This window comes from Arthrobacter caoxuetaonis (assembly GCF_023921125.1).
Taxonomy (GTDB): Bacteria; Actinomycetota; Actinomycetes; order Actinomycetales; family Micrococcaceae; genus Arthrobacter_B; species Arthrobacter_B caoxuetaonis.
In genome coordinates, this window is sequence record NZ_CP099466.1 from 1,313,500 (window position 1) to 1,428,196 (window position 114,697).

Sequence of the window (114,697 nt, forward strand, 5' to 3'; positions counted from 1 at the left end):
GGGCATATCCGCATGCTACCGCCGGTTGCCGCTTCCGGCGTGTTGGCGCGGCCGCAGGGAGTGCAGCCGGGGCGCAGGCGCCAGGCACGCCCTGACCGGCGCATATACTGGAAGGCGTGAATTCCGGGCAGGTCCGTTCAGGACTGATAATTGTGGACAAACCGCAGGGATGGACCAGCCATGACGTGGTGGGCCGCCTGCGCAGGCTGGCCGGCACCCGGAAGGTGGGCCACGCCGGAACCCTGGACCCCATGGCTACAGGAGTCCTGGTGGTCGGCATCAACAAGGCCACCCGGCTGCTGACCTACATCGTGGGCACTACCAAGACCTACGAAGCCACCATTCGGCTGGGCCAGTCCACTGTCACTGACGACGCCGAAGGCGAAGTGACCGCAGAGACGATTGCCGCGGCTGTCACCGACGAAGAAATCGAGGCTGCCGTCGCAGCCCTCACCGGCGACATCCAGCAGGTTCCCAGCAGTGTCAGCGCCATCAAGGTCAACGGTGAACGCTCCTACGCGCGGGTCCGCGCCGGCGGCGAGGTCAACCTCCCCGCCCGCCCGGTGACCGTTTCCCGCTTCGAGATTCACGGCATCCGGCGCGAACACGGCGGCAAACTGCGCGACGTCGATGTCACCGTTGAATGCTCTTCCGGAACCTATATCCGTGCCCTCGCCCGTGACCTCGGTGCCGCGCTGGGCGTCGGCGGGCACCTGACAGCGCTGCGGCGCACCGCCGTCGGGCCCTACTCCGCTGACCAGGCCTCCACGCTGGAGCAGCTGGCGGAAGACCTTCGGCTCCTTGAGCTCAATGATGCGGCCCGGGCGCTGTTCCCCGTGCGTGAGCTCAGCGCCGGAGAAGCGGAGGACATCTCGCATGGACGCAGGATCGATCCTTCCGGATTCCCGGCGGGTAACGGAGAGCCTGTCCCTGTCGCGGCGTTCGCACCGGACGGCGAACTCATCGGCCTGCTGGCGGACAAGGCCGACACAGCCCGGGCCCTGCTGGTCTTTGCCCCTGGAAATGAGAGGGCCTAAGTGCTCATCGACCCCCTGTTCCTTGTCGGCACGGTTGTCTGCCTGGTCTCCACGGTCCTCTGCGTCGGTGCGGCCATCCTGCGGCATGGACCCAACGACCTCACGATCCTCTCCGCGGCCGCCGTCGAACTGTTCCTGATTGTCTACGCGATTGCGGCCGTGATCCGCCAGACCGGCGGAGAGACCCTGAACGGACCCGCATGGGAATTCTGGGGGTACCTGCTGACGGCTGCCGTCATCCCGATCGGCGCCGTCTGGTGGTCGTTGATGGACCGGTCGCGATGGAGCAACCTGGTCCTGGGAGCAGTCGGAGTCACCGTGTTCGTCATGCTGTTCCGGATGGAGCAGATTTGGGATGGAGTCCAGCTCGGATGAAAAAACTGATTAAGCCCAAGCCCGCTGCAGACCCGGCAGCGCCGGCTGCGCGCAACACGGGGCCGGGGCGGCTCATCGTCGCCGTCTATGGCGTCTTCGCCCTGGCGGCATCGGCACGGGCGGCCTTCCAGATCGCCACCAAGTTCGACGAGGCCCCGGTGGCGTACCTGCTGTCCGCCTTCGCAGCAGCGGTCTACATCGTCGCAACCCTTTCACTGGCCCGGTCCGGGGAAACCTCCTACAAGGTCTCCGTCGCCGCCGTCGGGATCGAGATGGCTGGAGTTGTTGCTGTGGGACTTCTTGGCCTGCTTGACCCGGCCGCGCTCCCGGATGACACTGTCTGGTCAGGTTTTGGCCAGGGCTACGGATTTGTGCCGCTCGTGCTGCCCATTCTTGGACTGTGGTGGCTTTACCGGCACAGGAACCGCCAACACGCCTAGCTGCCGGGTCACCAACAGGTCCGCCCCGGCCCGTGAGACGATGTGAAAAACCGTGCCGGCGCCTCAACGCGGGCACGGTGAACCGCGATCCCATCAGGGGGCAACCATGACAACGCCAACTCCGGGACCGGCTGAGCAGTCCCACGGCACCGGCGGCAGCCGGAAATCCACCCCGGGCGGGCAGTCCACCCCGGGTACCGGCAGGTTTTCCAGGCGAAGCAAAGGCAAAGCGGCCGCGTCCGATGCAGGCCGTCAGCCGGCTGCGAGGACCTGGAAGAGCTCAGATGACTGGGGCGTTTTCCGGACCGTTGTCATCGCCGTCGGCGTCCTGATCGCCGGAATCGGCATTTATTACCTGGTTACCGGAACGGCAGGAGTGGCTGAGACCAGCGGGGGAGCGGTCAATGCGTCGCTGGAGAGCCAGTTCCGCTTCTTTTCGGCCATGATGGTCGGCGTCGGAGCTGCCTTCGTGGCAATAGCCATCAAGTTCCAGTGGGCGAACATGCTTTGGCTGGTCTGCCTCATGGTCTTCCTCGGCGGAATCGGACGCGTTCTTTCCTGGGCCTTTTCCGGCACCCCGCACTTCACGCTGATCATCCTGATGATCCTGGAGCTGGCCTTCCCGCCGGCCCTGCTTGTCTGGCACCGCTTCATCGCCAAGACCAGCGCGCTGAAGAGCGAGATCCACCGGGGCCGGGCCGGCGGAGAGGGCTCCGCGCCGGCCGGTGCGTGAAGGATGCTTGTTTTCCGCCATAATGGATGAAGCCTTCTGTGCAGCACCTGCTGCCCGAGGCGCATTCATGGCAGGCATTTCTCGCTGGTAAGGAGCTCGGGTGTATTACTGGAATGACCTTGCGGAGGTGCCGTCCGACCTTGGTCCGACAGTAGTGACGATCGGCAACTTCGATGGCGTCCACCTGGGCCACCAGCACGTCCTTGCCCGCCTCGTGAAGGCCGCCCGCGATCATGACGCGGCGGCCGTCGCCCTGTCCTTCGACCCCCATCCGGCTGCGGTCCACCGGCCGGAAAGCGCTCCCGAGCTCATTATGGGACCCGCTGACCGGACAGAGGCGCTGGCTGAAGCCGGCCTCGATGGACTCCTGATGGTGCACTACGACCTTGACCTGGCATCGCTGACCGCCGAGGAATTCGTGCGGAAGTTCCTGGCCGAAGGCCTGCATGCCGTTGCCGTGGTCCTGGGGCACGACGCCCGCTTCGGCCGCGGGAACACCGGTGACCTGGACACTATGCGGGAGCTGGGTGCAGAACTGGGGTTCGACGTCGTCGCTGTCGATGACCTCGATGCCCTTCCCGAAGGTCCCGAAGACACGCAGGGGCGCCGTTGCTCCTCAACCTGGATCCGCGAAGCCCTGGCGGCAGGGGATGTCCGGACGGCCGCACGGCTGCTGGGCCGGACACACCGCATGCGCGGCGTGGTGGTACACGGGGCGGCGCGCGGCCGCGAACTGGGTTTTCCCACCGCCAACCTGGCACCCGAGTCGACAGGCCTTATTCCGGCGGACGGCATCTACGCCGGCTGGCTGGTCGATTCCGCCGGAACGCGGTGGCCTGCAGCAATATCCGTCGGTTCGAACCCGACGTTCGACGGCGTGAGCCGGCAGGTCGAGGCGCATGTCATCGACCGGCCCCAGGAAGCCGTTGAGGATTTCGACCTCTACGGCCAGTGCGTGGGAGTGGAGTTCGTGGAACGCCTGCGCGGCATGGTTGCCTACACCGGTCCGGAGGCGCTGATCGCCCAGATGCGGCTCGACGTCGCCCGGACTAGGGACGTCCTTTCGACAGAAGGCCCCGTGGCCGGGTAAACTGAGGGAAAATTCGGCTGCGGTCCGTGGCGGCTGAATTTCTTTGTGTCCATCGCTTCCATGCAGCGGGCACAGGGTTCCCGGCAGCGAAGTGCTGATTCGGGCCTCACGGCACAAATTGTAGGAGTTACATTGGCACTCGATCCCGCCGTCAAGCAGGCGATCATCAAGGAATTCGCACTCACCGAAGGTGACACCGGATCCCCCGAGGTTCAGGTTGCTGTTCTGTCCCGTCGTATTTCCGACCTGACCGAGCACCTGAAGACCCACAAGCACGACCACCACACCCGCCGCGGCCTGATGGCCCTGGTTGGTCGCCGTCGTCGTATGCTGGGTTACCTGCGCGAGACCGACATCACCCGTTACCGTGCGCTCATCGAGCGTCTCGGCCTGCGTCGATAGTCATGCTTTGAGGGCGGTGCCTGCGTACGCGCAGGGCCGCCCTTTCCGCAGCCGCGTCCCTGGGGCAGATATGGACACCGGAACCACCGGAAGCGCACCTGCCCGGAGCGCAGCAACCGCGGATCCCGCAGTACAGCAGTAAACACAAACACATACAGGAGTCAGCCAGCATCGCAGCATTCGCGGTCCTCGGTAGTGGTTTACGGGAAGTTTGGCCCGTGGACCTCGATCGAAGACCGGGTGTTGAGCCACTGCAGCCGCAGGAGTTCATGGGACGATGCTGGGTGCCTCCGCAAAGCAGAACGGAGGTGACTCTCTATGGAGGGTCCCGAAATCCAGTATTCAGAAGCCGTAATTGACAACGGCCGTTTCGGAAAGCGCGTTATCCGCTTCGAAACCGGCCGCCTGGCAGCCCAGGCTGCAGGTGCCGCGATGGTCTACATCGACGAAGACACCGCACTTCTCTCGGCCACCTCGGCCGGCAAGTCCCCGCGTGAGGGCTTTGACTTCTTCCCGCTGACCGTGGACGTCGAAGAGCGTATGTACGCCGCCGGCCGCATCCCGGGCTCGTTCTTCCGCCGCGAAGGCCGCCCGTCCACCGAAGCCATCCTGGCCTGCCGCCTGATGGACCGCCCGCTGCGCCCGGCATTCGTCAAGGGCCTGCGCAACGAGGTCCAGATCGTGGTCACCGTGCTGGCGATCAACCCCGACGTGCTCTACGACGTCGTGGCCATCAATGCTTCCTCCATGTCCACCCAGCTCTCGGGCCTGCCTTTCTCCGGCCCGATCGGCGGCGTCCGCGTTGCCCTGGTCGACGGCCAGTGGGTTGCCTTCCCGAAGCACTCCGAGCTGGAGCGCGCTGTCTTCTCCATGGTGGTTGCCGGCCGCATTGCCGGTGACGACGTCGCCATCATGATGGTTGAAGCCGAAGCCACGGACAACGCCTGGAACCTGATCAAGGAAGAGGGCGCCACCGCCCCGACCGAAGAGGTTGTGGCCGAGGGCCTCGAAGCCGCCAAGCCGTTCATCAAGGCACTGTGCGACGCGCAGGCCGACCTGGCAGCACGCGCCGCCAAGCCGACCGTTGAGTTCCCGCTGTTCCTGGACTACCAGGACGACGTCTACGAAGCCGTCGAGGCTGCTGCCGCTTCCAAGCTGGCTGAAATCTTCGCGATCGCTGACAAGCAGGAGCGCGACGCAGCCTCCGACGCTCTCAAGGACGAAGTCAAGGCTTCCCTGGCAGAGCGCTTCGAAGGCCGCGAGAACGAAGTTTCCGCTGCGTTCCGTGCCGTCACCAAGCAGGTTGTGCGCCAGCGCATCCTCAAGGACCAGATCCGCATCGACGGCCGCGGCCTGACGGACATCCGCCAGCTCACCGCCGAGGTTGAGGTTCTGCCCCGCGTCCACGGTTCGGCTATCTTCGAGCGCGGTGAAACCCAGATCCTGGGCGTCACCACGCTGAACATGCTGAAGATGGAACAGCAGATCGACTCCCTGTCGCCGGTAACGCGCAAGCGCTACATGCACAACTACAACTTCCCGCCGTACTCCACCGGTGAGACCGGCCGCGTGGGTTCGCCCAAGCGCCGCGAAATCGGCCACGGCGCCCTGGCAGAGCGCGCCCTCATGCCGGTGCTGCCGTCGCGTGAAGAATTCCCGTACGCCATCCGCCAGGTCTCCGAAGCCCTGAGCTCCAACGGCTCCACCTCGATGGGTTCGGTCTGCGCCTCGACGCTGTCCATGCTCAACGCCGGTGTTCCGCTGCGCGCTCCGGTTGCCGGCATCGCCATGGGCCTGGTTTCCGACCAGGTCGACGGCGAAACCCGCTACGCAGCCCTGACCGATATCCTCGGCGCCGAAGATGCCTTCGGTGACATGGACTTCAAGGTTGCCGGTACCTCCGAGTTCGTCACGGCCATCCAGCTGGACACCAAGCTCGACGGCATCCCCGCCTCGGTCCTGGCCGCCGCACTGAAGCAGGCCCGCGAAGCACGCCTGCACATCCTCGGCGTCATGGATGCTGCGATCGATACCCCGGATGAGCTCTCCGAGTTCGCTCCGCGGATCATCTCGGTCAAGATCCCCGTGGACAAGATCGGCGAGGTCATTGGCCCGAAGGGCAAGATGATCAACCAGATCCAGGAAGACACCGGCGCTGACATCTCGATTGAAGATGACGGCACGGTCCTGATCGGCGCCACGGACGGCACGTCCGCCGAGGCTGCCCGGGCCGCGATCAACGCGATCGCGAACCCGATGGTTCCGGAACTGGGCGAGCGCTACCTGGGCACAGTCGTGAAGACCACCACCTTCGGTGCCTTCATCTCCCTGACCCCGGGCAAGGACGGCCTGCTGCACATCTCCGAGCTGCGCAAGCTCTCGGGCGGCAAGCGCGTCGACAACGTTGATGACGTTGTCTCCGTCGGCCAGAAGATCCAGGTCGAAATCACCAAGATCGACGACCGCGGAAAGCTTTCCCTCTCGCCGGTTGTTGCGGAAGATGACGCCGAAGGCGAACTGGCTGCCGAGACAGCAGAGTAAATGCCTGAAAACATCACGGACAGCCGTTCCGGTGCGGGATATTCCCGCTCCGGGACGGTTGTCCCATTTCCACTGTCATCCAGGCCGGGCGATCCGGCCATTGAAATCGGCGACCCGGCAGGCGCCGTCGTCCGCCGTTCCGTGCTGCCCGGCGGAGTCCGCGTGCTCACCGAGTCCATGCCGGGCCAGCGCAGCGCCACGATTGGCTTCTGGGTCGGCGTAGGTTCGCGTGACGAAGCCGAAGGCCGGCACGGTTCCACCCACTTCCTTGAGCACCTGCTGTTCAAGGGCACGGAGCGCCGCAGCGCCATGGACATTGCCTCGGCCTTCGACGAGGTAGGAGGGGAATCCAACGCCGCGACGGCGAAGGAAACCACCTGCTACTACGCCCGCGTCCTGGACACCGACCTGCCCATGGCCATTGATGTCATCGCGGACATGGTCACCTCTGCCGTGCTGGATCCGGAGGAGCTCGAGCAGGAACGCGACGTCATCCTCGAGGAAATCGCGATGGACGCCGACGACCCGGCTGATCTCTGCCACGAGAAGTTCGCCGAGGCCGTACTGGGCGACCATCCGCTGGGCCGCCCGATCGGCGGCACGCCGGAAGCGATCAAGGCCGTTCCCCGGGAAGCCGTTGTGGAGCACTACCGCCGGCACTACCGTCCGGAAACCCTGGTGGTGACGGCCGCCGGCGGCCTGGAACATGAGGTTGTGGCCTCGCTGGTACTGGATGCCCTCAAGCGGGCCGGCTGGGAACTCGACCGGGGCGCTGTCCCCGCTCCCCGGCGGGAGACTGTTCCGGCGGAGATCACCGCCGGCGGCGGGGTGCAGGTCATCAACCGTCCGGTGGAGCAGGCCAACATTGTGCTGGGCTGCCCGTCGCTGACGGCTACGGACAGCCGCCGGTTCGCCATGAGCGTGCTGAACACCATCCTGGGCGGAGGAATGTCCTCGCGGCTGTTCCAGGAAATCCGGGAAAAGAGGGGACTGGTGTATTCCACCTACTCCTTCGCGGCGTCGTACACCGATGCCGGCTACTTCGGCATGTACGCAGGCTGCTCGCCGGCCAAGACCCGGCAGGTCATTGACCTGCTGCAGTCGGAGCTGGAGCGCCTGGCAGCGGACGGCGTTGAACCCGGTGAACTGGACCGTGCCGTGGGCCAGATTTCCGGGGGACTGGTGCTGGGCATGGAGGACACCGGTTCGCGGATGTCCCGCCTGGGCAGCGCTGAGCTGGTCCGCGGCGAGTACGTCGACATTGAAGCCTCCCTGGCCCGCATCCGTGCGGTCACGGGGGAGCAGGTCAAGGAGCTCGCAGCGGAACTGGCAGCAGCACCGCGGACGATCACCGTCGTCGGACCCTTCGAATCCGCGGCGGAACTCGGCTTCTAGCCCGCGCCCCCGTCCATCGAGAGGCCAGTTACGGCTCGTTTCAGCCCTGAAACCAGCCGTAACTGGCCTCTCGTTTGTTCTTGAGGGAGCTGCTAGCCGCCGGCAAACGGGGGCAGGATGTCCACGGTGTCCCCATGGTGCAGCAGCATGTCCCGCTTCCGCGCGGCGACCTCGTTGACCAGGAAGGTGCTCCGGCCGATCACGGTCTGCAGCACGGGTGTTCCGTCCGGTGCGTCCGGGTGCAGCGCAGCCAGCTTCTCCAGCAGCTCACCGAGCTGCAGCGGCCCCGCATCCAGGATTTCCTCTTCGACCCCTGCCGCAGCTTTCGCGGCACCAAAATAGCGGATCAGCACTTAGCCACCTATCGCACTCATTGTTCGTTCAGGCTGTACATAGTCCGGGGCGCCGAGGCCGGCATGGTCCATTCCGTGCGCCTTCGGCTTGCCCCACATCGCTTCCTGCCAGCGGCGTGCGACGGCGGCGTCGTCCCCGGTGCTGCGCAGCAGGCCAAGCAGGTCAGTTTCCTCATGCGAGAACAGGCAGCTGCGCACCTTGCCTTCGGCGGTAATGCGGGTGCGCCGGCAGTCGGCACAGAAAGGTTCGGTCACCGAGGCAATGATCCCGACGACGCCGGCCACCACTTCGAGGGAAGTGCGGCGGCGTACTTCCCACCGTTCGGCCGGTGCGCCGTCGCGGTTCCTCGGATCGGGGGTGAGGACAAAGCGTTCCTCCAGCCGGGAACGGATCTCGGCCGCGGTAATCATTCCGTCGCGGGTCCAGCCGTGATCAGCGTCCAGGGGCATCTGCTCGATGAACCGCAGTTCAAATCCGTGAGTCACGGCCCATTCCAGCAGGTCGGGTGCCTCGGCGTCGTTGATGCCCCGCATCAGGACGGCGTTGATCTTGATCAATCCCAGTCCGACGCGCGCTGCTTCCTCCACGCCCGCCAGGACCCGGTCCAGGAACGGACGGCGGGTGAGCTGGGCGAAGGTGCCGGGATGCAGCGAGTCGAGGGAGACATTGATGCGGGTCAGTCCTGCGTCTTTGAGGGCCGCGGCCTTTTTGTCCAGCCCCAGCCCGTTGGTTGTCAGGGAGACGGGCAGCTCGGGATGGTTGGCCCGGATTCCCGCGATGATCTCCACCAGATCGGCGCGGACCAACGGTTCGCCGCCGGTGAGCCGGAGCTCGCGGACGCCCAGTCCGTTGACGCCGATGCCCACCAGCCGGACGATCTCACCGGCTGTGAGCACCTTGTCCTTGGGCAGCCAGTCCAGTCCGGACGCGGGCATGCAGTAGGTGCAGCGCAGGTTGCATTTGTCCGTCAGGGACAGGCGCATATCGGTCGCACGCCGGCCGTAGCGGTCAACCAGGCCGTCGAGTCCCTCCGGAGTCTCCGCGTTTGGCGCGGCCCCGGGCTCGGGGAACGGCCGCGGCGGTGCGAAGGCGGGCATGCCAAGCTCAATTCCCATTCCTCGAGTGTAGGCGGTTTCACATCCGGCCTCTAGGAAGGTTCCGCAGCCGCGCCGGGGCAGGGGCCGGGACTGCCATAATCGTTCCAGGCCACCCGGGAAACCGTCCGGCCAACCTAGCTGACCGGAGAAGAGAACGATGCCAAGAACCTGGCCCTGGGCCGGCGCTGCAGGGCTGGTGGCAGCGGCGCTTGCCGTCGCAGCCGGGGAGCTGTCCGCGGCGGTCCTGAGCCCTGCCTTGTCACCGGTTACGGCTGTAGGAGCGGTGGTGGTCGATGCCGTGCCGGGACCTGTCAAGGACTGGGCCATTGCAGTCTTCGGCACCGCGGACAAAATCGCCCTCCTTGCCGGAATGCTGCTGGTCATCGCCCTGATCGGCATGGCCTGCGGGCTGCTGGAAACCAGGCGTCCGCCGTGGGGCTCGGCCGTACTGGCCGGTTTTGGCGTGCTGGGCGCGGCGGCGGCGCTCTCCCGGGCACAGTTTTCTGCGTTGACGCTCCTGCCACCGCTGCTGGCCGGGCTGGTTGGTGTGCTCGTCCTTCGTACACTGGCCGCACGGATCCGCAGCTACGCGGCTTCGGGCCCGGGACACCCGGGAGCCAGCCGACGGGACGTCCTCGCAGCGGTGGGCGGCGGGGCAGCCGTGGCGGCGGTCGGCGGCGGCCTGGCCGGGCTGTCCCGCAGTTCACAGGTAGCAGCTGAAGACCTGCGCGCAGGCATCGATCTGCCGTCACCGGTGGAACCGGCATTACCCGTTCCGGCCGGCGCGGACCTCAGTATTCCGGGAACTGAGCCCCTCATCACGCCCAATGCCGACTTCTACCGGATCGACACAGCCCTCCGGGTCCCGCTGGTGAACCCGCGTGAGTGGCGGCTGCGCGTCACGGGGCTCGTGGAGAGGGAGGTCGAACTCACCTATGACCAGCTGCTGGCCAAGCCCCTGCAGGAAAGCTGGGTCACGCTGGCCTGCGTTTCCAACGAAGTGGGCGGGTCCTTGATTGGCAACGCCCGGTGGCTCGGCTGGCCGGTGAGGAAGCTCCTGGCCGAAGCCGGGGTGCAGGCCGGCGCCGACGTCGTCCTGTCCGCCAGCGAAGACGGCTGGACCGCCACGACGCCGCTGGAGGCCCTGACCGATGCCCGCGATTCGCTGCTGGCGGTTGGCATGAACGGTGAGCCGCTGCCTCCGGAACACGGCTTCCCGGTCCGGATGGTGGTGCCTGGCCTCTACGGGTACGTGTCGGCGACCAAGTGGGTCACCGAGCTGAAGGTTTCCCGGTTCGCGGATGAGACTGCGTACTGGACAGACCGGGGCTGGTCCGAGCGCGGTCCGGTCAAACTCTCTTCACGGATCGACACGCCGTCGCGCAATGCCCGGCTCAGCGCCGGCACCGTGACGGTTGCCGGCGTCGCCTGGGCCCAGCACACGGGCATCAGCAACGTCCAGGTCAAGGTCGACGACGGCGAGTGGCAGGACGCGCGGCTTGCCGCCGGCATCTCGGCGGACACCTGGCGGCAGTTCGCGGCCGACGTCGAGCTTTCCGCCGGCGACCACACCGTGGAAGTCCGGGCCTTCGACGCAGCCGGCAACGTGCAGGACGCAACGAATCGGCCCGTGGTGCCCGACGGCGCCACCGGCCTGCATTCGGTCACGGTCAGCGCCGGCTGAACACCCCGTCCCGTCCGGGGTATCCGCTAGGGTCGAGCAATGGCTATAACGACTCTCGAAGGCACTGTTAACTTCCGTGACCTGGGCGGATTGCCGCTCTCCGGAGGCGGGACCGTCAATTCCGGAGTGCTGTACCGCTCCGACGCAATCGCGGGGCTGACCCCGCACGGCCTCGAGGAACTGGCCGGATCCGGGATCAGTGTCATTGTTGACTACCGCACGCCGGCAGAGCAGCAGATGGCACCGGACCGGCTGCCTGCCGTGAACACCTTCCTGAAGCTGGACCTGCCGCTGCTGGAGGGAGCGTTCACGGCGATGGCGCAGCAGGAAATGCAGCGGGCGAGTCTCTCCGGTGACCGGGCTGCGGCAGCACGCGCGGTGCAGGCCGCCGTGGGTCAGCTCCCCACACTGGGGGAGGTCTACACCGGGATGCTGCAGCACGCCGCGCCGGAGTTTGCCCAGAGCGCCAGGGCAGTGTCGGCAACCGGACCCGGTTCGGCAACCCTGGTCCACTGCACGGCGGGCAAGGACCGTACCGGTGTTGCCGTCGCGCTGATCCTGGACGCTGTCGGGGTGGAAACCGGTGCGATCGTCGCCGACTACGAGGCAAGCGAACGCAACCTCGCGGGCGCCTGGGCGGAGAAAACGCTGGGCATGGTCACTGCACTGGGGATTCCCCTGAACGATGAAATCATCACACTGGCAACCAAGGCACCGGCCGGGGTCATACGCGCTGCGCTGGCCTGGGTCGAGGAAAACCACGGTTCGTCGGCCGAATACCTGCGTTTCGGCGGACTCAGTGACGCCGAACTGTCCGACCTGCGCAGTCGCCTGCGCGACTAGGCACAACGGCAGGGCCAGAGCCCTCGCATAGACTTCCGGAAGAACGCCGGATGAAGGAGACACGTGGGGAGCACAGGCAACCGGGGGCGCCCGGTACAGGAGCACCAGGACGCTGTTGCGCAGCTGCTGGCACAGAACCTCCGCAGCCGGACGCAGGAACGGAGCCTGGAAGCCGCCGCCGGACGCATCCTTGCCGGTGACGTCCGTGCCCCGGGCAGCCTTCCGCCGTTCGCCAACTCACAGATGGACGGCTACGCCGTCCGCAGCACGGACCTGGACAGCGGGGGAGCAGCCGTGGAACTGGCTGTCGCTGCGGCCATTCCGGCCGGAGCGCCCGCTCCCGGCCTGGCCCCCGGCACTGCAGCTCCGATCATGACCGGAGCCATGCTGCCCGAGGGGGCGGACGCCGTCGTACCCATTGAGCGTGCCGTGCCGGACACGTTCTACCCGCACCCCGAAGGGGAGGCTGTTTTCCTGCCTGGCAGCGTTCCGGCCGGACAGTTCGTCCGTTCCAGGGGCAGCGACATTGCGGCGGGAGACATGGCACTGGCCGCCGGAACACGGCTTGGGGCGGCGCAGCTGGGTCTGCTGGCGGCCCTGGGAATCCCCGTCGCCAGCGTCCGCGCGCCCCTCCGGGTGCTGCTGCTGAGCACCGGCGATGAGGTGGTGGAGCCGGGCCGGCCCCTGGCACCGGGCCAGATCCATGACGCGAACACCACCCTGCTTGCTGTCAGCCTGCGCGAAGCCGGTGCCGAAGTTATCCGCTCCCGCATCCTGGCGGACTCCCCGGGGGATTTCCTCGCGGCCCTGCGCGAAGACCTGTCCCGGCACCCGGTGGACCTGATCCTCACCTCGGGCGGTATCAGCAAGGGCGCGTATGAGGTGGTGCGGCTGGCGCTGGCGGCCGACGGCGTCGAGTTCATCTCGGTGGCCATGCAGCCCGGCGGTCCGCAGGGGATCGGGACCGTGGACGGAGTGCCTTTCCTGGCTTTCCCGGGCAATCCTGTCAGCGCCCTGGTCTCCTTCGAAGTGTTCCTGCGGCCCGCGCTCAGCGCTTTGACCGGCCTGCCGGCACCACGCCGGGTCCTCACAGCCCTCCTCGCCGAGGAGGCGCTGAGCCCGGCAGGGAAACTGCAGGTCCGGCGGGGTCAGTACGACGCCGGCACGGTGGCGCTCGTCGGCGGGCCCGGCTCCCACCTCATCCATGCCCTGGCTGCCTCCAACGCACTTGTCCTGGTTCCGGAAGAAACAGAACGTCTCCCCGCCGGCTCGGAAGTGACAGTATGGCTGTTGGAATGACCCGTTTTACCGAAAGGACCGCGCCGATGGCCGGAGACGAAAACCAGCCGGCACTGACCCATGTCAGGGCGGACGGAACCGCCCACATGGTCGATGTCTCCGCGAAAGCCGAGACCTCCCGCGAAGCCACGGCACAGGCGGTGCTGAACACCACTGCTGACGTGGTGCGGCTGCTCAGCGACGGTGACCTGCCCAAGGGTGATGCTTTTGCCGTATCCCGCGTGGCTGGCATCATGGCCGCCAAACAGACCTCGAACCTCATCCCGCTGTGCCATCCGCTGCCAATCACCAAGGTGACGGTGGACTTCGAGCCGGGGGAGAGCACCGTTCTGATGAAGGCAACGGTGAAGACCAAGGCCCTGACCGGTGTTGAGATGGAGGCCCTGACAGCGGTCTCCGTCACGGCCCTGACCCTCTACGACATGATCAAGGCCGTGGACAAACACGCGGCGATCTCCGACATCATGGTGCTGGCCAAGTCGGGCGGCAAAAGCGGGGACTGGGCGCTGTGAGCCCCCGGAAGGAACCCGCACGCCGGACGGCGGCGATCCTGGTCGCCTCCACCCGCGCCTCCGCGGGAATCTATGAGGATGAAGCCGGTCCGCTGCTGCAGGACTGGTTCTACGCACTGGGATACGACGTCGTGCTGGCTGAAGTGGTGCCCGACGGTGATGCGGTGGGCCAGGCGCTGAAGCGCATGCTGGCCCTGCAGCCGTCCGTGGTGGTCACCAGCGGCGGCACGGGCATCAGCCCGACCGACGCCACTCCCGAGCAGACCCTGCCGCTGCTGGACCGCCAGGTTCCCGGCATCATGGAAGCACTGCGCGCCGCCGGCCTGGCCAAGACACCGATGGCCGCACTGACCCGCGGATACGCCGGAACGGCAGGCTCGAGTTTTGTCGTGAACCTTCCCGGATCTCCGTCCGCCGTCGCCGACGGACTGGCTGTCCTGGAACCTGTCCTCGGACACATCTGCGGCCTGTTGGAGGGAAAGAATGAGCACTAGCAAAGTCGTCGCTGCCACCGTTGGCGAGTCGGTCCTGGACACCGAGACCGCCTACGCCGCGGTCTGGACCCCGCAGGACGGCGCCGTAGTGACTTTCAGCGGGATTGTCCGCAACCACGACGGCGGCCGCGGCGTCGCCTCCCTGGGCTACAGCGCCCATCCCACGGCCGGCGCCGCCATCGCGGAGGTCGCCGCGGAGACTGCGCGAAAGTACGACGGCGTGCGGATCTGGGTGGGCCACCGCACCGGAGCGCTGGAGATCGGGGACGCAGCCCTGGTTGCCGCCGTCGCCTCCGCCCACCGCGGCACCGCCTTCGCCGCGTGCGCAGAGCTGGTGGATACCGTAAAGGCCCAGGTCCCCGTCTGGAAGGAACAGGTCTTTGACGACGGGACCGTCGAGTGGGTAGGCGTCAGCGACGCCCCCGCCTGACCGGTAATCTGGACCCATGAGTAAAAAACTGCCTGTCGCGGTGCTCGGTGCCACCGGACGTATGGGCTCCGAAGCGGTCAAGGCCGTGGAAGCAGCCCCGGACCTGGAACTTGTGGCGGCACTGGGCCGCACCGGTTCCCTGCAGACACTGGTCTCCGCCGGCGCGCAGTACGTGGTGGACCTGACCGTTCCGGACAGCACCGAAGCCAACGTCCGCTTCGCCGTCGAGCACGGCATGCACGCCGTCGTCGGAACCACCGGCTGGGACGCCGGGCGCCTTCAGCGCCTGGAAGAGCTGCTGGCGGAGCACCCGGAAACCGGTGTCCTCATTGCCCCGAACTTCGCCCTCGGTTCCGTGCTCGCTTCGGCGTTTGCAGCCAAAGCCGCACCGTACTTCGAGTCCGTGGAGATTGTCGAACTCCATCATCCGGACAAGGTAGATGCCCCTTCCGGCACCGCGGCCCGGACCGCTGAACTGATAGCTGCCGCCCGTTCCGACGCCGGAACCGGGCCGTCACCTGACGCCACAACCACGGAGCTGCCCGGTGCACGCGGGGCCGACGTCAGCGGAGTCCGCGTGCACTCCGTGCGCCTGCGCGGACTGGTAGCCCACCAAGAGGTCCTCCTGGGCGGGCCGGGGGAGCAGCTGACCATCCGCCACGATTCCTACGACCGGGCCTCCTTTATGCCCGGCGTCCTGCTCGGCCTGCGCGAAGTCGCAGCGCATCCGGGCCTCACTGTCGGCCTCGACGGCTACCTCAACCTGAACGCCTAAGGAAACGCACTTGTCTACCTTCTTTTCAGGTCTGTTCCATAACCGGGCCAAGATCGGTGTCCTGCTCGTCACCATCCTCCTGGTCTTCTACATCCTGGTCGTCGCGCAGCGCGGATGGCTGCTGATGATGTCAGACGGCCTCGTGACCAAAGCCATGGGTGCCGCCTACTTCGTCCTGCCCGCAGTGGGTGTGTGGGCGCTGGTCCGCGAACTGCTCTTTGGGGCGCAGACCGAGAAAATGGCCCGCATCCTCGCCGACGAGGGAGGACTTCCCGTCGATGACCTGCCGCGGACTCCGGGCGGGCGGATCGTGCGGGAGGCTGCCGACGCCGAGTTCGTAAAGTACCAGGCCGAGGTCGAAGCCGACCCGGAACAATGGCGGGCCTGGTTCCGGCTCTCCTGCGCGTACGACGCCGCCGGGGACCGCAAGCGTGCACGTGCCGCGATGCGCCACGCCGGGAAGCTTTTCGCCCCGGCTTCGGTTAGCTAATACGGACAGAGCAAGACCAATACTTTTCAGGGGCGTACTGCCTCTCTGCGCAATCGATCCGAGGACCCTTTTTTGACGACCCATGCCGGAAACCGCCCCACACGACCCGATCCGGCAGTATCCGCCGCCACCGGCGCAGATCCGCACGCTGCACGCAACCGGCTGGTCATCGGCATCCTGATCGTTTCGGCGTTCGTCGTCATCCTGAACGAGACGATTATGAGCGTTGCCCTTCCCACGCTCATGGCGGACCTGGACATCAGCGCGGCCAGCGCACAGTGGCTCACCACCGGGTTCCTGCTCACCATGGCAGTGATCATTCCGATCACGGGATTCCTGCTGCAGCGTTTCCACACCCGGCAGATCTTCCTGCTCGCCATGATCCTCTTCACCTGTGGAACGCTGGTCGCAGCCCTCGCTCCCGGCTTTGCGGTCCTGCTCATCGGCAGGGTCGTGCAGGCAAGCGGGACAGCGATCATGCTTCCGCTGCTCATGACGACGGCGATGACGCTCGTCGCCCCGGCCGCACGCGGGCGCACCATGGGCAACATTTCCATCGTCATCTCCGTGGCGCCCGCCATCGGGCCGACCATTTCCGGAGTGATCCTCAGCGTGCTGAGCTGGCGCTTCATGTTCATCCTGGTGCTGCCCATCGCCGTCGCCGCCCTGGTCCTGGGCGCGGCCAAGATTAAAAACGTCACCGAACCGCGCAAGGTCCCGCTCGACGTCCTGTCCGTCATCCTCTCCGCGTTCGCCTTCGGCGGGCTGCTGTACGGACTCTCTGCACTGGGCGAGGGGGCGTCCCACAACCCGGCGCCTGTTCCGCCTTTGGTTCCCTTCGCAGTCGGCGTGGGCGCCCTCGTGCTCTTCATCCTCCGCCAGGGCAGGCTCGCCCGCATATCGGAGCCGCTGCTGGACCTCCGGGCCTTCCGCACGGGGAACTTCACGATTTCGATCGCCATGATCGCGGCGTCGAGCATCACCCTCTTCGGCAGCCTGATTGTCCTGCCCATCTACATGCAGTCCGTCCTGGGCCTGGGAACCCTGACGACCGGCCTGCTCCTGCTGCCGGGCGGCCTCATCATGGGCATCCTGTCACCGGTCGTCGGCCGGATCTATGACCGGATCGGCCCGACAGCCCTCCTGATTGGCGGCTCGGTGCTGGTCAGCGGAAGTCTCTGGGCCATGATGGCCTTCTTCCGCCAGGACACCCCGGTGTTCGTTATCCCGGTCATCCACGTCCTGCTCAGCATTGGCCTGGCCATGACCTTTACTCCGCTGTTCACTTCGTCGCTGGGATCCCTGGAGCCGAGGCTGTACTCGCATGGCAGTGCCATCCTGAACACGGTGCAGCAGGTCATGGGCGGTGCGGGAACCGCACTGTTCGTGACGCTGCTCTCCACCGGTACAGCCGCGAAGCTTGCGCAGGGAGCCGGCGGCGTCGAGGCCACTGCTGCAGGCGTGCAGTCTGCGTTCCTTGCCGGTGCGTTGATCAGCGTCCTGGCTGTGGCGGCAGCCTTCTTTGTCCGCAAGCCGGCAGCGGCCGAGGGTGAAGTGCTCCCTGCCGGGCACTGATACCGGAGCGGTGCACTGCCGTCAGCGGCGGTTCCCGGTCAGTTTTCCGTCCCGGGCCAGCCGGGAAGCCCCCGACGCGACGGTCTCCAGCGGGCCGCGGGAACCCAGGCGGATAAAGGCCAGGCCCACCAGGGCCGCTGCTGCGGCTTGGAGCCAGAAGACCCACCCCGGGTCCGGTGCGGTCTGCTGCGCGTCCAGGAGGGCCATCACCCAGATGTGGACGCTGTACAGCGTCAGCGTCATCGCCCCTGCCGCAGAGAGCGGGAGCAGCAGGTTCGGGCGGGAACGGGTCAAAAGCAGGCAGGCCGCGACGACGGCGGCCGCTGTCCCTGCCGTATGAAGCAGGTCAAACGTGGTTCCGGAGTGCGGAGCGCTTACCGCCAGCCACCACCAGGAGCCGGACTGGTCCACCCCGGTCAGGTTGACCTCGAGCATCCGTCCGATGGGCCACGTCCGCCCCGACTCGGTGGTGAGCAGCTCAGCGAACCCGCCGGCATCAATGAGCAGGTACCAGCTCAGGTACTTGGCGCCCAGCGCCGCGAAGATGCCCGCGGCAAGCAGCCCGGCCTGCACCCGGAGATCCGAGAGCTGCAGCCGCCCGATCACCATGCCGATCAGCAGGTAGCTCATCCACTGGAGAGCCGGGTAGACGCCGGTGAAGAGGACATCCGAGAGCAGGGTGGCCGGTTCCAGGAAATGTTCCCACGTGATGTTGCCGCCGACATCCGGCGGAACCACGTTATCGATCAGCCACGGCCGCACCAGATAGGCGAGTACAGGGGAAAGGCACACCCACGCACCTGCCCAGACCGCCAGCCTGGGCAGCCGCATGTTCGTGAACGGCAGGACCAGCAGGAACAGTACGGCGTAGTGGAACAGGATGATCGCGATCGAGGTGTCGAGCCCGCCCAGCAGCAGGCCGATCAGCGCGATCACCACCGCCCGGGCGGCGATGCCGCGCCGGCTGGCTGCCGGGGAACGCCCGGCACCGGGATTCGGTCCCCCCGTGAGCAGTGCCAGTCCAATGCCGGCCACGACGGCGAACAGCGCCGAAGCGCGCCCGGAGAACACCAGCGCCACAAAGGCGGGTTCCCCGGTTACCGGGTCATACAAGGGGAAGATATGGGTGGACATCATGCCCAGCAAAGCCACCCCGCGGGCCGCATCGATGCCCGTCAGACGCGTTCTGCTCATTGCAGAATCGTCTCACAGGCCCCGCCCGGCCTCGGGCTGCGCCTGTGTCCGTTTGTCCCAATTGCAGGTCCAACAGGTAACGTTTTACCCATGGCTGACTCTTCTCTTTCTTCCCGTCCGTTCGGAACCCTGGTGACCGCGATGGTCACCCCGTTCACTGCCGACGGCGAAGTCGACTTCGAGGCCACGGCCTTCCTGGCCAACAAACTCGTTGAGGACGGCTGTGACGGCCTGGTTATCTCCGGAACGACCGGCGAAACCTCCACCCTTGAGGACAGCGAAAAGGAAGACCTTTTCCGCGTCGTTGCGCAGACTGTCGGCGGACGGGCGAAGGTCATTGCCGGAACCGGCACCAACCACACCTCCCACTCGGTGGAAATGGCCAAGCGGGCAGAACGCGCCGGTGCAGACGGACAGCTGGTGGTGACGCCGTATTACAACAAGCCGACCCAGGCCGGCGTGATCGCTCACTTCGACGCCGTTTCGGCGGCCAGCGATCTGCCCATCATGATTTATGACATCCCGGGCCGCGCCGGGATCCCCATCGCCACGGAGACGATGTTCCGCCTCGCGGAGAACCCCAAGGTCCTGGCGCTCAAGGACGCCAAGGCCGACTTTGCTGCCGTCACCAGGGTCCTGGCCAACACCACGCTGGATGTCTACGCCGGTGACGACGGACTGACGCTGCCGTGGATGGTGGCCGGAGCCGCCGGCGTCGTCAGCGTCAGCGCCCACGTTGCGACCCGCGCGTTCCGCGCACTCGTGGACGCGGCAGCCGCAGGAGATTTCGATAAGGCCCGCAGGATCCACTTTGAACTGGATCCGGTAGTGCGAGCCGTAATGACACACATACCAGGTGCCATTTCCGCCAAGCAGATCCTCAAGATGCAGGGAGTGATCCCCAACGCCGCCGTACGGCTGCCGCTGGTGGCTCCCGACGCGATCGAGATGGAAGCTGTCCTGGCGGACCTGGCCGAAGCAGGATGGGATTTTTCCCAGGACAAGGCGTAATAAAACATGATTGAAACTGCGGACACCGCACTGAAGACTCCTCCCCGCCTCAAGCCCGGGACGCTGCGCATCGTGGCGCTGGGCGGGCTCGGAGAGATCGGCCGCAACATGGCCGTCTTCGAAATCGACGGCAAGCTGCTCATCGTGGACTGCGGTGTGCTCTTCCCGGAAGAGACCCAGCCGGGCGTTGACCTGATCCTCCCGGACTTCTCCTACATCGAGGACCGGCTGGACGACGTCGTGGGCGTCGTGCTCACCCACGGACACGAGGACCATATCGGTGCCGTTCCGTACCTGCTGCGGCTGAAGAAGGACATCCCGCTCATCGGATCCCAGCTGACGCTGGCGCTGATCGAGGCGAAGCTCCAGGAGCACCGGATCAAGCCGTTCACGCTCACCGTGAAGGAAGGCCAGGTTGAGCAGCTCGGCCCCTTCGAGTGCGAATTCGTGGCGGTAAACCACTCCATTCCGGACGCCCTCGCGGTATTCATCCGGACCGACGCCGGCACTGTCCTGCATACCGGCGACTTCAAGATGGACCAGCTTCCCCTGGACGGCCGCATCACCGACCTGCGCGCGTTCGCCCGGCTGGGCGAAGAGGGCGTGGACCTCTACATGGCGGACTCCACCAACGCCGACGTTCCCGGGTTCACTTCACCCGAACGCAACATCGGCCCGGTGCTCGAAGAGCTCTTCGGCAAGGTCAAGAAGCGGATCATCGTCGCTTCCTTCTCCTCCCACATCCACCGCGTCCAGCAGGTGCTCGACGCCGCTGCCGCGCACGGACGCAAGGTCTGCTTCGTCGGCCGCTCCATGGTGCGGAACATGGCCATCGCAGAGAAGCTGGGCTACCTCCACGTACCCGAGGGCATCCTGGTGGACCTGAAGAACGTGGATAACATGCCGGACCACAAACTGGTCCTGATGTCCACGGGTTCGCAGGGCGAGCCGATGGCAGCGCTCTCGCGCATGGCCAACGGAGACCACCGCATCAACGTGGGCCGCGGCGACACCGTAATCCTGGCCTCGTCCCTGATCCCGGGCAATGAGAACGCCGTCTTCCGTGTGATCAACGGGCTGATGAAGCTCGGCGCCGACGTGGTCCACAAGGGAACCGCCAAGATCCACGTCTCGGGCCACGCCTCGGCGGGGGAGCTGCTCTACACCTACAACATCCTGAAGCCGAAGAACGCCATGCCCGTGCACGGCGAAACCCGGCACCTGATCGCCAACGGCAAGCTCGCCGCCCAGACGGGCGTGCCGGAAGAGAACATCATCCTCGCCGACGACGGCACCGTGGTGGATCTGGTCAACGGCAAGGCCCGGGTGGTCGGCAACGTTGAGTGCGGCTTCGTCTACGTGGACGGCTCCAGCGTTGGCGAGATCACCGACACTGACTTGAAGGACCGCCGCATCCTTGGTGAGGAAGGCTTCATCTCGGTCATCACCGTGGTGAACCGCAGCACCGGCACCATCGTCTCCGGGCCGGAGATCCATGCCCGCGGCTTCGCCGAAGACGATGCCGTGTTCGACGAGATCAAGCCCAAGATCAGCAAGGCTCTGGAGGAAGCCGTGATGTCCAACCGCGACCACACGGCCTACCAGCTGCAGCAGGTTGTCCGCCGCGTCGTGGGGACCTGGGTCAACCGCAGGCTCCGCCGCCGCCCGATGATCGTTCCGGTGGTTCTCGAGGCATAATCCTGCCGCTCCTTCCTTCCCCCGGCGGCCTGTCGCCGGGGGAAGGAAAGCGGCTGCCTGGCGCGTATATTCGGGGTTTTGGGGCCTGCGTCCGGTAGCGTGGCCAGTATGGCGACTCGTACTTCCCCCTCCGCGCGCGGCACTTCGACCAGCCGGACTCCCTCCCGGGGCGCCGGTGGAAAGACCGCAGCGAAGGGCAAGTCCACGGGCCGCAGCCAGGCCGCCAAGGCGGCACCCGAGGAGACCCTTCCGCTGCCGCTGCGCGCCATCCAGGGCGCCTGGATGGGCATCGCCCGAATCGTCGGCGCCGGAGTGCGCAAACTGGGCACCGACGTCGTTCCCGACCGGGACGTCCGCCGCGACGGCACCGGATTCTTCCTCATCCTTACCGCGCTGCTTGTCGCCACCGTTGAATGGTGGGCGCTGCGCGGTCCGGTTGCCGACGTCATCCATGCCGGCGCCGCCGGCACTTTCGGCTGGATGGCCGTCGTGCTTCCCTTTATGCTCCTGACCGCCTCCGTGCGGCTGTTCCGGTATCCCGAACGGCACCGCGCCAACGGCCGGATCAGCATCGGGCTGACCCTGATGCTCTGCTCCGGTGCCGGTATCACCCACCTGATCGGCGGCGGGCCTGCCCTCTCTGACGGATTCGACCAGCTCTGGGTTTCCGGCGGAATCGTCGGATTCCTGGTCGCAGGGCCGCTTTCCGCGGCCATCACCAAGTGGCCGGTCATCATCCTGCTTTCGCTGCTGGTGTTTATCTCCGTGCTGATCGTTACCGCCACGCCGTTCCGGCATATTCCGCTGCGGCTGCGTGCCCTGTACGAGCACCTCATGGGCCAGGACCTGGCCGCCGATGATCCCGAGGCCCACGACCAGAGCTACCTGTACGCCGCGGACAAGCCTGAAAAGCCCAAGAAGCAGCGCCGCTTCGGAAAGGGCCGCAAGGACGAAGAGACGGAGCATCCGGACGGCTACGCCGGGGATGAGGCCTTTGAAGCCGCACTCCTGCGTGATGAAGAAGAGCGGCAGGAAGCAGCTGCGGCCGAGTCCGCGGTGCCCCCGGGAGTCCGCCGTCCCACGAAGGCGGAACTGGCCACGCAGAAGCTGCGCCGGGACCAGGGCCTCGAGGATGCCGAGCCGCCCACCGAAGCAATCTCGCTGGTGCCGGAGGCTGCTGCCTCCCTCGTCGCAGCCCCGCCGGTGCCCCCGGTGCCGTCGCGCCCCGTGGCCCACGTGCCGCCGTCGGCCCCCATTCCCCAGCGCACCGAGCAGCTCCAGCTCTCCGGCGACGTCACCTACACCCTGCCGCCGTCGGAGTTCCTGCCGTCCGGACCTCCCGCCAAGGAACGCTCGGAAGCCAACGACGCCGTCGTCGCAGCACTGACCCGCACGCTCCAGCAGTTCAACGTCGATGCCCAGGTCACCGGCTTCTCGCGCGGACCAACAGTGACGCGCTACGAAATCGAGCTGGGCGAGGGCACGAAGGTCGAGCGGGTCACGGCCCTGTCGAAGAACATTTCCTACGCCGTCGCCAGTTCGGATGTGCGGATCCTCTCGCCGATCCCGGGCAAGTCCGCCATCGGCATCGAAATCCCCAACGCTGACAAGGAAGTCGTTGTCCTTGGCGACGTTCTGCGCTCCAATGCCGCACGCAAGACGGACCATCCCATGGTCATGGGTGTGGGCAAGGACGTCGAAGGCGGGTTCGTCGTGGCGAACCTGGCCAAGATGCCGCACCTCCTGGTGGCCGGTGCCACCGGCGCGGGCAAGTCCTCCTTCGTGAACTCGATGATCACCTCGATCCTGATGCGCTCCACCCCTGATGAGGTGCGCATGGTCATGGTGGACCCCAAGCGCGTGGAACTGACCGCGTATGAGGGCGTGCCGCACCTGATCACCCCGATCATCACCAACCCCAAGAAGGCAGCGGAGGCGCTGCAATGGGTGGTCCGGGAAATGGACACCCGCTACGACGACCTGGCGAACTTCGGCTACAAGCACATTGACGACTTCAACAAGGCCGTCCGCAACGGCAAGGTCGTGCCGCCGGCGGGGTCCAAGCGCGTCATCAAGGCCTACCCGTACCTGCTGGTCATCGTGGACGAGCTTGCAGACCTCATGATGGTCGCGCCGAGGGACGTCGAAGACTCGATCGTGCGCATCACGCAGCTGGCGCGTGCCGCCGGCATCCACCTGGTCCTGGCCACGCAGCGGCCCTCGGTCGACGTCGTCACCGGCCTGATCAAGGCCAACGTCCCGTCCCGCATGGCCTTCGCCACCTCCTCGGTGACCGACTCGCGCGTGGTCCTTGACCAGCCCGGCGCCGAAAAACTGCTCGGCCAGGGTGACGCACTCTTCCTCCCCATGGGATCCAATAAGCCCATCCGTGTGCAGGGCGCCTGGGTGACCGAGTCGGAGATCCACCGGGTCGTTGAGCACGTGAAGAACCAGCTCCAGGCCACGTACCGCGAGGACGTCACGGTCACGGCGCCGAAGAAGCAGATCGAAGACGACATCGGAGACGACCTCGATGTCCTGCTGCAGGCCACCGAGCTGGTGGTGACCACCCAGTTCGGTTCGACCTCCATGCTCCAGCGGAAACTGCGCGTCGGCTTCGCCAAGGCAGGCCGGCTGATGGACCTGCTCGAATCCCGCGGCGTGGTGGGCCCCTCCGAGGGCTCCAAGGCCCGCGACGTGCTGGTCAAGCCGGACGACCTCGCCGCTACGCTGGCTGCCATCCAGGGCGGAGAACCGCTGACCGGCGCCGATGCCGCGGAGACGGCTGCGCTGGCCGACAACGCGAACGTGAACCACGGCTTCGAAACCGGGGGTCCAGTGGACCTCGTGGCCCAGGACCTCGAATCCCGGCAGCAGGCCACCGAGTATTACGACGGATCCGAGGGGACCGGCGACGATGACGGATCCGAAGATGCGTGGAATCTCACCGGACGCTGAATCCGGCTAGTCTGGTTTCGTGAGCAATTCTGGAGCCGAGCGGGTACCTACCCTCAACATCGCCAATGTCCTGACGGTCATCCGCATCATCATGGTGCCGCTGTTTATCTGGTTCCTCGTGGCCGACGGGCGGGACGGCCTTTTCCGCTGGCTGGCGGTAGCGACGTTTGCCGTGGCCATCTACACCGACAAGCTCGACGGCGACCTGGCCCGCAGCCGGGGACTGATCACCGACTTCGGGAAGATTGCCGATCCCATCGCAGACAAGCTGCTGATCGGCTCCGCGCTGGTGATGCTCTCCATCCTGGGTGAGCTCTGGTGGTGGGTAACAATCGTCATCCTGGTCCGCGAAATCGGCATCACCGTGATGCGTTTCGTCGTCATCCGCTACGGAGTCATGGCAGCTTCCCGCGGCGGAAAGCTCAAGACCGTGATCCAGACCCTGGCGATTTTCCTGTTCCTGCTGCCGCTCTCCTCCTGGCTGGGCGACTGGGCCTGGTGGATCAGCGCCGCCGCGATGGCCGCCGCCGTCGTCATCACCGTGGTGACCGGCGTCGACTATGTCCTGCAGGCGATTAAGCTGCGCAGCACCGCCCGGGGTGCAACCGGCCGGTCATCGTGAACAGCACCGCGGCCCGGGTCGTCGCGGCAGCAGCTGCGTCCGGCAAGCGCGTGGCGTGCGCTGAGTCCCTGACCGCCGGCATGGTGGCTGCCGAGATCGCCACCGTACCGGGGGCTTCGGCCGTGCTGCAGGGCGGCGTCGTCGCCTATCAGAACGAGGTCAAGGCCGGCGTCCTGGGGGTCTCGGAAGAACTCCTGGCAACCGCAGGGTCGGTAGACGCACACGTTGCCGAGCAAATGGCTTCCGGAGTGCGGCGTTTGCTGGGGACGGACGTGGGAGTGTCCACCACGGGTGCGGCCGGCCCGGAACCGCATGACGGACAGCCCGTCGGCACTGTATTTATCGGGATCGCCACCGCGTCCGGAGTACGCTCGCAGCGTTTTCGGTTCGCCGGCGAGAGAGACTCAATCCGGCGGCAGGCCTGTACCGCCGCGCTGGACCTGTTGGAAGCGGAACTGGTTTCCGCGTAGCCGGGGCAGTGCGAGGCTCCTGGGATCCGCTGGCAGGGTGCGGGAACAAAACCGTAACGGCGTCAGTTGTTAGTATCAGGAACCACCAAGGTTTCAGGTTTAGGATCTAAACATTCCGCGGTTTCTCGCCGCGGACGGACCTATAAGGGAGCAGGACATACACATGGTGAAGCAACCCGTATCCGTGAACGGCGTTATTCGCTGGCGGGATGTAGGGTTGGCGGAAGATGCACACCGGGAACCTAAGGAGCGCAAAATGGTAGTTCTACGCCACGAAATTGGTGATGTACTCCGCGACGTACGCCAGCGCCAGGGCCGTACCCTGCGCGAGGTGTCGCACAGCGCCCGGGTTTCCCTTGGATACCTGAGCGAGGTTGAACGCGGACAGAAGGAAGCTTCTTCGGAACTCCTGTCCTCGATCTGCAGCGCCCTTGATGTGCCTTTGTCCCTGATGCTTCGAGAGGTCAGTGATCGTGTGGCCAGCGCCGAAGGCGTTTCCATCCCCGACACCGTTCCTACGGAATTCTCGCGCGAGTTCGCCCGTGAATTCCCGGAGGACCTGGCTCGGGACCTGGCCCGCACGCCGTAACAACCTCGGGCAGCACCCGCTGCCCGCCCAAAGATCTCGATAAGGCCCTGTCCAGCCCGGACGGGGCCTTTTTCTATGAAGGGGGCCGGGCGGCCGGCGCTGCGGGCGCTGCGGGCGCCTGGGAGCTGTTGAGTTTATGCAGCAGCACGCTCAGTGCCCGGACCTCGTCTTCGCTCCAGGCCTGGAGCAGGGCGTGAAAATGTTCTTCGCGTGCCCGCTGGGTCTTCAGCAACTGTTCGCGGCCGGAATCCGTGAGGCTGATGGCCTGTGCCCGACCGTCGTCCGGGTCCGCCTGCTTGCGGACCAGTCCCAGGTTCTCGAGCATCACGATCTGCCGGCTCACGGAGGGTTTGCCAACGCCGATCGCCGCGGCAATATCGGTGAGGCGAAGGGGTCCCTGGCGCTGCAGGAGCACCAGGAGTCCATAGGCGGCGGGCTCCAGGTCCGGGTGGACAGCGCGGGCAACCCGCTGTGATGCTGCACGCGCGCGGCGCCACAAGACACTGAGTTCCTGTTCGAGGTCTTCTATGGCCGGATTCGTGGCGGGAATGGTCGCCGGCAGCTTTTCGGTCATGGAGCCTATTCTAGGCCGCGGCCTAGCCTGAGCCGGGGCCCCGTCCGCTTGGCCAGGGGAGACCGGCGGGGGAGCGTGAGAGGATTAAGCGATGCGTATCAGCGATTTTTGGCGGCTCATGGACGACGAGTTTGGCCCGGCGTATTCCCGGGTCCTTGCCTCCGACCTTGTCCTGACCGGCCTCGGGGGAAAGACAGCCAGCGAGGCCCTGGCGCGGGGAGTGGAGCCCAAACGGGTCTGGCTCGCCGTGTGTGACATCCAGGAGGTGCCCGACGAAAGACGCCTGGGCCGGGATGTTAAACCGAAAACCACCTAGGACACGCGGGCACGTCATTCGAATATCTGTTCGGATGCCGATATGCTCCTACACAGGGGCAGCACCCGGCCCGCCCCGCACCGGCTGTCCACATCGGCGGCACGCGAACGCAGCGATGTCAGTGCCGTCGCCTACGGTTTCCAATGAGCAACCGATAAGCAGGCCCCCGGGCCGGGAACATCATTAACAGCCACAACAACAGAGGTGAAGAATGGCCGCTCCAGACCGCGCCAAAGCACTCGAAGCAGCACTGGCCCAGATCGACAAGCAGTTCGGCAAGGGTTCGATCATGCGGCTGGGCGACGAAACCCGCGCCCCCATCGAAACGATTTCCACCAGTTCCATCGCACTGGACATAGCCCTGGGCATTGGCGGACTCCCGCGCGGACGCGTTGTCGAAATCTACGGACCGGAATCCTCGGGTAAGACCACCGTCGCGCTCCACGCCGTGGCTAATGCACAGAAGAACGGCGGCATCGCCGCGTTCATCGACGCCGAGCATGCCCTGGATCCGGAGTACGCGAAGAGGCTCGGCGTGGACACGGACGCGCTGCTGGTCTCCCAGCCGGACACCGGTGAGCAGGCCCTGGAAATCATGGACATGCTGGTGGGCTCCGGCTCCCTGGACATCGTGGTCATTGACTCCGTTGCTGCCCTGGTGCCGCGCGCCGAAATTGAAGGCGAAATGGGCGACAGCCACGTGGGTCTCCAGGCCCGCCTCATGAGCCAGGCACTCCGGAAGATCACCGGGCGGCTGAGCCAGACCAAAACCACGGCAATCTTCATCAACCAGCTTCGCGAGAAGATCGGCGTGTTCTTCGGCAGCCCCGAGACCACTACCGGCGGCAAGGCCCTGAAATTCTACGCCTCGGTCCGCATCGATGTGCGCCGAATCGAAACGCTGAAGGAAGGCACCAACCCGGTCGGTAACCGTACCCGTGCCAAGATCGTCAAGAACAAGATGGCCCCGCCGTTCAAGCAGGCCGAGTTCGACATCATCTACGGGCAGGGGATTTCCCGCGAAGGCGGCCTGATCGACATGGGTGTCGAGCATGGAATCGTGAAGAAGTCGGGCGCTTGGTTCACCTACGACGGCGACCAGCTGGGCCAGGGCAAGGAAAACTCCCGCCGGTTCCTCCGGGATAATCCGGAACTTGCTGATGAGATCGAACGCCGGCTTCGCGTGAAGCTTGGTGTGGACGCGGCGCCCGAGGAGCAGGCGGCCAGCGGCAAGACGGAAACGGCAGCCGGCAAGGCCGCTGCCGCCGGCGCATAGCCTCAACGGATGCAGCAGCAGCGGCGCCGCGGACGGAAGCCGGGCGCGGGGGATGGCCCCACGCCCGGCTCGCCGGCCGATTCCGTTCCCGAAGCTGACCCCTACGCCGTCGCCCGCGCTATAGTCCTGCGCCAGCTGACAAGTTCCGCCAAAAGCCGCCGCCAGTTGGCGGACAAGCTTGCAGAACGCGACGTTCCGGAGGACGTGGCGAGCGCAGTGCTGGACCGTTTCGAGGAAGTGCAGCTCATTGACGACGCTGAGTTCGCTCAGATGTGGGTGCGCAGCAGGACGCAGAGCCGCTCCCTGGCCCGCTCAGCGATCCGCAGGGAGCTGGCGGAGAAGGGGATCGCGCCGGAGTTGGCTGAAGAAGCCCTGGAGCAGGTCAGCACCGACGACGAATGGGAAGCCGCCAGGGACCTCGTCCGCCGCAAGCTGCGCAACGCTGCTGTGCCGCAGGACCGCAAAGAACGCGACAAACTGGTCCGCAGGCTCGTTTCCATGCTGGCCCGCAAAGGCTACTCGCCGTCCCTGGGATTCTCCGTGGTCGAAGAGGGCCTCACAGCGAGGGCGGCCGAACTTGCCTCAGACGCCTAGGCCTGCAGCCCGTGCGGCATCAGGAGCAGCAACATTCCGTGCCGTATGCTGGGCATCACTATGTTTACAATGAGGTTTTTGGGACAGAAGTTACGCTACTCGTCCCTTATGGCTGCGGCAGCTGCCGGTGCGCTGGCATCTGCCTTCCTCGTTGCTGCGCCCGCTTCGGCAGCGGACTATCCCAGCTGGGAGGAAATTGCCGCAGCCAAAGGCGATGCGTCGGCCAAACAGGAACAGGTCTCGGAACTGGAGCGCCACCTGGCCGACCTGCAGTCCGAGGCCGGGGAGCTGGGCAACGCCGCCGTAGATGCGTCGAGCCGCTATGACGTCCTGCGCAGCGAACTGGAGGCCAGTGACGCCCGCCTCGGAGAGCTCGCGGCAGCGCGCAGCGCCGCAGCAGCTGAAGCAGCGTCCCTTAGCAGCCAAGTTGGCGCCCTCGCGGCCCAGACGTACAAGACCGGCGGAATGGACAGCAGCCTTCTGTTTATCCTCGACGCCGAGGCAGGCGCCGCCCATTTTGACCGGCTGGCCACGCTGCAGCTTGTAACGGACCGGACGGCGCGTCTCTTCGAACAGGCAGCGGCGGCCGAAAGCACCGCCGCTTCTTTGCAGGAAACCGAGGAAGCGGAGCGCCGGGCACGTGAAGCCCTGGCCGAGGAGGCGGGGGAACTCTATGAAGGAGCGGAAGCGGCCACTTCCGCAGCTGAGCAAGCCGTCCGTGAACAGGAAGAACGTACAGTGGTGCTGGTGGCCCAACTGGCCGAACTCAAGGACAGCACGGCGGAAGCTGAACTGAAACGGCTGGAAGCAGTTCGCATTGAGGAGTCAGTCCGCCAGCAGGCAGAAGCCGCACGCCTGGCGGCGGGAAAAACGCCTCGGCCGGAGAGTCAGCCTGTGATTAATCCCACGATTCCCAAGGGCCCCGAGCCGGCTCCCGTGCTGCCGCCGGCGCCCCAGGCGCCCCCGGCACCAGTCCCGGCACCCGCTCCGGCACCTCCGCTGGCGGCAAATCCCGCACCGCAGCCCGTTATTCCCCCGCCCCCGGCCGCTCCCGTAGATGACCCTGCCGGTGCCCAGGCGTACGCGGCCGGCGCCTCGTCCGCCTATGGCTGGGACGGCAGCCAGTTCCGCTGTCTCGTTGACCTGTGGAACAGGGAGTCCAACTGGCGGACCAGCGCACATAATCCGTACAGCGGTGCCTACGGCATCCCTCAGTCCCTTCCAGGGGACAAGATGGCCGCCTCGGGACTCGACTGGCGGACAAACTACCGGACCCAGATCAACTGGGGGCTGATGTATATCAGTCAGAGGTACGGAAGCCCCTGTGCAGCGTGGGCCCATTCGGAGCGAGTGAACTGGTATTAAAGCGGCTGCGTTATCTAAACGCAACCTGAGTGTTACCGTTTCGAAATCCGTCCCAGAAACTCTGTGTACAGTCCCGGACTTATGACTGAAGTACACGGACGGCGCGAGCTAAGACGGCAGCGGACCATTGCCCGGCGCAGGAACAGAAGAAAGATTTCCGCCGGGGTTGCCCTGGCCACCCTGGCGATGGTTGGTACGGTGGGCGCTGCCGCGAGCGAGGATGACCTCCGTGCGACAGCCGGCATCCAGCTGGCGAGCGTGGCGCTGCCGCTCCTGCACGATGGCTCGGATGAGGCTGCCCGGGCCGCCGAGCCGGCGCCGTCGGACGCTTCGCCCTCAGTGGAGGCGAGCCCGCCGGCGGCCCCGGAAGCCGCCGGGCCGACGTCAGCCGCAACTTCGTCCGGCGACGAGGCAGCGGAAGCGGATCAGGCGGCAGTCGAGCAGGAAGCCGCACACGTCGCCGCTGAACTTGCGGCAGCGGAAGCTGCAGCCGCAGAGCAGGCGGCCGCTGAGCAGGCGGCCGCTGAGCAGGCTGCTGCGGAGGAAGCCGCCCGAATCGCCGCCGCTGCTGTCCCCGTGGACGATCCCGCAGGTGCGAAGGCCTTCGCTGCGTCGGTCCTCGGAAACCATGGCTGGGATGCCTCGCAGATGACCTGCCTGGACACGCTGTGGACCAAGGAATCCGAATGGCTCACCAGCGCAACCAACGCAGGCTCCGGTGCCTACGGCATCCCGCAGGCACTGCCCGGGATCAAGCTCGCGGCCGCGGGAAGCGACTGGCAGACGAACTACCGGACGCAGATCAACTGGGGGCTCACCTACATCGAATCCCGCTACGGCAGCCCCTGCTCCGCCCTGAACTTCCACTACGCCAACAACTGGTACTAATCCCGCCTTCGCCGAGAGGCCAGAAGAAGCTCTTTTCAACGCTGGAAAGGCCTTCTTCTGGCCTTTCGGCGGAATTGGGGGTGCGGCGGCGCCGCGTCGTACCCTTGGATGGTGAGCCTGTCTGTATCCCGCCCCGCGCCTGAAGAGACCTTCGACACCCGTCAGGAGGCCCCGCTGCGTACCTACCAGGTGCGCACCTTCGGCTGCCAGATGAACGTGCACGACTCGGAGCGCATTTCCGGCCTGCTTGAAGGAGCCGGATACGTGCCCGCCACCGAGGGGGACGCCGACGTCGTGGTCTTCAATACCTGTGCCGTCCGGGAGAACGCGGACAACAAGCTGTACGGGAACCTGGGCCAGCTGGCCCACGTCAAGGAGTCCCGGCCGGGCATGCAGATTGCGGTTGGCGGCTGCCTGGCTCAAAAGGACCGGGAGACCATCCTCGCCAAGGCACCGTTCGTGGATGCAGTCTTCGGCACCCACAACATCGGCGCGCTGCCGGCCCTGCTCGAGCGTGCCCGCCACAACGACGCCGCGCAGCTGGAAATCCTCGAGTCGCTGGAGGTCTTCCCCTCCACCCTCCCGACCAAGCGTGACTCCGTGTACTCGGGCTGGGTATCGATCTCGGTTGGCTGCAACAACACGTGTACCTTCTGCATCGTCCCGTCCCTGCGCGGCAAGGAACGGGACCGCCGTCCCGGCGAGATCCTCGCCGAGGTCCAGGCACTGGTGGACGACGGCGCGATCGAGGTCACGCTGCTGGGCCAGAACGTCAACTCCTACGGAGTCGAGTTCGGTGACCGCGGCGCCTTCGCCAAACTGCTGCGCGCCTGCGGGAGCATCGAAGGCCTGGAACGGGTCCGGTTCACGAGCCCGCACCCCGCCGCCTTCACCGACGACGTCATCCACGCCATGGCCGAAACACCCAACGTGATGCCCCAGCTGCACATGCCGCTGCAGTCCGGCTCGGACAAGGTGCTGAAGGATATGCGCCGGTCCTACCGGTCCAAGAAGTTCCTGGGCATCCTGGACCGCGTGCGTGAGCAGATGCCGCACGCAGCGATCTCGACCGACATCATCGTCGGCTTCCCGGGGGAGACCGAAGAAGACTTCCAGGCCACCCTCGACGTCGTCGAACAGGCGCGGTTCGCGACGGCCTTTACTTTCCAGTACTCCAAGCGCCCGGGCACCCCGGCAGCTGACCTGCCAGACCAGCTGCCCAAGGCCGTCGTGCAGGAACGCTTCGAGCGCCTTACCGCGCTGCAGGACCGGATCGCGGCGGAAGAGAACGCCAAGCAGGTCGGCCGGACCGTCGAGGTCATGGTAACGGCCGCCGCCGGGAAGAAGTCCGCGGAGACCGGGCGCCTTTCCGGACGCTCCCGTGACCAGCGGCTGGTTCACTTCTCCGTCCCGGACGGAGCACCGGTTCCCCGGCCCGGAGACCTGGTCACCGTGCCCGTCACCTCGGCAGCGGCGTTCCACCTGGTCTCGGATCCCGCCTCCGCCGCCGACTACTCGCTGCGGCGCTCACGGGCAGGAGATGCCTGGGACCGTGCGCAAGCCGATTCCTGCGGTGTTCCGGCACCGGCCGCCGACGGAGCCCGCACCGGTGTCCTGCTTGGCATGCCGGCCCTGCCACCGCGCCAGTGAGCGGACAAGACCTCCCGGTCCTCGCCGTCGTAGGTCCAACCGGCTCCGGCAAGTCCGATCTCGGCGTCGCCCTCGCCGCCCGGCTGGGCGGGGAAATTATCAATGCCGACTCGATGCAGTTCTACCGCGGCATGGACATCGGGACCGCCAAGCTTCCCCTGGCCGAACGCGCCGGAATCCCGCACCACCTGCTCGACATCATGGATGTCACGGAAGAAGCCAGCGTCTCGGCTTTCCAGTCCCAGGCCCGCAGCCTGATCACCGACATCCGCTCCCGCGGCCGGTGGCCCATCCTCGTTGGGGGCTCCGGACTCTACGTGCGCGCAGCACTGGACGTCCTGGAATTCCCGGGCACGGATCCGGAGGTGCGCCGGCGCCTGGAAGCAGAACTGGAAGCGTCCGGACTGGAACACCTGCGAAACCGGTTGAAGGCCGTTGACCCGGTCTCCGCCGGACGCCTGGGCGATGCGCGGCGCGTGGTGCGCGCCCTGGAAGTCCACGAGCTCACCGGGCGTCCGTTCAGCTCCTTCATGCCCGAGCGTACGTACTTCCAGCCCGCCGTCCAGATTGGGCTGCAGGTTGAACGCAGCCTGCTGCACTCGCGGCTGGCCCTGCGGGTGCAACACATGGTGGAGCAGGGCCTGGAAGAGGAAGTACGGCGCCTGGACGCGGCCGGACTGCGTACCGGCAGGACTGCCGGACGGGCCCTGGGCTACGCCCAGTTCCTCAAAGTGCTCGACGGCGAATCCACGGTCGAGAAGGCTGCGGAGGACACCGTGGTGGCCACCCGGCAGTTCGCCCGCCGCCAGCTGACCTGGTTCCGGGCAGATCCGCGCGTGACATGGCTGGACTTCGACGATCCCCGTCTGGTGGACAAGGCAGCCGCCGCTATTCTTGAGGGGTGAGCATTCCTTCCCCCGCAGCCCTGTCCGCCTCCGGCCTTCCGCTTGCCCTCACCGGCCTGTCCTTTGCGAAAGGGCACGGAACCGGCAACGACTTTGTCCTCGTGGCAGACCCCGACGGTCTGTCGGAGTTTGCCCCGGGCGATGTAGCGGCACTGTGTGACCGGCACAGCGGAATCGGTGCCGACGGGTTTATCCGCGCTGTCCGGTCCGAGCACCTGCCCGAGGGCCAGGCCCTGCTGCAGACCAACCCGGACGCCGAGTGGTTCATGGACTACCGCAACGGCGACGGAAGCGTCTCGGAGATGTGCGGCAACGGCGTACGCGTCTTTGTGCATTTCCTGCTCGAAGAGGGACTGGCCTCGCTGGCCCCCGGTGAAGCACTGGCCATCGGAACCCGCGGCGGACTGAAGACGGTCACGCGCACCCCGGACGGGTACGCCGTTGACATGGGGCCGTGGGAATTCATCTTCCCCGACCACGCCGCGGCCAAAGCCATGGACACCGTCGTGAACGCCGACGGACTCGAAGTGCCCCGCCCGGGACTGTCGGTGAGCATGGGCAATCCCCACACCGTCGTCGCCCTGGCTGAGCTTTCCGAACTGGCCGCAACGGACCTCACCAAGGCGCCGTCGGTGGAGCCCGCTCCCGAAAACGGCACCAACGTAGAGTTCGTGGTGCCGGCGGAGCCGCTGGTGCTCGACGGCGTCGGCCAGCTCACCATGCGCGTCCACGAAAGAGGCGTCGGGGAGACCCGCTCCTGCGGCACGGGAGCCTGTGCGGCAGCGGTCGCCACACGCTTCTGGGCGGGTACCGGGGCCCCTGATGCCTGGAGCGTAGCGGTGCCCGGGGGAGTCCTCGGTATCCGCTTCCTGCCCGGTGCGGACGGCCGTGAGCACGTGGAACTCAGCGGACCGGCTGTCCTCGTGGCCCGCGGAACCGTGCTCTAGCCCGGCGGGTCAGTCCTTTCGTGCGACCTTGAGGATGCGGAAGGACTTTGCCGTGCTGTGGCGGCTGACGTCGAAACCCGCGCCCAGAGCCGTTTCCAGCCAGCGCTGCAGGGAGTCTGAACCAAGGTTTTTCTGGACCACCAGCCACGCCGTGCCGCCGGGGGCCAGCCGGGGAAGCCACTGAAGCAGCAGCGCGTGCAGTTCATCCTTGCCAATGCGAATGGGCGGATTCGACCAGATGGTGGCAAACCGCAGCTCGGGATCGACAGCCTCGGGCAGCGCGGCATGGACGTTGCCGAGCCCGAGTGTGGCAGCGTTGTCCCGCGTCAGGCCCAGGGACCGTTCGTTGACGTCGACGGCGTAGACCTGTGCTCCGGGTGACTTCAGCGCCATCGTGAGGGCGATGGGTCCCCAGCCGCAGCCGATATCAAGCAGGTTGCCCTCAGCTGCCGGGTCGGGAATACCGGAGAGCAGTACCTGCGTTCCCTTATCAATGCCGTCGGGCGAGAAAATCCCGCCAGAGGTGGCCAAGGTGACGTCCCGGCCGTTGAGTGTGACACGCAGCGGCCTGCGCACCTCGGGTGCGGACGGCTGTGAACTGAAGTAATGCTCTGAACCCATAACAATCCAGATTAGTGGCTTCCCGGCTCCGGGCAGCCATCGGCCCGGAGCCGGAGCCTGCGCAAGGTATTGCACAGGTCCCCGGAGAGCCCGCACAATGTGGGTCCGCTGACCTACCATGGTTAACACTTGCGTCTAAGGAGATTATGACCATCAACAATTCCCGTCCCGCTGCCGGCTCCACGCCCACGGACCTCAAGCCCGAGGAAATCCAGGGCGTGATCGACCGGATCCTGGCCAAGGAAGAAGCAACCGCTGCCAAGCGCAGCGTGTCGCCCGATTCGCCCTCCGGATTCTCCCGGCAGGCACAGGCCCTCTCAGTGCAGGACGCGGAGCACTCTGTCTTCGACGGAGACCAGCAGGATCTGCAGGACCGCCGCGCACTGCGCCGAGTCGCAGGACTCTCCACTGAACTCGAAGACGTCACCGAAGTCGAGTACCGGCAGCTGCGCCTGGAACGTGTTGTCCTGGCCGGTCTGTGGATGGAAGGAACGGCGGCCGACGCCGAGAATTCGCTGCGTGAGCTCGCAGCCCTCGCTGAGACGGCCGGTTCCGAAGTGCTCGACGGGATCATCCAGCGGAGGATGAAGCCGGACCCCGGCACCTTCCTCGGATCCGGCAAGGCGCAGGAGCTGAAGGACATCGTTCTGGCGACGGGTGCGGACACCGTGATCGTGGACAGCGAACTTTCGCCTTCCCAGCGCCGCGGCCTGGAAGACATCGTCAAGGTGAAGGTGATCGACCGCACTGCGCTGATCCTGGATATCTTCGCCCAGCACGCCAAGTCCCGCGAGGGCAAGGCCCAGGTGGAACTGGCCCAGCTGGAATACCTCCTTCCCCGTCTCCGCGGCTGGGGTGAATCCATGTCCCGGCAGGCAGGCGGCCAGGTAGGCAGCGCCGGCGCCGGCATGGGCTCGCGCGGACCGGGTGAAACCAAGATCGAGCTGGACCGGCGGAAGATCCGTACACGGATGGCGAAGCTGCGCCGTGAAATCGCCGCGATGAAGCCTGCCCGCGAGACCAAGCGGGCGAACCGCCAGCGCAACGAGGTTCCTTCGGTCGCCATCGCCGGCTACACCAACGCGGGCAAGTCCTCCCTGCTCAACCGGCTCACCGACGCCGGAGTCCTGGTGGAGAACGCATTGTTCGCCACCTTGGATCCGACCATCCGCAAGGCCGAGACCGCTGACGGGATCGGGTACACCCTGGCGGACACTGTCGGGTTCGTCCGGTCGCTGCCCACACAGCTGGTGGAGGCCTTCCGGTCCACGCTGGAGGAAGTCGCCGACGCTGACCTGATCCTGCACGTGGTTGATGCATCGCACCCGGACCCGGAGGGTCAGATCGCCGCAGTACGTGCGGTCCTCGCGGACGTGGATGCACGCCGGATCCCCGAGATCATCGTGCTCAACAAGGCCGATGCGGCTGATCCGTTTGTCCTGGAACGGCTGCGGCAGCGCGAGCCGCGGACCGTGGTGGTTTCCGCCCGGACCGGCGAAGGCATCGAGGAACTCCGGCAGGCTATTTCTGACGGCATCCCGCGGCCCGGAATCGAACTGGACCTCCTCGTCCCCTACCAGCGCGGCGACGTCGTCTCCCGGCTGCACAGCCTGGACGCGGAAATCCTCTCGCTCGACCACGAGGAAGGCGGAACACGCCTGCGGGTCAAGGTCCGCGATTCCCTGGCGCCTGAGTTGGAGCCGTTCACCCTCCATGCCTAAGAAGGACGCAGCCGCGGAGGTCCTGGAACTCCTGGACACCGCGGTGGACGCAATGGGTGGCCAAAACCGCCCGGGACAGCACGATATGGCACGCCAGGTGGCGGAGTCGATCGAGACCGGAAAGCACCTGCTGGTGCAGGCCGGGACCGGAACCGGCAAGTCCCTGGCCTACCTGGTTCCGCTCATCCACCACGCCCTCGAGAGCACCAAGCCTGCCTTGGTTTCGACTGCCACCCTGGCGCTCCAGGCGCAGATCGTGGGACGGGACCTTCCCCGGCTGCTGGCTGCCCTGGCACCGAAGCTGCCGCGGGAAGTCGACGTCGCACTGCTGAAAGGGCGCAGCAACTATGTCTGCGTCCACAAGACAGGCGGCGGGTTCCCGGAAGACGACGACCCGGGTGCCCTCTTCAGCCTTGGCGATGACCACGGCGTAGCCCACCCGGCTCCTGCCGCAGGACCCACCTCCGCCCTGGGCAGGGAAGTGGTCCGGCTGCGGGAATGGGCGGAAGAGACGGAAACCGGGGACCGCGACGAGCTGCTCCCCGGCGTGACCGACCGCGCCTGGCGGCAGGTTTCGGTGACGTCAATGGAATGCCTCGGCGCCCAGCGGTGCCCGGTGGCGGAGCAGTGCTTCAGCGAACGCGCCAGGGCTAAGGCCGCCGTCGCCGACCTGGTCATCACTAACCACGCCATGCTCGCGATCAGCGCCTTTGAGGGCCTCGCAGTGCTGCCGGACTACGACGTCGTTGTCATCGATGAGGCCCATGAACTGCAGGACCGGGTGACGGGAGCGGTGACCGGCCAGCTTTCCGGCACCCTCATCAGCGCCGCCGTGACGGCCGCCCGCAAGCACACCTCCGCTTCGGTGGAGGAGCTGGCAGCAGCCGGACGCGCGTTCGATGCCTCCATGGAAGGCGTTCCGGCCGGCCTGCTGCCGTCGGGCCTGAACGGCGAGCAGGAACTCGCCGTCGGACGGGTCCGGGAAGCGTGCCGTGTGGCGCTCTCCGATTCCAAGCCTGAGGGCGGAGACGCCGGGGACGGCGGGCGCCAGATGGCCCGCTCTCGCCTGATGGGTGTGCTGGAAGTGTGTGAACGTCTGGTGTCCGCTCCGGACGCCGGTGAAGTCGTATGGGCGTCCCGGCCGAGCACCTTCTCTCCGGGGGAGGGTTATTCGCCTCCCGACGACGACGCGCCCGCCACGCTGAATGTCGCTCCGCTGTCCGTTGCCGGCCGGCTGCGCGACGGGCTGTTCGACGGCCATACCGTCATCCTGACGTCAGCCACCCTGGCGATTGGTTCCGAGTTCGGGCCGGTGGCAGGCGGACTGGGGCTCGTGGGCGCAGCGGCACCCCAATGGACGGGATCCGACGTCGGCAGTCCCTTTGACTACCCGCGGCAAGGCGTCCTGTACGTTGCCAAGGACCTGCCCAAGCCCGACCGCGGCACGTCCGCCGCGCAGCTGGAAGAACTGGAAGCGCTGCTCAAGGCCTCCGGCGGAGGGGCGCTTGGACTGTTCTCCTCCCGCCGCGCCGCCGAAGAAGCCGCCGCTGCCCTGCGGCCCAAGGTCGGTTTTCCGATCCTGTGCCAGGGGGAATCGTCCATGTCTGGTCTGGTCAAGCAGTTCGCTGAGGAGGACGCCACCTGCCTGTTCGGCACCATGTCCCTGTGGCAGGGAGTCGACGTTCCGGGTGGCTCGTGCCGCCTGGTCGTGATCGACCGCATCCCGTTCCCGCGTCCCGATGACCCGCTGATGACGGCACGTACCCGTGCCGTGGCCAAAGCAGGCGGAAACGGCTTCATGACGGTCTCGGCGACGCACGCAGCCGTTCGCCTCGCGCAGGGCGCCGGGCGCCTGATCCGTGCAGCAGGGGACCGCGGCATGGTCGCCGTCCTGGATTCACGGCTGGCCACTGCCCGCTACGGCGGGTTCCTGCGTGCCGCACTGCCGCCGTTCTGGAGCACCACTGACCGTACCGTGGCGCTTGGCATCCTGGAACGGCTGCGCGAGGCCCAGGCAGGGGAGAACATGGGCGTGAAGTCCTGACGGGCCTTGCACAAGAACAAAGCCCGCCCTTCGCTGGAAGACAGCGAAAGGCGGGCTTTTCCGTGCGGAATGCCTAGAGGGAACGCATCACCGAGACGACCTTGCCCATGATGGTGGCGTGGTCTCCCATGATCGGTTCGTAGCGCGTGTTCTGCGGCAGCAGCCAGGTGTGGCCGTTGCGCTGGCGGAATGTCTTGACGGTGGCTTCATCGTCCAGCAGCGCGGCGACGATGTCGCCGTTCTCGGCCGTCTGCTGGCGGCGGACCACTACCCAGTCGCCGTCACAGATGGCTGCGTCCACCATGGAGTCTCCGGATACGCGCAGCATGAACAGCTCGCCGTGCCCCACCAGCTGCCGGGGCAGCGGGATCATTTCTTCCACGACCTGGTCCGCGAGGATGGGACCGCCGGCGGCGATCCTGCCGACCAGCGGCACCATTGCCGTGTCCACCGCCGTCGTCAGTTCCGTGACGTTGGATGCCGTTCGCGCATCTGCCGCGGGCGCTGACGCATCGCCTGCGGCGGAAACCGTGCCCCGCTCGGTGTGCATGAGCAGGGGCACAAGGATCTCCATGGCCCGGGGCCGTTTGGGATCACGGCGGATGTAGCCCATCTTTTCCAGCTGGCTGAGCTGGTGCGTGACGCTCGAAAGGCTGGCCAGGCCAACCGTGTCACCGATCTCGCGCATGGAGGGCGGATAGCCGTTGGTGCTGACGGACGCCTGGATCGTTTCGAGGATTTTCTTCTGCCGGGGAGTCAGGGACCGGGGCCGCGGGGCATCGGCGGCGGCCGCGGCAGCGCTCCTGCCTTCGGAGTTGTTCCTACGGGGCACTTCGGCTTCCCTTCGAGTGTTCCGGCGAACCGGAGGGCGGCAATGTCGGCAATGTCAGTGGCGGGTGGTTGCCTGAGTCCGAACGATAAACAAGTGACGCCGCCGGTATCCACGCTAGGGGAGCGGAGGGTCATTTTCAAACATTTGTTCGAGTGAGTCTCGACATCGTTCGTAGATAGATGCTAGAAAAGGAACAGAACGAATCGAATACATGTTCGATTCAAGGTCGCCAACTGTTCGAACCCAGTTTCGAACCAGCCCGGTCCGGTGCAGCAGCACCGGTACGGGCAGGCTCCGCTCCGGAAAGGTTTTGCCATGACAGTCCAGCTCTCGGCAGCACGCACCGCCCACCAGCCGGTGGAACAGCAAGCCCCCGCCCCGCTTCGCCTGACGCGCCGGGGCCGCCTGCTCCTCATTGGCGCCCCGATCATGTTCGGCGGTGCCGCCCTGCTGACGTTCGCCGGGTTCTTCACGGCACCCGCACTGGCCGCAGGCGGCGGCGGAGAACTGACCCGTACCCAGCAGGTGAGCGTCAGCACGGGTGACACCCTCTGGGGCCTGGCTGCCGAATATGCGCCGGAGCAGGATCCACGGACCGTCGTGGCCGACATTATGGAGCTGAACAACCTCTCTGACGCAACGGTTCCCGCAGGGGCCCAGCTCTACATTCCGGTCGCCGGCTAACTGCGTTCCGAGTCGTCCTGCCACCGGGACCCGTCACCGGGCTACACGGATTCTGCTCCCCGGCAGCGTGCGCCTTAAGCTGTACTGGTGACTGAACAGCTGGAAAAACTGAACCGCCTTCCCCTGCGCGACGATCTCCGCGGGCTGACGCCCTACGGTGCGCCGCAGTTGGATGTCCCCATCCTGCTGAACGTCAACGAAAATACCCATGGCCTGCCGCAGGAGGTGCAGGACGCGATCACTGCGTCTGTCCAGCGGGCCGTCTCGGGGCTCAACCGCTACCCGGACCGTGAATTCACCGAATTGCGCACCCGCCTCGCCGGCTATCTGGGCCACGGACTGGGCATTGAGAACATCTGGGCGGGCAACGGATCAAACGAGGTACTGCAGCAGATCCTGCAGGCCTTCGGTGGTCCCGGACGTACGGCGATGAGCTTTCCGCCCACTTATTCCATGTATCCGCTGCTCGCCAGCGGCACGGGAACCCGCTACGTCACCGGCGACAGAGCAGCGGACTTTACCCTCTCCGCCGAATCCGCCGCGGAACAGGTCCGTGCAGCAGCACCGAACATCGTCTTCCTCTGCACCCCGAACAATCCCACCGGCACCGCCCTTGGGCTGGACGTGGTCGAGGCCGTCTACGAGGCCGGCACCGCAAGCGACGCGATAGTGATCGTGGACGAGGCGTATGCAGAGTTCTCCCACGCCGGTACCCCCAGCGCCCTTGAACTGCTTCCCGGCCGGGAACGCCTGATTGTGTCCCGGACCATGAGCAAGGCATTCGCCCTGGCCGGCGCACGGCTGGGGTATCTGGCGGCTGCCCCCGAGGTCACGGATGCGCTGAGGCTCGTCCGGCTTCCCTACCATCTCTCGGCCGTCACACAGGCCACGGCCAACGCAGCGCTGGCCCACGCCGATGCACTGCTGGCCAACGTTGAGGACATCAAAGTCCAGCGTGACCGGATTGTCGCAGAGCTGACCGAACTCGGCCTGCAGCCTGCCGCATCAGACGCCAACTTCGTCTTCTTCGGGGGAGTGGAAGACCCGAAGCGGATCTGGCAGGGACTCCTCGAAGCGGGCGTCCTGATCCGCGACGTCGGCATTCCCGGACATCTTCGCGTGACGGCCGGCACGGAAGCGGAAACGACGGCTTTCCTGACCAGGCTGCGGGAGCTGCTCGGCGCCTAAAGCGCCGTCGTTGCGGCGGCAGGCAGCCGCTGCTCCCGGCGAGGTAACCCCCTCCGGGAAACACTAGACTGGTAACTAGACCTCACTTCTTCCAAAGGAACTTTCATGACCGTGGAGACCGCCACCGGCCGCACCGCCCGCCTCGAGCGGACCACCAGCGAATCATCCGTGCTCGTAGAACTGGATCTGGACGGCACCGGCCGTTCTGACATCAGCACGTCGGTTCCGTTCTACGACCACATGCTCACCGCGCTGGCGAAGCACTCGCTGATCGATCTCACGGTCAAGGCCACGGGCGACACCCACATCGATGTCCACCACACCGTGGAAGACGTGGCCATCAGCATCGGCGAGGCGCTGAAGACCGCCCTGGGGAACAAGGCGGGCATCCGCCGCTTCGGTGAAGCCACCGTCCCCTTGGACGAAGCGATCGCCAACGCCGTCGTGGACATTTCCGGCCGCCCGTACCTGGTGCACTCCGGCGAACCGGCCGGCCAGGAATACCACCTGATCGGCGGGCACTTCACGGGTTCCCTGACCCGCCACGTCTTCGAAGCGATCACCCTGCACGCGCAGATCTGCCTGCACATGAACGTTCTGGGCGGGCGCGACCCGCACCACATCGTCGAAGCGCAGTTCAAGGCCTTCGCCCGTGCACTGCGTGCTGCCGTTGAGCCGGATCCGCGTGTCGAGGGCATTCCCTCCACGAAGGGGGCGCTGTGAGCGGGCCCAACGTCACGGTCCTGGACTACGGGTCCGGGAATATCCACTCGGCAGTGCGCGCCCTGGAACGGGTTGGCGCCAATGTCACGCTGAGCGCGAAGTCCTCCGACGTGCTGGAGGCGGACGGCCTGCTTGTGCCCGGTGTCGGAGCTTTCGCCTCGGTGATGCAGGGTCTCAAGGACGTGGATGCGCTCCGGATGATCGGCCGCCGGGTGGCCGGCGGACGCCCGGTCCTGGGCATCTGCGTTGGATTGCAGGTCTTCTTCGAGGAAGGCGTGGAACACGGCGTGCGCACCCAGGGCATGGGCGAGTGGCCCGGCACTGTTGAGCGCCTGGCCGCCGACGTCGTGCCTCACATGGGCTGGAACACCGTTGAAGCCCCGGCCGGATCCAAGCTGTTCGCCGGGATCGAGGATGAGCGCTTCTATTTCGTGCACAGCTACGGCGTGCAGAAGTGGGACTTCGACGTTACCCAGCCGGCGATGCAGCCGCCCCTGGTGACCTGGGCAGATCATGGTGGACCCTTCGTGGCAGCCGTGGAGAACGGGCCGCTCAGCGCGACCCAGTTCCACCCGGAGAAGTCCGGGGACGCCGGCGCCGCCCTGCTCGAAAACTGGCTGAAGGGCCTGGGGTAGGCCATGTGGAGTGTTGTCCTCATGGGCCTCGCCGGTTTGCTGATCGGTGGAGCAATCTCCTTCCGGCGGCAGGGTCTTCCCCGGTTCGTCAGCATCAGCTTCTGGGTCCTGGCAGGGATGTCCCTGCTCGGTGCCTACCTCCTCACCTACGGCCTCTAGGCCGGAACCGTTACTGAAAGCAGAACCATGCCGCTCATCGAAACACCCATTCTCGAACTCCTCCCTGCCGTCGACGTGGCTGACGGCCAGGCCGTGCGCCTGGTCCAGGGCGAGGCCGGCAGCGAGACCAGCTACGGTGACCCGCTCGACGCCGCCATGGCCTGGCAGAACGACGGCGCCGAGTGGGTGCATCTGGTTGACCTGGACGCAGCGTTCGGCCGCGGGAGCAACCTGCCGCTGCTCAAGCGCGTCGTCGAGCAGCTCGACATCAAGGTGGAGCTGTCCGGCGGCATCCGCGATGACGCCTCGCTGGAAAAGGCACTTGAACTTGGTGCGCGCCGCGTGAACCTGGGCACTGCTGCCCTGGAAAACCCGGAATGGACCGCAAGCGCCATCGCCCGCTACGGCGAGGCGATCGCCGTCGGCCTTGATGTCCGCGGCACCACGCTGGCTGCCCGCGGCTGGACCAAGGACGGCGGGGATCTCTGGGAAGTCCTCGCCCGCCTGGAAGACGCCGGCTGCCCGCGTTATGTCGTTACCGACGTCACCAAGGACGGGACCCTCCGCGGCCCCAACGTGGATCTGCTTCGGGACGTGCTGGCACGCACCGACCGCCCCGTCGTCGCTTCCGGCGGCATCTCCAGCCTCGACGACCTCGCGGCCCTGCGCGAACTGGTTCCGCTGGGCCTGGAAGGCACCATTGTGGGCAAGGCACTGTACGCCGGAGCTTTCACCCTTCCGCAGGCTTTCGACATCGCAGGACACCCGGAGCGCTAGCAGCCATGGCCAAGCGTGAACTGCCCGGGCACATCGCTGCCGCCCTCGCCGGGGCCGGCGGTGCCGCGGACTCTGCAGGACAGCCTTGGGCCGGGCGCAGCTTGGAGGGGGAGGGCAACCCCCTCCACCAGTTCGACAAGGATGACGGCCAGCCCGATCCGGGCTACACAGCCGCTGCGGCGGCACTGGTTTCGGGGGAGGGCAGCGAAGCTGACGTCGTGGCCTCCCTCGCCACTGCCCGGGTATACGTGGCCATCGTTGCGACCCTGGGGGAGGAAGCACAATCCGCCCACGGGCTGGCAGCGGACAAGGAAGCAGATCTTGCCCTGGTGACGCTGACGGCACCTGACGGACGGAAAGCGCTGCCGGTGTTCTCCTCCGTCGATTCGCTGGCACGCTGGCATCCCAAGGCCCGTCCTGTGGCCGTCTATGCGCCGCGGGCCGCGCTCTCGGCAGTCTCGGAAGAGGCCCAGCTGCTTGTCATCGATCCCGGAAGCGACGTCACCTTCGTGGTGCGGCGCCCGGCCATGTGGGCGCTGGCCCAGCAGCGGGAATGGATACCGTGCTACGCGGACCCGTCCCTCCCCGGTGTGGTGTCCGAGGCAGCGGCACAGGAACCCGCCGTCCGGCAGGTACAGCTCTCGGCAGGATCGGGAGTGGTGTCGCGGACGGCAGGCGGTACGCTGGTTTCCGGCGGAGGCTCCGGACCCGAGCTGCGGGTGACGCTCCAGCTGGCACCCGGGCTGGATGCCTCCGGTCTCCAAACAGTAGCGGCCGCGCTGCAGCAGCGCCTGGCCGCCCACCCCGAATTCGTTGAGCGCGTTGATTCACTGGAACTGAAAATCACGCGCTGACCGGCCGCAAGGCTAGAAGAGAAGTGCTGTGAACTTTAGCGTCTACCGGGATCTGCTCTCCATCGTCCCGGTCCGTCGTCTGCTCCTTGTCGGCATGCTGGCCCGTTTTCCGCACGCCGCTGCCGGAGTTCTGCTGACCCTCCATGTAGTCCTGACCCTGGATAAGGGATATGCCGCTGCAGGAGCTGTGGCTGCCCTGGTCACCATTGGCATCGCCGTGGGCGCACCGTGGCGCGGACGCCGCGTGGACAACGTGGGACTTCGCCGCGCACTGATTCCGTCCGTGATCTCCGAAGCCGTAATTTGGTCCGTTGCCCCGCACGTGAGCTACGAATGGCTCCTGGTGCTGGCGCTCATCGGCGGACTGTTCACGCTTCCCGTTTTCAGTGTTGTCCGTCAGTCCCTGGGCGTCCTTGCGACCGGAGACAAACGGCGCACGGCCTTCACCCTGGACTCCATTGCCACCGAAATCGTGTTCATGGGAGGCCCGGCGGTAGGCGCGGTCCTGGCTACCTCACTCTCGACTGTCGTCGGCCTAACCCTGGTTGGTCTCTCGACTGCGGCCGCGGGGCTTTTCCTGATGTGGTTCAACCCGCCCACACGTTCCGCCGCCACCGGCGCCCTTCCTGAACACGACGTCGAAGCAGCCACCGCAGCCGTCGTCACCGCTGCTCCCGCCCACCTGCGGGAGCCGGCCGTGGAGCTGGCGCAGGCTGCCGCCGAACAGGCCGAGGCCGAAGACCCGTCACGAGGAGGAATCCTGCACCGGTTCTCTGCCGGATTCTCCTGGGTGACACTGAGCGTTGCCGTTGTGTTCGTTGTTGCTGCAGGTGCCGGAGTGCTCCTGGCCAGCAGCGACGTTGGGATTGTGGCGATGGTGGAGTCCACGGGCAACCCCGGAGAGCTGGGCATCGTCTTCGCCGTCTGGTGTGCTGCCTCGCTGGTGGGCGGCCTGGTGTACGGAGCCATGAACCGCAAGATTTCTCCCATGCTCCTGCTGCTGGGCATGGCACTGCTGACACTGCCCATGTCCCTGGCCACCGACACGATGAGCCTGGCGCTGCTCTCCATTCCCGGCGGCCTGCTCTGCGCGCCGGTGCTTTCTGCCGCGTCCGAGCGTGTGGCTGACCTGGTCTCCGAGGAGCGCCGCGGCGAAGCCATGGGATGGTACGGCTCCGCACTCACGACCGGCACTGCCATCGGTGCTCCGCTGGCCGGTGCTGCCATCGACACCATTGGTCCCGCGTCCGGATTCGCTTTCGCCGGAACGGCGGCAGCCCTGATGGTCCTGATAACTCTCGGGGCCCGCGCCCTCGTCACCAGGCGATCGGCCCGCGTCTAGATTCGTCCGGACAGGCAAAGAGCCCGGAGAGGATTGCTCTCCGGGCTCTTTGGCTTTGCGGCGGGATGTGGTTAGTTGACCGGGCCCGTGAACTTCTCGCCCGGGCCCTGGCCCGGCGCGTCGGGAACCAGGGAAGCCTCGCGGAAGGCCAGCTGCAGGGAACGGAGGCCGTCCCGCAGCGGGCGGGCGTGCTGGCTGCCGATTTCCGGAGCAGCGGCCGTGACGAATCCGGCAAGTGCGGTGATCAGCTTGCGGGCCTCGTCAAGGTCCTTAAGGTCCTCGGCATCGGAACCCTCAGCCAGTCCGCACTTCACAGCGGCGGCGCTCATGAGGTGGACCGCGGCGGTGGTGATGACTTCGACCGCAGCTACTTCGGCGATATCCCGGACCTGGGATGAAACGGGAGTTGACTCGTGTGAATGGTCTTCCTCTGAGGTTCCAGGGAAGGAGTGGCGGGCAGATTCGCCAGCCGGATTGCTCTGTGGGGTACTCATACTGGTAAGCTTGTCACAGACCGACCGGTTGACGTTATTTACGGCAGCTCGCAGCTCCCCCCGGGGAGCACCAATGGGAACATTGCGGTGAGCTGCTTTTTCAAGTGTTCAGCCGGTATGCAAGCGGAGACTCTCCCACCCGCGTCAGCCTGATTAAACCAGTCTACGGACAGGATCAGAGTTGCCGGGTTCAGGTCGGCCCTTCCCGGGCAGCATCTTCGGATGCCGCCGGGAATGAGCACCGGATTTCCGGTGTCGGCTGACCTTTCGAGGCCTTCGATTGCGCGTGCAATTGGGGGCCTTCTTCATTTGCAGGCGGTAGCCGTTTTGAGTCAAACAGGAGCTGCAACATTAGCGAGCCAAGAATCAATGATCGGATCCGTGTCCCTGAGGTGCGGTTGGTAGGACCGGCTGGGGAACAGGTAGGTGTGGTCCGGATAGAGGACGCCCTGCGACTGGCAGCGGAGTCCGACCTGGATCTTGTTGAGGTAGCACCGCAGGCCAAGCCGCCGGTGTGCAAACTAATGGACTTCGGCAAGTACAAGTACGAAGCCGCAGTCAAGGCCCGTGAGGCACGCAAGAACCAGACAAACACGGTCCTGAAGGAAATCCGTTTCCGGCTGAAGATCGACACCCACGACTACGAGACGAAGCGCGGCCATGCCATTCGCTTCCTCGGCGCGGGTGACAAGGTCAAGGCCATGATCCAGTTCCGCGGACGTGAGCAGCAGAGGCCTGAAATGGGTATCCGCCTGCTGCAGAAGTTCGCTGAGGACGTCGCAGAGGTGGGTGTGGTTGAGTCCAGCCCCCGCATCGACGGCCGCAACATGGTCATGGTGATCGGGCCCCTCAAGAACAAGGCTGAAGCCAAGGCTGAAGCCCGCCGCGCATCCCAGCGCGCCGAGGCGAAGGCCGCCAACGAAGCTGCCAAGAACGGCGAGGCTCCGGCACGGGTTGACACCAGCGCCGACAAGGCCCCGATGACGCAGAGCCTGGCAGACCTCCTGCCGGACGGACTGCGTCTTGGCTCCTCCGCAGCAGAGGCCGACAAGGCCCGCGCTGAGAAGGAAACAGCCGAGAAGGAACAGGCAGCGCAGGCTGCCAAGGCTGCTGCGGACAAGGCTGCTGCCGATGCCCGCCGCGCCGAGGAAGCCGCCAAGGCTGCTGCGGCAAAGCCCGCCCAGGCCGCCAAGCCGGCTGCCAAGGCACCAGCCGAAGCCAAGCCGGCCGAAGCGCCCAAGCCGATGGCAGTGCCGAAGCCGACGGCCGTCAAGCCGGCCGCGCCCAAGCCTGCTGCCCGGCCCAAGCCTGCTGCTGCAGCGAAGCCTGCTGCAACCAAGCCTGCTGGCAAGGCACCCGCTCCGGGAGCCGGCCAGAAAAAGCCTGGCACGGCGGAGTAGGCACAGCACAACACCGCTAAGTACGCCCAGGCGTCCCTAGGAAAACCCTGACACCTGTTTACGGGTGTCCATATCCCCGCGGGCTTGTCCCGCGGAAACCAAAAGGAGATCGGTAGTCATGCCGAAGATGAAGACCCACAGTGGCGCCAAGAAGCGCTTCAAGCTGACCGGTACCGGCAAGCTCAAGCGCCAGCAGGCTAACCGCCGCCACTACCTGGAGCACAAGTCCTCCCGCCTGACCCGCCGTCTCGCCGGTGACAAGATCGTCACCCCGGGCGAGGCCAAGGTCATCAAGAAGATGCTCGGCAAGTAGCCGATCCTTCCCCCAGGCGCGGTTCGCCAAGGACTGCTCCGCAAACCATCTAGCTTTCCCGTGGCCTCATTCAGGCCAATGCACACAGAAGAAGTGCGCGGGACATATTTCTAAGGAGTACGCACGTGGCACGTGTGAAGCGGGCGATTAACGCCCATAAGAAGCGTCGGGTTATCCTCGAGCGCGCAAAGGGCTACCGCGGACAGCGTTCGCGCCTGGTCCGCAAGGCCAAAGAGCAGCTGCTGCACTCGTATGTGTACAGCTACGGTGACCGCCGCAAGCGCAAGGGCGACTTCCGCCGCCTGTGGATCCAGCGCATCAACGCTGCTTCCCGCGCCAACGGCCTCACCTACAACCGTCTGATCCAGGGCCTGAAGGCCGCTGAGATCGAGGTTGACCGCCGTATGCTGGCTGAACTGGCCGTGAACGACGCCAACGCGTTCGCCACTCTGGTCCAGGTTGCCAAGGACGCCCTGCCGTCCGACACCTCGGCTCCGGCCGTTGCTGCAGCTCCGGCTGCCAAGACCGCACCGGCCAAGGCTGCTGCCAAGTCCGCTCCGGCTGCCACCGCAACCGTTGTCGACGGCGGCTTCAAGGCTTCCGAAGGTGACGCTCCCGAGGGCTACGTCATCAAGGGCGCCACGACCGGCAAGTACCACGTTCCGGGTTCGACCTGGTACGAGCAGACCGTACCCGAGTACTGGTTCAACTCCGTGGAAGCAGCCAAGGCTGCCGGCCTGGAGCCTGCTGGCGGCGAAAACCGCCAGAAGTTCCAGGGCTAATTTCGGTACCTGCTGAACATGTTTGACGCCGGACGCTCCCCAGCGCCGCTGATGTCCAATCCCCGAGCCGATCGGGTGAAGGAAGCAGCGAAGCTGGCGGGGCGTTCGGCGCGTTTAAAGACCGGGCTGTTCCTGGCTGAGGGCCCGCAGGCTGTCCGCGAAGCTCTTCTGGCTCACCGCCACGCTGTGGAGGCGGGCCTGCCCGGCGTCGTCGTCGAGGCGTATGCCACCGAGGCCTGCCTTCAGCGGCTGCCCGAGCTGGCCGGCCTTGCGGCCGGGACAACGCTCCGGCTGGCAACAGATGAGGTCCTCGCTGCCATGGCGGACACCGTGTCGCCGCAGGGGATCGTGGCGGTCTGCAGAATGCAGTCACCAACTCTTCAAGAGGTCCTCGCAACCGCGCCCAAGCTGATCGCCGTGATGTGCGAGGTACGTGATCCGGGCAACGCGGGCACCATCCTGCGTGCCGCAGACTCCGCCGGCGCCGACGCCGTCATCCTGACGGCTTCCAGCGTGGACATCCACAATCCCAAGGCCGTGCGTTCCACCGTCGGCTCCCTCTTTCACTTACCCGTTGTCTCCGGTGTGGAGTTTGCCGAACTCGCCGATGCGCTGCGTCAGGCCGGCATTACCATCCTGGCCGCGGACGGCTACGGCAGCCAGGACCTCGATGCGCTGCAGGATGAGTCTGCTGTGCGCCGTCTGGCACCCGGTGCCGAAGCAACGGGCACATCAGGGCCTCGGCTGGAGAACCAGACTGCATGGCTTTTCGGCAACGAAGCCCAGGGCCTGTCGGACGCCGAACTTGCAGCAGCGGATTTCCGCGTCGCCGTCCCCGTGTACGGGCAGGCTGAAAGCCTCAACGTGGGAACGGCCGCCACAGTGTGCCTCTACGCTTCCGCGCGGGCACAGAACCGCTAAGCGCTCCTACCGCGAGATTTCCTCGGCCGTGGACGCCTCCTGTGTGCCGGCAGCCTTCTTACCGGCTTGCTGGGCCGGCCGACGGCGGTCCAGGGCGCCGCTGAGCAGCGCCACACCCAGCCCCATCAGTGCCAGTACGGCGCCGACTATCGCGGGGGACTGGAAGCCCCAGCCCCACGCAATGACGAGGCCGCCGGCCATGGCGCCGAGGGCGTTGGCCATGTTCAGGGCGGCGTGGTTCAGGGACGATGCCAGCGACGCGGCTCCGGGGGAGACATCGAGCAGCCGGGTCTGCAGGGCCGGTGTCAGTGCTGAACCGATGGCGCCGACCAGGAAGACGAGCACAATGGCGCTGGCCTTGTACTGCACACCCCACGCATAGATGGCCAGGATTAGGACGGTTCCGGCGAGGACAGCGTAGATGCTGCCCATGACGGACTTGTCCGCGATCCGGCCGCCCACGATGTTGCCGACCACCTGTCCCACTCCGTAGAGGCCAACGATCAGCGGCAGCACGCCCATGGAGAAGCCCGCTACCTCGGTCATGGTGGGGGAGATGTAGGTGTACACCGCAAAGAAACCGCCAAAGCCGACTGTGCCGACCAGCAGAGCCAGCCACATCTGCATCCTGCGCAGGGCACTCAGTTCGCGCCGGATGCTTGCCTCGGGATGCGCGGCCTGGAAGGGCACAAACCTGGCCACCAGGGCGACGGTCACCAGGGAAATGGCCCCCACAAGGACGAACATCCAACGCCATCCCGCCTGCTGGCCCAGCCAGGTGGCGAACGGCACCCCGATCACGTTGGCGATGCTCAGGCCCAGCATGACCATGGAGATGGCCCAGCCGCGCCGGGTAGGCGCCACCAGGGAAGCGGCGATCACTGCCGCGACGCCGAAAAACGCCCCATGGGGCAGCCCGGAAAGGAACCGGGTGACCAGCAGCCAGCCGTAGTCCGGGGCAAAGAAGGAGGAGAGGTTGGCGATGGCGAAGAACGCCATGAGGCCAAGGGCAAGCCATTTGCGCGGCATCTTGGCTCCGGCTGCGGCCAGCAGCGGCGCGCCGACGACGACGCCGAGGGCATAGGCGGAAATGACGTGGCCGCCCTCAGGGACGGAGACGCGCAGATCGGCCACCATCTCCTGCAGCAGGCCCATGATCGCGAACTCGGTGGTGCCGATGGCAAAACCGCCGGCGGCCAGGGCCGTGATGGCAAGGGAAACATTGCGGGTTTTGGACGCCGCAGCGCTCGTGGAAGGCATGGATGCAGAGTGCTTTCGATCAGCGGTGGCCGCGGAGCCGTGGAGGACACGGGCGCGTCTGGAAGGCCCGGCTTGCAGGGAAGGATCTTCGCTGCCGGTCGCCGGGGCCGGACGGCCGCGGTGCCGTCGCTGACAATTCTAGTCCAGCCGGGACCGTAGACTCGATCTGTGTCGATTTCAGAACTCAAGCAGGTAGTTGGAGCAGCGATCGTCGATGACCTGGCTAATCCGCAGAGCCTGCTCGCTGCCCGCCGCACTGCCCCCGAGGCCTACGCCGGAATGTGGGAGTTCCCCGGCGGAAAAGTGGAACCGGGGGAGACATGTGAGGCCGCACTGCACCGTGAGCTGTCCGAAGAGCTTGGCGTCGAGGTAGCCCTGGGCGCCGAGGTAACCGGCCCGCTGGCGCAGGGGTGGCCATTGAACCCAAAGGCGGCCATGCGGGTCTGGCTGGTGGAAGTGACAGCCGGAGAGCCGCTGCCCCTTGAAGACCACGACGAACTACGCTGGGTCCGGCTGGATTCCCCGGAGCTTGCCGAGCTGCCCTGGATTCCGGCTGACCTGCCAATCGTCACGGCCGTCCTCGAAGCTGCGGAGCAGCCCCCGGCCGGATAAGCGCATCTGCCCAGCCGAGGGCTGTCCGGACTTTTTAGCCGGCCGCCAGTACTGCGTCCATCTGCGACATCGCCTCGGCTGCTCCTTCGACCGCGCCCATTGAAATCAGTTCCTCCATCTGGGTCCGGTCTGCAAAGGCTGTCACCACTTCTGCAGCTGTTCCGCCGTCCCGGGCAGTGAGCGTAACGGTCACTTCGGTGATCGGCATGTCTTCCCTCGGGCTCCCGTCCTCGTCAGCAAACCCGTCCCGGAAACTCAGCTGCCTGGGTGCTTCAACGACCAGCACCGTCCACCAGCCGTGGTAGGTTTTTCCGTCCGGGCCGGTCATGAAGTAGGTGACGCTGCCTCCGGGGACAAGCTCGTGCTGCTGAACAGTGGCCGGGTAGGTCGGCGGACCCCACCAGCCTTCCAGCTTGCGCGGGTCTGCCCAGAGTTCCCAGACTCGCTGAGGTGTTGCCTCGAACTCTGCGAGGGCCGCGATGGTCAGGGTGTCGTAGTCCTTCTCAATGCTTTTCACGCTCATGGCTGATCTTCCTAACCCCCGGGGTGGTTCCCGGGCGTTTCCTGCCGCAGCAGGTCGGACATCCGGCTCAGCCGCCCTTCCCAGGCTTCTGCCAGCGCGTCCAGGGCATGGTGTGCCTGGTTGACGGCGTCCGGGGCGGTGCACACGAGCTGTTCCCTCCCGCGGCGTTCCTTGGAGACCAGGCCCGCCGCCTCAAGAACCGCTACGTGCTTTTGCACCGCCGCGAAACTCATGGGATAGGCCTCGGCCAGCCGCGATACCGACAGCTCGCCGGCAGCCGCACGGCGCAGGATATCCCTGCGTGTGCTGTCCGCCAGAGCGTGGAACAGACGGTTCACGGCTTCATCTGACAACGTATCTACAACCATTTGGTTGTAACTTAGAACGCGCCGCGCCACCGGTCAAGACCTTCCGGGAACTAAAAAAGTGTTCCGGCTGCGACCGGCAGGCCCGCCGCTGTTGTTGGTGCCGGACGGGCCGCGCCCCTCGTGGCGAGGAACTGGTTTCTGCCGGCGAAGCCATGCCGCTTCTTGAAGTGGGTAATCCGTCCCGCGAGCCACTGGCGGTAGTCCTTCGAGGCGTAAGTGCCGCCGTCGTACAGCTTGTCGTAGCGTGCCGAAAGCTGCGGATAATCACTGGCCAGCCACCCCCGGTACCACTCGCGGGCACCCGGGCGCAGGTGCAGGGCTCCGGCCGTGACGGAGGTGGCGCCGGCGTCGGCCAGTGCGGAGAAGAGCGTGTCCAGTGACTCGTCGCCGTCGGTCAGCCAGGGCAGGATCGGCATGGCCATCACGTTGCAGTCCATGCCGGCATCACGGATGCGCCGGATCAGGTCAAGCCGGGCCCTGGGTGACGGCGTGCCCGGCTCAACCCGGTGGGCCAGGTCCGGATCCAGGAGGGCCAGCGAAATTCCCATGCTGATGGAGGTCTGCTGCGCCGCTTCGGCCAGCAGCGGCAGGTCGCGGGCCAGGAGAGTGCCCTTGGTCAGGATCGAGAAGGGTGTTCCACTGTCCGCCAGTGCGCGGATGATGCCGGGCATGAGTTTGTACCGGCCCTCCGCCCGCTGGTACGGGTCGGTGTTGGCGCCCATGGCCACGTGCTCGTACTGCCAGGATGGGCGGGCGAGTTCGCGGCGCAGTACCTCGGCGGCGTTCATCTTCACGACCAGCTGGCTGTCGAAGTCGGCACCGGTATCAAGGTCCAGGTAGCTGTGGGTCTTGCGGGCAAAGCAGTAGACGCAGGCGTGGCTGCAGCCCCGGTATGGATTCACTGTCCAGCCAAAGGGCATGGAGGACGTCCGGGGAACCTTGTTCAGTACGGACTTGGCGAGGACCTCGTGGAACGTCACGCCCGCGAACCCCGGTGTCTGCACCGAGCGGACCAGCCCCTGCAGGGGGAGCAGCGCGTCTGCTGACGGAGCTGCCTTCGGTTCCTGTTCCTGCCACCTCATGCCCACTATTAGAACATACGTTCGAATGCGCGCCTACCCCTCGAGAGGCCACTTACGGCTCTTTTCAGCGTCGAAAGCAGCCGCAACTGACCTCTCGGCGCATGGGGCGGGGCCGGTATCCACCGTCGGAAAGCCCGGCCAGGATTTCGAAGATGTTCGACGACGCCGGGTCCCCGGTACGCAGCTTGGAGAACCCCGCGGCGGCGAAGTACAGCGGCAGGAACGCCGGCCCCAGCACCGCGTACTGGGAGCTGTGCCGCGCCTCGTGGCGCAGCAGGGAAGAGGCAGGTGCGACGTCGAACTCCCGGGCCACGCGGGAACGGTACAGGACCACATTGCCCACGGTGAATGCCGCGGCATGCGGCAGGGGCAGCTCCCAGCCGCCGGCGAGCAGCAATCCGCCGGGACCGCTCCGAACCCGCACCCTGCCAATCCGGGCGGCCAGCAGGCCGGCCGCCGTCGTACCGTTGACCAGGTTTACCGCGCGGCGCAGTGCCTGCATACGGGACAAGGCTGACGTCATGCGCCCATGCTAAGGGAGGGGGTGCCTTCACACTGCCGGGACCGGGAGCGTGAGTTGGTTAGACTGGTAGGCGCAGGCTGCGTACCTTTGCCTGCAGCATCCCTTTTACTTTCACCCACATCAACACGGCCGGAAACAGGTAAGAACGGTACATGTCGAATTCCACACCGGGGACGGACTCCCCAGACAACGCGGCTCCCAATCCGCTGGACGAGTCAGCGATAACCGCTGCCGTCGATTCAGCGCTCGCAGCCATCGCCGCCGCCACTGACCTGGACAGCCTTAAGGACGTCCGGATTGCAGTCACCGGCGAGAAGTCCCCGCTGTCCCTGGCCAACCGCCAGATCGGTTCGCTGCCCAAGGACCAGAAGGCCGCCGCCGGCAAGGTTGTAGGCCCGGCCCGCGGACGGATCAACCAGGCGCTCGCCGCCCGCACCGTGGAGCTGGAAGCCGAGCGTGACGCCCGGATCCTCGTTGAGGAAGCCGTCGATGTTACCGCCGCCCCGCGCCGCCGCCGCATGGGCGGACGCCACCCGCTTTCCACCCTGCAGGACCGCGTCAGCGACATTTTCGTAGGCATGGGCTGGGAAATCGCCGAAGGTCCCGAGGTCGAGTCCGAGTGGTTCAACTTCGATGCGCTGAACTTCAAGCCGGACCACCCGGCCCGCGAAATGCAGGACACGTTCTTCGTTGAGCCGCCCGAGGCGCACCTGGTGATGCGCACGCACACCTCCCCGGTGCAGGTCCGTTCCATGCTCGAGCGCGAGCTGCCGATCTACGTGCTCTGCCCGGGCAAGGTGTTCCGCACCGACGAGCTCGACGCTACACACACCCCCGTGTTCCACCAGTTCGAAGGCCTGGCCATCGACAAGGGTCTGACGATGGCAGACCTGGTCGGCACCCTGGAGCACTTCACCCGCGTGCTCTTCGGCGATGAAGCGAAGGTGCGCCTGCGCCCGAACTACTTCCCGTTCACCGAGCCGAGCGCCGAGCTGGACATCTGGCACCCCGGAGCCAAGGGCGGTCCGCGCTGGATCGAGTGGGGCGGCTGCGGCATGGTCAACCCCAACGTGCTGCGCGCCGCGGGAATCGACCCCGAGGTCTATTCAGGTTTTGCCTTTGGCATGGGCATTGAACGTGCCCTGATGTTCCGCAATGAAGTATCGGATATGCGGGACATGATCGAAGGCGACGTACGTTTCAGCGAACACTTCGGGATGGAGATCTAAGTGAGAATCCCACTTTCCTGGCTGCGCGAGTATGCCCAGGTTCCGGCGGACGCAACCGCCGAAGACGTCATGGCAGAGCTGGTCAAGGTTGGCCTGGAGGAAGAGGACGTCCACCGTCCCACCGACGAGCTGCAGGGGCCGATCGTGGTGGGCCAGGTGCTTTCCAAGGAGCCCGAACCGCAGAAGAACGGCAAGACCATCAACTGGTGCACCGTCCGCGTGGTGCCCGAGGGCGCCGAGCAGACGCTCACCGGTGACGGGATCGACCCGTCCGGCGTGCAGGGCATTGTCTGCGGTGCGCACAACTTCGAGGTGGGGGACAAGGTTGTTGTCACCCTGCCCGGCGCCGTGCTGCCCGGTGACTTCCGGATCAGCCCGCGCAAGACCTACGGCCACGTTTCCGCCGGCATGATCGCCTCCGTGCGTGAACTCGGTATTGGCGAGGACCACGACGGCATCCTGGTGCTCTCCACCCTGGGACTCGATCCCGAGGTCGGCACCGACGCGATGGAGCTGCTGGGTCTCTACGACCAGGCCGCGGAAATCAACGTCACCCCCGACCGCGGCTACGTCTTCTCGATCCGCGGCGCTGCCCGCGAGTACGCCCACGCGACCGGCACCAAGTTCACCGATCCTGCCGCCACGGTGGAGGTTCCGGAAGCCGACGGCGCCGGGTTCCCGGTGCGCCTGGCCGACGAAGCTCCGATCTACGGCAAGGCCGGCTGTGACCGCTTCGTGGCCCGCACCGTCCGCGGCGTTGATCCCTCCCGGCCGACGCCGCCGTGGATGTCCGCGCGCCTGCGCCTGGCAGGCATGCGGTCCATCTCGCTGGTGGTGGATATTTCCAACTACGTGATGCTCGAGCTGGGCCAGCCGCTGCACTTCTACGACCTGGACAAGCTCACCGGCGAAATCGTCGTCCGCCGCGCCAACCCGGGCGAGACGCTGAAGACCCTGGATGAGAAGGTCCGCACCCTGGATCCCGAAGATCTGCTGATCACGGATGGGTCCGGTGCCATCGGCATCGCCGGCGTGATGGGCGGAGCCACCACCGAGGTCTCCGACGCCACGCAGAACGTGCTGATCGAGGCTGCCCACTTCGAAGAAGTGTCCATCGGGCGCTCCCGCCGCCGCCACAAGCTGCCCTCCGAAGCGTCCAAGCGCTTCGAGCGCGGCGTGGACTGGTACGTTGCCGACATTGCCGCCCAGCGCGCCGTCGACCTCCTGGTGGAACTGGCCGGCGGCACCGCCGATGAATCCATCACCGACGCCGGCACCGCGCCGGAGACCCGCAGCATCTTCCTGCCCGCGGACTTCCCGGCCAAGCTGATCGGCCTGGACTTCACCGAGGATCAGATCACCGGGACGCTCACCGATCTGGGCGCCTACGTGGAAAAGGCCGACGGCGGCTTCCGGGTGGTTCCTCCGAGCTGGCGGACCGACCTGGAGACACGTGAGGACCTCACTGAGGAAATCATCCGGCTGGTGGGGTACGAGAAGATTCCCTCCACCCTGCCTGTAGCTCCTCCCGGCCGTGGCCTCACCCGTGTCCAGCAGCAGCGCCGCCGGCTCCTGCAGTCCCTCGCGGCGTCGGGACTTACCGAAGTGCTGTCCTACCCGTTCGTTACTGAAGCGGACAACAACACGTTCGGCACGCCGGTTGCCGGCGAGCAGCGCCCGGCCGTGAAGCTGGCCAACCCGCTGTCCGCCGAGTTCGGCTACCTGCGCACCTCGGTGCTGCCGGGCCTGTTCGACGTCGCCAAGCGGAACCTCTCGCGCGGCTTCCGCGACCTGGCGCTCTTCGAATCGGCACTGGTCTTCCTGCCCGGAGAGCAGAACGGCACCGAGACGATTCCGCCGCTGGGCATCAAGCCCTCCGACGACGTGCTGGACGGGCTGTACAACGGCATCCCCGACCAGCCGCTGCACATCGGCGTGCTGTTCACCGGCCACGAGTCACCGGCCGGCGCCGGCCATACTCCGCGTACCTGGGACTGGGCCGACGCCGTCGACACCGCCCGGCTCATGGGTGACGTGCTCGGCGTCGAACTGGTGATCAGCCAGGGCGAACACCAAGCCTTCCACCCGGGACGCACCGCGAAGATCTCGCTTCGCAGCGGCGAAACCGTTGGTTACGCCGGCGAACTACACCCGAAGCTGCTCGCAGCCCGGGATATGCCGGCCCGCACCGTGGCACTGGAGCTCGACGCCGATGCCCTGTTCGACGCTGCTCCGGACGTGATCGTGGCGAAGGAAATCTCCACCTACCCGGCCACCACGCAGGATGTGGCGCTGATCGTGGGTGAAGACATCCCGGCCGAGTCCGTGCTGGAAACCCTGCGCGAAGGCGCCGGGGACCTGCTGGAAAACATCGTTCTGTTCGACGTCTACACCGGCAAGGGCATCGAGCCGGAGCGCAAGTCCCTGGCCTTCGCGCTGCGCTTCCGCGCTCCGGACCGGACGCTGACCGCCGACGAAGCCTCGGAATCCCGGGCCGCCGCCGTCGCGCTGGCCGCCGAGCGTTTTGGTGCCGTGCAGCGGTAATTTCATCGTGAACAGAACGCCCCGCCGGACTTCCGGCGGGGCGTTCTGTTGTGTCGGGGAGGGACAGCGTGCCGCCCCTAGGTGCGTTCTGACGTGAGTCCGACGGCGATCCACCAGGCCAGGGCCTTGTCGTCGTCAACCTCGACGGCGGGTACGTTCAGCCACCCTTGGCCCATCGGCCTGCCGCTGCCCATGAAGGCCGGCTGTCCGCCTTTGGCCAGCAGGTCTTCGTACTCCGCAGGGTCGACCCGGACCAACAGGTCTCCGTCCTGGCCTGCCGAGACCGCCAGACCCCCGTCCACCATAAAAGCCACGCCCCCGAACATGCGTTTCTCCCGGACCGAGCGCTGCGTCTGCAGGGTCTCGCGGATTCGCTGCACCAGCAGATCCTGGGGGCTTTCCGGCATGATTCCTCCTGCAAGGTGCGACGGACACTTCGCCGTGATTGTGCCTGACCCGGGTTGGGATTCCCAGCGAAATCGGTTTCGTTCCGAGTTGCTGGGGTTCCGGCAGGTGGCCAGCCATGCGCGGCTCCGTGGCCCGGCATGCGGCGAGCCGGTTGTCATTTTTTTGGGGGGGGGGGGAGGGGAGACCTGCGGGAAGCCCTGCACGTTCGGACATGCTGCACGCCCCGATTGCAGCGAAATGGTGCACAAACTGCAGCTCCGTCCGGTGCGTCTTGGGCAGGGCTAGCGGGGCAGCTTCCTGTCCTCCACCAGGAACTGGATGCTTGCCCCCGAGCCGATGAGCACAAGCCCGGTTGCGATCCAACCGTGCCCCGGAGTTAGGCCGGCGTAAACAGCTATGGCCACGATAAAGGCCATGAACCCGCAGGCGGCTGCCATGCGCCCGCGCGAGGGCTGAAGGGTTCGAGCCTTGTCCTGCCTGCCGGCGGCACGGCGGTCCCGGAGAACCAGGATGACCGTGTTCAGTCCGAAAACGATCAGCACCAGCTGGGCGAACTGGGCGTCCGGCGGGAGGCCGATGAGGTTGCCGAGCAGGACCCCGCCGACGGCCAGCGCGATTGTCGCGGCGTCGAGCATCGCGACCCGATCCGTGGTTCTAGTGCTCATCACGACGCCGAGTCTCGCACAATCCTACGGAACCCGCTGTTCGGGAGCTCTCATCCGCTCCGCTTTGGGACACCCGCTGTGTTTCAATTCCGGGAGCCGATGCTGAAGAGTTCACCCGGCGTGGTTTCGAGGGCATCGCAGACTGCTGTCAGGGTGGTGAAACGAACCGCCTTGGCCTTGTTGGTTTTAAGGATGGACAGGTTTGCCATGGTTATGCCGGTGAGCCTGGAAAGTTCAGTCAGGGTCATTCCCCGCTGGAGCAGTACGCGGTCCAAATGGCATACGACCCTGTGTTCGCTGTCTGGCGCGGGATCGGATGGGGTCTGCGTCTCAGACAAGTCCGTCGTTCTCTTCCTGCAGTCTGCCGCCGGCTTTGAAAGCGCTGGAAAGTGCCAGTCCAACGACGCCGCTCGTGATCATGAAGTACGGCCACCGGGGAGCGTCGGTGCTGATCACGGCGTAGTCTGCGCCGAGGGGGAAATCTTCGGTGCGGAAGTCGCTCGCTACCTCGAACACGGCCCGGCCGGCGGCGGCGTCGAGAGTTCCGTAAAGAAGCCCTGCACCGATAAGGATGAGGCTAAGGGCCATCATGTTTTTCCGCACGGGTGCTGCAAACGGGCGTCCAGCAGAGATTTCCCGCAGGATTCTTGTCAAGAGAACTGCCGCGACCAGCGCGAGGGCCACGTAGAGCAGGGCGGGAGCCGCACACAAGGCACGCAGCCAGAGCGGAATATCGACCAGATAGCCGACTGCACCCTCGCGAAGCTGCGCCTGATTGATTTGGGGGAGTGAGATGAGCTGGACCCGGGGATCGGCACCCCCGAACGCCAGGGGAGTCCGGCCGGAGAGCGTAACGAATGACTCAACAGCACTCCCGAGTACTGCGAGTCCGGCAACGAGCCAGACAGAGATCATCGCGAACTGGACGGTCTTCGGTTTTCCGGTGTGCGTCAGGCTGGCCATTATTCCCCCATATCGATTATCAATATTATTGATAAACAATATGGGGGCTTGGCTTGGATGGCAACCGTCTGCCGTCGCTGTTTTGAGCATTCGACCGGTTTGCGTTTCTGCTGCCGGTTCCAGCCGTCAGCAGAAGTCGAAACCGGCAGCAGAAATCCGAATCAGCGCCAGGGGGCTGGCAGCTAACAAACCGCCTGAGCCCAATCCCTACGGAACCAGCAGCACCTTGCCGGTGGTCTTACGGCCCTCAAGGTCCTCATGCGCCTTCGCGGCGTCGGCAAGGGGATAGGTGGCCCCGATCCGTACGTCCAGGGTTCCGGCCTCCACCATTTCGAACAGCTCACGCGCACGCCACTGGCGCTCTTCGGCGCTGAGGAGGTAATCCCTTATGGTCGGCCGCGTCAGGTACAGCGACCCCAGGGCGTTCAGCCGCTGGATATCGAACGGCGGCACCTGGCCCGACGCCCCGCCGAACAGCACCATCATGCCGCGCGGCCTCAGGCTGGACAGGGAACCGTCGAACGTGGTCTTCCCGACGCCGTCGAACACCACATCCACGCCGCGCCCGTCCGTCAGCTCGCGGACCCGGTCGGCGAAGCCGTCGTACCGCAGCACATGGTCCGCTCCCGCGCCGGCAGCGAGTTCCGCTTTGTCATCGGTCGAAACAGTGGTGATGACGGTGGCGCCTTTGGCCTTCAGCAGCTGGGTAAGCAGCAGGCCGACGCCGCCGGCACCCGCATGCGTCAGGACTGTTTCCCCGGACTGCACCGGATAGGTGGAGTTGCAGAGGTAATGCGCTGTGATGCCCTGCAGCGGCAGGGCGGCAGCCACCTCGCTGGAAACCCCGTGCGGCACGGGAAGCGCCTTGGCAGCATCGAGCAGCATGTATTCGGCGTAGGCTCCGCCTCCCTCGGCGGTGGCCACCCGGTCCCCGTCCCGGAACGAGGCGACGTCAAGACCGGCCTGGACTACGGTGCCCGCCGCCTCAGAACCAGGAATGAACGGGTACTTCATGGGGTACACGCCGCTGCGCTGGTAGGTGTCAATGAAGTTCACCCCGGCAGCTGCAACCTTCACCAGGATTTCATTGGGACCGGGGACAGGCAGATCCACGTCTTCGTAACGCAGGATTTCCGGTCCGCCGGGTGAGGGGACGACAATGGCTTTGTGCATGGGATTGCCTCTTCCGTGAAGTTGCCGGGATTGAGGACCATCGTAGGCCCGCTCCGGGCCGGGCGCCTCTGGGGACGCCCCGGAAGTCACAATGCATAATTATGAAGCCTGATGCATAAAACTGCTGTAGGGTGGATGCCATGACGATTTCCGTTGCCGTATCAGGAGCCAGTGGCTACGCCGGGGGAGAGGTCCTGCGCCTGCTCGCCGGCCACCCCAACGTCGAAATTGGTGCCATCACCGCCCACAGCAACGCGGGGTCCCGCCTCGGGGAACTCCAGCCGCACCTGCACGCGCTGGCCGACCGCGTCCTGGTGGACACCACGGTAGAAAACCTGACCGGCCACGACGTCGTTTTCCTGGCACTGCCGCACGGCGCCAGTGCAGAAATCGCTGCGCAGCTGCCCGACGACACCCTGGTAATCGACGCCGGCGCCGACCACAGGCTCACCGATCCCGCCGCCTGGGAGAAGTTCTACGGCTCCCCGCACGCCGGCTCCTGGCCCTACGGCCTGCCCGAACTGCCCGGACACCGCGAACTGCTCCGCGGCGCCAAGCGCATTGCCGTTCCCGGCTGCTACCCCACGTCCTCGCTTCTGGCGCTCACCCCCGGCTTCGCGGCCGGCCTGCTGGAGCCCGACGACGTCGTCATCGTCGCCGCGTCCGGCACCTCCGGGGCGGGCAAGGCCGCTAAGCCGCATCTGCTCGGCTCCGAGGTCATGGGCGGCATGAGCCCCTACGGCGTAGGCGGCGGGCACCGGCACACCCCGGAAATCGAACAGGGCCTCTCCGCCGCAGCGGGGGAGCAGGTCTCCATTTCCTTCACCCCGACGCTGGCGCCCATGGCCCGAGGCATCCTCACCACCGCTACGGCGAAGGTCCGGCCCGGCGTCGACGCCGCCGCCCTGCGGAACGCCTGGGAAAGGGCCTACGGCGAGGAGTCCTTTGTCCGGGTGCTGCCCGAAGGCCAGTGGCCCGCCACCAAGATGGTGGTCGGCTCAAACTACGCCGCCCTGCAGCTCGCCTTCGATCCGCACGCGGGCCGGGTGATCGTCTCCGCCGTGATCGACAACCTCACCAAGGGCACCGCCGGCGGAGCCATCCAGTCCATGAACATCGCACTCGGCCTGCCGGAAGGCGCCGGGCTCACCCAGCAGGGAGTCGCACCGTAATGACCGCCGAACTGTCCAGCAGCACCGCCACCGGCATCACCGCACCGGCAGGGTTCCGCGCCGCCGGCGTCACCGCGGGCCTAAAGGCCTCCGGCGGCCGCGACGTCGCCCTGGTGGTCAACGACGGCCCGGTCAAGTCCGCTGCAGCTGTCTTCACCCGCAACCGGGTTGCCGCAGCTCCCGTGCACTGGTCACGGCAGGCCATCTCCGACGGACGGGCCGACGCCGTGTTCCTGAACTCCGGCGGCGCCAACGCCTGCACCGGTCCCCAGGGCTTCCAGAACACCCACGCCACGGCCGAAAAGGTCGCGGACCTGCTGGGCGTTTCCGCCAATGACGTCCTGGTCTGCTCCACCGGCCTGATCGGCGAGCAGCTGCCCATGGATAAGCTGCTGCCCGGCGCGGAAGCAGCGGCCCAGGCCCTGGCCTCCGACGGCGGTGCCCTGGCGGCCGAGGCCATCATGACCACGGACACGGTCTCCAAGCAGGCCGTCTTTGAAGGCAGCGGCTACAGCATCGGCGGCATGGCCAAGGGCGCCGGCATGCTGGCTCCGGGCCTGGCCACCATGCTGGTGGTGCTGACTACCGACGCCGCCCTCGACGCCGCTGCCCTGGACCAGGCACTGCGCGCCGCCACCGCCGTGACGTTCGACCGCACCGACTCAGACGGCTGCATGTCCACGAACGACACCGTGATCCTGATGGCCTCCGGCGCTTCCGGCACTGTTCCGGACACGGAGGAGTTCACCCGGGGACTTACCGAGGTGTGCCACTCGCTGGCCCAGCAGCTGATCACCGACGCCGAAGGCGCCAGCCACGACATCGCCATCACCACCATCAACGCCGCCACGGTGGCCGACGCAGAAGCCGCATCCCGCGCCGTCGCACGGTCGAACCTCTTCAAGACCGCCATCTTTGGCAACGATCCGAACTGGGGCCGGGTGCTCTCCGCCGTCGGTACCACCGACGCCGCGTTCGAGCCGGACCAGATCAACGTCACCATCAACGGGGTGCAGGTCTGCCGGAACGGCGGCATCGGCGACCCGCGGGAGGGCGTTGACCTGACCGGCCGCGCGGTCAGTGTGGAAATCGACCTGGCTGCGGGCAGCGAATCCGCGACCATCTGGACCAACGACCTGACCACCGACTACGTCCACGAAAACTCGGCGTACAGCAGCTGAACGGGATCACCATGAGCACTCCAACAGAAGTCCGCGAACAGCTGGCCGCCCAGGACAAGGCCGCCACGCTGATTGAAGCGCTGCCCTGGATCCAGCGCTTCGCCGGCAGCACGATTGTGATCAAGTACGGCGGCAACGCCATGATCAACGACGAACTGCGGCAGGCCTTCGCCGAGGACATCGTCTTCCTGCACCACGTGGGCGTGCACCCCGTCGTGGTGCACGGCGGCGGGCCGCAGATCAGCGCCCTGCTGGACCGGCTCGGCATTGAATCCGAGTTCAAGGGCGGACTCCGGGTCACCACCCCCGAAGCCATGGATGCCGTGCGCATGGTGCTCACCGGGCAGGTCGGCCGTGAACTCGTGGGCCTGGTCAACTCCCACGGACCCTACGCCGTTGGACTCTCCGGCGAAGACGGCGGACTGCTGCAGGCCATCCGCACCGGAACCGTCATTGACGGCGAAGAAGTGGACCTGGGCCTCGTCGGCGAAGTCGTCGGCGTGAACCCCGGCGCCATCCTGGACCTCATCGAAGCCGGGCGGATTCCGGTCATCTCCACGGTCGCCCCGGAAATCGGCGCCGATGGCAACCCCACCGGGCAGGTGCTCAACGTCAACGCCGACACCGCGGCCGCCGCCCTGGCCGTCGCGCTGGAAGCCTCCCGCCTGGTGGTGCTCACCGACGTCGAGGGTCTCTACGCCAACTGGCCGGATAAGTCTTCCCTGATTTCTGCCCTGACCGCCGCGGAACTGCGCCAGATGCTGCCGTCCCTGGAATCGGGCATGATCCCGAAGATGGAGGCCTGCCTGGCAGCCGTCGACGGCGGCGTGGACCGTGCCGCCGTCGTGGACGGCCGGATGGCGCATTCGATGCTGCTGGAAGTCTTCACCACCGCCGGCATCGGCACCCAGATCGTTCCGGACGGAGAGAACGCATGAGCATCCCCAACGTTCCCGCTGCCCCGGCAGTGCCGCAGCTGGTGGATGCCTCGGGTACCGGCAGCGAGTGGCTGGCCCGCTACTCCGACTCCCTGATGGGTGTCTTCGGCACCCCGCAGCGCGTGCTGGTACGCGGCGAGAGCTGCACGGTCTGGGACGCCGACGGCAAGCCCTACCTTGACCTGCTCGGCGGGATCGCCGTCAACGCGCTGGGCCACGCCCATCCGTCCGTCGTCTCGGCCGTCACTGCCCAGCTGAACACGCTGGGGCACATCTCCAACTTCTTTACCAGCCCTCCGCAGATCGCCCTCGCCGAGAAGCTGCTTGAGCTGGCGCAGGCACCCGCGGGCTCGAAAGTCTTCTTCACCAACTCCGGCACCGAAGCCATCGAAGCTGCATTCAAGCTTGCCCGGCGGAACTCCACCGGCGAGCGGACCCGGATCCTGGCCATGGACCATGCTTTCCACGGCCGGACCATGGGAGCGCTGGCCCTGACGGCGAAGCCCGCGTACCGGGAGCCGTTCGAACCGCTGCCGTCCGGCGTCGCACACGTCCCCTACGGTGACGTGGAGGCGCTGCGCGCCGCAGTGGACGGCACGGTTGCCGCGGTGTTCATCGAACCGATCCAGGGCGAAGCCGGAGTCCAGGTACCGCCGGCGGGCTACCTTCAGGCGGCACGTGAGATCACCCGCGACGCCGGTGCGCTGCTGGTGTTCGACGAAGTGCAGACAGGCATCGGCCGTACCGGGACCTGGTTCGCTTCCGAAGGTGTCCTGCCGGATGCGATGACGGTCGCCAAGGGCCTGGGCAGCGGCTTCCCGATCGGCGGGCTGATCACCTTTGGCCCCGAGGTCTCCGGCCTGCTCGCCCCGGGCCAGCACGGAACCACCTTCGGCGGGAACCCGATCGCTACGGCCGCGGGCCTGGCGACGCTCACGGAGATTGGGTCAGGGAACCTCCTGGCCGGGGTCAACACCACGGGGGAGTACCTTCGTACCGGAGTGGCCAAGGTGCCCGGTGTCAGCTCGGTCCGCGGCCGCGGACTGCTGATCGGCATCGACCTGGAGCAGGAGATCGCTCCGGCAGCCGTTGCCGCAGCCCTGGACGCCGGTTTCATCATCAACGCCACCGGACCGGCCACCCTGCGCCTGGCCCCGCCGCTGATCCTCACCACCGACCAGGCGCAGAGCTTCATCGACGCGCTTCCCGCCATTCTGCAGGCCGCCGCGGCCACGACGATCGGACAGCCATGACCCGCCACTTCCTCGTTGACACCGACCTCACCCCGGCCGAGCAGGCCGAGGTCCTGGACCTCGCAGATGCCCTGAAGAAGGACCGCTGGAAATACCAGCCCTACGCCGGGGAAGGCTCCGGCCGGCAGACCGTCGCGGTGGTCTTCGACAAGACCTCCACCCGGACCCGGATCTCCTTCGCGGCCGGCATCGCGGACCTCGGCGGCGTGCCGCTGATCATCGGAGCCGGTGAATCCCAGCTGGGCCATAAGGAGTCCATCGCGGACACGGCCAAGGTCATGGAACGCATGGTCGCCACGATTGTCTGGCGCACTTATGCCCAGTCGGGGCTGGAGGAAATGGCCGCGAACTCCTCCGTGCCGGTGATCAACGCGCTGTCGGATGACTACCATCCCTGCCAGCTGCTCGCAGACCTGATGACGATCCGCGAACACAAGGGATCCCTCGCGGGCCTCACCCTGACCTACCTGGGGGACTGCGCCAACAACATGGCCAACTCCTACCTGCTGGCCGGCGTCACCGCCGGCATGCACGTGCGCGTTGCCGGTCCGGTGGGCTACCTGCCCGCCCCGGAGATTGTCGACGCCGCTGCGGCCCGCGCCGCGGAGACCGGTGGTTCGGTGATGATCACCACCGATGCCGCGGAAGCCCTCGCGGGTGCCGACGTCGTCGCCACGGACACCTGGGTGTCCATGGGCCAGGAAGACGAGAAGGCTGCCCGGCAGGAACTCTTCCGCGACTACGCCGTGGACTCGGCCGCCATGGCACAGGCCGCGGAAGACGCCGTCGTGCTGCACTGCCTGCCGGCCTACCGCGGCTACGAAATCTCCGCGGACGTCATCGACGGGCCGCAGTCCCTGGTCTGGGACGAGGCAGAGAACCGGCTGCACGCGCAGAAGGCCCTCATGGTGTGGCTGATGGCCGCCTCCGGCCTGACCGGAATCCCGGAGGCAGCCGTATGACCATGCCCACCACCAAGACGGCCCGCCAGGCACGGATCCGGACGCTGCTGACCGGCTTGTCGGTGCGTTCCCAGGCCGAGCTGGCGTCTCTGCTGGCCGACGACGGCGTGCAGGTCAACCAGGCGACGCTGTCGCGCGACCTGGTCGAGCTCGGTGCCGTGCGCATGCGCGGCAAGGACGGCGTGCTGGTCTACGCCGTTCCGTCCGAGGGCGGGGAACGCCGCCCGCAGTCCGGAGTCTCCCAGGAAGTGCTCGACGCGCGGCTGGCCCGGCTCTGCGGCGAACTGCTGGTCACCGCCGAGGCGTCCGGGAACGTCGTGGTGCTGCGGACCCCGCCGGGAGCGGCGAACTTCCTGGCACTGGCGATCGACCACTCGGTGATCCCGTCCATCCTGGGAACCGTGGCCGGCGACGACACTGTGCTGCTGGTAACCCGGGAGCCCGACGGCGGCGCCGAACTCGCAGCGCGTTTCCTCTCCATCGCGGACGAGGCTACGGCCAGCGGCCAGGCACCCGACAATCGAATACTGTAGAAGCTGAATCCGCAGGGTTTCCTTCCCGGCCACGCAGCTTCCCCCCACTTTTACAAACAACCGCAGCGCACCGCGCTGCACTCAACGCAAAGAGGAGCACATTCGTGAGCGAACGTATTGTTCTGGCCTACTCCGGTGGCCTGGATACGTCTGTAGCCATCGGCTGGATTGCCGAGGCAACCGGCGCCGAGGTCATCGCCGTGGCGGTCGACGTCGGACAGGGCGGGGAATCCCTTGAAACCATCCGCCAGCGTGCCCTCGACTGCGGCGCCGTCGAAGCCTACGTGGCTGATGCCCGCGACGAGTTTGCTGCGGAATACTGCATGCCGGCGCTGCAGGCCAACGCCCTGTACATGGATTCCTACCCGCTGGTTTCCGCGCTTTCCCGCCCGGTAATCGTCAAGCACCTGGTTGCTGCTGCCCGCGAATTCGGCGCCACCACCGTCTCGCACGGCTGCACCGGTAAGGGCAACGACCAGGTCCGCTTCGAGGTCGGCATCCAGACCCTGGGCCCGGACCTCAAGTGCATCGCTCCGGTCCGCGACCTGGCCCTGACCCGCGACAAGGCCATTGCCTTCGCCGAGGAGAAGAACCTGCCCATCGTCACCACCAAGAAGAACCCGTTCTCCATTGACGCCAACGTCTGGGGACGCGCCGTGGAAACCGGCTTCCTGGAAGACATCTGGAACGGCCCCACCCCGGACGTGTACGAATACACCTCCGACCCGGCCTCCGGCATCGCCGCTGACGAAGTTGTCATCACCTTCAAGGAAGGCGTTCCCGTAGCGATCGACGGCAAGCCCGTCACCCCGCTGCAGGCCATCGAGGAAATGAACCGCCGCGCCGGCGCCCAGGGCATCGGCCGGATCGACATTGTCGAAGACCGCCTCGTGGGCATCAAGAGCCGTGAAATCTACGAAGCTCCCGGCGCCATGGCCCTGATGGCCGCGCACCGCGAGCTTGAAAACGTCACGGTCGAGCGCGAGCAGGCCCGCTTCAAGAAGACCGTTGGCCAGCGCTGGACCGAACTGGTCTACGACGGCCAGTGGTTCTCCCCGCTGAAGAACTCCCTGGACGCCTTCATCGGGGACACCCAGAAGTACGTCTCCGGCGACATCCGCATGGACCTGCACGCAGGCCGCGCGACCGTGACCGGCCGCCGCTCGGAGTCCTCGCTGTACGACTTCAACCTCGCCACGTACGACACCGGTGACACGTTCGACCAGTCCATGGCCCGCGGGTTCATCGAACTGTTCGGCATGTCCTCCAAGGTTGCCTCCGGCCGCGACCTGCGGCTGTCCGAAGGAAAGTAAACACATGAATAACGGCAAGCCGTCAATCGAATCAGTGGCCGCGCAGCCCGGAGCCGCCGGCCCCGGATCAACGGTCCAGGGTGCGCTGTGGGGAGGCCGCTTCGCCGGCGGTCCGGCCGACGCGCTGGCAGCCCTGAGCAAGTCCACCCACTTCGACTGGCGGCTTGCCGGGTATGACATTGCAGGCTCCCGGGCGCACGCCCGGGTCCTGCACAAGGCCGGGCTGCTGACCGGCGACGAACTCACCGGGATGCTCAAGGCCCTGGATGAGCTCGACGCCGATGTGCGCTCCGGCGCCTACCTCCCGGCCGAGTCCGACGAGGACGTGCACGGCTCCCTGGAACGCGGGCTGATCGAGCGTGCCGGAGCCCAGCTGGGCGGAAAACTCCGCGCCGGCCGCTCCCGCAACGACCAGATCGCCACGCTGGGCAGGATGTACCTGCGCGACCACGCCCGGATTATCGCGGGCGGCGTGCTGGCCACCGTCGACTCGCTGGTGGAACAGGCCGAGAAGCACCTGGGTGTGGCCATGCCCGGCCGCACCCACCTGCAGCACGCCCAGCCGGTCCTGCTGAGCCACCACCTGCTGGCCCACGCCTGGGCCCTGCTGCGCGACGTGCAGCGCCTGGCCGACTGGGACAAGCGCGCCGCCGTGTCCCCTTACGGCTCCGGTGCACTGGCCGGTTCCTCGCTGGGACTGGACCCCAACGCCGTCGCCGCGGACCTGGGCTTCGACTCCGCCGCCTGGAACTCGATCGACGGAACCGCCTCGCGTGACGTCTACGCCGAGTACGCCTGGGTGGCCGCCATGATCGGCGTCGACCTGTCCCGGATCAGCGAGGAGATCATCCTCTGGGCCACCAAGGAATTCTCCTTCGTGACCCTCGACGACGCCTTCTCCACCGGCTCCTCGATCATGCCGCAGAAGAAGAACCCTGACGTCGCCGAGCTGGCGCGCGGCAAGGCCGGCCGCCTCATCGGTGACCTCACCGGGCTGCTGGCCACGCTGAAGGGACTGCCGCTGGCGTACAACCGGGACCTGCAGGAAGACAAGGAACCGGTCTTTGACGCCACGGACACGCTGGAGCTGCTGCTTCCGGCCGTTTCCGGCATGATCGCGACCCTGGTCTTCAACACCGAACGCATGCAGTCCCTGGCGCCGCAGGGCTTCGCCCTGGCCACCGACATCGCCGAATGGCTGGTCCGCCAGGGTGTGCCGTTCCGGGAGGCGCACGAGCTCTCCGGTGCCGCCGTGAAGCTGGCCGAATCCCGCGGCGTCGAACTCTGGGACCTCACCGACGAGGAGTACGCCGGGATTTCGGAGCACCTGACCCCGGAGGTCCGCACCGTGCTTTCGACCGAGGGCTCCCTGGACAGCCGCAGCGCACAGGGCGGAACAGCGCGCTCAGCCGTCGAAGCGCAGCTGGCCGAGCTGAAGAAGCAGCTCGACGCCGCCCGCGCCTTCTCCGCCTAACCCTCCTCCTCGAAAGGGCAGTTACGGCTGGTTTGAGCCCTCAAACCAGCCGTAACTGCCCTTTCGTTTACGCCGGGGCACTAGCGTGGAGCCATGCTGAACCCGAACTTCCGGCGCATGCTGCGCGCCCTGCCCGACTTCCCGGAGGCCCTGCCGGACTTCGACCCGGACACGGCTCCCGCGGATCCTGCGGAGCTGTTCCGTCTTTGGCTGGAGGAGGCCCTGGCTGCGGGAGTGCCGCAGCCGCATGCCTTCTCCCTCGCCACAGCGGACGCCGCCGGGAACCTCTCCTCCCGCATGCTCATCCTGAAGGACATCGACGACGACGGCTGGCACTTCGCCACTTCGCGCTCCTCGCGCAAGGGCCGAGAACTTGAGCAGAACCCCCGCGCCGCCATGAACTTCTACTGGTATGCGCTGGGCCGCCAGATCCGGGTGGCCGGAGACGTGGTCCAGCTCAGTGCCGAAGCCTCCGCCCGGGACTGGGATGAACGCCCCGGTGCGGATGGTTCGGAGAACCCGCTCTGGCAGCTTTACGCCCTGGCACCGCGGGAAGTCGAGTTCTGGCAGGCCGATCCCGGAAACCGGCACATCCGGCACCGGTATCCCACCGGCGGGCCAGAGTGAGCGCCGCAGATTAAACGAAAAGGCCCCGGACGAATGTACTCGGCAAACTGCCAGGTACAACCGCCCGGGGCTTTACCGCCTGCCTAAGGCAGCGGCGTCTGCTCAGGAACGCGCGCCGCTGCCAGCCGGCGGCGCTTGGCCCGCTGGCGCAGCGGCGGGACGATCAGGGCGGCCGCGGAGATCGCAAGGAGCAGCAGGGCAATCGGGCTGGTGAAGACTGAGTTCCAGCCGTCGGTAATCAGCGCCCGGCGCAGGTTCGCTTCGGCCAGCGGCCCGAGGATGAGGCCAAGAACTGCAGGTCCGGCCGGGAACCCGAAGCGCAGCATGAAGAGCCCAATCAGACCGAAGATCATCATCATGAACACGTCGAAGACACTGTTGCTGATGGAATATGTTCCAACCATGCAGAAGATCAGGATGATCACCCAAAGGTAGTGGCTCGGCAGCTCCAGCAGCCGCACCATGCCGCGCATCCGCACCAGGCTGAGGCCCAGCGTCAGGATGGTTGCGATCAGCATGATGGTAACCAATGAAGAGACCAGATCCGGGTGGGTGCTGAACAGCGCCGGCCCGGGCTGGATGCCCCAGATCATCATGGAGCCGATCATTACCGCCATGACGGAGTCTCCGGGAACGCCCAGAGCCATCGTGGTGGTGACGCTGCCGCCCAGCGTCGCGGTGCTGGAGGTGTCCCCTGCGGTCAGGCCCTCCAGGGAGCCCTTTCCGAATTCTTCGGGATGCTTGGAAGCCTTCCTGGCATTTTCCCAGGCGATGACGCCGGCAATGTCGCCGCCGACGGCGGGGACCAGGCCTACGACTGAACCGGTAGCCGCACCGATGCCCATGGGCTTCAGGAGCCGGCGCATGAGCTTTCTGCCCGGCATCCAGCGGCCCATCTGGGTCACGGGCTTCACATGGCTCTCCTGCCGCGCCCTGGTCAGGATCTGGTTCAGCACTTCAGCGACACCGAAGAACCCGATGATGACGGCGATGAACGGGATGCCGCCGTTGAGCTCCAGGATGTTCATGGTGAAGCGTGCATCGCCGGTGATCGGGTCACGGCCAACGGTGGCGAGCAGCAGGCCAAACGCGCCGGCGGCCAGGCCCTTGATGACGCGTCCGGAGGAGACACCTACCATCATGGTCAGGCCGAACACGACGAGTGCGAACATCTCGGGCGGACCGAACTGCCGGGCGAATTCCGAGAGCGGCACTGCGGCGACGGCCAGAATGATGATGCCGACGATCATGCCGAAGGCTGATCCAAACGCCGACGTCGTCATGGCCAGTCCCGCTTGGCCTTTAAGCGCCAGCGGGTAGCCGTCAAAGGTCGTTGAGATGGAGGCCGGCGTGCCGGGAGTATTGATCAGGATGGCCGGCACCCTGTCCCCGAACTGGGCGGCAACGTAAATGGTCAGCAGGACTGCCAGGCCCTGGATCGGTTCCAGGGTCAGCGTAAAGCCGCTGGCAAGGGCGACCGCCATGGTTGCGGTGACACCCGGAAATGCGCCGACCAGCATGCCTACCGCGATGCCGAGCCCAATGTAAAGGAGGGTGTCTACCTGAAGGACGGTCATGATGCCGTCTGTAACCGGGGAAGCGGCAATCGAAATCATAGGTTCACTCGCAATGCGACGACGAAGAGGAAATGGAGGATGGCCGCGACAATGGCCGGGAACATAAGCAGCGGCTTCCAGCCCCGTCCGCCGTAGAGGAACGTCAACGCCGTCGTGGCAGCGAAAGTGACCAGCCAAAACTGCAGGACGTTCCAGAGCAGGAGGTAGCCCACCAAGATCCCTGCGGTTCCAGCCAGACGGCCGAGACCCCAGGACGTAATCGGGTCCGGGACATTGGTGCTGCTGACTCCCCGGAGCACATTGACCACCGCCATGAGCGCTCCGCAGACGATGAGGCACCAAGCCAGCATGGTGGGCCAGAACGGCGGGCCAAGTTCCACCCGAACGCCGGAGTTGATGTCCTGGGCCATAATCAGGACGGTAATGCCCAGGCCCAGGGTGACACCCGCGGGGATCAGCTCCCGAAGACGGTGAGCCCTGTCCGTGACCAGGACAGCCGGGTCAAGGAGTCCGTCGCCTTGGCTTTGCACAGTTTCGGCAGGATCGCCTTCGACCGCAGATTCGTGATTGCTCATATATTTGGGTTCCTTTTCTGGATCCGGGGCACCGGGCCGCGAGCGGCCCGGTGCCCCGGATGCTGGGGCCTACTTGCCTTGCGCCAGCGCGATCCAGGGGCCGTAACGGTCTGCTTCAGCTTCCAGGAACGACTTCATCTCTTCAGAATCCTTGAAGGTCGGAACCAGGTTGGAGTTTTCGATAACGGTGCGGTACTCAGGATCCTCGACAGCCTTGCCCATGGCCTCTGAGAGCCGCTGGACCGTCTCAGCGGGAGTTCCTGCCGGGGCCATGATGCCAACCCAGGAGGCATTGGTCAGGTCGATTCCCGATTCCTTGGCGGTGGGGACATCAGGGTTCTTCGGGTCGCGCTCGTCCGTGAGCATCGCCAGGTAGCGCAGCTTGCCGGCGTCGACCTGGGTCTTCTGCGTGCCGATTGCGTCGATGGAGAAGTCCGCGTCACCGGCCGCCACGGCGGCCACAGCGGGGGCTGAGCCATCGAACGGTACGGATGTCAGTGTGATCCCGGCCAGTTCCTGGAGTCCCTGGGCGGGGGAGTCCCAGACCGAGCCGACGCCGGGGCTTGAGTACGTGATGTCGCCCGGGCTGGCCTTGGCCGCTTCAATGAGGTCTTCGAGGGTTTCGAAAGGGCTGTCCACGGGGACGGCGATGGCACCGGGTCCGGCAAGTCCCTGGCCGATGGGTTCGTAATTGGCCGGGTCGATGTCGTAGTCCTGGAACTGCAGGGTGGCAACCTCGACACCCATCATCGAGAGGTTGTATCCGTCGGGCTTCTGGTCCTTGAGCCAGTTGTAAGCGACTGAACCGTTGGCGCCGGGCCGGTTCTCCACGATGACTTCAACGCCGAGCTCGCGTTCAAGCAGCGGGGCGATGGTGCGCGCAGTCAGGTCACCGGAGCCGCCGGCCGCCCAGGGGACCGTGAGCCTGATGTCCTGGGCCGGGAACTCGTCGCCGGAGTCGCTGCCGCTCCCCGAAGCACATCCGGACAGCGCGAAGAGGCCAATGGTTCCAATGGCCAGTGACTTGGTGAGTCTTTTCATGTAGGGCTCCTTTTGCATCCGTGAGGCTGGCGGACGCAGCCGGCTGTCGTCGATGACACCGGTCGGCCCCCAGATTGCTACTGCGCGCTATGCGAACAAATGTTCAACAAACGCACACTGGCTGTAATCTAATTCACACATTCCCCATCTGCAAGGATGCAGTCAAACTATGACCTGCCTCGTTCGCTGGGGTGTTAGGGAGTCCGATCGCCCGCAAGCCTCCGTCCGTGACTGGGACGAACGCGCATCCTGACGGGTCCGGCGCTACGCTGGGCGCATGACTGAGCAGACCAACGCCGAACTGCTGGCCGCCATCAGCACCGCAGCACAAGAACTTGCACGGCATTTGCCCCCGCTCTCCGACGAGCAGGTAGCAGCGCCGTCGCGCCTGCCGGGGTGGAGCCGCGGGCATGTCCTGGCCCATGTCGCCGGGGTGAGCACAGCCATGGCCCGCCAGGTCGAGTTCGCTGCCCGCGGGGAAACCGTCGAACTGTACGACGGCGGCGTGGACGGCCGGAACCAGGCCATCGAACGCGGCGCCCTGCGCTCGGCCGCTGAGCACCGTGCGGTCCTGGCCCGGGAAATCGGCCAGGCCATTGAGCGCTTCACGGCCCTCGACGACGCCGGCTGGAGCGCCGCCATTTCCTACCGCGGCGGCGTCGTGCGGGATGGAGCGGAAGCCCTGTGGCGCGAACTGGTGATCCATCTCAGCGACCTGGACATCGGCGTCGACGCGGATGCCTGGCCTCCGGCATTCTCGGACCACCTTTTTGGCTTTCTTTCTGCCCGCGTCCCTGACGGCCTGCGCCTGAGGCTGCAGCCCCTCGGGCACATCCCGCGGACCATCGGCAACGGGCCCCGCACCGTGGCGGTCAACGGAATGGCGACCGACATCGCCGCGTGGCTGGCAGGACGGCATCCCAGCCTGGGCAGCCTCCGTGCTGATGCGGACGCCGACGGCGTTGCGCTTCCGGTGCTGCTGCCATGGCCGTCCGCAATGAGCCCGCAGTAGGGGCGGGCCTTCCAGAGCAAGCGCGTCCAGCCTAGGGTTGATAGTGCGATAATCCGCGTCTACGGAAGGCCGGCCATGGCTGACTCAGCAACACCGTCCAGTGATTCCGGGAATGATGTCTCCGCCGTTCCGCAGGGACGGATCGAAAAGGTCACCGACGGCTGGGCCGTGGCCTTCGATAAGCAGTTCGACTATCCCACTGCCCACATTTGGGATGTGCTCACCAACCCCCGCAAGGTGGAACAGTGGCTGGGATCCGTAACGCCCGGCTGGGAGCTGGGCAAGGAATACACCCTCGACATGGGCAACGGAACCGCCTCGGGCACCGTCCTGCAGCTGACCCCCCGGTCCAGCCTGCAGATCTCCTGGGACGATGAACTCGGTGAAGAGTCCGTGCTGGAATGGCAGGTCCTGGAGTCCGACGGCGGTGCACTCCTGACGTTCCGCTCACGCACCGACACCGCCGATTTCCTCGCCGAGGGAAGCGCCGGATGGGAGGGGATACACGACGCCTTCGCGGCCGTGGCCGCCGGCGGAGCCCCGGATCCGGAACCCCCGGGGCAGTGGCGGTCCCTGCGCGATGCCTACAGCCGTGACTTCCGTATCTCCCCGACCATGGGTGTCCTGGAAGAAACACCGGAAGGCCGGACCATCTATTTCGAACGCTGGTACGACGCCCCCGCAGATGATCTGGGTGCCGCTCTCGAGAGCTCCAGCGGCAACCTGCGCATGGGCGAAGGCGCGGAAATCACCGCCGTTGACGAGGACGGTTTTGGAAAGCTGCGCATCACACAGCGGCTCGAAGGCGGTACGTCCCAGGACGCCGCCGCCCTCATGGCCGCTTGGCATCTGGCGCTCGATTCCGCAGCGGTCCGTCTGGAAGGCGGAACCCCGCACCCGAACTCGCACCGGCTGCGCGCCCTTGAAGCTCTCTATCGATCAATGGTCTGAGTCCGGCAGCCGAAAACCGGCCGGTTTTTTGGCCCGGGGGTCCCGCTTGCTACGGTCGAGGCATGAATCTCCCGGACCCGCGCACGCGCCTTGCCGTTCCGGCCACGGAGGCAGCTCCGTGGCTCCTGGGAGCCGTGCTGCATCATGAAGCCGACGACGGCGCCGTGGCCGTCCGGATCACCGAAGTCGAGGCCTATCTGGGGGAGGCGGACCCGGGATCGCATGCCTTCCGCGGCCAATCCGCCCGTAACGCCACCATGTTTGGTCCCGCCGGGCATCTCTACGTCTACTTCACCTACGGCATGCACTACTGCGCCAACGTTGTCTGCGGGGATGAAGGCACGGCCACCGGACTGCTGTTGCGGGCAGGGGAAATCGTTGAGGGACACGGGATTGCCCGGAAGCGCCGCAACGAACCGAAGACGGACCTGGACCTGGCCCGCGGTCCCGCACGGCTTGCGCAGGCCCTGGGCATTGACCGGGCCCTGAACGGGGCCGACGTTTTTGCCGCGCCGCTGCGGCTGGAACTTCCTGCCCAACCAGTGGATCCTGCGCGGATCTCCCGCGGTCCGAGGGTAGGGGTCAGCGGTGAGGGCGGGGGAGAGGCCTACCCGTGGCGCTTCTGGTTCACCGGGGAACCCACGGTCTCCAAATACCGTCCTGCTGTGCCGCGTCGGCGGCCGGCGGGCGCCACCGCCAAGACGGCCTGAACCGGCTTCCCTGTGACCAGCAGCGCAGCCCCGGACGGGCACCGGGCAGGGTAACCGGGGCCGGGGCCCGGTAAGGTGGATGGGTGAAAGACGAAGCTTCAGCACCCCTGGCCGGCTCAGCAAGACCGGCCGAATCCATCCTCGAGACCATTGACCGCCTCTGCGCGGTGGTCCCGAACTACCCGACGCCGGGGGTGACGTTCCGCGACCTGACTCCGGTCTTCGCTGACGGGCCGGCACTGCGGGGCATGGTCGACGCCCTGCTGGCCGACTTCGAGGGAACCTTCGACTACGTGGCCGGCGTCGAAGCCCGCGGATTCCTGCTGGCCGCTGCCGCAGCCTACGCCTCCGGACATGGTGTCATCACCGTCCGCAAGCCCGGTAAACTGCCGCGCCCGACGTACAACGAGGCGTACTCCATGGAGTACGGCACCAACAGCCTCGAAGTGCACATCGGCGACATTCCGCACGGTTCCCGGGTCCTGGTCCTGGACGATGTGCTGGCGACCGGCGGTACCCTGGGCGCCACCGCCAGGCTCATCGAACGTGCCGGCTCCAGCGTTGCCGGCATCGGCGTCGTACTTGAACTGGACGGCCTTGGCGGGCGGGAAAACCTGGCCGGTTACAAGGTCCGTTCCCTGCGCACGTACTAGTCTTTTGGGTGCCGGCGGCGCGCCGTCTGGCCGCTCTATGGACAGGGCATGGAAAATGTGCCGATGCGGGGTAAGATTGACGGTCTGCCTTTGCGAGAGGGAACGCGAACATGCCTGAAACGTCTTCGGCCCATGAGGAGCTCGAAAACGAGCGCCAATATGTGGCCGGCCTGTACCACCGCCTGGATGAACTGCGCGAGGAAAAAAGCGAGCAGCTGGCCCAGGTCCGCCGCAGCCACTCCGCCGGTTCGCACCAGAACCGGTCTGAACGCGATGCCTTCGCAACCATGTACGAGGACCGCCTCGCACAGTTGAATGCTGTCGATGACCGGCTGGTTTTCGGACGCCTGGACCTCGACGACGGCGAGACCCGCTACATCGGCAGGATCGGCCTCTCCACTGCCGATCTTCAGCGGCTGATGGTCGACTGGCGCGCCCCCGAAGCCGGCACCTTCTACCAGGCCACGGCCTTTGAACGACAAGGTGTGCGGCGCCGCCGGCACCTGATGCTCAAGGGGCGTGACGTCGAAGGCCTTGAAGACGACGTGCTGGATTACTCCATGCTGGAGGACGGCGAAAATCTCCAGGGCGAAGGCGCCCTCCTGGCGGCACTGAACTCCAAGCGCACGGGCCAGATGTCCGACATCGTCGGCACCATCCAGGCCGAGCAGGACCGGATCATCCGCGCTCCGCTGCCCGGCACGCTGGTCGTGCAGGGCGGCCCGGGCACCGGCAAGACAGCCGTCGCCCTGCACCGTGCTGCTTACCTGCTCTACACGCACCGCGAACGGCTGAAGTCTGCCGGCGTCCTGCTCGTCGGCCCGTCCAACGCCTTCATCCGGTACATCGAACGCGTACTGCCGTCCCTGGGCGAGACCGGCGTCGTCATGGCCAGCCTCGGACAGCTGATGCCCGGTATCACCGCCTCAGGCGAGGACACAGCAGCGGCAGCGGAGGTCAAAGGCAGGCTGTCGATGGCCGACGTCGTCGCCCGGGCCGTGGCGAACCGCCAGCGCATCCTGGCCGAACCGCGGCGCCTCAACGTTGACGGCACCATGATCACTCTCACGCCCAAGCAGGTGGCACGGGCCCGGGACCGGGCGCGCGCCACCGGCAAACCCCACAACGAAGCCCGCGTGACCTTCGTGAAGATCCTGCTGCGCGAGCTCACCGACCAGATGACCGAAGTCCTCGAAGAGTCGGCCGGAGCAGGCAACAGCACTGACCGGGCCTACCTGGCTGAAGATGTGCGCAGCGCCCGGGACGTGCGGGTTGCCCTGAACCTGTGCTGGATGCCGCTCACCCCGGAGAAGCTCATCACCGAGCTGTTCAGCAAGCCCGGGCACCTGGAAATGGCCGCTCCCGAGCTCACGGATGCCGAACGTGCGCTGCTGATGCGCAGCCCTTCCGCGCCCTGGACCGAAGCCGACATTCCCCTTCTCGACGAGGCGGCGGAACTGCTGGGTGACCTCGACGCCTCCGCCGGCCGCGACAGCGCCGCCCTGGAGGAGGCCCGGAAGCGGGACCTCGCCAACGCCGAGCGTGCCATCGAGAACACCGAGGGCTTCCTTGAAGACTCCGGTGCGCACGGCATCCTTTCCGCTGAAGACCTGGCGAACCACAACATGGCGACGGAACAGCGGCTCACCGCTGCTGACCGCGCCGCCGTCGACCGTACGTGGGCCTTCGGGCACGTCGTGGTGGACGAGGCGCAGGAACTCTCCGCGATGCAGTGGCGCCTGCTGATGCGCCGCTGCCCGCTGAAATCGTTCACCGTGGTCGGCGATATTGCCCAGACTTCCTCCGCGGCCGGGGCAACGTCCTGGCAGCGGGCCCTGGAACCGTTTGTGGGGGAGCGCTGGACCCTGGAGGAACTGACGGTCAACTACCGTACCCCGGCCCAGATCGCCGAAGCCGCGGTTCGGATGGCCAATGCGGCCGGCCTGGTGGTGTCGGCGCCCAAGGCCGTGCGTGAGGGCCAATGGGCGCCGTTCCTGGACACCGTGCCGGAGGGCACCCTGGTGGACAGGCTGATGCAGACACTCCCGGAGGACCTGGAAGCAATTGAGGGAGGCCTTCTGGCCGTCATCACGGAGGAACACCGGCTGACCGAGGTCCGCCGGGCTGTTACGGCCGTGTACGGGAACCGTGTCGGGACGGGCGCCGGGGGACTGTCGCAGGACATCGTCGTCATCTCGCCCCGCGAGGCAAAGGGACTCGAGTTCGACGGCGTCGTCATCCTTGAGCCGTCCGAACTGCTGACCGCAGCGGCCGGCAAGGTGGGGGATCTGTACGTTGCCATGACCAGGCCCACACAGAGGTTGCGTCTTATAGCGGAGCACGGCATCCCCGCGGGCATCGACGGCACCGAATCCTGATAATTTAGAAGGCGTGCCACAGAATACCGAGACCTCCGAGGGCCTAGTTGCCCAGCAGAACGATCCGACCTTTGCCAACATCTGGCAGGAACTGAAGTGGAGAGGGCTGATTAAGCTCTCCACCGATGAGACGGAACTGGAAAAACTCCTCAGCGGAGACCCGGTCACGTATTACTGCGGCTTCGATCCCACGGCGCCGAGCCTGCACCTGGGCAACCTGGTCCAGCTGCTGACTATGCGCCGCCTGCAGCTGGCCGGGCACCGTCCGCTTGCGCTCGTCGGCGGCTCCACCGGTTTGGTCGGAGATCCGCGCCCGACGGCGGAACGCACCATGAATACCAAGGAAACGGTCGCAGAATGGGTTGGCTACCTGCAGGGACAGGTCCAGCGCTTCCTCAGCTTTGAGGGCGACAACGCAGCCCGCATGGTGAACAACCTGGACTGGACCGCTCCGATGAGCGCCCTGGACTTCCTCCGGGAAATCGGCAAGCACTTCAGGGTCGGAACCATGATCAAGAAGGAAATCGTCGCCTCCCGCCTGAACTCCGATGAAGGCATCAGCTACGCCGAGTTCAGCTACCAGGTGCTGCAGGGCATGGACTACCTCCAGCTCTTCCGCGATTACGACTGTGTGCTGCAGACCGGCGGCTCCGACCAGTGGGGAAACCTCACGTCCGGCACCGAACTGGTGCGCAAGGTGGAGGGCGCCGGCGTCCACGCCCTGGGTACGCCGCTCATTACCAATTCGGACGGCACCAAGTTCGGCAAGAGCGAGGGCAACGCCATCTGGCTGGATCCCACCATGACCAGCCCTTACGCCATGTTCCAGTTCTGGCTGAACACCGCCGACGCCGATGTGATCGACCGCCTCAAGGTCTTCACCTTCCGCACCCGGGAGGAAATCTCAGAACTTGAGCGCTCCGTGCAGGAAGCACCGCACAAGCGCGAGGCGCAGCGGGCCCTTGCCTACGACGTGACCTCGCTGGTCCACGGCACCGGCGCGACCGACAAGGTGATTGCCGCTTCTGCTGCGCTCTTCGGGCAGGGCGAGCTGGAGTCCCTGGACGAAGCCACGCTCACCGCCGCCACAGCGGAACTGCCCCGTGCAGAAGTAGGATCCGGCAGCCTGGGGATCATCGACCTGCTGGTAGCCACGCAGCTTTCCAAGACAAACTCCGATGCGCGCCGCACCATTACCGAAGGCGGGGCGTACGTGAATAACCGCAAGGTCACCGAGATCGACGCCGTGATCGGCACCGATCAGCTGCTGCACGGCAAGTACCTGCTGCTGCGCCGCGGCAAGCGGACCCTGGCCACCGTGGTGGTCACGGACTAAACCACTGCAGTCGGCGGAAGGCCGGTCCCACGGGGCCGGCCTTCCGCCGTTTTGCCGTACTTGGGCGTGTTGCGGGCAGTGCAGGAGATCACAGGGATCCCGGCTTGCATGGGTCACCGGAGGTGTGCAAAGATAAATGAGTCGCCGCGGCCGGGACGCTCCGCTGAGAAGCAGGAGCGCCGAGCATGGCGGCAAAAATCCAACCGACACAGAGGCTTGCTTCGAGGCATTGGCTGAGAAAATAAGCTCTCGTTTGGCGTGGAATCATCACTCTGTTTCATGCAGATTTCGGAGATATTCCGGATTTGCTAAAAGCTGATCGATGAAATAGAATTATGAAACACCGCAGCGGTGCGAAAAGAAAAAGAATCAGCCGGAAACGGAAATGGTTTTTCTGAGTAGGCCGGATGCGCCTGTTGTTTGAGAACTCAATAGTGTGCCAAGTTTATTGATACCAATTATTTTGATTGGTTGAACTGGCTGTTCGGCCCACCCCGTGGGCTGGAGCAGCTTTTTTAGCTGGTTTCGAATTTAGTGCATGACTGTGCAGCCAATATTCCTTGGCTCCGGTTGTGTGTCTGTAACACATTTACGGAGAGTTTGATCCTGGCTCAGGATGAACGCTGGCGGCGTGCTTAACACATGCAAGTCGAACGATGACTTCTGTGCTTGCACAGAATGATTAGTGGCGAACGGGTGAGTAACACGTGAGTAACCTGCCCTTAACTTCGGGATAAGCCTGGGAAACCGGGTCTAATACCGGATACGACCATCTGGCGCATGCCATGGTGGTGGAAAGCTTTATGCGGTTTTGGATGGACTCGCGGCCTATCAGCTTGTTGGTTGGGGTAATGGCCCACCAAGGCGACGACGGGTAGCCGGCCTGAGAGGGTGACCGGCCACACTGGGACTGAGACACGGCCCAGACTCCTACGGGAGGCAGCAGTGGGGAATATTGCACAATGGGCGGAAGCCTGATGCAGCGACGCCGCGTGAGGGATGACGGCCTTCGGGTTGTAAACCTCTTTCAGCAGGGAAGAAGCGAAAGTGACGGTACCTGCAGAAGAAGCGCCGGCTAACTACGTGCCAGCAGCCGCGGTAATACGTAGGGCGCAAGCGTTATCCGGAATTATTGGGCGTAAAGAGCTCGTAGGCGGTTTGTCGCGTCTGCTGTGAAAGCCCGGGGCTCAACCCCGGGTCTGCAGTGGGTACGGGCAGACTAGAGTGATGTAGGGGAGACTGGAATTCCTGGTGTAGCGGTGAAATGCGCAGATATCAGGAGGAACACCGATGGCGAAGGCAGGTCTCTGGGCATTAACTGACGCTGAGGAGCGAAAGCATGGGGAGCGAACAGGATTAGATACCCTGGTAGTCCATGCCGTAAACGTTGGGCACTAGGTGTGGGGGACATTCCACGTTTTCCGCGCCGTAGCTAACGCATTAAGTGCCCCGCCTGGGGAGTACGGCCGCAAGGCTAAAACTCAAAGGAATTGACGGGGGCCCGCACAAGCGGCGGAGCATGCGGATTAATTCGATGCAACGCGAAGAACCTTACCAAGGCTTGACATGAACCGGAAAGGCCTGGAAACAGGTCCCCCACTTGTGGTCGGTTTACAGGTGGTGCATGGTTGTCGTCAGCTCGTGTCGTGAGATGTTGGGTTAAGTCCCGCAACGAGCGCAACCCTCGTTCTATGTTGCCAGCGCGTTATGGCGGGGACTCATAGGAGACTGCCGGGGTCAACTCGGAGGAAGGTGGGGACGACGTCAAATCATCATGCCCCTTATGTCTTGGGCTTCACGCATGCTACAATGGCCGGTACAAAGGGTTGCGATACTGTGAGGTGGAGCTAATCCCAAAAAGCCGGTCTCAGTTCGGATTGAGGTCTGCAACTCGACCTCATGAAGTTGGAGTCGCTAGTAATCGCAGATCAGCAACGCTGCGGTGAATACGTTCCCGGGCCTTGTACACACCGCCCGTCAAGTCACGAAAGTTGGTAACACCCGAAGCCGGTGGCCTAACCCCTTGTGGGAGGGAGCCGTCGAAGGTGGGACCGGCGATTGGGACTAAGTCGTAACAAGGTAGCCGTACCGGAAGGTGCGGCTGGATCACCTCCTTTCTAAGGAGCACCTCAAAGTGGCAGGTCCTTCCACAGTGTTGGATGTGTGCTTTGCAGGAGATGCCCATGTCGGAGACATATGTTCTCCGGTGGGTGCTCAAGGGTGGAATATCAATAAATAGGTTCTTCCGGGTTCTGTCCGGCTGGTGAGTACGCCTCCTTCTGGGGGTTGGAAAGCATGGCCGGTCGGGTTGCCCGGTGGGTATCGTTTGGCACACTGTTGGGTCCTGAGGCAACAGGATCTGTTGTTTCTGGTTTTCCTGCGCATGCCGGATGCCGGGCTGTGGGTTTCCCCTTGCGGGGTGCCTGGTCTGGTGGATGGGTGTGACGGGGTTGTTGTTTGAGAACTACATAGTGGACGCGAGCATCTTAAAAATTATTAAGTGCAATTTCAGAAAAACCTGGTGACCGGTCTTGTACTGGTAACCGTGGTTTTCTCGATAGCGATATTAATTATTGATCTTTGTGGTCAAGTTTTTAAGGGCACACGGTGGATGCCTTGGCATCAGGAGCCGAAGAAGGACGTAGGAATCTGCGATAAGCCTGGGGGAGTTGATAACCGAGCGTTGATCCCAGGATGTCCGAATGGGGAAACCCCGCCCGGCGCGCGAGTGACCGGGTGACCCGCATCTGAACACATAGGGTGCGTGGAGGGAACGCGGGGAAGTGAAACATCTCAGTACCCGCAGGAAGAGAAAACAACAGTGATTCCGTTAGTAGTGGCGAGCGAACGCGGAAGAGGCTAAACCAGTGGTGTGTGATAGCCGGCGGGCGTTGCATCACTGGGGTTGCGGGACTTTCCGTATCAGTTCTGCCGGACTGGTGAAGTGAGTGCAGGTGCATAGGTGAACTGGTTTGAAAGCCAGGCCGTAGAGGGTGTTAGCCCCGTAACCGGAATGTATGCTGCCGCTTGGAGAGGATCCCAAGTAGCACGGGGCCCGAGAAATCCCGTGCGAATCTGCCAGGACCACCTGGTAAGCCTAAATACTCCCTGATGACCGATAGCGGACAAGTACCGTGAGGGAAAGGTGAAAAGTACCCCGGGAGGGGAGTGAAATAGTACCTGAAACCGTGTGCCTACAAACCGTTGGAGCAGCCTTGTTGCTGTGACAGCGTGCCTTTTGAAGAATGAGCCTGCGAGTTAGTGTTACGTCGCGAGGTTAACCCGTGTGGGGAAGCCGTAGCGAAAGCGAGTCTGAATAGGGCGAGTGAGTGGCGTGATCTAGACCCGAAGCGGAGTGATCTACCCATGGCCAGGTTGAAGCGACGGTAAGACGTCGTGGAGGACCGAACCCACTTCAGTTGAAAATGGAGGGGATGAGCTGTGGGTAGGGGTGAAAGGCCAATCAAACTCCGTGATAGCTGGTTCTCCCCGAAATGCATTTAGGTGCAGCGTTGCGTGTTTCTTGCCGGAGGTAGAGCTACTGGATGGCCGATGGGCCCTACAAGGTTACTGACGTCAGCCAAACTCCGAATGCCGGTAAGTGAGAGCGCAGCAGTGAGACTGTGGGGGATAAGCTTCATAGTCGAGAGGGAAACAGCCCAGACCACCAACTAAGGCCCCTAAGCGTGTGCTAAGTGGGAAAGGATGTGGAGTTGCCCAGACAACCAGGAGGTTGGCTTAGAAGCAGCCACCCTTGAAAGAGTGCGTAATAGCTCACTGGTCAAGTGATTCCGCGCCGACAATGTAGCGGGGCTCAAGTACACCGCCGAAGTTGTGGATTTCAGATTATTGGTAAGCCTTCGTGGTTCAGCCGTCTGGAGTGGTAGGGGAGCGTCGTGTGGGCAGTGAAGCTGCGGTGTAAACCAGTGGTGGAGCCTACACGAGTGAGAATGCAGGCATGAGTAGCGAAAGACGGGTGAGAAACCCGTCCGCCGAATGATCAAGGGTTCCAGGGTCAAGCTAATCTGCCCTGGGTAAGTCGGGACCTAAGGCGAGGCCGACAGGCGTAGTCGATGGACAACGGGTTGATATTCCCGTACCGGCGAAAAACCGCCCATACCAAGCGGGGGATACTAACCGCCCGAAACCTGCCCGTGCACCCTTGTGGTGTTCCGGGTTTTGGTGGAGCGCGGGACCGTAACCTGGGAGGTAAGCGTATTAACAGGTGTGACGCAGGAAGGTAGCCGGGCCGGGCGATGGTTGTCCTGGTCTAAGGATGTAGGGTCAGTGATTGGCAAATCCGTCACTGTGTCTTTGATGACGCACCTGAGATCTGATGGGACCCCCGTATGGGGGAATCCGGTGATCCTATGCTGCCTAGAAAAGCATCGGCGCGAGGTTTTAGCCGCCCGTACCCCAAACCGACACAGGTGATCAGGTAGAGAATACTAAGGCGATCGAGAGAATTATGGTTAAGGAACTCGGCAAAATGCCCCCGTAACTTCGGGAGAAGGGGGGCCTGCCCCGTGATGGAAACTTGCTTTCCGGAGCGGGTGTGGGCCGCAGAGACCAGGGGGAAGCGACTGTTTACTAAAAACACAGGTCCGTGCGAAGTCGCAAGACGATGTATACGGACTGACTCCTGCCCGGTGCTGGAAGGTTAAGAGGACCGGTTAGCCCTTACGGGCGAAGCTGGGAATTTAAGCCCCAGTAAACGGCGGTGGTAACTATAACCATCCTAAGGTAGCGAAATTCCTTGTCGGGTAAGTTCCGACCTGCACGAATGGAGTAACGACTTCCCCGCTGTCTCAACCATAAACTCGGCGAAATTGCAGTACGAGTAAAGATGCTCGTTACGCGCAGCAGGACGGAAAGACCCCGAGACCTTTACTATAGTTTGGTATTGGTGTTCGGTGTGGCTTGTGTAGGATAGGTGGGAGACTGTGAGACCCGGACGCCAGTTCGGGTGGAGTCATCGTTGAAATACCACTCTGGTCATACTGGATATCTAACTTCGGCCCGTAATCCGGGTCAGGGACAGTGCCTGATGGGTAGTTTAACTGGGGCGGTTGCCTCCTAAAGAGTAACGGAGGCGCCCAAAGGTTCCCTCAGCCTGGTTGGCAATCAGGTGTCGAGTGTAAGTGCACAAGGGAGCTTGACTGTGAGAGAGACATCTCAAGCAGGGACGAAAGTCGGGACTAGTGATCCGGCGGTACATTGTGGAATGGCCGTCGCTCAACGGATAAAAGGTACCTCGGGGATAACAGGCTGATCTTGCCCAAGAGTCCATATCGACGGCATGGTTTGGCACCTCGATGTCGGCTCGTCGCATCCTGGGGCTGGAGTAGGTCCCAAGGGTTGGGCTGTTCGCCCATTAAAGCGGTACGCGAGCTGGGTTTAGAACGTCGTGAGACAGTTCGGTCCCTATCCGCTGCGCGCGCAGGAAATTTGAGAAGGGCTGTCCTTAGTACGAGAGGACCGGGACGGACGAACCTCTGGTGTGTCAGTTGTACTGCCAAGTGCATCGCTGATTAGCTACGTTCGGATGGGATAACCGCTGAAAGCATCTAAGCGGGAAGCCTGCTTCGAGATGAGATTTCCATACACCTTGTGTGTGAGAGGCCCCCAGCCAGACCACTGGGTTGATAGGCCGGATGTGGAAGCGGGGACTAAAGACCCGTGAAGCTGACCGGTACTAATAGGCCGATAACTTACACCACACCAACACCTGGGGAAACACGACTTCAAACGGTTTCCCAACGTACAGGGTGTTGTGATCATGCTGCTTGCGTCCACTATGTGGTTCCCAACCAACAACCCGCCAGGGTTGTTCTGGTTGCAGGAACTAATTGAATACACGGTTATCGTGTAATCCACTGATTTACCCGCCATACCACCGGACTCGGTCCGGGTGGGTGTGTGCCGGGTTGGTAGGGTTACGGCGGTCATTGCGCGGGGGAAACGCCCGGTCCCATTCCGAACCCGGAAGCTAAGACCCGCAGCGCCGATGGTACTGCACCTGGGAGGGTGTGGGAGAGTAGGTCACCGCCGGACAACCATTAGAACCCCCCCTGGGGGTTCCGGGCTACGGGCCCCGCACTAGGTGCGGGGCCCGACCTGTTTAACCCAACCTGTTTAACCCGACCTGTTTAACCCGACCGGATTGAACCCGCCCAAACCCGGGCTGCCGGCTACCGGGCGTGCCGGCCTGGCCGAAGGGCCGGGTTCCGGGGGTGCCGGAGCGCCGGCTGACGGCTGGACCGCCGGGCCGAATTGGCCGCCGGACGTGACCGGTGTGCAATATCACCGGTGCGCAAATCACGCGGCATGGCGGGAGCCGCGAGGCGTGTTGGACAGTTCCCGGTGTTGCCCCGATGACCTCGCGGCCGGGGCTGGAGGCTGCACCGGAATGGGGCGGTGCGGCGAGTGCGCAAAATCACCGGCACGGGCCGGGGCGGGCATTACATGCAGGCCCCCTCAGGGTGCTCGACAGGTTCCAATTCCCCGTAACTCCCGTGGTCGGAGTGACCTCGTGGCGATACACAGCCAGCAACTGCGGCCGGGAAACCCGGTCTCCGGACACCACCGCAGCACCACTCCCGCCCGAAGCACCCCGCATTGTGCCGTTGTGCCGCGGCGTGCGTGGCTCAGGCTCTGAGCATCTTGCAGGGGCTGCCCCCAGGGTAAACGCTGCCTCCCGGGGGTACAGGCACTGCACTGTGGGCAAAGTCACTGCGTCCCGGCAAAACGCTGCACTTTGGGGAAACACTGCACTTTGGGTCCGGAAACACTGCGCTCGGGGATTTCGCTGCACCCTGTGGCATGGTTTCACTGCGTTGCGGGACAAACCGGTCGTTTTGGGAAAATCCGGATACGGCGCCGTGCAGCAAATTCCCCCAGCAAACGAATCAGCCCAAAACGCAGCAAAACCGGTCAGGTCGCATGACCTGCCGTTTATGGCGTACACCACCATCCGAGACGCTCGGTGCCAGCCAAACCGCCGTGCTTGGCGGACAGCTTCCCAAGGGGCGCACCGCATCTGCGCCGTTCCCGTGCGGTGCCCTCCGGCAGGGCGGAGGTCTCGCTCTGGATTCGCGGCAATCCGTGTTCTTGAGTATCCGCAGCAGTTTGAATGGAGGCGAAACATCCACATGTGCGAGCACGTCGAAGGTGTGAGTTTCGCGCCGATAAGGGATGGCCGCTCATGATGTCCTTCTAATGCCAGGACTCGACGGCATCTCGATGGTTGGAGGACCTTGATCGCCGCCCATAGTGGCAAGATTCACCCCGCTCGTCCCGTTGGGTGGTGCCTGGCGGACGGGAGCTTCTCCGTGCTGCCCTAGAATTGAGGAGGACCCTATAGGTCCCCACGACTTTCGCAGGTGGATCCTGCGCCTATCTACACATACATAGTGACGAGCGACTGCATACATTCCGTTGGTCGGCTCACGACGAGAGGAACTCAGCATGTCCGAGCAGAACAACCGGGAAGAGCGAGACAGCCAGGGACGCCCCAAGGCTAACGATCGCAAACCCCCGCAGCGCAAGTCCTATTCAGACCGCCAGGCTTCCGCCGGCCGTCCTGCTCGTGATGGCGAGCGTAAGCCCTTCAGCAAGGAAGGCGGCGACCGTAAGCCGTTTGCCGATCGTGGCGACCGTAAGCCGTTTGGTGATCGTCCGGCGCGTGAGGGGGATCGTCGGCCGTTCAGTGGTGGTCGCGATGACCGTAAGCCGTTTGGTGATCGTCCCGCCCGCGACGGTGAGCGTAAGCCGTTCAATAGCGATCGTGGCGACCGTAAGCCGTTTGGTGATCGTCCGGCGCGTGAGGGGGATCGTCGGCCGTTCAGTGGTGGTCGCGATGACCGTAAGCCGTTTGGTGATCGTCCCGCCCGCGACGGTGAGCGTAAGCCGTTCAATAGCGATCGTGGCGACCGTAAGCCGTTTGGTGATCGTCCGGCGCGTGAGGGGGATCGTCGGCCGTTCAGTGGTGGTCGCGATGAGCGTAAGCCGTTTGGTGATCGTCCCGCTCGCGACGGTGAGCGTCGTTCCTTCGGTGGCGAGCGGGGTGAGCGTAAGCCGTTTGGTGATCGTCCGGCGCGTGAGGGGGATCGTCGGCCGTTCAGTGGTGGTCGCGATGAGCGTAAGCCGTTTGGTGATCGTCCCGCTCGCGACGGTGAGCGTCGTTCCTTCGGTGGCGAGCGGGGTGAGCGTAAGCCGTTTGGTGATCGTCCGGCGCGTGAGGGGGATCGTCGGCCGTTCAGTGGTGGTCGCGATGAGCGTAAGCCGTTTGGTGATCGTCCCGCTCGCGACGGTGAGCGTCGTTCCTTTGGTGGCGAGCGGGGTGAGCGTAAGCCGTTTGGTGATCGTCCGGCTCGCGAGGGGGACCGTCGGCCGTTCAGCGGTGGTCGCGATGAGCGTAAGCCGTTTGGTGATCGTCCCGCTCGCGACGGTGAGCGTCGTTCCTTTGGTGGCGAGCGTGGTGAGCGTAAGCCGTTTGGTGATCGTCCGTCCCGTGATGGTGATCGTAAGCCGTTCAGCAGTGACCGGGGAGACCGTAAGCCGTTTGGTGATCGTCCGTCCCGCGACGGAGAGCGTAAGCCGTTCCGGAAGGATTCCGAACGGCGTCCGTCGTCGGACCGGCCGTTCCGCAAGGATGACAGGCCGCAGCGCCGCACCGGCGATGACGCACCGGTCACGGAACGCAAGCACAATGCGCGCGACCTGCGCAGCGCCAACCGCGCAGACCGTGAGCGGTCTCCAGAGATCGACGATGACGTCACGGGCCAGGAGCTGGACAAGGTTACCCGCGCCCAGCTGCGTAACCTCGAAGAAGTCAACGGCGAATGGGTCTCCAAGCACCTGGTCATGGCTGGCCGCCTGATCGATGCAGACCCCGAGCTGGCTTTCCAGCACGCCCTCGCAGCCAGCCGCCGCGGCGGACGCATGGCAGCTGTCCGTGAAGCCGTAGCCCTGACGGCGTACGCCGCCGGCGAGTTCGGCGACGCACTGCGCGAGTTCCGCACGCACCGGCGGATCAGCGGCTCCAACGAGTACCTGGCCATGATGGCCGACTGCGAACGCGGTCTGGGCCGTCCGGACCGGGCACTGGACCTGCTGCGTTCCGAAGAGGTTGCCGAGCTCGACAACGCTGTGAAGGTCGACGTCGCGATTGTGGCCTCAGGTGCCCGGATGGACATGGAGCAGTTCGACGCCGCCGTGTCCGCCCTCGAGATCCCGCAGCTCGACAAGAACCGTGCCTTCTCCTACAGCCCGCGCCTCTTCCGTGCCTACGCCGATGCCCTTGAGCTGGCCGGCCGCGGCAAGGAAGCTGAGACCTGGCGCCGGCAGGCCGTCGTCGCCGAAAGCGCGCTTGGCGTTGGAGACTTCGCTGAACCGGAAATCATGGACCTCGGTGAAGACGACGAAGCTCCGGCAAAGCCGCGCTTCCGCCGGGACAACGACGCCAGCGCAGACAACGCCGGCCAGGCCGCAGCAGAGGACCGCAGCGCCAACTACGCCCAGGCACCCGAGGCAGCCTCGGCAGAGCAGGACCTTGACGGCGAGTCCGATGACGATGCCCTGCCCAGCGACGAACGCGAAGCACTGCTGGGTGCCGAGGAAGCCGAGCCGGATTCCGAAGATGCCGACGCCGAAGCATCCGAGTCAGACACAGCGGAGGAAGCCGCCGCGGAGCGCAATGACTAAGCCGCTCGTCGGCAGCTTCGACGCGGTCTTCGCTGACCTCGACGGCGTTCTCTACGCAGGTCCGCATGCCATCCCCGGCGCACCGGAAGCCCTCCAGGGGCTTGAGGCGGCCGGGGTGCAGCTGGCGTACATCACCAACAACGCATCCAGGTCATCGGCCACGGTGGCTGAGCACCTGCGGGAGCTGGGCGCTCCGGCAACGGCCGGGAATGTCTTCGGGTCCGCGCAGGCCGGCGCGGAACTTCTGGCGGGACTCGTCCCGGCAGGCAGCCGCGTCCTGGTGACGGGCAGCCAGACGCTGACCGACCAGGTCCGGGCCCAAGGGCTGGAGCCGGTTCCCTCAGCTGAGGACCAGCCGGCGGCCGTGATCCAGGGATTCGACCCCGGACTGGGCTGGAAGGATCTTGCCGAAGCGGCCTTCGCCGTTGCGGCAGGAGCCGTCTGGGTGGCTACGAACACCGATCTTTCGATTCCGCAGGCCCGCGGGATCGCTCCCGGAAACGGCACTCTCGTCGCAGCTGTCGCTGCGGCGACGGGCCGGGCTCCGGTAGTCGCCGGTAAGCCCGAAGCACCCCTGTTCACGACGGCGGCACGGCACCTGGGCGTCGAGCGCCCCCTGGTGGTGGGCGACCGGCTGGACACAGACATCCTGGGCGGCACCAACGCCGGCTATGCGACGGCGCTGGTACTGACCGGCGTGGACAGCCCCGCCACGGCCCTCGCGGCACGCACCGCTGAACGTCCGGACTTCCTCATTCCCAACCTTGGTGCGCTCTATGAGCCGTACCCAAGCGTGCAGCGCACCGACGGGGGTTTCGGCTGCGGTACCGCGCTGGCAACTGTTTCCGGCGGGACGGTGGAGATCACGGCTCCCGAGGGAGACCTGGACGGATGGCGCGCCGCCTGCGCGGCGTGGTGGGACGCCAACCCCGAAGTCACGGCAGCCGCTTCCCCCGAAGTCCGCTGGGTTGTCGGTGCCGGAAGCTAGGGTTTGAGCGTGGAAGAAATCAACGGAGACAACCCTGCGGTTCCGCAGACAGGGGACCCCGGCGTCGATGCCGTTCTCGCTGCGCTCGGCAAGGTGGCAGACATGCCTGTTTCAGAGCACGCCGCCCTGTACAGCACGCTTCACGACGGTCTGCTGGCTGCGCTGAACGACGACGCCGCCGGACTGCCCGGGATCACAAGCCCCGTTCCCGGCATCCCGCAGTCCATGAAGCCGGGCCTGCCCACCAAGCCCGCCTCTCCGGAAGCAGGCTAGCGGTGGCCCGGCTGGACCAGGAGCTGGTAACCCGGGGGCTGGCCCGCTCCCGTACCCATGCTGGAAAGCTCATCGCCGGAGGACGCGTCCTGCGCGCCGGAAGCGTGCTCACCAAGGCTTCAACGCCAATCCAGCCGGAGGATCCGCTGCAGGTGACGGACGACGGCGGCCCGGACTATGTCAGCCGTGCCGGCCACAAGCTCGCCGGTGCACTGGCGGCCTTTCCGGCCGTCAATCCTGCCGGACTGCGCTGCCTGGACGCCGGTGCCTCGACAGGCGGGTTCACGGATGTGCTGCTGCGGGCAGGCGCCCGTGAGGTCGCCGCCGTCGATGTCGGTCACGGCCAGTTGGTTGATTCCCTCCGGTCAGATCCCCGCGTGCGCGTCTTTGAGGGTATGAACGTGCGCTATTTCACCCCCGGGGACATTGGCGGGCAGGTGGACCTGACGGTCGCCGACCTCAGCTTCATCTCGCTCTCCATGGTCATCGTGCCCCTCGCCGCAGCCACCGCGCCCGGCGGAAGCCTGCTGCTGATGGTCAAACCCCAGTTCGAGGTCGGACGGGAGCTGCTGAACCGCACCGGCGTCGTCACCGATCCCGCCAGGCACCGTCTGGCCGTGGACCGCGTCACTGACGCGGCAGTGGCCGCCGGACTGGAAATATCCGGAATCGCCCGCAGTCCATTGCCCGGCCAGAACGGGAATGTGGAATTCTTTATGTGGATGCGCGTTCCCGCAGGGACCATCCCGGACGCCGGGGAACGCTCGGCGGCGGCAACGGCTCTGGTCAACCGGCTATTCGATGCGCCCGCTGCGTTTGCGGACGCACCGGGTGGCGTATAAGACTGACGGACGGCTACACACGGCTTCCTTCACAGGGGCAGAAGAGGACACAGAGACAACATGAGCAGACGCATACTGGTGATCGCGCACACCGGCCGCAGTGCCGCGATGGCTGCGGCCCAGGAAGTCTGCACCCAGCTCCATGCCGCAGGCCTGGTTCCCGTGATGCGCCGCAAAGACCTCGAAGATATCCAGGCTGAGTATGGCCAGCTCACTGCGCCGACTGAAATCCTGGATGAAGACGTCCAGCTCACCGAAGTCGATCTGGGCATGGTGCTTGGGGGAGACGGGACCATCCTGCGCGCAGCGGAACTGGTACGGGACACGGAAGTGCCGCTGCTGGGGGTCAATCTGGGCCACGTCGGCTTCCTGGCCGAAAGCGAACGTGAAGACCTGGACAAAACCGTCGGCTGGGTCGTGGACCGGGACTATACCGTCGAAGAGCGGCTGACCATCGACGTCAAGGTCTGGCTGGACAGCACGCTGCTGGCACACACCTGGGCGCTCAACGAGGCCGCGGTGGAAAAGGCAGACCGGCAGCGCATGCTGGAAGTGGTCATGGAAGTCGATGCACGTCCCATTTCCTCCTTCGGCTGCGACGGCGTGGTCATGGCGACCCCGACGGGATCGACTGCCTACGCGTTCTCCGCTGGAGGGCCCGTCGTGTGGCCAGGCGTCGAAGCACTGCTGATTACGCCCATCAGCGCCCACGCCGTGTTCTCCCGGCCACTCGTCGTCGCTCCGGACTCCATCCTGGCGGTGGAGATCCTGTCCCGGAATGCCGCCAACGGTATCCTCTGGTGCGACGGGCACCGCAGCATCGACCTGCCGCCGGGCTCCCGCGTGGAGGTGACACGCTCCAACGTTCCGGTCCGGCTGGCCCGCACGCACGACACGCCTTTCTCGGAGCGCCTGGTCAACAAGTTCCAGCTCCCCACCCAGGGTTGGCGGGGACCGGCGAACCAGCCTCCAGAGCAGGCTGCGAACGGAGGTATCCTCCCGTGATCGAAGAAATACGCATCCGGGACCTCGGCGTCATCACCGACGCAACGCTGACCCTGGGCCCGGGCTTCACTGTGGTGACAGGTGAAACCGGTGCCGGCAAAACCATGGTGATCACTGCCCTGGGGCTGCTGCTCGGTGCCCGCTCGGATGCAGGAGCCGTCCGTACAGGCGCCAAATCGGCGCTGGCCGAAGCCGTCGTCCGGCTGCCTCCGCAGAGTCCGGCGGCGGAGCGTTCCGCGGAGGCGGGAGCCGAACTGGAAGAGTTTGACGGCGGCGTCGAACTCATCGTTGCCCGTACCGTCAACGCTGATGGACGCAGCCGCGCCCACCTGGGCGGCCGCGCGACACCCGTGGGCGTCCTGTCCGAGGTGGGCAACCATCTTGTGGCCGTCCACGGGCAGACTGACCAGCTGCGGCTCAAAAGTTCATCAGCACAGCGGGAAGCGCTGGACAAGTATGCGGGGGAGTCCCTGGCCGCCGCGCTGGAAGAGTACCGTACCGGCTACAACCGCTGGCGGGCTGCCGAATCGGAGCTCTCGGAACTGCGCGAGACCGCACGGGAACGCCTCCGTGAGGCCGAGTACCTCGCCGCGTCGCTGGAAGAGATCGACGCCGTCGCCCCCGAACCGGCAGAAGACGAGACGCTGAAGGCCGAGGCCATGCGCCTGGGCAACATTGAGGAACTGCGTTCGGCGTCCGTGGGAGCGCACCAGGCGCTTGTCGCGGGTGACTTCGCCGACGGATCGGATGCCACGTCGCTGGTGGATGCTGCCAAGCGCCAGCTGGAACTGGCAGGCGAGCACGATCCGGCCCTGGCGCAGGCCGGCCAGCGGCTCGCGGAAGTCGGCTACATCCTGGCCGACATTGCGGCTGAGCTGTCCAGCTACAGTGCGTCCCTGGACGGCGAGGGCCCCGGCCGGCTGGCGGAGGTTGAAGCCCGCCGCGCGGAACTGGCTGTTCTGGTGCGCAAATACGCCCCCTCGGTCGACGAAGTCCTGGAATGGGCGGAAACCGGCAGGGCCCGCCTGGCGGAGCTCGGAGACGACGGCAGCCGGATCGAATCCCTTGAAGCCGAACTGACCGAGCTCCAGGCACGTCTCTGGGAGCAGGCCGCGGGACTGACCAAGCTGCGCACGGATGCCGCAGTCGAACTCTCAGGACGCGTCAGCGACGAACTCACTGCGCTGGCCATGCCTGACGCCCGCCTGGTCATCACCGTGGATCCCAGCGCGGCCCTGGGCCCCCAGGGCGCGGACGCGATCGAGTTCCTGCTGGCTCCGCATCCCGGAGCACCGGCGCGGCCGCTGGGCAAGGGCGCCTCCGGCGGTGAGCTTTCCCGCGTGATGCTCGCCATCGAGGTAGTGCTTGCCGAAGTGGATCCGGTTCCGACCTTCGTCTTTGACGAGGTGGACGCCGGCGTCGGTGGCAAGGCAGCCATCGAAATCGGCCGGCGGCTGGCGATGCTCGCCCGCCACGTGCAGGTCATCGTGGTGACCCATCTCCCGCAGGTGGCGGCCTTCGCAGGCCATCACATCCGCGTGATTAAAACCTCTTCCTCCGCAGATGACGGGTCGGGCGTCACTGCCAGCGACGTCGTCGTGCTGGACCGCGAAGCCCGGATCAGGGAACTGGCCCGGATGCTCGCAGGCCACGAGGACTCGGAGTCGGCCCGTGCCCACGCCGAGGAACTACTGGCGACGGCAGCCGTTCCCAGTGGGGAAACTACCCAGACCAACAAAAGGTGATAGGCTCGAATTCCGTGGTGCAGCGATCAAATTCCAGGTTTCCCAAGTCGTCTTCTACGACCAAACACATCTTCGTTACCGGAGGCGTGGCGTCGTCCCTTGGTAAGGGACTGACGGCCTCCAGCCTCGGTCACCTGCTTCGGGCACGCGGCCTCTCCGTGACGATGCAGAAGCTCGATCCCTATCTCAATGTGGATCCGGGCACAATGAACCCCTTCCAGCACGGTGAAGTCTTCGTGACCGACGACGGCGCTGAGACCGACCTCGACATCGGACACTACGAGCGCTTCCTCGATGAGAGCCTCGACGGGTCCGCCAACGTGACCACGGGCCAGGTGTACTCCACCGTCATCGCCAAGGAACGCCGCGGCGAGTACCTCGGTGACACCGTCCAGGTCATTCCCCACATCACCGATGAGATCAAGCGCCGGATGCGCCTGCCCTCCGAGGCGAAGAAGACCCCCGACGTCATCATCACCGAAATCGGCGGCACCGTGGGCGACATCGAGTCCCAGCCGTTCCTTGAAGCCGCCCGCCAGGTCCGCCAGGACATCGGCCGGAACAACGTCTTCTTCCTGCACGTCTCACTGGTCCCGTACATCGGCCCGTCGCAGGAACTGAAGACCAAGCCGACCCAGCACTCGGTGGCGGCCCTGCGCTCCATCGGCATCCAGCCGGACGCAATCGTCATCCGCTCGGACCGCCCGGTCCCTGACGCCATGCGCAACAAGATCGGCCGCATGTGCGACGTCGACGTCGACGCCGTGATCGGCTGCCCCGATGCTCCGAGCATCTATGACATTCCCAAGACACTGCACTCCCAGAACCTGGACGCGTACATCGTCCAGCACCTGGGACTGAAGTTCAAGGACGTCAACTGGACCAAGTGGGACCGCCTGCTTGAAGCCGTGCACAACCCGAAGCACCACGTCGAGGTGGCACTGGTCGGCAAGTACATCGACCTGCCCGACGCCTACCTCTCCGTGACCGAGGCCCTGCGCGCCGGCGGCTTCGCCAACAGCACCAAGGTCAAGATCCGCTGGGTCCCCTCCGATGACTGCGCCACCGAAGAAGGCGCCCGCAAGGCCCTGGCCGGCGTGGACGCCATCTGTGTCCCGGGCGGCTTCGGTATCCGCGGCCTCGAAGGCAAGCTCGGTGCACTGAAGTTTGCCCGCGAGAACAAGCTGCCGACCCTGGGTCTGTGCCTTGGCCTGCAGAGCATGGTCATCGAGTACGCGCGCAACGTCGTCGGCCTCGAAGGCGCATCCTCCAGCGAGTTCGAACCCGACACGAAGTACCCGGTCATCGCGACCATGGCCGAGCAGAAGGAAATCGTTGCAGGCCAGGGCGACATGGGCGGCACCATGCGCCTGGGTCTCTGGGACGCGAAGCTGGACGAAGGTTCGGTTGTGGCCAAGACGTACGGCAAGACCGCCGTCGCCGAACGCCACCGCCACCGCTACGAGGTCAACAACCAGTACCGGGACCAGATTGCCGAGGCCGGTCTGGTCTTCTCCGGCACCTCGCCCGACGGGCAGCTCGTCGAATATGTCGAACTGCCCGAGGACGTGCACCCGTACTACGTCTCCACCCAGGCGCACCCGGAACTGAGCTCGCGGCCCACCCGGCCGCACCCGCTCTTTGCCGGCCTGATCAAGGCCGCACTGGCCCACCAGGGCGCGGACGCGTAAGGCATGAGCGAGAACCAGGGGTTTGCCGACGAGCAGAGTCCGCGACGGCTGCTGGATTCCTCAGTGGTCTACAGCGGTCCCATCTGGGACGTGGTGAGCGAGAAGTTCACCCTGGCTGACGACGGCGAACCCCTGGTCCGCGACTACATCCGGCACCCCGGTGCCGTGGCCATCCTGGCCATGAACGACGCCGGCCAGGTACTTTTGATCAACCAGTACCGGCACCCGGTCCGCATGACGCTCTGGGAAATCCCCGCCGGCCTCCTGGACGTGGAGGGCGAGGACTATCTTGCCGGAGCCGTCCGCGAACTGGCTGAGGAAGCAGACCTGGTGGCTGAGGACTGGAACGTCCTGGCCGACCTCTTCCTCTCACCCGGATCATCCCGCGAAGAGCTGCGGATCTACCTTGCCCGTGGCCTGCATGATGTGCCGGCTGACGAGCGGCATGAGCGCTTCCATGAGGAAGCAGAGATCAAAATGATGTGGGTTGACCTCGACGACGCCGTCACTGCGGTCCTTGAGGGCCGAATGCACAGCCCCTCGGCGGCCGCTGCCGTGCTGGCGGCTGCTGCAGCCCGGAACTCGGGCTACGCGAACCTGCGTCCTGCAGATGCTCCGTGGCCGGAGCATCACACCGAACACCACACCTGGCCCAACGGATCCGTCCGCTAGGGGCATGGGTGATACCCGCCTTCCCCGCCGCAGGCGGCAGCACCTCCGCTCAAGGACCGGCCGCAGGCTCCCGGGCCTCTGACCTCCCTGTGCCCTCGATCAACGACACCATTGAGCTTGATCTCCAGTCCCAGCTGAACCCCACCCTGGTCCTCGACCGGTCCGGACTGGCAGCCGCAGCCACCTCCGAGGACGCTGTATCGGCTGGTCCGGGGGAGTCCACTGCTGCTGCACCGCAGGCACCGCGCGCTGCCCGCAGCTCACAGAGATCCGCCGACGACCTCCGGGCCACCGCCGTCGGACGTGCCATTGGCGCGTACCTCCAGCACATGGCTGTGGAACGCGGGCTCGCCCAGAACACGGTGGACGCCTACCGTCGGGACCTGGTGCGGTATGCCCGGTTCCTTGCGTCCAATGACCGCGCCGATCCGGCCGCCATCACCCGGCATGACGTCACGGCGTTCGCCCGTTCCATCGCAGAAGGATCCGACGGCGCCTCGGCGCTGAGCATGCGTTCGGCGGCGCGGACGATTGTGGCGGTACGCGGCCTGCATAAGTTCTGGGCACTTGAAGGGATCACCACCACCGATCCGGCAGCCGATGTCCACCCGCCGATGGCAGGTAAGCGCCTGCCCAAGGCCATCAGCGTGGACGAAGTAACCCGGATCCTCGAAGCCGTGCCGCTGGACACGCCCACTGGACTGCGCGACCGGGCACTGCTGGAGTTCCTCTATTCCACCGGGGCGCGCATCAGCGAAGCGGTGGGCCTGGACATCGATGACCTGTCGCTGGAACGTATCCCGGCCAACGGGCCGGACGTCGTCCGCCTCTTCGGCAAGGGGTCGAAGGAGCGCCTCGTCCCGCTGGGCTCCTATGCTGCCCGGGCGCTGGATGACTACCTTGTGCGCGGCCGTCCCGGAGCTGCCGCCAAGGGGAAGGGAACACCTGCCTTGTTCCTGAACGCCCGCGGCGGCAGGCTGAGCCGGCAGAGTGCCTGGACCATCCTCAAGAGCGCGGCAGAACGCGCCAAGATTGACCGGGATGTTTCTCCGCACACCCTGCGCCACTCTTTCGCCACGCACCTGATCGAAGGCGGCGCAGATGTCAGGGTGGTCCAGGAACTGCTTGGCCATGCATCCGTAACGACCACCCAGGTGTACACCCTGGTCACCGCCGACACACTGCGCGAGGTCTACGCCGCAGCCCACCCGCGGGCGCTGTAGACGCAGCCGGTCCGCAGTATCCGGTTCGCGCAGCAGCTGACCTGCGCCAAACTTCTCCGCCGCTGCTCAAGCCACCGAGGCTCGTAATCAGTCCGTGCCCGCGGCGCTTTCGCGGCCGGTCCACTCGTGCAGCCGTGTGGTGTGCCGCTGCTGCAGCGCGGTCGCCCTGGTGATGAACCGCTCGACGATATCGAGCTCGTCCGGGCTGAAGCCGGCGATGATTTCAGCCTCGCCCTCCTCCACCAGCGGCCCGATCAACGCCCGCACGCGTTCCTGGACTTTGGAGGTGGCACGGACGAGCACCTTGCGCTTGTCGATCGCGTGCCGGGTCCGAATGATGTAACCGGCCTGCTCAAGCCGATCCAGCATGGTGGTGACGCTGCCGGTGGTGAGCCGGAGCCGTGCTGCGATGGTGCGCGGGGTTATCTCCTCGTCCGGTTCAGTGGTGAGGATTTCAAGACACCGCAGGTCAGTGCTGTTCACTCCCAGGATCCGGGCCGTTTCACGGTCAAAGTCCTCAACCGCGGCCTGATACAGCTGGACGGCCCGTCCCACCGAATTTACCTTGACAGTCAAATCACTTGACATTCAAGTTATACCTTCCTACGATTCCTTGATAGTCAAGATATATCAGAGGTGAACGTCATGCGAAAAGCTGTAGTCATCGGAGCAGGCATCGCAGGTCCCACGGTCGCGGTCGCGCTGCGCAGGATCGGCATGGACGTGGAGGTTTTCGAACAACTTCCGCCTGACGCCGACCAGCGCGGGTCGTGGCTGAATTTCCAGGCCAACGGTCTGGATGCCCTGCGGTCTATCGGCGTCGGCGAGTGGGTCGAGGGGATCGGCTACCCGGTTGACGCAATGAGCTTTGTCAACGGAAAGGGGCGGATTCTCGGCACCATTCCCATGGCATTCCGCAGGGAGGACGGTCTCAGTTCACGCATGGTGCCCCGGGCCGGGTTGTTCGTGGCACTCGCTGACATGGCCCGCCACCACGGCGTGCGGGTGCACCACAACAAGCGGATGGTCGAGGCGTTTCACACCGATGCCGGCGTCCTGGCACGCTTCGATGACGGAACGGAGGCGGCCGGTGACCTGCTCATTGGCGCCGACGGCATCCACTCGAAGGTCCGGCAGATCATCGACCCCGCTGCGCCAGCCCCGCGCTATGTGCCCGTCCTGAACAGCGGGGAGTACATCCCGGACTTCCACGTGGACGTACCCCCGGGCGAATTCCGGATGCAGTTCGGCACCCGTGCCTTCTTCGCCTGGATGAATACCCCCGACGGAGGCACGATCTGGTTCGCCAACCCTCCCCAGAAGAAAGAGCCGCCGCGCGGCACCCTCTCCGGTATTACCGACGCGCAGTGGCGGCAGCGGCTGCACGGCCTGATGGATGGAGATGCCGGACCTGCGCCGGCAATTATCGATGCGACTCCCGGGCCGGTGACGGGATGGGCAACCTACGACATGCCCGTCGTTCGGAACTGGCACGACGGCTCGCGCATGATCATCATCGGCGACGCCGCTCACGCAGCGTCCCCGGCCAGTGGCCAGGGAGCATCGTTGTCACTGGAGGACGCGGTCATCCTCGCGAAGTGCCTGCGTGACGTCCCGGATACAGGTGCCGCGTTCGACACCTTCGTGGCGCTGCGCAGGGAGAGGGTCGAGCGGATCGTCGCCGACAGCCACAGGGCATCGGCTGAGAAGGCCGCGGGTCCGATTCTCCGCGTGATCCGCGACGCTGTACTGCCGCGCAAATTCCGGGCCGCCCAGAAGGACGGCGGCCGGTCCCTCCGATGGCTGCAGGGTCACCACATCGACTTCGAAGTGCCGGTCGCGGCACGATCCTCCGGTCACCGATGATCCCCGCCAGGCGCGGCGAGATCTCCGTGTTGCCCGCCGGAACGTGCGTCGCGGTGGCTTCGCAGTAGATTGGGAGCATGCCCCGTCCACCGCGTGCTTCCCCCGTTGTCCTCTGTTTCCTCTTCCGTGAGACAGGTCAGGGCGGACCCGAGGTCTTGCTGGGGCTTAAGAAAACCGGATTCGGTATTGGCAGGATCGTGACGCTTGGCGGCCATGTGGAGCCAGGGGAGAGCCCAGAACAGGCGGCCGTGCGGGAAGTCTTCGAAGAGTCCGGCGTCACCGTTGCCGAAGGGGACCTGGAACCCGCCGGTTCCATCGAGTTCATGTTTCCCTCACGACCGGAATGGGACATGTCCACTGTGGTCTACCGGTCCTGGACCTGGTCCGGGGCACCGGCGCCGTCAGCGGAGATCGAACCTGCCTGGTACCCGGTGGATGCCGTTCCGTATGCGGCTATGTGGGAAGACTCCGCGTACTGGATGCCGAAGGTTCTTTCCGGGGAGTACTTCGCCGCGGCCGTGACGCTCGCGGAAGACAACGAGTGTGTGGGCAGCGTGGTCTTCTCCTCGCCCTGACGGCCGCGTGCCCTCACAGCCGCGTGCCCTCACGGATACGTGATCCGAGCGGCGGAAGGCTCGCGGCGGCTAGTGTCCCGCCGCGGCCAGCCGGTCCGCTGCCCGGCTGCCGTCTGGTGCGGGCAGGCTTGCGGTCGCCTTGGCCAAGCCGGATACAGGCATGCCGACGTACATTGATTCGGCACGGTCCACCGGAAAGGTCTCATGCCAGATACCGACGGCTCCCGGCGCCTTCCGGGCCCGGCGGTTAAAGGCTGCCCAGGCCGGCCGGTGTTCTGCATTCGTCTGGCTGGCGTAGGCATAGAGCTCTTCGGCGGTCTTCCAGTACTGCACCACCAGCGGACCACCGGATCCGACGGTCATCCGGTAACCCAGCAGGCCGGAGCCGGGGTTGGAAGACAGCTCCTTGAGCATCCGCGGCATGGCGGCAAAGACCGGGAACCAGAGGTCCGGGCGCCACGGGCGGTTGATGCGCATGCCAATCAGGAATACCACAAGGGGGCCAGTGTGCTGGTGGGTTGAGCGGTGGCTGAGAACGCGAGCCATAACGGCACCTGATTTCGATAACTGGATAGTGATGCTATCCACACTAGAGAGCTACACTATCCAGCACAAGGGGGTTCTCCATGCGAATTTCAGAGCTGGCGGCAGAGTCCGGGGTACCGGTGGCCACCATCAAGTTCTACCTGCGGAGCGGCCTGCTTCCGGAAGGCCGGCAAACAGCTCCCCGGCAGGCAGAGTACGGCGCGGACCATCTGTCCCGCCTGCGGCTTATCCGCGCCCTCCTGGGGCCCGGAGGGCTGTCCATTGCGGCTGCCGGCGAGGTGTTGAAACAGCTGGACCAGCCACCGGGGTCCACGCACGGGCTTCTCGGCGCGGCACACCACGCGCTGGACACCGGCGTGCGTGCGAGGGCCGGACAGTCAATGACGGAGCACCCGAGGGCAGACGCGATGCTTGCCTCGCTGGGCTGGAACATTGATCCGGCCGACCATCTCTCCCGGTACCGGCTCGAAGAGGCACTGGCCGGTCTGGAGGCCGCGGGGTTTGTGCCGCCGCCCGGGTTCCCGGAAATGTATGCCTCAGCCATGCGGGAGCTTGCCGTCCGGGAACTGGAGCAGGTGCCGCTGGGGAGCTCCTCGGAAGCCATGCGGTATGTGGTGCTGGGAACCATCCTCACCGAGCCGCTGCTCCTGGCGCTGCGCCGCCTGGCGCAGCAGGATGTCTCCGCCAAAAACTTCGCAGACACTGCTCCGCCTCCGTCGCCCGCCGGCGAAACTGTGCCGAAACACTCCTGATCCGAACAGCAGAAGGCCCGCCGCAGATTCCCCTGCGGCGGGCCTTCGTATGCTCGGGTGCCCCCGGCTAGGCCAGGTGCCGCTCCTCGGGGCCGTCGTAGGCGCTGAGGGGACGGATCAGAGAGTTGGCCTCCAGCTGCTCCATGATGTGCGCGGTCCAGCCGGTGATCCGGGCAGCCACGAACAGCGGAGTGAACGTGGGGGTGTCAAAGCCCATCAGGTGGTACACGGGCCCAGCCGGGTAGTCCAAGTTCGGCAGGATGTTCTTACGCTCACCCATGGCCGATTCCAGCGCCGTGTACAGCTCGCCCAGATCGGCACGGTCATAGTGCTTGACCATCTTGTCCAGGGAGGCCTTCATGGTGGGCACCCGCGAGTCGCCGTTCTTGTACACGCGGTGGCCGAAGCCCATGATCTTCTTCTTATCCGCCAGCGCGGCATCCAGCCAGCCTGCCGCGTGCTCGGCGACGTCGCCCTCGCCGGCGCTGGTGGTGATCTCCTCGAACGTGTGCATCACCGCCTCGTTGGCGCCGCCGTGCAGCGGCCCCTTCAGCGCGCCGACTGCTCCGGTCACGGCCGAATGCAGGTCCGAGAGCGTGGACGTGATGACACGGCCGGTGAACGTGGAGGCATTGAAGGAGTGCTCCGCGTACAGGATCATCGACACGTTGAACGCCTCCACCACCTCGGGGGCGGCTTCCTCACCGAACGTCATCCAGAGGAAGTTCGAGGAGTAGTCCAGATCATCCCGGGGTTCCACCAGGTCCTCGCCGCGCCGCCGGCGCTGGTCATAGGCGACGACGGCAGGCATGGCGGCAAACAGGCTGACCGATTTCTGCATGTTGGCTAGGACGGAGGACTCGTCTGCCTGCGGATGCTGGGCGCCCAGGACCGACACAGCCGTGCGGCAGACATCCATCGGATGGCAGGTCACCGGCAGGGCGTCGATGACTGCCTTCAGCTCCGGGGTCAGCGCCCGCTGGGACCGCTCACCCTCCACGAACTCGGCCAGCTGCTCATCCGTGGGCAGCTCACCGTTCCAGAGCAGGTAGGCCACTTCCTCGAACGAACACTTGGCGGCCAGCTCCTGCACCGGATAGCCGCGGTACAGCAGCGAGTTGGTGTCGGGATTTACCTTGGAGATGCGGGTGGTGTCCACCATCACTCCGGCCAGGCCCTTGTGGATGTTTGTGTCGGTCATGTCTGGGACTCCTTCGTCATGGTGCGCTGTTCAGTGGTGGTGCGTGTGCCTTCTTCTTGCGTGGTGGAACTGGAACGGAAGCCGGGTCAGGCCGGCGCCGCGGTGCCGGTTGTACCGGGGACCTGGAAGTTGAATACCGAAGTGTCGAAGCGGTTGTACGCCTCATAATCCACCAGATCGTACAGGCGTGCACGTGTGAGCATGCTGGGAACCGCTGCCTGCTGCGTGCCGTCGGCCTTGATGGCCTCCAACGTGCGCTCTGCTGCGCCCATCGCGCTGCGCAGCAGGGTTACCGGGTAAATGACCATGTTGACGCCGGCGGCGGCGAGCTGGTCATAGGTAAACAGCTCGCTCTTGCCGAATTCGGTCATGTTCGCCAGGATCGGGACGTCGACGGCGGCGCGGATGGCGGCGAATTCCTCCACCGTCTTCATGGCCTCGGGGAAAATTGCGTCGGCGCCGGCTTCCACGAGCGCCCGGGCCCGGTCCTGGGCTGCTTGCAGTCCGTCGACGGCGCGGATATCGGTCCGCGCCATGATCAGGAAGTTGGGATCCCGGCGGGCGTCAGCGGCAGCGCGGATCCGCTTGGTGGCTGTGTCCAGGTCGACGACGTTCTTCCCATCCAGGTGCCCGCAGCGCTTGGGGTTGAACTGGTCCTCGACGTGGCAGCCGGCCAGGCCGGCGTTCTCGAGTTCCTGGATGGTGCGGGCCACGTTCATCGGCTCGCCGAAGCCGGTGTCGGCGTCGACAATTGCCGGGAGGTCGGTCATCCGTGCGATCTGGCCGGCACGGGTCGCCACCTCGGTGAGCGTGGTCAGCCCAATGTCCGGCAGGCCAAGGTCGTTGGCGAGGACCGCGCCGGAGATATAGACGCCGTCGAATCCCTTTTCCTCAATCAGCCGGGCCGAGAGCGGGTTGAAGGCACCCGGATACTGCTGCAGGGTGCCGGAGGCCAGGCCTTCGCGCATCGCGATGCGCTTCTGTTCGGGAGTGGTGGAGGAGTACAGCATTTAGAACAGTCCCTTCGGCGCGGCGGCGGGATCGATGATCCCGGCGGCGGCAGTGATGTTGAGCTGGCCGAGCTCACCGGCGGCGAGTTCGGGCAGGCGTTCGGCGGCCGTGATGAAGCGGTCCATTTCCTCCTCGGAGACCAGTCCGGCGGCGAGCGTGCGGAACTTGTTGATGTAGTCGGCGCGAACGAACGGACGGGCACCGAGGGGATGGGCATCGGCCACGGCGATCTCGTCGGTGATCACGGTTCCGTCGGTGAGGGTGATGTCCACCCGTCCGCCGAACGCCTTCTCGGCGATGTCAACCGAGTGGTAGCGGCGGGTCCATTCCGGGTCTTCCACAGTGGTCACCTTGTGCCAGAGCGCTACGGTGTCCGGGCGGCCGGCACGTTCGGGAGAGTAGGAATCCACGTGGTGCCAGGCGCCGTCCTGCAGGGCGACCGTGAAGATGTACGGAATGGAGTGGTCCAGGGTTTCGCGGGAGGCCGCGGGATCGTACTTCTGCGGATCGTTGGCGCCGGAACCGATCACGTAGTGCGTGTGGTGCGAGGTGGAGATCAGCACGGCCGCAACGTTGGCCGGATCTGCGGTTTCCGGGTGCTCACGGTGGATCTTGCGCGCCAGGTCGATCCACGCCTGTGCCTGGTACTCGGCGGAGTGTTCCTTCGTGTACGTGTCCAGGATGGCGCGCTTTGCCTCTCCCGGTGCGGGCAGCGGCACTGTATAGGCGGCGTCGGGCCCGTCCAGCAGCCAGGCAATGACACCGTCTTCGCCTTCGTAGATCGGAGTGGGGGAGGTCTGTCCCCGCATTGCCCGGTCGACGGCTTCGACAGCCATCTTGCCGGCGAACGCCGGGGCGTGTGCCTTCCACGTGGAGATTTCGCCCTTGCGCGACTGCCGGGTGGCAGTGGTGGTGTGCAGCGCCTGGCCCACGGCCTGGAAGATCGTCTCGGTGTCCAGGCCCAGTAGGGTGCCGATGCCGGCGGCGGCGGACGGGCCGAGGTGCGCCACATGGTCGATCTTGTGCTTGTGCAGGCAGATGGCCTTGGCCAGGTCGACCTGGATCTCGTAACCGGTGGCGATCCCGCGCAGCAGGTCCGCGCCTGAGGCGCCGGTGTGCTGCGCCGCGGCGAGGATCGGGGGAATGTTGTCGCCCGGGTGGGAGTATTCCGCGGCGAGGAAGGTGTCGTGGAAGTCCAGTTCACGAACGGCCACGCCGTTGGCCCAGGCAGCCCATTCGGGGGAGGTCTTCTCCTCCACACCGAAGACGGCTGCCCCGGATCCGCCGGAGGACGGTGCAAAGGAGAGCGCCTGGGCGCGGGCTGCGACGATCGGACCGCGGGTCAGCGAAGCGACGGCCACGGAGGCATTGTCGATAATGCGGTTGATGACCATGTCCGTGACGTCATCGGTGACGGCTACGGGGTCAGCTGCGACGGCGGCGATCTTCCAGGCCAGCTGGTCTTCGCGGGGGAGGTTTTCCTCGCTGCGGTACACGCGGACGTTATGGGATTTCACTGATGGGTCCTTTCAGGGGTGGTGGACGGCGGTGAAGTGTTCAAGGCTCTTGTGAAGGTGGATTCGGGTAGCCGCTGCGGCAAGGGCAGGGTCCGCTGCGGCAATTGCCCCGGCGATGGTGGCGTGCTCGGCTGCCGTGTCCCTGAGCCTGCCGGGGTTGTCCTTGGCGAGGCGGCGGACACGCGCCAGGTGCAGGCGGACGTTGCCCAGGGCCTGGGTGAGGTAGGGGTTAGCCGCGGCCTCATCGATCGCTGCATCGAGCCGGGCGACCAGGGCGTAGTAGCCGCGCCGCGCCGGGTCCTCGTCCGGGTCGGCATCCAGCCGGGCCGCCGCGGCCTCGAAGTCGGCACGCAGGGCTCGGAACACGTCGGGATTGCAGCGGACCGCGGCCAGGGAAGCGGCCTGGCATTCAAGGGCCTGACGCAGTTCGAAGAGCGATTCGACAGTGTCCGCCGAAATAGGGGTGACGACGACGCCGCGCCCGTTGTGCGGTGCCGCCAGCCCGTCTGCGGCGAGCCGGGCAAGGGCTTCACGCAGCGGCGTGCGGGAGATGCCGAGGCGCTGGGACTGTTCCACCTCGCCCAGCACCGTTCCCGGCGGAAGCCGCCATTCGACGATGTCTTCCCGCAGCATGGCGTAGGCCCTGTCGCTGGCCCGCATGAGTGCCCTTCCCGCAGAGTGGTCTGTTGCGGTTCAGTGTATACACAGAAGGCCTGATAGTGAATTAGGCCACGAGATTGGCTCACGGCCAGAGGTGGTGTGTATACACGGAGACTCTTTTCAGTCCGTCGTGCGTCCCCTAGGATGGCGGGAACGGCGCCGGCCCCGGTGCGCGCCAACCTGCGGATCAAGGAGGATTCATGGGAACTAACGGTTATGCGAAGACCTATGCCGACAGCGTTGAGGACCCGGAGAAATTCTGGCTGGACGCCGCAGGCCTCATCGACTGGGACGTTGCGCCCCGGCAGGCCCTGGATGATCACGGTGCACCGCTTTACCGGTGGTTCCCTGACGGGCAGCTGAACACCAGCTTCAATGCCCTGGACCGGCATGTCCTTGCCGGCCGCGGCGACGATACAGCCCTCATCTACGACTCGGCCATGCTGGACACCCAGCGGACCTACAGCTTCAGCGAACTGCTGGCCGAGGTGGAGACCTTCGCGGGTGTACTGCACGGCCAGGGGATCCGTGCCGGGGACCGGGTAGTGATTTACCTGCCCATGGTTCCCGAAGCGGTCATCGCGATGCTGGCAACCGCCCGGCTGGGCGCCGTGCATTCCGTGGTGTTCGGCGGGTTTGCCGCCGCAGAACTGGCCGCGCGCATCGATGACGCCCGGCCCGACGTCGTCGTCACTGCCAGCGGGGGACTGGAGCCCAAGCGCCGGGTTGAATACCTGCCTGCAGTGGCCGAGGCCCTGGAAACCGCGGCGCACCGGGTGCGTTCCGTCGTCGTTGCCTCACGGGACGGTTTTGGCCACACGGCAGAGGAATACGACGGCGCCGGCGGAACAGAGTGGGCAGACTGGGCAAAGCTGGCGGAGACGGCCGAACCCCAGGGGCCGGTCAGCGTAGCCGCGACCGACCCGCTGTACATCCTCTACACGTCAGGAACCACGGGGTCGCCCAAAGGTGTGGTCCGGGACAACGGGTCCCACGCTGTCGCGCTCGCCTGGTCCATGCGCAACATCTACGACATTGCCCCCGGCCAGGTGATGTGGACGGCGTCCGACGTCGGCTGGGTGGTCGGGCACTCCTACATCGTCTACGGACCCCTGATCGCAGGGGCAGCAACAGTGCTGTACGAGGGCAAACCGGTGGGGACCCCCGACGCCGGGGCGTTCTGGCGGGTAGCTGCTGAACACCGCGTGGAGGTTCTCTTTACGGCTCCAACGGCGCTGCGTGCGATCCGGCGCGCGGATCCGGAGGCAGCGCTGCTGGCGGGGTATGACGTGTCCAAGCTGCGGACCCTCTTCGCGGCGGGCGAGCGGCTGGATCCGGAGACCTTTCGCTGGGCGTCGGAGTCCCTGGGGATTCCGGTGGTGGACCACTGGTGGCAGACAGAAACCGGCTGGGCAATCTGTGCCAATCCGATGGGCCTTGACCCGCAGCCGATCAAGGCCGGCTCGCCAACCTTCCCGGTGCCTGGCTTCCGGGTGCGCATCGTGGATGGGTCCGGCACCGAAGTGGCGGCGGGCTCCGAAGGCAACATTGTGCTGGACCTTCCTCTCCCGCCGGGAACCCTCGCGACGCTGTGGGGGAGCGACGACCGCTACCGTGCCTCCTACCTTGAAGCCTTCGAGGGCAGCTATGCGACGGGGGATTCGGGATATGTGGATGAGGACGGCTACGTCTTTGTCATGGGGAGGACAGATGACGTCATCAACGTGGCAGGGCACCGCCTCTCCACTGGAGCAATCGAGCAGGCCGTGGCGAAGCATCCGGACGTGGCCGAGTGCGCCGTCATCGGTGTGCGGGACAGCCTGAAGGGCCAGCGCCCCTGCGGGTACGTGGTGCTCAAAGCCGGATCAACGGCGACGGAACAAGAAGTCCAGTCAGCGCTCGCGGACCTGGTCCGGAAGCAGATCGGTCCCGTGGCGGACTTCCGCGACGTCCGGGTCGTGGAAGCACTGCCCAAGACCCGTTCCGGGAAGATCCTGCGCAAGACCATGCGCCAGATTGCCGACGGCGATGATTTCGTGGTTCCCTCCACCATCGAGGACCGCTCGGTGCTGGATGACCTGATGCCGCTGCTCCGTCCCGGCACCTGATCCCGGAGGAGCTCAGCGGCGCCAGGCGTATTCGAGTTCCGGCCGGCCGGGGGAACCGTAGCGCGGGGAACGGACGACGGCCCGCTGGGCAGTCAGGTGCTCAAGGTAGCGCCGGACCGTGATCCGCGACATTTTCAGTGCTGCAGAAACTTCAGAGGCGGACATCGGGTTCGACGCGTCCTTCAGCAGCTCGGATACCGTCCGCAGCGTCTCCGGCGACAGCCCCTTCGGCAGCGCCGCCGGAACGGCCGGACGCAGTGCGGCGAGGGCGCGGTCAACTTCCGACTGCGTGGCAGAGGAACCCTGGCCAGAAAGGTTCGCGTGGTATTCGCGGTAGGAGGCGAGCTTGGCGGCAAAAGCGGAATACGTGAACGGCTTGATCAGGTACTGGACAATCCCTGCGGACATCGCCCCGCGCACCACGGCCAGGTCGCGGACGGCAGTAATGGCAATAACGTCGGCAGGAATCCCGGCTCCCCGGATTCGGCGCAGCAGGTCCAGCCCGTGCAGGTCCGGAAGGTTCATATCGAGCAGGACCAAGTCCACACCCGCGCGCGGACTGGTGAGGAACCCCATGGCTTGCGCGGCCGTGTGGGCGGTGCCGGCCAGGGCGAATCCCTCGGTGCGCCGCACATACTCCGCGTGAGCCTCAGCCACCACGGACTCGTCCTCCACCACGAGGACAGCGATATCGGAACCCTGGGTCATGGCCGCGCTCCTTCCGGAAGCGGCAACCTGACCGTGAAGCGGGCCCCGCCGGCATGGTGCGAGCCGACTTCGAGCGTCCCGCCAAGGCGCAGGACCGCCTGGTTTACCAGGGCCAGGCCGAAACCGCGCCCGGCCCCCGCAGCCTGCACAGGATCCTTGGTACTGAATCCCTGCTCGAAGATGCGGGACCTCGACTCGGCGGGAATCCCCGGTCCGCTGTCCCGGACGGTGAGCTCGAACCCGCGCGAGCCGGCGCTCTCCACCACGCCCAAACGGACCGTGACCTCGGGATCCGGCAGGCCCTGGACCGCGTCAAAGGCGTTGTCCACCAGGTTGCCCACAATGGTCACCAGCTCACCGGAGTCCAGCAGGGCAGGTCCGGAACCGTCCCCGGGCACCTCCTCCACGGTCAGCACCAAGGCGATTCCGCGCTCCCGGGCCTGCGCTTTTTTGCCGGCCAGCAGGGCGGCCAGGGCGGGTTCGCCAACGGCGGCAACGACGTCGTCCGCCAACTGCTGGGACTGCACCAGGTCGCGGGTGGCGAACTCAAGTGCCTCGGCAGGGCGGTCGAGCTCGATCAGCGACACGATGGTGTGCAGTCGGTTGGCGTGCTCATGGGCCTGGGCCTGCAGCGCATCCGTCAGCGTGCGCATGGACTGCAGCTCTCCGGTCAGCGCTTCCACTTCCGTGTGGTCACGCACAGTGGTGACGGTTCCCAGCCTCCGCTCAGCCGGTCGCCTGCCCTGCCTGCCGGGACGGCCCCGCGCTGGCCCGGCCGGGGCCAGGGCAGGGGACTGGTTAACCACCAGGATGCGGTCGGGGGTGAAATGGAACTCATCGACGGCGGTGCGGCCGCCGTGCAGCAGTTCGGCGAGGGTCGCCGGCAGGCCGAGGTCCCTGGGGTCGACGGGGCTGCCGGTCCCAGGCGTTAGCCCCAGGAGCTCCGCGGCCTGGTCGTTGTAGAGCACCAGCTCGCCGTCGTTGTTGATGAGCAGCAGCCCTTCGCGGACCGAATGCAGTGCCGCATCGTGGAAGGCGAACAGATCCGCGAGCTCGTCGGGCCGGCGGTCCTGCGTGGTCCGCCGGAGATAGCGGCTGAGCAGGAACGATGCCAGGGTTCCCCAGGCCAGCGCCGCGATGGAAATGATGAACACAGCCGGCAGTTCGGCGTCCCTGGCAATCGCCACTCTGTCCACAGTCAATCCCGCAGCAACCAGGGCCCGGACCTCGCCGCCGTCGTCCGTGACCGGCACAATCGCGCGCACCGACGGCCCAAGGGTGCCGGTGAAAACTTCCGTGAAGGACGAGCCCGCCAGCGCCTGGTCCACGGAGCCGAGATAGGCCTTGCCGATCTCTGACTCCGAGCGGTGGGTGAACCGGGTACGGTCCGGCGCCATGATGGTCAGGAAATCGATGTGCGCCGTTTCCATGACTTCGGTGGCATAGGGCTGCAGCAAGGCGCTGGGATCCGGAGTCTTGACGGACTCCAGCACAAACGGGTCCGCAGCGATGGTCTCGGCCACGGACATCATGCGGTCCGCGGTTTCCTCATAGCTGTGCTGCTCCGCTTGGAGGTAGAGCGCCCAGGACAGGCCGGCAGACAGGCACAGGATGAAGGCCAGCTGCCCGGTGAGCAGCCTGCTGGCCAGGCTCCATTTGCGCAAGGGTCTCCTTCGCTGGGGTACGTCGCGGAAGCCACCGGAAGCAGCCACACGTGTCCAGCGGCAGCATGGCCGTGAACAGTATGACCACAACAGTGACTGCCATCACAGCGGGCGGCGACGATAGCTGCGGAATACTTCCGGTTCCGTCCGCGTCTATCGCCGCCGGGGCACGTCTATCAAAGAAGCTAGGAGCATGCGATGGCCTCTGCCACGATACCCGGCGGCGAACAGCCCCCGGTTAAAGCCAAGAAGAAGGACAAGACCCACGTCCTCTACATAGCCGTGATCGCTGCCGTGGTACTTGGCGCAGTCATTGGCCTTGCAGCGCCCGAACTCGGCAAGTCCATGAAGCCGCTCGGCACGGCCTTCATTGGGCTGATCAAGATGATGATCGCCCCGGTGATTTTCTGCACCATCGTGCTGGGCATCGGCTCCATCGCCAAGGCGGCCACCGTGGGCAAGGTGGGCGGTCTGGCCCTGGGCTACTTCATCATCATGTCCACCTTCGCCCTGGCGATCGGCCTGGTAGTCGGCAACTTCATCCACCCCGGCGAAGGGCTGGACCTTGAAGCCAGCGGTGCGGCCGCACCTGCCGCTGCAGAGGAGGACGGCGGCACCGTCGGCTTCCTGCTCGGGATCATTCCCACGACCCTCCTGGCCTCGCTGACCGGGGAATCGATCCTGCAGACCCTCTTCGTGGCACTGCTCGTTGGCTTTGCGCTGCAGAAGATGGGCAAGGGCGGAGCTCCGATCCTCAAGGCCATCGGGTACGTCCAGGTGCTGGTCTTCCGCATCCTGATGATGATCATGTGGCTGGCTCCGATCGGCGCCTTCGGAGCGATTGCCGCCGTCGTCGGCGAAACGGGCGTGCAGGCCATCGTGAGCATGGCGACCTTGATGATTGCCTTCTACCTGACCTGCGTGCTGTTCATCGCAGTGATCCTGGGCGGCCTGATGAAGATCGTGACCGGCTTCAATATCTTCAAGCTCATGCGTTACCTGGGACGCGAATACCTGCTGATCTTCTCCACCTCGTCCTCCGAGGTGGCCCTGCCGCGGCTCATCGCGAAGATGGAGCACCTGGGTGTGTCCAAGCCCGTGGTCGGCGTCACCGTTCCCACCGGCTATTCCTTCAACCTTGACGGCACGGCCATCTACCTGACGATGGCAGCCCTGTTTGTCGCCTCCGCCATGGGCAAGCCGCTGGAACTCGGCGAGCAGATCTCCCTGCTGGTCTTCATGATCATTGCTTCCAAGGGTGCTGCGGGTGTTACCGGTGCAGGCCTCGCGACGCTGGCCGGCGGCCTGCAGTCCCACCGCCCGGACCTGATCGAAGGCGTTGGCCTGATCGTGGGCATCGACAGGTTCATGTCTGAGGCCCGTGCACTGACCAACTTCACCGGCAACGCCGTGGCCACCGTGCTGATCGGAACCTGGACCAAGGAGATCGACAAGGAGCAGGTCCGCCGCGTCCTGGACAAGGAACTGCCCTTCGATGAAGCGAGCATGAACGTCGATGCCGGTTCCGGTGAGCCGGAACCCACAGAGGTTTCCCGCGAGGTGGAAAGCTCCGTTCCGTCCACGGCCACGGGCCGCAGCTAGTTTCACCAGGCTGCTCCGCCAGCCGGAAAGGGCGCTCCCGCATGCTGCGGGAGCGCCCTTTCGTGTGTGTGCTGCCGGACGGCAGAGTGGTTAGGCGGGAGCCGGCGACGACGGCGCCGCGGCATCTTCGGGTTCCCTGCCGGCCAGGCGGTCCTCCCATGCCGCCATCACGTTAGTATCCGTGCGCGGGGTCAGGAGCGAGACGACGACGTAGCGTGGCCACGGACCCCGCCGCCATTGAGGCCGCTGCGCCGAAGCTCTGGGACAGGGATGAGTCAATGGGGATGCCGGATTGTGTCCGGACCGTCACTTTCTCCCAGGCCGCTTCGACCGCCCGCCCAGGGTGAAGCCGGTGCCGGAAAACTGCGCTGACTTCGGTAATCCCTATCCGCGGGTGGTGATCCGCGGGGAGAATGAAGGGATCAGCTGAACAACCCGCCCTGGAGGGGCGGCCCCAGCAGGAGCTGCGCCCCGGGGCACAAGCCAAGGAGGGGTTAAGTTGCTGAAGGAACAGGACATCATGGCGGTGCTCCCGGCCAGGGACGTTGCCCGGGCAAGGGACTTCTACGGGAACGTTCTTGGCCTGGACCCGCCGCTGGTCATGGACGAGGAGAACCTGATTTACCGCAGTGGAAACGGAACCTCATTCCTCGTCTACAAAACCGACAATGCCGGGAGTGCAAAAAACACCCAGATGGGCTGGGAAAGCTCGGATATTGAAGGTGATGTGGCTGCCCTGCGGGAACGCGGAGTCGTGTTCGAGGAATACGATTTTCCGGGCGTGGAGACCTCGGATGGCATTGCCTCAACCCCCGTCGGGAAAGCTGCGTGGTTCTTGGACAGTGAGGGCAACATCCTGAACCTCTTCCAGCGCGCGTAGGGGTTCCCCGGCACTCAATCAAACCCGCTCAATCACACCCGGAGGCACGGGCGGCCCCTGCGGCCGCACCAAGAGGGCAGAACGGTCCGTTTGAAACCAAACGGGCCGTTTTCGGCGTCATGCACCCAAGGTTCGAGTTAAGGTTGAGCGTCAAGGCTCGCTGGGCTACAGGGCACCGATTCGCGGGATAGCAGTTGCACAGTTGTAACCTTGGACAAGACAGCAGGACAGCTAGATACGGAAGCGTGGATTTATACGTGAGCAGCGAACAGGGTTCCACAACTCTGCAGGACGCAACGCAGGGCGCGGCCGAT

At 65.7% G+C, this 114,697-nt stretch carries 109 protein-coding genes and 3 rRNA genes (2 of these 112 running past the window's edge); 82 read left to right on the plus strand and 30 right to left on the minus strand.

Features of this window, described 5'->3' with window-relative positions:
- Positions 1-6, minus strand: the beginning of a protein-coding gene (locus tag NF551_RS05920) for a pyridoxal phosphate-dependent aminotransferase (RefSeq protein ID WP_227894818.1). It extends 1,140 nt beyond the left edge of the window; only the first 6 of its 1,146 coding nucleotides appear in the window; it begins with the start codon at positions 4-6; its stop codon lies beyond the left edge, outside the window.
- 110 nt (positions 7-116) lie between these two features.
- On the opposite strand from NF551_RS05920, the gene truB reads away from it, so the two are divergent.
- The 8 genes from truB (at position 117) to NF551_RS05960 (ending at position 8,013) form a co-directional block, all read left to right on the plus strand.
- Positions 117-1,037: a tRNA pseudouridine(55) synthase TruB gene (gene truB, locus NF551_RS05925; RefSeq protein WP_227894817.1), complete on the plus strand. Its 921-nt coding sequence runs from the start codon at positions 117-119 to the stop codon at positions 1,035-1,037.
- Positions 1,038-1,412: a hypothetical protein gene (locus NF551_RS05930; RefSeq protein WP_227894816.1), complete on the plus strand. Its 375-nt coding sequence runs from the start codon at positions 1,038-1,040 to the stop codon at positions 1,410-1,412.
- Complete coding sequence (locus NF551_RS05935; RefSeq protein ID WP_227894815.1) at positions 1,409-1,852, plus strand: hypothetical protein; 444 nt, start codon at positions 1,409-1,411, stop codon at positions 1,850-1,852. The genes NF551_RS05930 and NF551_RS05935 overlap by 4 nt, the downstream gene beginning before the upstream one ends.
- Before the next feature lie 106 nt (positions 1,853-1,958).
- A complete protein-coding gene (locus NF551_RS05940; protein WP_227894814.1) occupies positions 1,959-2,585 on the plus strand; it encodes a DUF4345 domain-containing protein in 627 nt (208 codons plus the stop codon).
- 100 nt (positions 2,586-2,685) lie between these two features.
- Positions 2,686-3,675 carry a bifunctional riboflavin kinase/FAD synthetase gene (locus tag NF551_RS05945; protein ID WP_227894813.1) on the plus strand — a complete coding sequence of 330 codons (990 nt, stop codon included), beginning with the start codon at positions 2,686-2,688 and terminating at the stop codon, positions 3,673-3,675.
- 132 nt (positions 3,676-3,807) lie between these two features.
- Positions 3,808-4,077: a 30S ribosomal protein S15 gene (rpsO, locus tag NF551_RS05950; RefSeq protein WP_055240444.1), complete on the plus strand. Its 270-nt coding sequence runs from the start codon at positions 3,808-3,810 to the stop codon at positions 4,075-4,077.
- A 318-nt stretch (positions 4,078-4,395) separates the two neighbouring features.
- Positions 4,396-6,618, plus strand: a complete 2,223-nt coding sequence (locus NF551_RS05955; protein WP_227894812.1) for a polyribonucleotide nucleotidyltransferase — start codon at positions 4,396-4,398, stop codon at positions 6,616-6,618.
- Complete coding sequence (locus NF551_RS05960; protein WP_227894811.1) at positions 6,619-8,013, plus strand: M16 family metallopeptidase; 1,395 nt, start codon at positions 6,619-6,621, stop codon at positions 8,011-8,013.
- Between the two features lie 92 nt (positions 8,014-8,105).
- On the opposite strand, the gene NF551_RS05965 is transcribed toward NF551_RS05960, so the two are convergent.
- Together NF551_RS05965 and moaA are read right to left on the minus strand one after the other, a co-directional pair.
- A complete protein-coding gene (locus tag NF551_RS05965; RefSeq protein ID WP_227894810.1) occupies positions 8,106-8,366 on the minus strand; it encodes a MoaD/ThiS family protein in 261 nt (86 codons plus the stop codon).
- Positions 8,367-9,482, minus strand: coding sequence for a GTP 3',8-cyclase MoaA (moaA, locus tag NF551_RS05970; RefSeq protein WP_227894809.1), 1,116 nt, complete (start codon positions 9,480-9,482; stop codon positions 8,367-8,369).
- Positions 9,483-9,621: 139 nt separating this feature from the next.
- Between moaA and NF551_RS05975 the strand changes: the two genes are divergently transcribed.
- From NF551_RS05975 to NF551_RS06015, 9 genes are all read left to right on the plus strand, one after another.
- Positions 9,622-11,148 (plus strand): molybdopterin-dependent oxidoreductase, encoded by a 1,527-nt coding sequence (locus tag NF551_RS05975; protein WP_227894808.1) that lies wholly within the window; start codon positions 9,622-9,624, stop codon positions 11,146-11,148.
- A 39-nt stretch (positions 11,149-11,187) separates the two neighbouring features.
- Entirely contained in the window at positions 11,188-11,991 is an 804-nt protein-coding gene (locus NF551_RS05980) for a tyrosine-protein phosphatase (RefSeq protein WP_227894807.1), read from the plus strand.
- 63 nt (positions 11,992-12,054) lie between these two features.
- Positions 12,055-13,290: a molybdopterin molybdotransferase MoeA gene (locus NF551_RS05985; protein ID WP_227894806.1), complete on the plus strand. Its 1,236-nt coding sequence runs from the start codon at positions 12,055-12,057 to the stop codon at positions 13,288-13,290.
- Positions 13,291-13,316: 26 nt separating this feature from the next.
- On the plus strand, positions 13,317-13,802 hold the full coding sequence (moaC, locus tag NF551_RS05990) for a cyclic pyranopterin monophosphate synthase MoaC (protein WP_227894805.1): 486 nt from the start codon (positions 13,317-13,319) through the stop codon (positions 13,800-13,802).
- Entirely contained in the window at positions 13,790-14,296 is a 507-nt protein-coding gene (locus NF551_RS05995; protein ID WP_227895322.1) for a MogA/MoaB family molybdenum cofactor biosynthesis protein, read from the plus strand. Before moaC ends, NF551_RS05995 begins: the two co-directional genes overlap by 13 nt.
- Positions 14,286-14,726 (plus strand): molybdopterin synthase catalytic subunit, encoded by a 441-nt coding sequence (locus tag NF551_RS06000; protein ID WP_227894804.1) that lies wholly within the window; start codon positions 14,286-14,288, stop codon positions 14,724-14,726. The genes NF551_RS05995 and NF551_RS06000 overlap by 11 nt, the downstream gene beginning before the upstream one ends.
- Positions 14,727-14,742: 16 nt before the next feature.
- Positions 14,743-15,501 (plus strand): 4-hydroxy-tetrahydrodipicolinate reductase, encoded by a 759-nt coding sequence (gene dapB / locus NF551_RS06005; RefSeq protein ID WP_227894803.1) that lies wholly within the window; start codon positions 14,743-14,745, stop codon positions 15,499-15,501.
- A gap of 10 nt (positions 15,502-15,511) precedes the next feature.
- Positions 15,512-15,991 carry a hypothetical protein gene (locus NF551_RS06010; RefSeq protein WP_227894802.1) on the plus strand — a complete coding sequence of 160 codons (480 nt, stop codon included), beginning with the start codon at positions 15,512-15,514 and terminating at the stop codon, positions 15,989-15,991.
- 72 nt (positions 15,992-16,063) lie between these two features.
- Positions 16,064-17,566 (plus strand): DHA2 family efflux MFS transporter permease subunit, encoded by a 1,503-nt coding sequence (locus tag NF551_RS06015; RefSeq protein WP_227894801.1) that lies wholly within the window; start codon positions 16,064-16,066, stop codon positions 17,564-17,566.
- Positions 17,567-17,587: 21 nt separating this feature from the next.
- On the opposite strand, the gene NF551_RS06020 is transcribed toward NF551_RS06015, so the two are convergent.
- A complete protein-coding gene (locus NF551_RS06020) occupies positions 17,588-18,760 on the minus strand; it encodes a heparan-alpha-glucosaminide N-acetyltransferase domain-containing protein (RefSeq protein ID WP_227894800.1) in 1,173 nt (390 codons plus the stop codon).
- Positions 18,761-18,850: 90 nt separating this feature from the next.
- Here NF551_RS06020 and dapA point away from each other — a divergent pair, with 90 nt between their 5' ends.
- The 6 genes from dapA (at position 18,851) to NF551_RS06050 (ending at position 26,108) form a co-directional block, all read left to right on the plus strand.
- Entirely contained in the window at positions 18,851-19,771 is a 921-nt protein-coding gene (gene dapA / locus NF551_RS06025) for a 4-hydroxy-tetrahydrodipicolinate synthase (protein WP_227894799.1), read from the plus strand.
- Positions 19,772-19,777: 6 nt separating this feature from the next.
- Positions 19,778-21,469 (plus strand): ribonuclease J, encoded by a 1,692-nt coding sequence (locus NF551_RS06030; protein WP_227894798.1) that lies wholly within the window; start codon positions 19,778-19,780, stop codon positions 21,467-21,469.
- Positions 21,470-21,577: 108 nt separating this feature from the next.
- A complete protein-coding gene (locus NF551_RS06035; RefSeq protein ID WP_227894797.1) occupies positions 21,578-24,427 on the plus strand; it encodes an FtsK/SpoIIIE family DNA translocase in 2,850 nt (949 codons plus the stop codon).
- Between the two features lie 19 nt (positions 24,428-24,446).
- Complete coding sequence (gene pgsA, locus NF551_RS06040) at positions 24,447-25,049, plus strand: CDP-diacylglycerol--glycerol-3-phosphate 3-phosphatidyltransferase (protein WP_227894796.1); 603 nt, start codon at positions 24,447-24,449, stop codon at positions 25,047-25,049.
- A complete protein-coding gene (locus NF551_RS06045) occupies positions 25,046-25,519 on the plus strand; it encodes a CinA family protein (protein WP_227894795.1) in 474 nt (157 codons plus the stop codon). Before pgsA ends, NF551_RS06045 begins: the two co-directional genes overlap by 4 nt.
- Positions 25,520-25,682: 163 nt before the next feature.
- Positions 25,683-26,108 carry a helix-turn-helix domain-containing protein gene (locus tag NF551_RS06050; RefSeq protein ID WP_091606131.1) on the plus strand — a complete coding sequence of 142 codons (426 nt, stop codon included), beginning with the start codon at positions 25,683-25,685 and terminating at the stop codon, positions 26,106-26,108.
- A 73-nt stretch (positions 26,109-26,181) separates the two neighbouring features.
- On the opposite strand, the gene NF551_RS06055 is transcribed toward NF551_RS06050, so the two are convergent.
- Positions 26,182-26,682, minus strand: coding sequence for a MarR family winged helix-turn-helix transcriptional regulator (locus NF551_RS06055; RefSeq protein WP_227894794.1), 501 nt, complete (start codon positions 26,680-26,682; stop codon positions 26,182-26,184).
- A gap of 91 nt (positions 26,683-26,773) precedes the next feature.
- Here NF551_RS06055 and NF551_RS06060 point away from each other — a divergent pair, with 91 nt between their 5' ends.
- The 8 genes from NF551_RS06060 (at position 26,774) to dapF (ending at position 34,623) form a co-directional block, all read left to right on the plus strand.
- Positions 26,774-26,998 (plus strand): DUF3046 domain-containing protein, encoded by a 225-nt coding sequence (locus NF551_RS06060; RefSeq protein WP_227894793.1) that lies wholly within the window; start codon positions 26,774-26,776, stop codon positions 26,996-26,998.
- Between the two features lie 211 nt (positions 26,999-27,209).
- Positions 27,210-28,274 (plus strand): recombinase RecA, encoded by a 1,065-nt coding sequence (gene recA, locus NF551_RS06065; RefSeq protein WP_227894792.1) that lies wholly within the window; start codon positions 27,210-27,212, stop codon positions 28,272-28,274.
- Between the two features lie 9 nt (positions 28,275-28,283).
- Positions 28,284-28,868 (plus strand): regulatory protein RecX, encoded by a 585-nt coding sequence (locus NF551_RS06070; protein ID WP_227894791.1) that lies wholly within the window; start codon positions 28,284-28,286, stop codon positions 28,866-28,868.
- A gap of 78 nt (positions 28,869-28,946) precedes the next feature.
- On the plus strand, positions 28,947-30,233 hold the full coding sequence (locus tag NF551_RS06075) for a coiled-coil domain-containing protein (RefSeq protein WP_227894790.1): 1,287 nt from the start codon (positions 28,947-28,949) through the stop codon (positions 30,231-30,233).
- A gap of 81 nt (positions 30,234-30,314) precedes the next feature.
- On the plus strand, positions 30,315-31,121 hold the full coding sequence (locus tag NF551_RS19005) for an aggregation-promoting factor C-terminal-like domain-containing protein (RefSeq protein WP_341482255.1): 807 nt from the start codon (positions 30,315-30,317) through the stop codon (positions 31,119-31,121).
- 117 nt (positions 31,122-31,238) lie between these two features.
- Positions 31,239-32,771, plus strand: a complete 1,533-nt coding sequence (gene miaB, locus NF551_RS06085) for a tRNA (N6-isopentenyl adenosine(37)-C2)-methylthiotransferase MiaB (RefSeq protein ID WP_269437291.1) — start codon at positions 31,239-31,241, stop codon at positions 32,769-32,771.
- Positions 32,768-33,676: a tRNA (adenosine(37)-N6)-dimethylallyltransferase MiaA gene (gene miaA, locus NF551_RS06090; RefSeq protein WP_227894788.1), complete on the plus strand. Its 909-nt coding sequence runs from the start codon at positions 32,768-32,770 to the stop codon at positions 33,674-33,676. Before miaB ends, miaA begins: the two co-directional genes overlap by 4 nt.
- The gene (dapF, locus tag NF551_RS06095) at positions 33,673-34,623 is read left to right on the plus strand and encodes a diaminopimelate epimerase (RefSeq protein ID WP_227894787.1); all 951 of its coding nucleotides are present in this window, start codon (positions 33,673-33,675) and stop codon (positions 34,621-34,623) included. Before miaA ends, dapF begins: the two co-directional genes overlap by 4 nt.
- A 9-nt stretch (positions 34,624-34,632) precedes the next feature.
- Here dapF and NF551_RS06100 read toward each other — a convergent pair whose 3' ends face one another.
- Positions 34,633-35,244 carry a class I SAM-dependent methyltransferase gene (locus tag NF551_RS06100; RefSeq protein WP_227894786.1) on the minus strand — a complete coding sequence of 204 codons (612 nt, stop codon included), beginning with the start codon at positions 35,242-35,244 and terminating at the stop codon, positions 34,633-34,635.
- Positions 35,245-35,390: 146 nt separating this feature from the next.
- Between NF551_RS06100 and hflX the strand changes: the two genes are divergently transcribed.
- Together hflX and NF551_RS06110 are read left to right on the plus strand one after the other, a co-directional pair.
- Positions 35,391-36,965 carry a GTPase HflX gene (gene hflX / locus NF551_RS06105; RefSeq protein WP_227894785.1) on the plus strand — a complete coding sequence of 525 codons (1,575 nt, stop codon included), beginning with the start codon at positions 35,391-35,393 and terminating at the stop codon, positions 36,963-36,965.
- On the plus strand, positions 36,958-39,009 hold the full coding sequence (locus tag NF551_RS06110; protein ID WP_227894784.1) for an ATP-dependent DNA helicase: 2,052 nt from the start codon (positions 36,958-36,960) through the stop codon (positions 39,007-39,009). Before hflX ends, NF551_RS06110 begins: the two co-directional genes overlap by 8 nt.
- Before the next feature lie 73 nt (positions 39,010-39,082).
- Here the strand turns inward: NF551_RS06110 and lexA are convergent, their stop codons facing one another.
- Positions 39,083-39,769, minus strand: coding sequence for a transcriptional repressor LexA (gene lexA, locus NF551_RS06115; protein WP_227895321.1), 687 nt, complete (start codon positions 39,767-39,769; stop codon positions 39,083-39,085).
- A gap of 387 nt (positions 39,770-40,156) precedes the next feature.
- On the opposite strand from lexA, the gene NF551_RS06120 reads away from it, so the two are divergent.
- The 8 genes from NF551_RS06120 to NF551_RS06155 all read left to right on the plus strand — a co-directional run bounded on the left by NF551_RS06120 (position 40,157) and on the right by NF551_RS06155 (position 46,203).
- Positions 40,157-40,525: a LysM peptidoglycan-binding domain-containing protein gene (locus NF551_RS06120; RefSeq protein WP_227894783.1), complete on the plus strand. Its 369-nt coding sequence runs from the start codon at positions 40,157-40,159 to the stop codon at positions 40,523-40,525.
- Between the two features lie 87 nt (positions 40,526-40,612).
- Positions 40,613-41,713, plus strand: coding sequence for a histidinol-phosphate transaminase (locus NF551_RS06125; RefSeq protein ID WP_227894782.1), 1,101 nt, complete (start codon positions 40,613-40,615; stop codon positions 41,711-41,713).
- Positions 41,714-41,818: 105 nt separating this feature from the next.
- Positions 41,819-42,436: an imidazoleglycerol-phosphate dehydratase HisB gene (gene hisB / locus NF551_RS06130; protein ID WP_227894781.1), complete on the plus strand. Its 618-nt coding sequence runs from the start codon at positions 41,819-41,821 to the stop codon at positions 42,434-42,436.
- Positions 42,433-43,071, plus strand: coding sequence for an imidazole glycerol phosphate synthase subunit HisH (gene hisH, locus NF551_RS06135; protein ID WP_227894780.1), 639 nt, complete (start codon positions 42,433-42,435; stop codon positions 43,069-43,071). The genes hisB and hisH overlap by 4 nt, the downstream gene beginning before the upstream one ends.
- 3 nt (positions 43,072-43,074) lie before the next feature.
- Positions 43,075-43,230 carry a hypothetical protein gene (locus NF551_RS06140; protein ID WP_227894779.1) on the plus strand — a complete coding sequence of 52 codons (156 nt, stop codon included), beginning with the start codon at positions 43,075-43,077 and terminating at the stop codon, positions 43,228-43,230.
- 27 nt (positions 43,231-43,257) lie between these two features.
- Positions 43,258-44,007, plus strand: a complete 750-nt coding sequence (priA, locus tag NF551_RS06145) for a bifunctional 1-(5-phosphoribosyl)-5-((5-phosphoribosylamino)methylideneamino)imidazole-4-carboxamide isomerase/phosphoribosylanthranilate isomerase PriA (protein WP_227894778.1) — start codon at positions 43,258-43,260, stop codon at positions 44,005-44,007.
- A 5-nt stretch (positions 44,008-44,012) separates the two neighbouring features.
- Positions 44,013-44,861: an SseB family protein gene (locus NF551_RS06150; protein ID WP_227894777.1), complete on the plus strand. Its 849-nt coding sequence runs from the start codon at positions 44,013-44,015 to the stop codon at positions 44,859-44,861.
- A 28-nt stretch (positions 44,862-44,889) separates the two neighbouring features.
- Positions 44,890-46,203 (plus strand): MFS transporter, encoded by a 1,314-nt coding sequence (locus NF551_RS06155; protein WP_227894776.1) that lies wholly within the window; start codon positions 44,890-44,892, stop codon positions 46,201-46,203.
- 71 nt (positions 46,204-46,274) lie between these two features.
- Here NF551_RS06155 and NF551_RS06160 read toward each other — a convergent pair whose 3' ends face one another.
- On the minus strand, positions 46,275-46,697 hold the full coding sequence (locus NF551_RS06160) for a DUF1844 domain-containing protein (RefSeq protein WP_227894775.1): 423 nt from the start codon (positions 46,695-46,697) through the stop codon (positions 46,275-46,277).
- A gap of 392 nt (positions 46,698-47,089) precedes the next feature.
- Between NF551_RS06160 and infC the strand changes: the two genes are divergently transcribed.
- The 4 genes from infC (at position 47,090) to NF551_RS06180 (ending at position 50,113) form a co-directional block, all read left to right on the plus strand.
- Entirely contained in the window at positions 47,090-48,097 is a 1,008-nt protein-coding gene (infC, locus tag NF551_RS06165; protein ID WP_252604987.1) for a translation initiation factor IF-3, read from the plus strand.
- A 118-nt stretch (positions 48,098-48,215) separates the two neighbouring features.
- Entirely contained in the window at positions 48,216-48,410 is a 195-nt protein-coding gene (gene rpmI / locus NF551_RS06170; protein WP_055240480.1) for a 50S ribosomal protein L35, read from the plus strand.
- Positions 48,411-48,535: 125 nt separating this feature from the next.
- Positions 48,536-49,192, plus strand: a complete 657-nt coding sequence (gene rplT / locus NF551_RS06175; protein ID WP_227894774.1) for a 50S ribosomal protein L20, sunset domain variant — start codon at positions 48,536-48,538, stop codon at positions 49,190-49,192.
- Between the two features lie 18 nt (positions 49,193-49,210).
- A complete protein-coding gene (locus tag NF551_RS06180) occupies positions 49,211-50,113 on the plus strand; it encodes a TrmH family RNA methyltransferase (RefSeq protein ID WP_423721338.1) in 903 nt (300 codons plus the stop codon).
- Between the two features lie 6 nt (positions 50,114-50,119).
- Here the strand turns inward: NF551_RS06180 and NF551_RS06185 are convergent, their stop codons facing one another.
- The gene (locus tag NF551_RS06185) at positions 50,120-51,373 is read right to left on the minus strand and encodes an MFS transporter (protein ID WP_227894772.1); all 1,254 of its coding nucleotides are present in this window, start codon (positions 51,371-51,373) and stop codon (positions 50,120-50,122) included.
- 174 nt (positions 51,374-51,547) lie between these two features.
- On the opposite strand from NF551_RS06185, the gene NF551_RS06190 reads away from it, so the two are divergent.
- Positions 51,548-51,985 (plus strand): (deoxy)nucleoside triphosphate pyrophosphohydrolase, encoded by a 438-nt coding sequence (locus tag NF551_RS06190; protein ID WP_227895319.1) that lies wholly within the window; start codon positions 51,548-51,550, stop codon positions 51,983-51,985.
- Positions 51,986-52,019: 34 nt separating this feature from the next.
- Here NF551_RS06190 and NF551_RS06195 read toward each other — a convergent pair whose 3' ends face one another.
- The 4 genes from NF551_RS06195 to NF551_RS06210 form a co-directional block, all read right to left on the minus strand.
- Complete coding sequence (locus NF551_RS06195; RefSeq protein WP_227894771.1) at positions 52,020-52,508, minus strand: SRPBCC family protein; 489 nt, start codon at positions 52,506-52,508, stop codon at positions 52,020-52,022.
- Positions 52,509-52,519: 11 nt separating this feature from the next.
- Positions 52,520-52,876 carry an ArsR/SmtB family transcription factor gene (locus NF551_RS06200; RefSeq protein WP_227894770.1) on the minus strand — a complete coding sequence of 119 codons (357 nt, stop codon included), beginning with the start codon at positions 52,874-52,876 and terminating at the stop codon, positions 52,520-52,522.
- Between the two features lie 50 nt (positions 52,877-52,926).
- Positions 52,927-53,958, minus strand: a complete 1,032-nt coding sequence (locus tag NF551_RS06205; protein ID WP_227894769.1) for an Rv2578c family radical SAM protein — start codon at positions 53,956-53,958, stop codon at positions 52,927-52,929.
- A gap of 64 nt (positions 53,959-54,022) precedes the next feature.
- The gene (locus tag NF551_RS06210; RefSeq protein WP_227894768.1) at positions 54,023-54,481 is read right to left on the minus strand and encodes a hypothetical protein; all 459 of its coding nucleotides are present in this window, start codon (positions 54,479-54,481) and stop codon (positions 54,023-54,025) included.
- Positions 54,482-54,633: 152 nt separating this feature from the next.
- Here NF551_RS06210 and pheS point away from each other — a divergent pair, with 152 nt between their 5' ends.
- Positions 54,634-55,710 (plus strand): phenylalanine--tRNA ligase subunit alpha, encoded by a 1,077-nt coding sequence (gene pheS / locus NF551_RS06215; RefSeq protein WP_227894767.1) that lies wholly within the window; start codon positions 54,634-54,636, stop codon positions 55,708-55,710.
- Complete coding sequence (pheT, locus tag NF551_RS06220) at positions 55,711-58,254, plus strand: phenylalanine--tRNA ligase subunit beta (RefSeq protein ID WP_227894766.1); 2,544 nt, start codon at positions 55,711-55,713, stop codon at positions 58,252-58,254. It abuts the gene before it with no gap.
- Positions 58,255-58,331: 77 nt separating this feature from the next.
- Here the strand turns inward: pheT and NF551_RS06225 are convergent, their stop codons facing one another.
- The 5 genes from NF551_RS06225 to NF551_RS06245 all read right to left on the minus strand — a co-directional run bounded on the left by NF551_RS06225 (position 58,332) and on the right by NF551_RS06245 (position 61,463).
- Complete coding sequence (locus tag NF551_RS06225) at positions 58,332-58,661, minus strand: TfoX/Sxy family protein (RefSeq protein ID WP_227894765.1); 330 nt, start codon at positions 58,659-58,661, stop codon at positions 58,332-58,334.
- Positions 58,662-58,943: 282 nt separating this feature from the next.
- Entirely contained in the window at positions 58,944-59,327 is a 384-nt protein-coding gene (locus NF551_RS06230; RefSeq protein WP_227894764.1) for a hypothetical protein, read from the minus strand.
- Between the two features lie 83 nt (positions 59,328-59,410).
- Positions 59,411-59,728, minus strand: coding sequence for a helix-turn-helix domain-containing protein (locus NF551_RS06235; protein ID WP_349293301.1), 318 nt, complete (start codon positions 59,726-59,728; stop codon positions 59,411-59,413).
- On the minus strand, positions 59,658-60,290 hold the full coding sequence (locus NF551_RS06240) for a hypothetical protein (protein WP_227894762.1): 633 nt from the start codon (positions 60,288-60,290) through the stop codon (positions 59,658-59,660). The genes NF551_RS06235 and NF551_RS06240 overlap by 71 nt, the downstream gene beginning before the upstream one ends.
- A gap of 207 nt (positions 60,291-60,497) precedes the next feature.
- Positions 60,498-61,463: a quinone oxidoreductase family protein gene (locus NF551_RS06245; protein WP_227894761.1), complete on the minus strand. Its 966-nt coding sequence runs from the start codon at positions 61,461-61,463 to the stop codon at positions 60,498-60,500.
- A 140-nt stretch (positions 61,464-61,603) separates the two neighbouring features.
- On the opposite strand from NF551_RS06245, the gene argC reads away from it, so the two are divergent.
- From argC to NF551_RS06290, 9 genes are all read left to right on the plus strand, one after another.
- Positions 61,604-62,635 carry an N-acetyl-gamma-glutamyl-phosphate reductase gene (argC, locus tag NF551_RS06250; protein ID WP_227894760.1) on the plus strand — a complete coding sequence of 344 codons (1,032 nt, stop codon included), beginning with the start codon at positions 61,604-61,606 and terminating at the stop codon, positions 62,633-62,635.
- Positions 62,635-63,816 (plus strand): bifunctional glutamate N-acetyltransferase/amino-acid acetyltransferase ArgJ, encoded by a 1,182-nt coding sequence (gene argJ, locus NF551_RS06255; RefSeq protein ID WP_227894759.1) that lies wholly within the window; start codon positions 62,635-62,637, stop codon positions 63,814-63,816. Before argC ends, argJ begins: the two co-directional genes overlap by 1 nt.
- Before the next feature lie 11 nt (positions 63,817-63,827).
- Positions 63,828-64,754 (plus strand): acetylglutamate kinase, encoded by a 927-nt coding sequence (gene argB / locus NF551_RS06260; protein WP_227894758.1) that lies wholly within the window; start codon positions 63,828-63,830, stop codon positions 64,752-64,754.
- Positions 64,751-66,007 carry an acetylornithine transaminase gene (locus tag NF551_RS06265; RefSeq protein WP_227894757.1) on the plus strand — a complete coding sequence of 419 codons (1,257 nt, stop codon included), beginning with the start codon at positions 64,751-64,753 and terminating at the stop codon, positions 66,005-66,007. The genes argB and NF551_RS06265 overlap by 4 nt, the downstream gene beginning before the upstream one ends.
- Entirely contained in the window at positions 66,004-66,969 is a 966-nt protein-coding gene (gene argF, locus NF551_RS06270; RefSeq protein ID WP_227894756.1) for an ornithine carbamoyltransferase, read from the plus strand. The genes NF551_RS06265 and argF overlap by 4 nt, the downstream gene beginning before the upstream one ends.
- Complete coding sequence (locus NF551_RS06275) at positions 66,966-67,502, plus strand: arginine repressor (RefSeq protein ID WP_227894755.1); 537 nt, start codon at positions 66,966-66,968, stop codon at positions 67,500-67,502. The genes argF and NF551_RS06275 overlap by 4 nt, the downstream gene beginning before the upstream one ends.
- 104 nt (positions 67,503-67,606) lie before the next feature.
- Positions 67,607-68,815: an argininosuccinate synthase gene (locus tag NF551_RS06280; protein ID WP_227894754.1), complete on the plus strand. Its 1,209-nt coding sequence runs from the start codon at positions 67,607-67,609 to the stop codon at positions 68,813-68,815.
- A 4-nt stretch (positions 68,816-68,819) separates the two neighbouring features.
- Positions 68,820-70,289, plus strand: coding sequence for an argininosuccinate lyase (argH, locus tag NF551_RS06285; protein WP_227894753.1), 1,470 nt, complete (start codon positions 68,820-68,822; stop codon positions 70,287-70,289).
- A 93-nt stretch (positions 70,290-70,382) separates the two neighbouring features.
- Positions 70,383-70,916, plus strand: a complete 534-nt coding sequence (locus NF551_RS06290; protein ID WP_423721329.1) for a pyridoxine/pyridoxamine 5'-phosphate oxidase — start codon at positions 70,383-70,385, stop codon at positions 70,914-70,916.
- Between the two features lie 83 nt (positions 70,917-70,999).
- Here the strand turns inward: NF551_RS06290 and NF551_RS06295 are convergent, their stop codons facing one another.
- From NF551_RS06295 to NF551_RS06305, 3 genes are all read right to left on the minus strand, one after another.
- Positions 71,000-72,493, minus strand: coding sequence for a tripartite tricarboxylate transporter permease (locus NF551_RS06295; protein WP_227894752.1), 1,494 nt, complete (start codon positions 72,491-72,493; stop codon positions 71,000-71,002).
- A gap of 35 nt (positions 72,494-72,528) precedes the next feature.
- Positions 72,529-73,068 (minus strand): tripartite tricarboxylate transporter TctB family protein, encoded by a 540-nt coding sequence (locus NF551_RS06300; RefSeq protein WP_227894751.1) that lies wholly within the window; start codon positions 73,066-73,068, stop codon positions 72,529-72,531.
- Positions 73,069-73,137: 69 nt separating this feature from the next.
- Complete coding sequence (locus NF551_RS06305) at positions 73,138-74,109, minus strand: Bug family tripartite tricarboxylate transporter substrate binding protein (RefSeq protein WP_227894750.1); 972 nt, start codon at positions 74,107-74,109, stop codon at positions 73,138-73,140.
- Between the two features lie 277 nt (positions 74,110-74,386).
- Here NF551_RS06305 and NF551_RS06310 point away from each other — a divergent pair, with 277 nt between their 5' ends.
- The 9 genes from NF551_RS06310 (at position 74,387) to rrf (ending at position 87,203) form a co-directional block, all read left to right on the plus strand.
- Positions 74,387-75,121, plus strand: a complete 735-nt coding sequence (locus NF551_RS06310; protein ID WP_227894749.1) for a maleylpyruvate isomerase family mycothiol-dependent enzyme — start codon at positions 74,387-74,389, stop codon at positions 75,119-75,121.
- Positions 75,122-75,196: 75 nt separating this feature from the next.
- Complete coding sequence (locus tag NF551_RS06315; protein WP_227894748.1) at positions 75,197-76,072, plus strand: SRPBCC domain-containing protein; 876 nt, start codon at positions 75,197-75,199, stop codon at positions 76,070-76,072.
- 62 nt (positions 76,073-76,134) lie between these two features.
- Positions 76,135-76,782 carry a DNA-3-methyladenine glycosylase gene (locus tag NF551_RS06320; RefSeq protein WP_227894747.1) on the plus strand — a complete coding sequence of 216 codons (648 nt, stop codon included), beginning with the start codon at positions 76,135-76,137 and terminating at the stop codon, positions 76,780-76,782.
- A 107-nt stretch (positions 76,783-76,889) separates the two neighbouring features.
- Positions 76,890-77,435: an adenine phosphoribosyltransferase gene (locus NF551_RS06325; RefSeq protein ID WP_227895317.1), complete on the plus strand. Its 546-nt coding sequence runs from the start codon at positions 76,890-76,892 to the stop codon at positions 77,433-77,435.
- 110 nt (positions 77,436-77,545) lie between these two features.
- Positions 77,546-79,813, plus strand: a complete 2,268-nt coding sequence (locus NF551_RS06330; RefSeq protein WP_227894746.1) for a UvrD-helicase domain-containing protein — start codon at positions 77,546-77,548, stop codon at positions 79,811-79,813.
- A gap of 13 nt (positions 79,814-79,826) precedes the next feature.
- Complete coding sequence (gene tyrS / locus NF551_RS06335) at positions 79,827-81,149, plus strand: tyrosine--tRNA ligase (RefSeq protein ID WP_227894745.1); 1,323 nt, start codon at positions 79,827-79,829, stop codon at positions 81,147-81,149.
- Between the two features lie 588 nt (positions 81,150-81,737).
- Positions 81,738-83,266: ribosomal RNA gene (locus NF551_RS06340) — 16S ribosomal RNA — on the plus strand.
- A 467-nt stretch (positions 83,267-83,733) separates the two neighbouring features.
- Positions 83,734-86,869, plus strand: a 23S ribosomal RNA gene (locus NF551_RS06345).
- Between the two features lie 217 nt (positions 86,870-87,086).
- A 5S ribosomal RNA gene (gene rrf / locus NF551_RS06350) occupies positions 87,087-87,203 on the plus strand.
- The 16S, 23S and 5S rRNA genes sit together here, the layout of an rRNA operon.
- A gap of 1,500 nt (positions 87,204-88,703) precedes the next feature.
- On the opposite strand, the gene NF551_RS06355 is transcribed toward rrf, so the two are convergent.
- On the minus strand, positions 88,704-90,008 hold the full coding sequence (locus tag NF551_RS06355; protein WP_252604988.1) for a hypothetical protein: 1,305 nt from the start codon (positions 90,006-90,008) through the stop codon (positions 88,704-88,706).
- Positions 90,009-90,014: 6 nt separating this feature from the next.
- On the opposite strand from NF551_RS06355, the gene NF551_RS06360 reads away from it, so the two are divergent.
- The 9 genes from NF551_RS06360 (at position 90,015) to xerD (ending at position 99,293) form a co-directional block, all read left to right on the plus strand.
- Positions 90,015-90,854, plus strand: coding sequence for a tetratricopeptide repeat protein (locus NF551_RS06360; RefSeq protein WP_227897223.1), 840 nt, complete (start codon positions 90,015-90,017; stop codon positions 90,852-90,854).
- A complete protein-coding gene (locus NF551_RS06365; RefSeq protein WP_227897222.1) occupies positions 90,847-91,842 on the plus strand; it encodes an HAD-IIA family hydrolase in 996 nt (331 codons plus the stop codon). Before NF551_RS06360 ends, NF551_RS06365 begins: the two co-directional genes overlap by 8 nt.
- Before the next feature lie 9 nt (positions 91,843-91,851).
- Positions 91,852-92,115, plus strand: a complete 264-nt coding sequence (locus NF551_RS06370) for a hypothetical protein (protein ID WP_227897221.1) — start codon at positions 91,852-91,854, stop codon at positions 92,113-92,115.
- A gap of 2 nt (positions 92,116-92,117) precedes the next feature.
- Entirely contained in the window at positions 92,118-92,957 is an 840-nt protein-coding gene (locus tag NF551_RS06375; RefSeq protein ID WP_227897220.1) for a TlyA family RNA methyltransferase, read from the plus strand.
- 60 nt (positions 92,958-93,017) lie between these two features.
- Complete coding sequence (locus NF551_RS06380; RefSeq protein WP_227897219.1) at positions 93,018-93,962, plus strand: NAD kinase; 945 nt, start codon at positions 93,018-93,020, stop codon at positions 93,960-93,962.
- Entirely contained in the window at positions 93,959-95,707 is a 1,749-nt protein-coding gene (gene recN / locus NF551_RS06385; RefSeq protein ID WP_227897218.1) for a DNA repair protein RecN, read from the plus strand. Before NF551_RS06380 ends, recN begins: the two co-directional genes overlap by 4 nt.
- Positions 95,704-97,398 (plus strand): CTP synthase, encoded by a 1,695-nt coding sequence (gene pyrG, locus NF551_RS06390; protein WP_279324719.1) that lies wholly within the window; start codon positions 95,704-95,706, stop codon positions 97,396-97,398. The genes recN and pyrG overlap by 4 nt, the downstream gene beginning before the upstream one ends.
- 3 nt (positions 97,399-97,401) lie before the next feature.
- Positions 97,402-98,070, plus strand: a complete 669-nt coding sequence (locus NF551_RS06395) for an NUDIX domain-containing protein (protein ID WP_227897216.1) — start codon at positions 97,402-97,404, stop codon at positions 98,068-98,070.
- A gap of 167 nt (positions 98,071-98,237) precedes the next feature.
- Entirely contained in the window at positions 98,238-99,293 is a 1,056-nt protein-coding gene (gene xerD, locus NF551_RS06400; RefSeq protein ID WP_269439036.1) for a site-specific tyrosine recombinase XerD, read from the plus strand.
- A gap of 87 nt (positions 99,294-99,380) precedes the next feature.
- On the opposite strand, the gene NF551_RS06405 is transcribed toward xerD, so the two are convergent.
- Positions 99,381-99,881, minus strand: coding sequence for a MarR family winged helix-turn-helix transcriptional regulator (locus NF551_RS06405; RefSeq protein WP_227897214.1), 501 nt, complete (start codon positions 99,879-99,881; stop codon positions 99,381-99,383).
- A 57-nt stretch (positions 99,882-99,938) separates the two neighbouring features.
- Between NF551_RS06405 and NF551_RS06410 the strand changes: the two genes are divergently transcribed.
- Both NF551_RS06410 and NF551_RS06415 read left to right on the plus strand, forming a co-directional pair.
- Positions 99,939-101,159, plus strand: coding sequence for an FAD-dependent oxidoreductase (locus NF551_RS06410; protein WP_227897213.1), 1,221 nt, complete (start codon positions 99,939-99,941; stop codon positions 101,157-101,159).
- A gap of 77 nt (positions 101,160-101,236) precedes the next feature.
- A complete protein-coding gene (locus tag NF551_RS06415; protein ID WP_227897212.1) occupies positions 101,237-101,734 on the plus strand; it encodes an 8-oxo-dGTP diphosphatase in 498 nt (165 codons plus the stop codon).
- A gap of 69 nt (positions 101,735-101,803) precedes the next feature.
- Here NF551_RS06415 and NF551_RS06420 read toward each other — a convergent pair whose 3' ends face one another.
- A complete protein-coding gene (locus NF551_RS06420) occupies positions 101,804-102,229 on the minus strand; it encodes a DUF4188 domain-containing protein (RefSeq protein ID WP_229970906.1) in 426 nt (141 codons plus the stop codon).
- A gap of 131 nt (positions 102,230-102,360) precedes the next feature.
- On the opposite strand from NF551_RS06420, the gene NF551_RS06425 reads away from it, so the two are divergent.
- Positions 102,361-103,032, plus strand: a complete 672-nt coding sequence (locus NF551_RS06425; RefSeq protein ID WP_227897210.1) for a MerR family transcriptional regulator — start codon at positions 102,361-102,363, stop codon at positions 103,030-103,032.
- Between the two features lie 67 nt (positions 103,033-103,099).
- Here NF551_RS06425 and NF551_RS06430 read toward each other — a convergent pair whose 3' ends face one another.
- The 4 genes from NF551_RS06430 to NF551_RS06445 form a co-directional block, all read right to left on the minus strand.
- Positions 103,100-104,233 (minus strand): bifunctional 2-methylcitrate synthase/citrate synthase, encoded by a 1,134-nt coding sequence (locus NF551_RS06430; protein WP_227897209.1) that lies wholly within the window; start codon positions 104,231-104,233, stop codon positions 103,100-103,102.
- Between the two features lie 86 nt (positions 104,234-104,319).
- Positions 104,320-105,243 (minus strand): methylisocitrate lyase, encoded by a 924-nt coding sequence (gene prpB / locus NF551_RS06435; RefSeq protein WP_227897208.1) that lies wholly within the window; start codon positions 105,241-105,243, stop codon positions 104,320-104,322.
- A complete protein-coding gene (locus NF551_RS06440; RefSeq protein ID WP_227897207.1) occupies positions 105,244-106,761 on the minus strand; it encodes an MmgE/PrpD family protein in 1,518 nt (505 codons plus the stop codon).
- Between the two features lie 12 nt (positions 106,762-106,773).
- Positions 106,774-107,421: a GntR family transcriptional regulator gene (locus tag NF551_RS06445; protein WP_227897206.1), complete on the minus strand. Its 648-nt coding sequence runs from the start codon at positions 107,419-107,421 to the stop codon at positions 106,774-106,776.
- A 200-nt stretch (positions 107,422-107,621) separates the two neighbouring features.
- Between NF551_RS06445 and NF551_RS06450 the strand changes: the two genes are divergently transcribed.
- Positions 107,622-109,529 (plus strand): AMP-binding protein, encoded by a 1,908-nt coding sequence (locus NF551_RS06450; protein ID WP_227897205.1) that lies wholly within the window; start codon positions 107,622-107,624, stop codon positions 109,527-109,529.
- Positions 109,530-109,541: 12 nt separating this feature from the next.
- On the opposite strand, the gene NF551_RS06455 is transcribed toward NF551_RS06450, so the two are convergent.
- Positions 109,542-110,237 (minus strand): response regulator, encoded by a 696-nt coding sequence (locus tag NF551_RS06455; protein ID WP_227897204.1) that lies wholly within the window; start codon positions 110,235-110,237, stop codon positions 109,542-109,544.
- Positions 110,234-111,901, minus strand: a complete 1,668-nt coding sequence (locus NF551_RS06460) for a sensor histidine kinase (protein WP_227897203.1) — start codon at positions 111,899-111,901, stop codon at positions 110,234-110,236. Before NF551_RS06460 ends, NF551_RS06455 begins: the two co-directional genes overlap by 4 nt.
- Positions 111,902-112,099: 198 nt before the next feature.
- On the opposite strand from NF551_RS06460, the gene NF551_RS06465 reads away from it, so the two are divergent.
- The 3 genes from NF551_RS06465 to NF551_RS06475 all read left to right on the plus strand — a co-directional run.
- Positions 112,100-113,503 carry a cation:dicarboxylate symporter family transporter gene (locus NF551_RS06465; RefSeq protein ID WP_227897202.1) on the plus strand — a complete coding sequence of 468 codons (1,404 nt, stop codon included), beginning with the start codon at positions 112,100-112,102 and terminating at the stop codon, positions 113,501-113,503.
- Positions 113,504-114,002: 499 nt separating this feature from the next.
- A complete protein-coding gene (locus NF551_RS06470) occupies positions 114,003-114,383 on the plus strand; it encodes a VOC family protein (RefSeq protein ID WP_227897201.1) in 381 nt (126 codons plus the stop codon).
- A 257-nt stretch (positions 114,384-114,640) separates the two neighbouring features.
- A protein-coding gene (locus NF551_RS06475; RefSeq protein WP_227897200.1) for a ParA family protein crosses the window boundary here: on the plus strand, positions 114,641-114,697 show its beginning. It continues 843 nt past the right edge of the window; only the first 57 of its 900 coding nucleotides appear in the window; it begins with the start codon at positions 114,641-114,643; the stop codon falls past the right edge of the window.

What these genes read in the sequence shown, in the direction of transcription:
- NF551_RS06000 (WP_227894804.1), top strand. Translation starts at nt 14,286, where the DNA reads ATGAGCACTAGCAAAGTCGTCGCTGCCACCGTTGGCGAGTCGGTCCTG.
- NF551_RS06180 (WP_423721338.1), top strand. Translation starts at nt 49,211, where the DNA reads ATGTTTGACGCCGGACGCTCCCCAGCGCCGCTGATGTCCAATCCCCGA.
- NF551_RS06430 (WP_227897209.1), bottom strand. Translation starts at nt 104,233, where the DNA reads ATGACCGACACAAACATCCACAAGGGCCTGGCCGGAGTGATGGTGGAC.
- NF551_RS06300 (WP_227894751.1), bottom strand. Translation starts at nt 73,068, where the DNA reads ATGAGCAATCACGAATCTGCGGTCGAAGGCGATCCTGCCGAAACTGTG.
- NF551_RS06100 (WP_227894786.1), bottom strand. Translation starts at nt 35,244, where the DNA reads ATGGGTTCAGAGCATTACTTCAGTTCACAGCCGTCCGCACCCGAGGTG.
- NF551_RS06405 (WP_227897214.1), bottom strand. Translation starts at nt 99,881, where the DNA reads ATGTCAAGTGATTTGACTGTCAAGGTAAATTCGGTGGGACGGGCCGTC.
- NF551_RS06050 (WP_091606131.1), top strand. Translation starts at nt 25,683, where the DNA reads ATGGTGAAGCAACCCGTATCCGTGAACGGCGTTATTCGCTGGCGGGAT.
- NF551_RS06230 (WP_227894764.1), bottom strand. Translation starts at nt 59,327, where the DNA reads ATGAGCACTAGAACCACGGATCGGGTCGCGATGCTCGACGCCGCGACA.
- NF551_RS06225 (WP_227894765.1), bottom strand. Translation starts at nt 58,661, where the DNA reads ATGCCGGAAAGCCCCCAGGATCTGCTGGTGCAGCGAATCCGCGAGACC.
- NF551_RS06450 (WP_227897205.1), top strand. Translation starts at nt 107,622, where the DNA reads ATGGGAACTAACGGTTATGCGAAGACCTATGCCGACAGCGTTGAGGAC.
- NF551_RS19005 (WP_341482255.1), top strand. Translation starts at nt 30,315, where the DNA reads ATGACTGAAGTACACGGACGGCGCGAGCTAAGACGGCAGCGGACCATT.
- NF551_RS06110 (WP_227894784.1), top strand. Translation starts at nt 36,958, where the DNA reads ATGCCTAAGAAGGACGCAGCCGCGGAGGTCCTGGAACTCCTGGACACC.
- NF551_RS06360 (WP_227897223.1), top strand. Translation starts at nt 90,015, where the DNA reads ATGGCTGGCCGCCTGATCGATGCAGACCCCGAGCTGGCTTTCCAGCAC.
- prpB (WP_227897208.1), bottom strand. Translation starts at nt 105,243, where the DNA reads ATGCTGTACTCCTCCACCACTCCCGAACAGAAGCGCATCGCGATGCGC.
- NF551_RS06210 (WP_227894768.1), bottom strand. Translation starts at nt 54,481, where the DNA reads ATGACGTCAGCCTTGTCCCGTATGCAGGCACTGCGCCGCGCGGTAAAC.
- pheS (WP_227894767.1), top strand. Translation starts at nt 54,634, where the DNA reads ATGTCGAATTCCACACCGGGGACGGACTCCCCAGACAACGCGGCTCCC.
- NF551_RS06070 (WP_227894791.1), top strand. Translation starts at nt 28,284, where the DNA reads ATGCAGCAGCAGCGGCGCCGCGGACGGAAGCCGGGCGCGGGGGATGGC.
- NF551_RS06205 (WP_227894769.1), bottom strand. Translation starts at nt 53,958, where the DNA reads ATGAGGTGGCAGGAACAGGAACCGAAGGCAGCTCCGTCAGCAGACGCG.
- hisB (WP_227894781.1), top strand. Translation starts at nt 41,819, where the DNA reads ATGACCGTGGAGACCGCCACCGGCCGCACCGCCCGCCTCGAGCGGACC.
- moaC (WP_227894805.1), top strand. Translation starts at nt 13,317, where the DNA reads ATGGCCGGAGACGAAAACCAGCCGGCACTGACCCATGTCAGGGCGGAC.
- hflX (WP_227894785.1), top strand. Translation starts at nt 35,391, where the DNA reads ATGACCATCAACAATTCCCGTCCCGCTGCCGGCTCCACGCCCACGGAC.
- rpmI (WP_055240480.1), top strand. Translation starts at nt 48,216, where the DNA reads ATGCCGAAGATGAAGACCCACAGTGGCGCCAAGAAGCGCTTCAAGCTG.
- NF551_RS06035 (WP_227894797.1), top strand. Translation starts at nt 21,578, where the DNA reads ATGGCGACTCGTACTTCCCCCTCCGCGCGCGGCACTTCGACCAGCCGG.
- argF (WP_227894756.1), top strand. Translation starts at nt 66,004, where the DNA reads ATGACCCGCCACTTCCTCGTTGACACCGACCTCACCCCGGCCGAGCAG.
- NF551_RS06275 (WP_227894755.1), top strand. Translation starts at nt 66,966, where the DNA reads ATGACCATGCCCACCACCAAGACGGCCCGCCAGGCACGGATCCGGACG.
- NF551_RS06185 (WP_227894772.1), bottom strand. Translation starts at nt 51,373, where the DNA reads ATGCCTTCCACGAGCGCTGCGGCGTCCAAAACCCGCAATGTTTCCCTT.
- argB (WP_227894758.1), top strand. Translation starts at nt 63,828, where the DNA reads ATGAGCACTCCAACAGAAGTCCGCGAACAGCTGGCCGCCCAGGACAAG.
- NF551_RS06200 (WP_227894770.1), bottom strand. Translation starts at nt 52,876, where the DNA reads ATGGTTGTAGATACGTTGTCAGATGAAGCCGTGAACCGTCTGTTCCAC.
- moaA (WP_227894809.1), bottom strand. Translation starts at nt 9,482, where the DNA reads ATGGGAATTGAGCTTGGCATGCCCGCCTTCGCACCGCCGCGGCCGTTC.
- NF551_RS06380 (WP_227897219.1), top strand. Translation starts at nt 93,018, where the DNA reads ATGAGCAGACGCATACTGGTGATCGCGCACACCGGCCGCAGTGCCGCG.
- NF551_RS06120 (WP_227894783.1), top strand. Translation starts at nt 40,157, where the DNA reads ATGACAGTCCAGCTCTCGGCAGCACGCACCGCCCACCAGCCGGTGGAA.
- dapB (WP_227894803.1), top strand. Translation starts at nt 14,743, where the DNA reads ATGAGTAAAAAACTGCCTGTCGCGGTGCTCGGTGCCACCGGACGTATG.
- NF551_RS06455 (WP_227897204.1), bottom strand. Translation starts at nt 110,237, where the DNA reads ATGACCCAGGGTTCCGATATCGCTGTCCTCGTGGTGGAGGACGAGTCC.
- NF551_RS06410 (WP_227897213.1), top strand. Translation starts at nt 99,939, where the DNA reads ATGCGAAAAGCTGTAGTCATCGGAGCAGGCATCGCAGGTCCCACGGTC.
- argJ (WP_227894759.1), top strand. Translation starts at nt 62,635, where the DNA reads ATGACCGCCGAACTGTCCAGCAGCACCGCCACCGGCATCACCGCACCG.
- NF551_RS06310 (WP_227894749.1), top strand. Translation starts at nt 74,387, where the DNA reads ATGACTGAGCAGACCAACGCCGAACTGCTGGCCGCCATCAGCACCGCA.
- NF551_RS06365 (WP_227897222.1), top strand. Translation starts at nt 90,847, where the DNA reads ATGACTAAGCCGCTCGTCGGCAGCTTCGACGCGGTCTTCGCTGACCTC.
- NF551_RS06415 (WP_227897212.1), top strand. Translation starts at nt 101,237, where the DNA reads ATGCCCCGTCCACCGCGTGCTTCCCCCGTTGTCCTCTGTTTCCTCTTC.
- NF551_RS06265 (WP_227894757.1), top strand. Translation starts at nt 64,751, where the DNA reads ATGAGCATCCCCAACGTTCCCGCTGCCCCGGCAGTGCCGCAGCTGGTG.
- priA (WP_227894778.1), top strand. Translation starts at nt 43,258, where the DNA reads ATGCCGCTCATCGAAACACCCATTCTCGAACTCCTCCCTGCCGTCGAC.
- NF551_RS06150 (WP_227894777.1), top strand. Translation starts at nt 44,013, where the DNA reads ATGGCCAAGCGTGAACTGCCCGGGCACATCGCTGCCGCCCTCGCCGGG.
- NF551_RS05980 (WP_227894807.1), top strand. Translation starts at nt 11,188, where the DNA reads ATGGCTATAACGACTCTCGAAGGCACTGTTAACTTCCGTGACCTGGGC.
- NF551_RS06030 (WP_227894798.1), top strand. Translation starts at nt 19,778, where the DNA reads ATGATTGAAACTGCGGACACCGCACTGAAGACTCCTCCCCGCCTCAAG.
- NF551_RS06425 (WP_227897210.1), top strand. Translation starts at nt 102,361, where the DNA reads ATGCGAATTTCAGAGCTGGCGGCAGAGTCCGGGGTACCGGTGGCCACC.
- NF551_RS06305 (WP_227894750.1), bottom strand. Translation starts at nt 74,109, where the DNA reads ATGAAAAGACTCACCAAGTCACTGGCCATTGGAACCATTGGCCTCTTC.
- NF551_RS06240 (WP_227894762.1), bottom strand. Translation starts at nt 60,290, where the DNA reads ATGGCCAGCCTGACGCACACCGGAAAACCGAAGACCGTCCAGTTCGCG.
- NF551_RS06140 (WP_227894779.1), top strand. Translation starts at nt 43,075, where the DNA reads ATGTGGAGTGTTGTCCTCATGGGCCTCGCCGGTTTGCTGATCGGTGGA.
- NF551_RS06395 (WP_227897216.1), top strand. Translation starts at nt 97,402, where the DNA reads ATGAGCGAGAACCAGGGGTTTGCCGACGAGCAGAGTCCGCGACGGCTG.
- NF551_RS06295 (WP_227894752.1), bottom strand. Translation starts at nt 72,493, where the DNA reads ATGACCGTCCTTCAGGTAGACACCCTCCTTTACATTGGGCTCGGCATC.
- NF551_RS06320 (WP_227894747.1), top strand. Translation starts at nt 76,135, where the DNA reads ATGAATCTCCCGGACCCGCGCACGCGCCTTGCCGTTCCGGCCACGGAG.
- NF551_RS06160 (WP_227894775.1), bottom strand. Translation starts at nt 46,697, where the DNA reads ATGAGTACCCCACAGAGCAATCCGGCTGGCGAATCTGCCCGCCACTCC.
- NF551_RS06290 (WP_423721329.1), top strand. Translation starts at nt 70,383, where the DNA reads ATGCTGAACCCGAACTTCCGGCGCATGCTGCGCGCCCTGCCCGACTTC.
- recA (WP_227894792.1), top strand. Translation starts at nt 27,210, where the DNA reads ATGGCCGCTCCAGACCGCGCCAAAGCACTCGAAGCAGCACTGGCCCAG.
- NF551_RS05975 (WP_227894808.1), top strand. Translation starts at nt 9,622, where the DNA reads ATGCCAAGAACCTGGCCCTGGGCCGGCGCTGCAGGGCTGGTGGCAGCG.
- NF551_RS06465 (WP_227897202.1), top strand. Translation starts at nt 112,100, where the DNA reads ATGGCCTCTGCCACGATACCCGGCGGCGAACAGCCCCCGGTTAAAGCC.
- NF551_RS05940 (WP_227894814.1), top strand. Translation starts at nt 1,959, where the DNA reads ATGACAACGCCAACTCCGGGACCGGCTGAGCAGTCCCACGGCACCGGC.
- NF551_RS06195 (WP_227894771.1), bottom strand. Translation starts at nt 52,508, where the DNA reads ATGAGCGTGAAAAGCATTGAGAAGGACTACGACACCCTGACCATCGCG.
- NF551_RS06060 (WP_227894793.1), top strand. Translation starts at nt 26,774, where the DNA reads ATGCGTATCAGCGATTTTTGGCGGCTCATGGACGACGAGTTTGGCCCG.
- NF551_RS06055 (WP_227894794.1), bottom strand. Translation starts at nt 26,682, where the DNA reads ATGACCGAAAAGCTGCCGGCGACCATTCCCGCCACGAATCCGGCCATA.
- NF551_RS05955 (WP_227894812.1), top strand. Translation starts at nt 4,396, where the DNA reads ATGGAGGGTCCCGAAATCCAGTATTCAGAAGCCGTAATTGACAACGGC.
- NF551_RS05935 (WP_227894815.1), top strand. Translation starts at nt 1,409, where the DNA reads ATGAAAAAACTGATTAAGCCCAAGCCCGCTGCAGACCCGGCAGCGCCG.
- NF551_RS06330 (WP_227894746.1), top strand. Translation starts at nt 77,546, where the DNA reads ATGCCTGAAACGTCTTCGGCCCATGAGGAGCTCGAAAACGAGCGCCAA.
- NF551_RS06445 (WP_227897206.1), bottom strand. Translation starts at nt 107,421, where the DNA reads ATGCGGGCCAGCGACAGGGCCTACGCCATGCTGCGGGAAGACATCGTC.
- NF551_RS06020 (WP_227894800.1), bottom strand. Translation starts at nt 18,760, where the DNA reads ATGAGCAGAACGCGTCTGACGGGCATCGATGCGGCCCGCGGGGTGGCT.
- argC (WP_227894760.1), top strand. Translation starts at nt 61,604, where the DNA reads ATGACGATTTCCGTTGCCGTATCAGGAGCCAGTGGCTACGCCGGGGGA.
- NF551_RS06245 (WP_227894761.1), bottom strand. Translation starts at nt 61,463, where the DNA reads ATGCACAAAGCCATTGTCGTCCCCTCACCCGGCGGACCGGAAATCCTG.
- NF551_RS05960 (WP_227894811.1), top strand. Translation starts at nt 6,619, where the DNA reads ATGCCTGAAAACATCACGGACAGCCGTTCCGGTGCGGGATATTCCCGC.
- NF551_RS06315 (WP_227894748.1), top strand. Translation starts at nt 75,197, where the DNA reads ATGGCTGACTCAGCAACACCGTCCAGTGATTCCGGGAATGATGTCTCC.
- dapA (WP_227894799.1), top strand. Translation starts at nt 18,851, where the DNA reads ATGGCTGACTCTTCTCTTTCTTCCCGTCCGTTCGGAACCCTGGTGACC.
- argH (WP_227894753.1), top strand. Translation starts at nt 68,820, where the DNA reads ATGAATAACGGCAAGCCGTCAATCGAATCAGTGGCCGCGCAGCCCGGA.